Source organism: Streptomyces sp. 3MP-14, from assembly GCF_006334905.2.
Taxonomy (GTDB): domain Bacteria; phylum Actinomycetota; class Actinomycetes; order Streptomycetales; family Streptomycetaceae; genus Streptomyces; species Streptomyces triticirhizae.
The window spans coordinates 1-115,343 of the sequence record NZ_VDLZ02000018.1 but is presented as its reverse complement, the minus strand read 5'-3'; the positions used below and the strand labels follow the sequence as shown (position 1 = coordinate 115,343).

Genomic DNA, 115,343 nt, shown 5'->3' with positions numbered 1-115,343 from the left:
GGCCCCTCGCAATCACCACCCTCGCGTGTCGGGTTGACCCCGGCGACAACCGCCAGTGCTCGCCCACCCGTTCGACGAAGCCCAGCGCGCACAGCTCACCCAGCCGGGCGCACGCCTCGCCCTCACTTGTGCAGGCGCCCCTGGCGATCTCCGTCAACGGCAGCGTCCCCTCCGCCGGCAGCGCGTCCAACACCCGCGCCGCGCGGGGCGCCAGCAGGTCCCGCGCCACCAGCGGCTCGGGCCCCGGCTCCGCCAACTCGCCCATCTCGCCCACCAGCTCGACGATCTCCGCCGCCTCGCTCACCAGCGTGGCCTCGGCCCTGATCAGCCGATGGGCGCCCGCCGAGAGGCCCGAGGTCACCGGGCCCGGCACCGCCATCAGATGGCGCCCAAGCCCTGCGGCATAGCGCGCCGTGGCCAGCGCCCCGCTGCGCCGCGCCGCCTCGACCACCACCGTCCCCCTGGTCAACGCGGCGATCACCCGGTTCCGTTGGACGAAGCGCCCGCGCGTCGGATGGTCGCCCGGGGCCAACTCGGCCACCAGCAGGCCACCCCGGGCGATGCGGTCCAGCAACTCCCGGTGCGCCAGCGGATAGCTCACATCGACGCCGCAGGCCAACACGGCGACCGTCACGCCCGAGACGGCGAGGGCGCCCCGGTGCGCCGCGCCGTCGATGCCGAAGGCGGCGCCCGAGACCACCGTCCACCCGCGCTCGCACAGCCCGGTCGCCAACTCGGCGGCCACATGGGCGCCATAGTCCGTGCACGCCCTGGCCCCCACCAGGGCCACGGCGCGGAGCGCGACGAAGCGCAGCGAACACGGGCCGCGCACCCACAGCCCGATCGGCGCCGCAGCCCCCAGATCCGCCAACTGGCCCGGCCACTCCCGATCCCCGGGGCACAGGAAACGCCCGCCCAACTCACCGATCCGCGCCAGATCCCGCTCGGGCTCGGCCCGTTCGGCGCGCAGCAGCAGTCCGGCCCAGCGCTCCGCGCTCACCCCGGGCAGCGCCGGGCCCCTGGCCCGCAGCGCCTCCCAGACCGCCGCCGGCCCCAACTCGGCGAGCCAGCGCCCGACCCGCTCATCCCCCGGCTCCACCACCCGCGCCAGCGCGGCCCGGGCCAGCCGCTCCCCCTCGGCGATCACGACAGGCTCCCCGCGACCCCCGCGCCGCGCCGCACCCCGGTGCGCAACTCCAACGCGGCGTCCACGTCCTCGGCCGTGGGCCGGTCGTGCCCGGCGAGGTCGGCCACCGTCCAGGCCACGCGGAGCACGCGGTCCAGGCCACGGGCGGTGAGCAGGCCCCGGTCCATGTCCTGCTCGGCTCTGGCCAGGGCGCCGGGGTGGGGCGCCCAGCGGGTGCGCAGGATGTGCCCGGGCACCTCGCTGTTGGTCCGCCACTGGGTGTCCGCCAGCCGCTCGGCCGCGCGGTGTCGGGCCGCCAGCACCCGCCCGGCCACCCGGGCCGTCGGCTCCCCGCCGCCCGGCGCGACCAACTCGGCCCGGCTGACCGGCTCCACGGGCACCCGCAGGTCCACCCGGTCCAGCAGCGGGCCCGACAGCCGCGCCTGATAGCGCCGCACGGTGCCGGGAAGACACTCGCAGTCCCCCAGCGGGGAGCCGTGCCGGCCGCACGGGCAGGGGTTGGTCGCCATGACCAGCAACACCCTGGCCGGCATCCGCACCACGCCGGCCGCCCTGGCCACCACCACACAGCCCGACTCCAGCGGCTGCCGCAACGCGTCCAGCGCCTGCCCGCTCATCTCGGCGGCCTCGTCGATGAACAGCACCCCGTGGTGTGCCAGCGAGACGGCGCCCGGCCGTGGCATCCCGCTGCCGCCGCCGACCAGCGCGGCCATCGAGGCCGAGTGGTGCGGCGCGCAGAACGGCGGCCGGTCGATCAACGGACGCCCGGCCGGCAGCGAACCGCTCACCGAGTGCACGGCGCTGACCTCAAGCGACTCCTTCCTGCTCAGCGGAGGCAGCAGCCCGGGCAACCGCTCGGCCAGCATCGTCTTGCCCGCGCCCGGGGCGCCCTTCAGCAGCAGGTGGTGCCGCCCGGCGGCGGCCACCTCCAGCGCCCTGCGGGCCAGCGACTGCCCCGAGACATCGGCGAGATCCGGCGGCGGCTCCCCGCCGTCCGGGCCCAGCGACCCACCCGGGTCCATCGCGCTCCAGGCGCCGGGGCCGAAGCCGCCCCCGGACCCCGGGTGCTCCGGCTCCGCCGCCTCCTCGGGCACCGGCTCGTCGGCGAGCAGCGCGATCAACTGCCGCAGGCTGCGCACCCCCAGCACCGCCATCTCCGGCACCAGCGCCGCCTCGGCGACCGCGCTCTCGGGCACCACCACCTGCCGGTACCCCGCCTCGGCCGCCGTGAGGACGGCCGGCAGCACGCCGCGAACCGGCCGCACCCGCCCGTCCAGGGACAGCTCGCCGATCATCATCACGTCGGCGATCGACCTCGGATCGATCCGCTCGGCCGCCGCCAACACCGCGCAGGCCACCGCGAGATCGAAGCCGCTGCCGAACTTCGGGACCGAGGCCGGGCTGAGGCCCACGGTCAGCTTCTTCTGCGGCCAGGGCGCGCCCGAGTTCACCAGGGCGGCGCGGACCCGGTCCCGGCTCTCGGTCAGCGACTTGTCCGCGAGGCCGACCAGCGAGAACGCCGCCACCCCGGGCTCCAGATCGGCCTGCACCTCGACCACCATGCCCTCGACCCCGACCAGGGCCACGGCACAGGTGCGGGCGAACCCCATCACGCCACCCCCCGCACATGCTCGACGCGGGCGGCGCCCCGCCGGGGCAGCAGCACCCCGACGAGATCGATCCGCACCCCGCCCGGCGGCGGCTCCGGATGACACGCCAACCACCGCTCGTCCAGCCAGCGTTCGGCCAGCCGGCGCAGCCGCTCCAGCTGCGCCGGCGCCACCCCGGCCAGCGGGTCCTGGAACCCGCCGGCCCTGCGGGTCTTCACCTCGCAGACGACCAGGGCCGAGCCGGCCGGCTCGGCCGCCACGATGTCGATCTCCCCGGCGCGACAGCGCCAGTTCCTCTCCAGGACGGACAGGCCGGACTCCCGCAGCCGTCGCACGGCGACCTCCTCGCCGAAGCGGCCCAGCGCACCTCGCTCGTTCATGCCGCATCACCTCCGCGACTCACTGTGACCGGCACCCGGAGGAGAAGTGGATCTTGGTGGATAACCTGCCGGTTGTGGATAACCTCGCCACCTCTTCGAGTGAACGACCCCTTCGAGCCCCCGTTCTCGGTCACTCTGTGTAAGCATCGATGGGCGGGGGCGGGCGCAAGGCGCCGGGGGGCGCAGGGCAGTAGGGGAGGAAGAGTCAGTGCTGGAGCGAGAGCGCATGGGCCACGCGGCGTACGGGGCGAGGGCGCGGGGCGACCCGGTTTCGTCTGCGCCTTCCTGGCGGGTGACCCGAGTGTTCGCACGCGCGTCTACGGGGACGAGGTGCGCGTCACCTTCCTCGACCGTTGGCCCACGGTCCCGGGCCGGGTGCCGGTGGCGCCCAGGGCGAATGTCGGGCATGTGGTCCCGCTTGGTCGAGGACGTGCGGGCCCCCGAGCGGACCACCTCCGCTCCCTCGGCAGACTGGGCGTGGCCGCCAACCGACGCACGGTGGCCGCTCGTTGATCCGCGAAGCCCCGCCGGGCAGGCAGCGGTGCCACGCGTCGACGAGCGAATGGGGCGTGCCGCGGCCGTCGGAGGAGGAGGTCGCGGACCTCGCGGGGCGGCCTCGGGCGCGGTGTGGGGGCGGGGGTGAGGGCGGCGGTCGGCCTCGTTCGGCCGGGTCGGCGGCTGTCGCCCCGGCCCGCCGGGGTCCCGTACACTTCTGGTGGCGATCCGGGCACCCGGATCGACCTCGCACGCCCCGCCGTCGGGGCGCACCGGCCGCCCGGTGCGTGTTGATGGCCGCGCGTCTCGGTCCGTGGCGGTCGTGAGACATCGACACCCGGCACCGCGCGTCAGGGGCGTCAGGGGCGCCGGCCTGCCGGTCGGCGCCGACAACCGAGTCTGCACAAGGAGAACGGCCATGGCCGTCGTCACGATGCGGGAGCTGCTGGAGAGCGGCGTCCACTTCGGGCACCAGACCCGCCGCTGGAACCCGAAGATGAAGCGTTTCATCTTCACCGAGCGCAACGGCATCTACATCATCGACCTGCTCCAGTCGCTGTCGTACATCGACCGCGCCTACGAGTTCGTCAAGGAGACCGTCGCGCACGGCGGGACCGTCATGTTCGTCGGCACCAAGAAGCAGGCCCAGCAGGCCATCGCCGAGCAGGCGACCCGGGTCGGGATGCCGTACGTCAACCAGCGCTGGCTTGGCGGGATGCTCACCAACTTCTCCACGGTCCACAAGCGGCTCCAGCGGCTCAAGGAGCTGGAGCAGATCGACTTCGACGATGTGGCCGCCTCCGGCCTCACCAAGAAGGAACTGCTCGTCCTCTCCCGCGAGAAGGCCAAGCTGGAGAAGACCCTCGGCGGCATCCGCGAGATGCAGAAGGTGCCCAGCGCCGTCTGGATCGTGGACACCAAGAAGGAGCACATCGCCGTCGGCGAGGCCCGGAAGCTGAACATCCCGGTGGTCGCGATCCTGGACACCAACTGCGACCCGGACGAGGTGGACTACAAGATCCCGGGCAACGACGACGCGATCCGTTCGGTCACCCTGCTGACCCGGGTGATCGCCGACGGCGTCGCCGAGGGCCTCATCGCTCGCTCCGGTGCCGCGCAGGCCAAGGACGGCGAGAAGCCGGCCGGCGAGCCGCTGCCCGAGTGGGAGCGCGAGCTGCTGACCGGCGCCGAGGAGAAGGCCGCCGAGGAGAAGCCGGCCGACGAGGCCACCGCCGAGCCGGCGGCGGCCGAGGCCGCCGCCCCCGAGGCGCAGCCGGCCGCCGAGGCCGAGCCCGCCGCCGAGGCGCAGCCCGCCCCCGAGGCGCAGCCGGCCGGCGAGAGCGCCTGAGGACCGTTCGGGCCCGGCAGCCGCCGGGCCCGACGGCAGCCGACGGCAGACAGCGAGAAGAGCACGGGCGGTGCGGGGAGGCCGGAAGCGGCCCCCGCACCGCCGTCTCCGGTCGGTGCGGCGACGGCACCAAGCGAGCCCAGCGACCCCAACGACGAGATCCGGGAAGAGAATCACGTAACCATGGCGAACTTCACCGCCGCCGACGTCAAGAAGCTCCGTGAGCTGTCCGGCGCCGGCATGATGGACTGTAAGAAGGCGCTGGACGAGGCCGAGGGCGACGTCACCAAGGCCGTGGAGATCCTGCGCGTCAAGGGCCAGAAGGGCGTGGCCAAGCGCGAGAGCCGCACCGCCGAGAACGGCGCGGTCGTCGCCGTCATCGCCGAGGACAACACCACCGGCGTGCTGGTCGAGTTGAAGTGCGAGACGGACTTCGTCGCCAAGGGCGACAAGTTCCAGGCCGTGGCCCAGCAGGTGGCCGACCACGTCTTCGCCACCGCGCCGGCCGACCTGGCCTCGCTGCTCGCCTCCGAGATCGAGCCGGGCAAGACCGTCCAGGCGTTCGTCGACGAGGCGAACGCGACGCTGGGCGAGAAGATCGTGCTGGACCGGTTCGCCCGCCTCACCGGCGGCTATGTCGGCAGCTACCTGCACCGCACCAGCCCCGACCTGCCCCCGCAGGTCGGCGTCCTGGTGCAGCTGGACCAGGCCAACGCCGAGGTCGCCAAGGACGTGGCGCAGCACATCGCCGCGTTCGCGCCCGGCTTCCTGACCCGCGACGAGGTCCCGGCCGACGTGGTGGAGAACGAGCGCCGCATCGCCGAGGCGACCGCCCGCGAGGAGGGCAAGCCGGAGGCCGCGCTGTCGAAGATCGTCGACGGTCGGGTCAACGGCTTCTTCAAGGAGAAGGTGCTGCTCGACCAGCCCTTCGCCAAGGACAACAAGAAGTCCGTCCAGAAGGTCGTCACCGAGGCCGGCGTCGCCGTCCAGGGCTTCGCCCGCTTCCGCGTCGGCGCCTGATCCCGAAGGGCCGGCGACCGTCCCGGGACGCGCCGTCGGCCACACGGTGGTCGACACCCGGCTATTGTCGGGCGGAAGGCCGTCCGGCCGTGCGGTCGCGTCGCGGCGGCCGGGGCGACGGCAGTTGTGACGAGGAGGCCATTGCCGTACAGGGGAACCGCAAGGTCCGCCGGCAGTGGCCTCCTTGGCGTGTGCACGAGGAGAGTTCCATGAACCAGGACGACAAACCCCGCCGTTTCCTGCTGAAGCTGTCGGGTGAGGCATTCGCGGGCGGCGGCGGGCTCGGTGTCGATCCCGATGTCGTGCACAAGATGGCCAGGGAGATCGCGGCCGTGGTGCGGGACGGGGCGCAGATCGCGGTGGTGATCGGCGGCGGCAACTTCTTCCGTGGCGCCGAACTCCAGCAGCGCGGCATGGACCGCGCCCGCTCCGACTACATGGGGATGCTGGGCACGGTGATGAACTGCCTGGCCCTCCAGGACTTCCTGGAGAAGGAGGGCATCGACTCCCGGGTGCAGACCGCGATCACGATGGGCCAGGTCGCCGAGCCGTACATCCCGCTGCGCGCCGTGCGGCACCTGGAGAAGGGCCGTGTGGTGATCTTCGGCGCCGGCATGGGGATGCCCTACTTCTCCACCGACACGACCGCCGCGCAGCGGGCGTTGGAGATCCACGCCGAGGCCCTGCTGATGGGCAAGAACGGGGTGGACGGGGTCTACGACTCCGATCCCGCGCGGAACGCGGACGCGGTGAAGTTCGACGCCCTGGACTACGGCGAGGTGATCACCCGGGACCTGAAGGTCGCCGACTCCACCGCGATCACCCTGTGCCGCGACAACCAGCTGCCCATCCTGGTGTTCGAGCTGCTCGCCGAGGGCAATATCGCCCGTGCGGTAAAGGGTGAGAAGATCGGCACACTCGTCAACAGCCAGGGCCGGCGGGCCTGACGGCCCGTCAGCGCACTCAACATCGAACCAGGAGCACGTGGTGATCGAAGAAGCCCTCCTCGAGGCCGAGGAGAAGATGGAGAAGGCGGTTGTGGTCGCCAAGGAGGATCTGGCCGCGATCCGCACCGGCCGTGCCCACCCGGCGATGTTCAACAAGATCGTGGCCGAGTACTACGGGACCATGACCCCGATCAACCAACTCGCCTCGTTCTCCGTGCCGGAGGCGCGGATGGCGGTGGTGACCCCGTTCGACAAGTCCTCGCTGCGCAACATCGAGCAGGCGATCCGCGACTCCGACCTGGGCGTCAACCCCACCAACGACGGCCACATCATCCGCGTCGTCTTCCCGGAGTTGACCGAGGAGCGCCGCAAGGAGTTCATCAAGGTCGCCAAGACCAAGGGCGAGGACGCCAAGATCTCCATCCGTGGGGTGCGGCGGAAGGCCAAGGAGCTGATCGACAAGGCGATCAAGGACGGCGACGTCGGCGAGGACGAGGGCCGGCGCGGCGAGAAGGAGTTGGACGACACCACCTCCAAGTACGTCGCGCAGGTGGACGAGTTGCTCAAGCACAAGGAAGCCGAGCTGCTCGAGGTCTGAACGGTCGGGCGCCGCGCCGATGCTCGTCGCGCCGCGTCGCACAGGACTGACCGGGTCGATCGGACCGCGAGAACCGACAAGGACACAGCCATCCGTGAACGAATCAACCTGGGGGCCGTCCCCGGCCACCGGGCGGGCGCCGGCCGGACCCCCGGCCCCTCCTCCACCGAAGAAGCGCGCCGGGCGTGACCTGCGGGCCGCCGTGGGGGTCGGGGTGGGTCTCGGGGCCCTGGTCCTCGCCGCGCTCTTCGTCTACCGGCCCGCCTTCCTGGTCGTGATAGCGACGGCCGTGGTCGTCGGCCTCTGGGAGCTGTCCACCCGGCTCGCCGAGCGCAAGCAGATCAGGGTGCCCCTGGTGCCGCTGGCGCTGGGCGGTGTGGCGACGGTCGTCGCCGGCTATCTCGACGGCGCCCGGGGCGCCTGGTCCGCCATGGCGCTGACGGTGCTGGCCACCTGCCTGTGGCGGATGTTCTCCTCCCCGGAGAACTATCTGCGTGACGTGACCGCCGGCGTGTTCGCCGCGTTCTATGTCCCCTTCCTGGCCAGCTTCGTGGCCCTGATGCTGGCCGCCGACGACGGCGAGTGGCGGGTGCTGGTCTTCATACTGCTCACCGTCGTCGCCGACACCGGTGCCTACGCGGTGGGTTGGCGGTTCGGCCGGGCCAAGCTGGCGCCCAGGATCAGCCCGGGCAAGACCAGGGAGGGCCTGGCCGGCGCGGTGTTCTTCGCGGCGGTCGCCGGCGCCCTGTCGATGATGTGGCTGATCGACGACGGCACCTGGTGGCAGGGCGTGCTCCTCGGCCTCGGGGTGGCCACCAGCGCGACGCTGGGCGACCTCGGCGAGTCCATGATCAAGCGGGATCTGGGCATCAAGGACATGGGCTCGCTGCTCCCGGGGCACGGCGGGATCATGGACCGGCTGGACTCGCTGCTGCCCACCGCGCCGGTGGTGTGGCTGCTGCTGGCGGTCTTCGTCGGCGCCGACTAGGCGCTCGGCGCCTGGCCGCCCCTCGAAGTCGGCCTCGTTCGGCGCCGACCCGGGGCCGGGTCAGGAGACCAGCCGACGAACGCCCCGTTCGATCGTGGCCAGCGCCCGCGCGACATGCGGCAGGGCGAGGGGGTCGGCGGCGCGCAGGGACTGCCACTGGAGCGCGGGGGTGTCGCCGTACAACATGCTGGTGGCGGCCTTGAAGCGCAGGGCGTGGACGTCGTCGCCCAGCAGGTGGCCGGCGAGGACGACGAGGTCGCACTCGTCGAGGAGGTGCCGGGCCAGCGAGGGCGAGTCGGTGACGCCCTTGGCGGCGAGCACGGGGCGCAGCGGCTCGAAGTCGGGGTAGACGTAGAACGCGCCGGTCGGCGGGCGGCAGGTGGCGCCGGCCGCGACGAAGATCTCGTGGACGGCGCGGGCCACCACACCGTGGAGTCGCGCGCTGGCGGCCAGGTGGGCGCGGAGTTCGGGTGGTTCGGCGAAGGCGTAGGCGGCGACCTGCTGCATGGGCCCGGCCAGCGTGGACCACACCTCGCTGGCGACGGAGAGCACGTCGTCGCGCAGGGCGAGGCCGGCCTCGTCGCCGGGGAAGCGGGCCACGCCGATCCGCCAGCCGCCCAGCGCCAGGCTCTTGGACAGCCCGCTGGTGACGACGGTGCGGTGCGGGATGACCTCGGAGGGGCTGAGGAACGGGGTCGTCGGGTCGTGGACGACGTCCCGGTAGATCTCGTCGGAGACGACGGTGAGGTTCTCCTGCTCGGCGATGGCGCAGATCTCCCAGATGAGGGCGGGGGAGGCGAGGGTGCCCGTCGGGTTGTCCGGGAGGGTCAGGATGACGGTGCGCGGGTCGCGGCCGGCCCGTCGTTCCGCGTGCAGGGTGGCGCGCAGGGCGGCCGGGTCGGGGACGCCGCCGGCCTCGGCCGGGATGGGGACCGAGACGGCGTGCTTGCCGGCGATGGCGGCCTGGGGCGCGTAGGTGTTCCAGGCGGGGCGGGGGATCACGACGTCGCCGGGCAGGACCAGGTTGAGCGCCATCAGCAGCGGCTTGCTCCCGGGCGCGACGACGACCTGGTCGGGGCCGGTCGGCATCCGGCGGCGGGTGAAGTAGCCGGCCACGGCCTCGCGCACGGTGGCGTCGCCCTGGACGGCGCCGTACCCGTTGCGCCGGGCGCCGGCCAGGAGGTGCTCCACCAGCGGGTCGAAGGCCGGCAGCCGGGACTCGCCGAAGCCCATGTGGAGGATGTCGTCGCCCGACGCCCGGCGTTCGGCGACCAGTTGGTTGAGCGCCAGGTTCGGCGACATGGGGCGGGCGGTCACCGTCGGGGTCGGCGGCTCGGTCGAGGTGGTCATGACAACTCTCCTTCGGCGGTGGCGGCGCGCGGCGCGCGGCCCCACACGGCCGCGGCGATGTCGGCGGGCGTCTCGGGCGCGGGCTCCAGCTCGTCCAGCCAGGCGGCGGTGGTGGAGTAACGGGCCCGGAACGGGCGGCCCACCAGCGCGGGTTCGCGGGCCTGGAGCATCCGGAGCTGGAAGTAACGGCCCCCGGTGGTCTCCTCCACGCCGTCGACCACGACCTTGCCCGGCGTCGCGGACATCACCGGGCCGCGCACCGTCCTGGCCAGCCCCGGCAGGGTGCGGTAGGCGGAGCGGAACACCTCGGCGGCCTTGGCCAGCGGCACCTTGAAGTAGTCGTAGGGGCCGGTGTCCCGCTCGACGAACATGTAGTAGGGCACCGCGCCGGCCGCGAGTTCCGCCTTCCACAGCGAACTCCACGCCAGGGCGTCGTCGTTGACCCGGCCGATGAGCGGCGCCTGGCAGTAGACGACGGCGCCGGTGGCCCGGATGCGGGCCAGCGCCCTGCGGGCCGGCTCGGTGCTCAGCTCCCTGGGATGGGTGAAGTGCGCCATCACGGCCAGGGTGCGCCCGCTGGCCACCACCCGCTCGAAGAGCCGCAGCACGTCGTCGGCGTCCTTGTCGGTGAGGAAGCGGTGCGGCCAGTAGGCGACGGACTTGGTGCCGATGCGGACGGTGCGCACGGTGTCGACGGCCAGCAGCGGCTCCAGGTGTTCGCGCAGCCGGCTGGTGGCCATGATCATCGGGTCGCCGCCGGTGACCAGCACGTCGTGCACCTCGGGGTGCGCGCCCAGGTAGCCGATCAGCTGCTCGGGTCCCGGGGCGGCGAACCGCAGGTCGGCGTCCCCGACGAACTGCGCCCAGCGGAAGCAGTAGGTGCAGTACGAGTGGCAGGTCTGCCCCTGGCTGGGGAAGTAGAGCACGGTCTCCCGGTACTTGTGCTGGAGGCCGGGCACGGCCGCGCCGGCGACGCTGGGCACGTTCAGCTCCAACTGGCCGGACGGGTGCGGGTTGAGGCGGCCCCTGATCTCCCGCACGGCGGCGGCCGTGGCCCGCCGGTCGCCGCTCGCGTTGGCCTCGGCGAGCAGCTTCTCGTCCCCGGGGGACAGCATTCCGCGCTGCGGGAAGACCATCCGGAACATCGGGTCGTCGGGGACGCGGTCCCAGTCGACGAGTTCGGAGAGCGTGTACTCGTTCACCCGGAACGGCAGCACCTGGGATATCAGCCGCACCGTCTCCACCTGCTCCGGGGTGAGCGGGAAGCGTTTCGCTATGGCGTCGATCTGCCGTGGGCCGAAGGCGCGGAATCGGGGGGTCTCGACGGGGCTCGGGGCAAGCAGCGGCATGGTACGGCTCTCCTCCGGGGGCAGCGGGTGCGGTGGGGACATGCGGGCGCGGTCGGTCGGGACCGCGTCGGAAGCGGGGCTCGGTCGGGACGTGGCTCAGGAGCGGCGCGGGGTGGTCGGCACCTCGGCGAGTGCGGCGGGGGTGACCATCCGGAGGAACGGGATGATCAGCAGCAGGGTGGCCACGGTGAAGAAGAGGAAGGTGAAACGCAGCCCGGCGAACTCGGCGAGCAGGCCGCCGATGCCGGCGCCGAGCGGCATCGCGCCCCAACTGAACAGCCGGGCGGCCGCGTTGTAGCGGCCCAGCACCCCGTCCTCGACGAGGTACTGGCTGATGGTGCGGGAGTTGACGGTCCACAGGATGCCGCCCATCCCGCCCAGGAAGGCGCCGCCGGCCACCAGCCACATGTTGGTGGTCAGGGCGGGCGCGGCGACCATCGCCGCGGTGCCGAGCAGGTCGGCGAACATCGCGCCGCGCCGCCCGAGGAGCCGGTTGACGGCGCGCACGGTCACCGCGCCGACCAGCCCGCCGACGCCCAGCGCGCTGAGCACGATGCCCCACTGGCGCTCGTCCAGGCCCATCTCGTGGATCGCCATCAGCGGCATCAGCGCCAGCCAGGCGCCCCAGCAGGAGGCGAGCACGGTGAGCGAGAGCGCCATGATGCGCAGCAGCCGGTGGTTCCACAGCACGCGCAGGCCCTCGGCGATGCGCTGGTTCACGGATGCGGTGGGCTGGTCCCGGCGGGTGACCGGCGTGAACCGGCCGACCAGGAACGCCAGGATGACCATGGCGACGGCGTACGCGGCGCCGGTGGTGCCCAGCGCGATCCCGGCGCCGGCGGCCAGCAGCAGGCCGCCGACGAACGGGCCGCAGAACTCGTTGGTCACGGTCTCGGCGCCGGCGACCCAGGCGTTGGCCCGTTCCCGGCCCTCGGGCGCGACGGCCGCCGGGATCAGCGCGGTGGCCGAGGTCAGCGCGACGACCTCGGCGAAGCCCAGGGCGATGCCGCCGGCGTAGAGCGCGGGCAGCCCGGCCTGGTCGTTGGCGACGGCGAGCAGCAGGCCGGCGATGGCGAGCAGCCGCACGCTGTTGGCGATCCACAGCAGTCGGCGGCGGTCGAAGCGGTCCACCAGCACGCCCACATGGAGGGCGATCAGCAGCCAGGGCAGGGTGAGGGTCAGCGCGACGCCGGAGACCAGGGCGGGGGAGTCGGTGATCCGCGTGGCCATCAGCGGCAGCACCATCTTGGTGACGCCGTCGGCGAGGTTGGTGACGGCGGTGAAGCCGACCAGCACCGCCGTGTTGCGCTCGCTGCGGAGGTGGCCCGGTGGGACCTCGTCGGCGGCCCCTGCCGGCGCGCCCGGGGAGTCCAAGGGGTCCTGCGGGTCGGCGGGCTCTTCGGCCCTGCGGTCGGGGGTCAGCATGGGCGCCTCGGAGCTGTCCATCTCGTTCTCCTTCACGGTGCGCGGCGCGGTCAGCGGGTGGCCAACGGCAGTGGCTCTTCGGCGGGTTGGGCGGCGTCGGGGCGGCCGGGGCGCGCGGCGAGCCGGTCGGCGAGCCGCGCGACCTCGCGGGCTGGCCGGCCGCGCAGCAGGCCGTAGTGGTCGGTCGAGAGGCGCACCACGGACAGGGCGCCGGCGCAGCGGGCGCGCCACTGGGCGACGCCCTCCTCGTCCAGGTCGGCGGCGACCAGCAGGGCGGGCGCGGCGACCCGCTCGGCCGCGACATGCCCGGACATCGCCGCGACATGGCGGCGGTGCAGGGCGGCGTGGGCGCTCAGCGCGTCGGGCCTGGCCTCGGCGCCCCGGGCGCCGGCGACCCTGAGCAGCGCGGTCAGCAGCCGGGCCTCGCGTTCGGTGGAGTCGCCGAGGGCGAGGACGGCCGGGCGCAGCGCCTCGGCCCCGGCGCCGCGCAGCGCCGACTCGGTGAAGGAGAGGAAGTCGGTGGGTCTCGCTCTTCGCACGGCCTCGGGGGCCGGCGGGTCGAGGAGCAGCAGCGGCGGGCAGGGCGCGCCGGCCGCCTCAAGGCGGGCGGCGACGGCGTGCGCCAGCAGGCCGCCCATGGACCAGCCGGCCAGCACGTCGGGGGTTCCCTCGGCCGCCGTCAGGCGCGCGAGGTGGCGGTCGGCCATCGCCGCGACCGTGTGGGCGGTCTCGTCGGGGTCGCCGGTGTCGGCGGCGCCGGCGGGGTCCTCGGCGTTCTCGGTGTCCTCGGCGTTCTCCTGGACGGTGATCCGCCAGTCGTCCGGCAGCGCGTCGGCCAGCTCCCGGTAGGGGAGGCGGCCGGTGGCGGCGCCCGGGATCAGGTGGAGCCACCGGCCGTCGGGCGTGCCCTCGGCGAGCACGGCGAGGCCGCCGGTGCTGGGCGTCGCGGCCGGTGCGGGCGGGGCCGTCGCCTTCGTTCCGGCGGGCGGGGCGGCTGGTGCGGCGGCCTGGAGGCCGAGCAGCTCGGCCATCCGGCGCGGGGTCGGGCGGTCCAGCCACTCCGTGACGTCCAGCCGCCGGCCGGTGTTCCCCTCGACGGTGTCGATCAGGCTGAGCACCTGGAGGGAGTGCCCGCCGAGGTGGAAGAAGTCGTCGTCGGCGCCCACCGGCACGCCCAGCGTCGCGCGCCAGAACTCCAGCAGCTCGGCGGCGGGTTCACCGGCCGACCGTGGCAGGGCGGCGGCGGGTTGACCGGCCGGTCCGGCGGCGGCCGGCTGGCGGGTGCCGGCGCCGGCCCCTGCGGTGGCGCGGGTGCGCACCCCGATCGCGTGCACGGCGGTGTCCGGGGCGCCGGCCGAGCGGGTCAGCGTCTCCTCGACGTCCGCCAGGAAGGCCCGCACCGTCGCCTCGCTCAGCGTGGCCGCGTCGTACTCGATCTCCACGTCGGTGTCCACGCCCTCCTCGGAGATGCCGATCACCAGCTGGCAGCGGGCGGTGCTGCTCGGGCTGGGCAGCAGCCGGGCGGGCGCGCCGCCCAGCGTCAGGCCGCCGCCGATGCGCCCGTGATGGGTGATCAGCACGGGCGGCATGGCGCCGAGCCCCTCGGCGTCGGCGGCCGGCAGCTCGTCCACCACCCGGTCGAAGCCGACGTGTTGGTGCGGCAGGCTCTCCCAGAGCGCGTCACGGGCCCGGCCCGCCACGGCGTCCAGGGTGTCGCCGGGCGCGACCGCGTCGGCGAGGACCACGTTGTGCGCGCAGTAGCCGACCACGGACTGGTCGGCGGCGCTCGTCCGGTTGGCGACCACCACGCCGATGCCGGTGCGGCCGGTCGCCCCGCCGGCGGCGAGCACGGCGCGGACGGCGCCGAGCAGCACCGCGAAGTGCGTGGAGCCGACCCGGTGGGCCACGGTGGGAACGGCGGCCGAGGCGGCGCGCGTCAGCCGGTGGCGGACCACCGCGCCGTCCCGGCCCGGGCGGGGCGGGCCGTCCGGCAGCAGCGCGGCGGCGCGGGCGCCGCTCAGCGCGGCCCGCCAGTAGGCGAGCGACTCGGGCGGCACGGGCCGGCCGGCCCGCTCGGCGAAGTCCGCGTAGGGCACGGGGAGTTCGGCGAAGACCCGCTCCGGCGTCAGCCCGTCCGGGTCTTCGCCGGCGGTGACGGCCGAGCGCACCGCGCCATACGCCTCGTCCAGCTCGGCCAGCACCAGGTGCAGGGCCCAGCCGTCCAGCACGGCGTGGTGCACCGTGACCAGCAGCTCCTGACGGCCCGCCACGTTCAGCAGGGTCAGCCGGGCGAGGGGCGCGCGGGCCAGGTCGAACGGCTCGGCGTGCAGCAGGGCGGCCAGCTCGTCCAGCAGCGCCTCGGGATCGGCGGGGAACGGGGCCGGCCAGCTCGCCTCGTTCACGTCCACGAGGGAACGGGCTTCGGCGGCGGGGCGCACCTGCCGCACCAGGGCGTCGCCCCGGCGGGCGAACCCGGTCCGCAGCGCCTCGTGGCGTGCGGTGACCAGGCGCCAGGCGTGGGTGAGCGGCTCCGTCTCCAGGCCGCTGACGGTCAGACGCCACGTCAGGTTGTAGACGTCCTTGCGTGCCGAGCGGTGCTGGACCCACCACAGCACCTCCTGGGCGGGTGCGCAGGCATGTTCCTGTGGTGTCACGGTCATCGGCTCCTCCGCCCGTTGGTTTTCCCTCGGCAATGATTGTCGGAGAACTGAATTGCGGCAAGCTCGCTCACGGCCCCGGTGAATAACGCGATAGAGGTTTTCTATAGCGCGAGCGCAAACGCGGTCATGATGCCTGTATAGGAGTCTTCTATTGCTTCTACCTGCTCTTTTGTTGACGGGGAGGCCGGTTGCCGGAATATTGGCGACAGCCTCGTAAATCAATCTGTTGCGGCCAGGGAGTTGTTTCGATGAACCAGGCTGTGCACCATGTGACCAGCACTGACGCGGTGGGTTCCATCATCGCCAGATTCGTTCGGGTGCCCTTCACCGATAATTCCGGACTCACCGAGATCGGTCTCGACTCCATGTCCCTGGTGAGGGTGGTGGTCGCCTTCCTGCCGGACACCGGACAGGAGATCGACGCCGCCGCCCTCGCCGAGCTGCGCACCGTGGGCGAGCTGAGGGACTGGCTGCTGAGCGTAGCCGCCGCCGGGGGTGAGACCCCGTGACCGCTCCCCTCACCACGCCCGTGGCGGCGCGGCCGGAGCCCGCGCCGGCCGACGCCGGGCCGGACTGGCGGGCCCCGCTGACCGAGACCCAGCTCGGCCTGCTGATGGTGCACCGCACCGTCGCGGTGCCCCACCTGTACAACGTGGTGGCGGAGGCCACCCTCGACCCCGGGTGCTCGCCCGAGCGGCTGCGCGCGGCGCTCGCCGACGTGCTCGCCGTCCAACCGGCGCTGCGCATGGGGCTGTTGACGACGCCCCAGCCGCACGCCGTGCTCTCGGAGCCGCCGGCGCCCGACGAACTGCCGCTCAGCGACGAGCCGACGGCGCCCGGCGACTGGGACCGGGCGCACCGGGCGGCCGTCGAGCGGCTCTCCCACGCCACCTTCGACTTCGCCGCCCCGCCGCTGCTGCGGGCGATCCACCTCCGCACCACCACGGGCGACCGCGCCGCGCTGCTGCTGGTGGCGCACCACACCGTCTTCGACGGCTACTCGCTGCGCCCGCTGATCGACGACCTCAACGCCGCGCTCGCCGGCACGCTGGACGCCGGCTCGCTGCGTCCCAAGCGGGAACGGGCGCTGCGCGGCGAGCTGTTGGCGCAGGCGTCCGCCGCAGAAACGCCCGAGGTGGAGGCCGCCGCCGTGGCGATGGGCGAACGGCTGCGCTCGGCGCCCGCGACCGTGCTCCACCCGCGACCCGGCCGCCCCACGGAGACCGCCTTCACGGGCCGGCGCGGGGAACTGCCGCTGGACGCCGAGGTGTCGGCGGCCGTGGACCGCGCCTGCGTCGAGCTGGGGGCCACGCCGTTCGCCTTCTTCTCGGCCGTCTACTCGGCCGTGCTGGCCCGGCACAGCGGCAACACCACGGTGACCTTCGGCAGCCCGCTGCTGTCCCGCCGCACCGTCGGCTCGTTCGACCTCTGCGGCTTCTTCGTGCACACCCTGCCGCTGGTGTTCGACGTGGACTGGCGGGTCAGCTTCGCCGACCACCTCGCCGGGGTGGCGGCGCCCGAGGTCCAGTCCGTCAAGCGGCGGGTCGCGGTGTCGTTCAACCGCGTCGTGCGGCACGCCGAGCCGGACCGGTCCAGCAACCGCAACCCGCTGTTCGCCGCGATGCTGGCGATGCAGGACTCCACCGAGGTCCAGCCGGGCGGCGCGGTGTGGGCGCTGCGCGAACACGGCACCGGGACCGCCAAGTTCGACCTGTGGCTCGGCGTCACGCCGACGGCCGCCGGCTGGCTGCTGGAGCTGGAGTACGACCCCGAGCTGGTGCCCGAGCCGGTGGCCGACGGGGTGGCGCGCTCGCTGCGCGAGGCGGTGGGCGCCGCCGCGAAGGCCCCGGCGACGCCGCTGGCCGAGCTGTTCACGGACGGCTCCGCCGTTCCCGAGGACGACGGCCACCACCGTCCGGCGCCGGTGCCCGCGCTCGACGGCTGGTTCCGGCACACCGCGCGGCGGCTGCCGGACGCCGTCGCCGTGGAGGACCCCGGCGGGCGGCTGACCTACCGGGAGTTGGACGCCGCGGTGGACGCGACGGCCGCCGGGCTGCGGCGGCGCGGCGTCGTGCCGGGGCAGGTGGTGGGGCTGACCACGGCCACGCTGACCGACACGGTGGTCGCGATGTTCGCCGCGCTGCGGCTGAACGCCCGCTATCTGCCGCTGGACCTGAGCCTGCCCGAGGAGCGGCTGGCGTATATGACCCGGCAGGCCGAGTGCCGGCTGGTGGTCGGCGAGGGCGCGGTGCCCGGGGCGACGGTGCTGTCCGCCGCCGAGGTCGCCGAGGTCGCCGAGGTCGCCGAGGTCGCCGACGTCGCCGAGCCCGGCGGGGCCGTGGACACGCCGGACGGTCAACCCGGCGCCGGCTATGTGATGTTCACCTCCGGGTCCACCGGCCGGCCCAAGGGCGTGGTCATGAGCGAGGGCCCGCTGCTCAACCTGAGCGCCTGGCAGCTCGACGCGCTGGCCATGGACGAGCGCACCCGCTTCCTCCAGTACGCGCCGCTCGGCTTCGACGTCTCCTTCCAGGAGATCGTGCCCACGCTGCTGGTCGGCGGGACGGTGGTCTCCCGCGAGCCGGCCGACCGCCGGGACCTGCCGGCGGTGGTGCGGCGGATCGTCGACGGCGGGATCACCCATGTCTATCTGCCGGTCGCCGCGCTCCGCCCGTTCGTCCAGGCCGCCAGGAGCGCCGGGGTCGGTCTCGAACGGGTCAGCCAGGTGTGCGTCTCCGGCGAGCAGTTGGTGGTCGACCGGGAGATCGAGGACTTCTTCGCCGAACGCCCGCACCTGACGCTGGTCAACCTCTACGGGCCGACCGAGACCCACGCCGTCACCACCCACCGGCTGTCCGGCGCCGCGCCCGGCTGGCCCTCGCATGTGCCGATCGGCGAGCCGGTCTCCGGGGTGACCGTCCAGGTGATCGACCGCACCGGCCACCTCGCGCCGCCCGGCGTCGCCGGCGAGCTGCTGCTCGGCGGGGCCTGCCCGGCGGACGGCTATGTCAACGACAGGGAACGCACCGACGAGCGCTTCGTTCCCGACCCTTATGGCCCGCCGGGGGCGCGCCGCTACCGCACCGGCGACCAGGTGCTCAGGGACGCCGAGGGCACCCTGGTCTTCCTGGGCCGGAACGACGACCAGGTCAAGATCCGGGGCTACCGGGTCGAGTTGGGCGAGATCGAGGCCGCCGCGCTGGCCCATCCGGGGGTGCGGGAGGCCGTCGCCGCCGTGCGCGGCGAGGGCGCGGAACGCCAGCTGCTGCTCTTCGTCCGGCTCGCCGGCGACGCCGGCGGCGCGGGCGCCGCCGGTTCGGCCGGCTCGGCCGATGACGTCCGGCGGGAGCTGGCCGCGCTGCTCGCCGAGCGCCTGCCGGCCTATATGGTGCCCGGCCGCATCCTGCCCGTGGACGCGGTGCCCACCACCGGCAACGGCAAGTTCGACCGCCCGGCGCTGCTGGCCACGGCGGACGCCCTGATCGCCCGGCTGGAGGCGCCGCCGGACCGGGGCGGCGCGGCCGGCCGGCCCGACGACCCGCTCCAGGCCCAACTGCTGGAGCTGTGGGCCGAGTTGCTGGAACGGCGTGACCTGACGGTCGACCGTTCCCTGCTGGAGTGCGGGGCGCACTCGCTGAACGTGCTGTCCGCGCTGACCAGGATCGAGCAGCGGTTCGGCGCGCGGATCGCGGTCCTGGACTTCTTCCGGGCGCCCACGGTCCGGGAGTTGGCCCGCCTGGTCGAGGCCGAGGTCGGCGCAGCCGCCGGCTCGGCACCGAACGGGGTGGCGCCATGACCGCGCCCGCTCCCCAGGCGACCGACGTGACCGACGTGACCGGGGACGACCAACTGCTGATCCCCATCAGCCGCACCCCGGGACCGCTGCGCAGCGTGCTGCTGCACCCGGCCGGCGGCGGCCTCGGCCCCTACCTCGGCGTGGCCGCCGTGCTGGGCCGCCGGGGCCCGGTGGCCGGCATCCGCGCCGCGGGACTGCTGCCGGGGGAGCGGCCCGACGACTCCGTCGAGGCGATGGTGCGGCGCTATCTGCCGCTGCTCGACCGGCTCGACGGTCCGCCCGACCTGCTCTTCGGCTGGTCGCTCGGCGGCGTGCTCGCCTGGGAGCTGGCCGCCGAGCTGGTGGCCAGGGGGCAGCGTCCCCGGGTCGTGATGCTCGACAGCCAGGCGACCCTCGGCACCGCCGGCGGCCGGGACCTGGACCGGCTGCGCGCGCAGGTGGTGGGGATGGCCGGCCTGGCCGGACACGACGCCGAACAGGTGGCCCGCACCACGGACGCGCACATCGCCGCCGTCGCCGGCCACGCCGTGCGTGACCGGCACGACAGCCGGGCGCTGCTGATGGCCTGCGCCGCCGAGCCGGACCCCGTCCAGCCCGCCCGCTGGCGGGAGTTGGCCCCGGCGCTGCGCGTCGTCGAGGTGCCCTGCGGCCACTTCGAGCTGCTGGCGCCGCCCCATCTGCGCACGGTCATCGGCCACCTGGAGACCTTCCTCCGCGAGACCGACCCGGCGGCCGGAGCTCCCGGGCCCGCCGACCGCCCCACCGAACCGACGCCGCACCACGCGTCACCGAGGAGTAACCGATGACCGAATCACTCGCCGTGGTCACCGGCGGCACCCGAGGGATCGGGCTGGCCCTGAGCCGGCGGCTGGTCCACCTGGGCCACCGGGTGATCGCCTTCTACGGCTCCGACCGCGCCGCCGCCGAGAAGGCGGAGGCGGAGGCGCCGGAGCGGCTGACCGCCCTGCGGGTCGACGTGTCCGACCCCGAACAGGTCGCGACGGCCGCCCGCCGGATCGTCGACGAACACGGCGCCCCGGCCGTCCTGGTGAACAACGCCGGGGTCAACCGCGACCGCCCGTTCCTCGAACTCACCGACGAGGACTGGCGCCGGGTGCTGGACACCAACCTGTCGGGACCGTTCTGGCTCACCCGGGCCCTCGCCCCCGCGATGCTCGCGGCCGGCGGCGGCAACGTGGTGAACATCGGCGCCACCACCGGCATCCGGGTCCGGGTGGACGGCGCCAACTACTCCGCCAGCAAGGCCGGGCTGCTCCAGCTCACCAAGTGCATGGCGCTGGAGCTGGCGCCGACCATCCGGGTCAACTGCCTGATCCCCGGAATGATCGACACCGAGGAACTGCGCGTCCGCTGGCGCCTGGACGACCCGGAACGCATGGCCATGACGCTCGACGAGATCCCGTCGCGACGCATGGGCACCACCGACGACATCGCCGACGCCCTGGAGTTCATCGTCGGCCCCGGCGGCTCCTACCTCAACGGTCAGAAGCTGATCATCGATGGAGGGCAGTTCATGTGGTGACCACACCGAGCACCGTCGGCCTGACGGCCGTTCCCCCCGCCGGGGCCGACCCGCCCGAGGACCCCGTCGAGCGCATCCTGTCCGAGGCGCGCGCGGCCCAGCTGGCGGCGCCCCCGATCGGCGACCCGGCCTACCCCCGCTACTGTCACGAGCTGCGCGACCGGCTGCGCGCCGCCTGGCCCGCCCTTCTCGCCGCCAACCGCCGCGACATCGCCAGCGCCGAGGCGCGCGGCCTGCCGGACACCCTGGTCACCCGGCTCCGGCTGACCGACCGGCACCTCGACGCCTTCGCCGCGCTCGCCGAGCGCGGCGAACGCGAACTGGCCGACCTCACCGGCCACATCACCACGCTGCCGGCGGCCCACTGGGGGACGCTCCGCAGGATTCCCAAGCCGCTCGGCGTGGTGATGATGGTCTACGAGGCCCGGCCGACCGTGACCGTGGACGGCGCGCTGCTGCCGGTGATCGTCGGCAACGCCGTGCTGCTGCGCGGCGGCACGGAGATGGCGGAGACCGACGCCGCGCTCGCCGAGGTGGCGCGGGCCGCGCTGGTGGCCGCCGGGCTGCCCGCCGGGCTGGTCACCGTGTTGCGGGACCCCAGACGCACCCTGCTGCGGGCCATGCTGAAGCGGCCGGACGCCATCGACGTGCTGATCCCGCGCGGCAGCCCCTCGTTGATCGACTACTGCCGCACCAGCGGCGCGCTCCCGCTGATCGCCAGCGGCGGCGGCGTCAACCACCTCTATGTCCACGCGAGCGCCGACCTGGCGCTGGCCGCCACGGTCACCCTGGACAGCAAGATCCCGGAGCCGGCCGGCTGCACCTCGGTCGAGCTGGTGCTGGCCGACCGGAGCGTCGTCGAGGCGTACACGGCCGAACTGCTCCGCCAGGCGGAGGCGGCCGGCGCGGCGCTCACCGTCCGCCTCGACCCCACGGTGCCGGCCCCGCCGGCGGTGGGGGGCCGGATCGAACGGCTCGAACCCCACGACCTCGGGCGGGAGTTCCTCGACCCGGTGATCGGGGTGCTGGCCGTCTCCGGGCTGGAGGAGGCGGTGGAGCACATCCGCCGCCACGGCTCCGCCCACACCGAGGGCGTGCTGGCCACCGACCCGGAGGTGACCGAGCGCTTCTCCCGGCTGGTGGACGCGGCGGCCATCGTCGTCAACGGCAGCCTGCGCCTGCACGACGGGCCCAAGCTCGGCCTCGGCGCCGAGATCTCCATCGCCACCGGCCGGCTACACGTCCGTGGGCCGGTCACGCTCGGGGCGCTGGTCACCAGCAGCTGGGTGGTCGAGGCCGATGGCGAACTGCGCGGTTGACCCGCCGCCCACCCGACCGCCCCGCCCGCCCCGACCCACGACGACCACCCGAACCCCCCGAACCCCCCACGTCCGCCCCGCCGTTCGAGCCGTTCCCGCCGCTCCCGTTGACCTGGCCGGCCCCGCCGGCCCACCCGGCAAGGCGCACCCACTCATGCGACGTCAGGAGAGAACTGCCATGTCCGTTACGCACAGCCTCGACCGTGCCACGGTCGCCGATGCCGTCAAGCGGGTCGTGATCGCCGAGTCCCGGCTGTCCATCGACCCGACCGTGATCTCCGAGAGCGAGCCCCTGGTCGGCGAGCTGCTGCGGGTGAACTCGCTCGGCTTCGTCGGAATGCTGGTCCGGATCGAGGACACGCTGGACGTCACGCTGCCGGACGACCTGTTCGTGGGCCGCTCCTTCACCGTCGTCGGTGACCTGATCGACGTGGTGATAGCCGGGGCGGAGGCCAACCGATGAGCGCCCGACTGCCCACCCGCTGGCGCGGCGTGCTGCCGTACCTGTCCGAGCCGATGCCGCCCGACCTCACCCCCGAGAGCACCGGGCGCACCGAGGTCGGCGTCAACCTGCCGATGGAGCTGGTCCGGCAGAGCGTGCTGGAGCGCGAGTACTGGCCCATCCCCGACGAGGTCGCCACCGCCTACCGGGGCTACCGGCCCACCCCGCTGTGGCGGGCCACCGGCTTCGAGCGGGCCATCGGCGCCCGGGTGCCGGTCTACGTCAAGTACGAGGGCGGCAACATCTCCGGCAGCCACAAGCTCAACACCGCGCTGGCGCAGGCCCACTACTACCGCAGGGCCGGCGTGAAGGAGCTGGTCACCGGCACCGGCGCCGGCCAGTGGGGCACCGCGATGGCGGCGGCCTGCGCCCTGTTCGGGCTGCGCTGCCGGGTGTTCATGGTGGAGTCCAGCCTCCGCCGCAAGCCCTACCGGGGCACGCTGATGCGGATGCTCGGCGCGGAGGTGCACTCCAGCCCCAGCGGACTGACGGAGGTCTCGGGCCGGCACCGGGACGGCACCGGCAACAGCCTGTCGCTGGCGATCGGCGAGGCCGTCGAGTACGCCGCCACCCACGACGGGGTGGCGTTCTGCATCGGCAGCGGCGAGACCTACAGCATCCTGCACCAGTCGGTGATCGGGCTGGAGGCCCAGGAGCAACTGGCCGGCCTGGAGGCCGAGGTGGACGCGGTCGTGGGCTGCGTGGGCGCCGGCTCCAACTTCGGCGGGATCGCGCTGCCGTTTCTCGCCGAGGAGCGCGCGGGCGGGGCCGCCTCGCCGACGCTGGTCGCCGCCGAGTCGACCACCGCGCCCAAGCTGACCCGGGGCGTCTACGCCTACGACAAGACGGACGCCACCGGGAGCGGCCCGCTGGAGGCGATGTACACCATCGGCAGCGACTACCCGATCCCGGACGCGCACTCGGCCGGGCTGCGCTTCCACGGCGCGGCCAAACTGATCTCCGCGCTGCGGCACGAGGGCGACGTGGCGGCCACCGCCGTCAGCCAGCCCGAGGCGCTCTCCGCCGGCCAGCTGCTGACGAAGAACGAGGCGGTGCTGCCCGCGCCCGAGTCCGGGCACGCGCTCGCGGCGGCCGCCCGGCTGGCCACCACGGGCGCCGCCGACGGCGAACGCCAACTGCGCGCGGAACGCGGGGTGTTGGTCTGCGTCAGCGGCCACGGCTTCCTCGACCTGGGCGCCTACGAGCAGATGCTCGACGGCGCGCTGGACGACGAGGCCCCGGCCGAGCAGGCGCTCCTCGGCGCCGTCAGCGGCCTCACCCCGATCCGCGAGCCGGCGGGGCTCGCGGCTGGGCTCGCCGCAGGGGGGTCACGATGACCGCCACCGTGAGCACCACGGCCACCGCGAGCACCACCTCCGCCGCGCCCACGCCGCCCGCCGTGCGGGCCGAGCTGCTGGACTGCGTCCAGTCCAACCTGGCGGTGCTCGCCGACCGCCACCACGGACCCGACACCCATCTCGCCCTCGGCGCCACCCTGCGCTTCAGCCCGGTGCCGGGACCGGCCGGCCTGCCGACCGTGGAGCCGCCGCTGGAGCGGGAGTTGGCGGCCATCGACCGGCTGGGCCTGGTGGAACGCCACAGCTGGACCGGCGTGACCGGCGCCGCGCTGGCCGGGCTGGCCCGCGAGCACGGCGCGCTCTATGTCATGGCCGACTCCTTCGAGATGCCCTGGCTGCCCTACTTCGGCCACGCCCACATGGAGCACAGCTTCCTGGTCGAGCCGACGGCCGAGCCGGGCCGGCTGCTGGTCACCGACGCCTACGACAACCACACCCCGTGGGGCGTGACCCGCCCGCTGACGACCGAGGTCGCGGCGGCCGAGCTGCCCGTCGCCTCGCTCGTCGCGCTGCTGAAGCCGTCGCCCACCGGCGCGCCCGCCGTGGCGCCCGGGCTGGAACGGGAGCCGCCGGACGACTACCTGGCGGCCTACGCCCAGCACCCCGACCGCCTCGTCGCGCTGGAGCGACTGACCGTGGAGACCTGGCTGTTGGCGAGGTCCCGCCGGCTGCACGCCGCGTTCCGCGCGCACCTCGGCCTGCCCGAGGGGCCCGAGGTGGCGGCCCAGCTGGCCCGCTGGGGCCGGGTCGCCGAGCAGGCGTTCCTGGCGCTGCGCCGCGTCCAGCGTGGCCGGCCCGAGCCGCAGCGGCTGCGGGACGAACTCGCCGCCACGCTGGCCGCCGACGGCGAGGTGTTCGCCGCGCCGGCCGCGAGCGCCCCCGCCGCGAGCGGGGCGACGGCCGGGGACGGCGGCCGGGACGCGGGGGACGCCGCCGCGCTGCGGGCCGCCGTCGCGGGGATCGTCGCCTCGGTCACCCGTACCACCGTGGCGGCCGTGCTGGCCGCCCCCGACCTCACCGAGCTGACCGGGTTCGACTCCTTCCGCGTGGTGGAGATCGTCGAGCGGCTGGAGGAGCACCTCGACGCCGACCTCGACCCGGAGGACCTGGTCCCGGAGAACCTGCACCGCCTGGACGACCTGTGCCGCCTCGCCGCCACGACAAGGAGCAGCTGATCATGGACCCGCGCTTCACCGAACTCCTCGTTCCCTTCCTCAAGCACCTGCGCGGCCGGGAACTCACCGAGACCTCCCCGCTGCCCGCGCTCGGCCTGGACTCCATGCAGTCCATCGAGCTGCTCTTCGCCATCGAGGACACCTTCGGCATCGCGCTGCCGGACGAGGACCTCAACGACGCCACGTTCGCCACCGCCGGCAGCCTGTGGGGCGCGGTCAGCGCCGCGCTGGCGGCGGAGGGCGGAACGGTGAGTGCGGCATGACCGTGACCACGCTGGAGCCGGCGGCGCCGGCCCCGCCCGAACTGGCCGACCGGGTCGCGCAGGTGGCCGCCACGGCCGCCGAACACGCCGCCCGCACCGACCGGGAGGCGAGCTTCCCGGTCGAGACGCTGGCCGCGATGCGCGAGACCGGGCTGCTCGGCCTCCTCGTTCCCACCCGGTACGGCGGCCTGGGCGGCGGGCTCGGCGCCCTGCTGGACGCCTCGATGACCATCGGCAGGGCCGACGTGTCCGCCGCCATGATCCTCGCCATGCACTGCCAGCAGTCGGCCGCGATCACCGGCCACGCCGGGCCCCGGCTGCGCGAGGAGCTGCTGCCCCGGATCGCCGCCGGCCAGCTCTACCTCGCCTCGGTCACCACCGAGGCCGGCACCGGCGGCCATCTCCTCAGCTCCGAGTCGGAGTTGGCGACCGACGGGGGCGGCCTGCTGATCGACCGCTTCGCGCCGATCGTGACCGGCGGCGCGCACGCCGACGGCTTCCTCATCAGTATGCGCAGCCCCGAAGCGGACTCGCCCAGCGAGGTGTCCCTGGTCTACGCGCACCGCGAGCAGCTGCGGATCAGCCGCTCCGGCGACTGGCAGCCCATGGGGATGCGGGCCAGCCACAGCGTCGCGCTGCGGCTGACCGGCCGGGTGCCGGACGACCAGGTGGTGGGCGAGCACGGCGGCTTCTCCCGGATCGCGGGGCAGGTCTTCGGTCCGCTGGCCCACCTCGGCTGGTCGGCCTGCTGGCTGGGCGCCGCCAGCGGCGCGCTCTCCCGGGTGCTGAGGATGCTGCGCGAGCCGGCCAGCCGCGCCCGCGTCAACCTCGGCTCCGAGCTGCTGCTGACCCGGCTCTCCCGGGCCCGCCAGCGCATCGACACCGTGCACGCGCTGCTGCGCCACACCGAGCGGATGGTGGACCGGGCGACCGACCTGTCCACGCCGCCCCACCAACTCCTGCTGAACTCCCTGAAGATCACCGCCGCCGAGCAGTGCCACCTCGTCGTCGAGGACCTGATCGACGCGGTCGGGATGCGCCACGGCTACCTCCAGGACTCCCCGACCCGCCTGGAGCGCACCCTGCGGGATCTGCGGTCGGCGGCCCTCAACTACAGCAACGACCGGCTGCACCTGGCCGACGGGCGGCTCGCGCTGCTGGACCCGGAGGTGCGCTGTGCCTGAACAGGCGGTGCTGGAGCCCCCGTCGGCCCCGCCGAGGCCGGACGGCCGCCGGCTGTGGGCCGAACTGGGGGCGGCCGGCCGGATCGGCCGGGTCTACCGGCGCGGCGACCCGGCCGCCGGCGTGGACCCGGAGCGGCTGGGCGAGCTGATGGCCGCGCTGGACCGGACCGAGACGATCGGCTCGACGCTGGCAGTCTGCGTGCAGATCGCCACCTCCGTCCCGCTGTTGACGCTCTCGCCGGGGGCAGGACCCGTCGCGGGCGCGCTGGCCGAGGCCCTCGCCGGGCGCGCCGTGATCGCGCTGGCCGCCACCGACGAGGGCTCGGGCTCCGACCTGTTGGGCCTCGGCACCCGGGTGGACATCGGCGACGACGCGATCGAGGTGACCGGCGAGAAGCGGTGGATCACCAACGCCACCCAGGCCGACCACTTCCTGGTCCTGGGCCGGCACCGGAACGGGCGGCACTTCACCAGCTTCTCCTGGGCGCTGGTGCCGGCCTCGGCGCCCGGCGTCTCGGTGCGGCCCGCCGACACCGACCTGTTCGAGGGCTCGGGCACCGGCCACATCTCCTTCGACCGGGTGCGGCTGTCCCGCGCGCACCTGGTCGGCCGCCCGGGCCGTGGCCTGGCCGCCTTCGCCGCGCACATCGCGGTCGAGCGGCTGGCCGGGGCGCTGTGGGGCGTGGCGCTGTGCCGGCGGGTGCTGGCGGACACCCAGGGCTTCCTGACGTCCCGCCGGCACGCCGAGGGAACGCTGTGGGAGCTGGACAGCCTGCGGCAGCGCTTCGCCGGCTGTCTGCTGCGGGCCCACCAACTCCAGGCGCTCACCCGCGAGTTGGCCGACCGGGTGAGCCACCACGACACCACGGCCGCCGCCCTGCTGAAGGCGGCCTCCGGGACCACGGTGCCCCAGGTGCTGACCGAGTGCGCCCAGCTCCAGGGCGCCGAGGGCTTCGCCTCGGGCGGCGCGCAGCGCCTGCGCACCGAGGCGGCGCTCTTCGGCGTCGGCGGCGGGACGACGGAGGTCGTGCTGTCCGTGGTGGCCGGAGCCGCCGACCGCCTGCTGGCCGAACTCGGCCCGCAGGAGTCCGAACCGCCGGGAACGACGAAGAAGCCGGAAACGAGAGGCCATGACGACCCATGAGGTGGTACCCGGGGTGTGGGTGGCGAGCCGCGTCGATCCGGCGCCGGCCGACCCGCACCCGCAGGACGCCGCGCTGGCCGCCGGGATGCCCCGCTGGCGCGCCGAGGAGTTCCTCGCCGGACGGGCCGTGCTGCGCGGGCTGCTCGCCGACGTGCTGCCCGAGGCGGCCGGGGCGCCCGTGGTGCCCGGCGCCAACGGCAAGCCGGCACTGCACGGTTGGCCCGAGGTAGGGGTCAGCATCGCCCACGACCGGGGCGCGTTCGCCGCCGGGGTCGCCCCAGGCCACGCCGTCGGCGTCGACGTCCAGCTCCCGCCGGAGCCGCTGGAGGACGCGGTGCTGCGCCGCTGCGTCCGCCGGGGCCTCGCCGAGGTGCGCGAACTGGCGGAACCCGAACGGGCGGTGGAGTTCGCCTGGATCTGGACCGCCCAGGAGGCGTGCGTCAAGGCCGAGGGCAGCGGCCTGTCGGGCAGCCCCTGGACCATCGACGTCCCCTACGGCCACGGCGCCGGAACGTGGCGCGGCTTCCGCTGGCGGCTGCTGCGCGAGGAGTCCGGCATCCCCCTGAGCTGCGCCTGGAAGGAGTTGCCATGACCGCCCCGACCCAGCCCGCCCCCACCCAGCCCGCCCCGACAGCCCTGGCCCCGCCCCTCCCCGACCTCGACCCCGCACCCGACCCCGCCGGTTCGGCCGAGCTGAGCTGCTACACCACCAGCCTGGTGGCCGCCCTCGCCGGCCGGGTGCCCGACCCGGGGCTGCGGCTGGCCCACGCCGTGCGGCTGGCCGTCCGCACCGACCTGCCCGACGGGCAGCTCGCGTTCCGCCACCACGCGCGGATCGACCGCGCCGCCGACGGCCACCGGCTGCGCCCCCGCTCCGCGCCCGACTGGCCGGCCACCGTGGCCGGCCTGACGGCGGCGCTGGCCGCCGGCCCGGTGATCGCCGTCGGCAACACCCGTACGCTGCGCTGGTCGCCGTCGTTCGGCGGTGGCGTCACCTCCCACTGGCTGGTCGTCGAGGAGCGCAGCGCCGACCGCTGGCGGGTCAGCGACGACTTCGCCGCGCTGCTGCCGGACGGCGAACAACTCCCGTTCGCCGGCTGGCTGGACGACGCGGAGCTGCGCGCCGCGCTCACCCCGACCGGCCCGTTGCCGCCCGAGATCGCCCGGCGCGACCGGTACGCCCTGGGCGAGCCGGTGGACCAGCCGCCGGCCACCGACCACCGCTGGCTGGCCTGGGAGCCGGCCGGCCCGCCCGAGCCCGAACCGGCCCCGGACGGCGACTGGTTGGAGGGCACCCTGCCGGCGCTGGCCTTTGTGGCCGGCCGGTTCGCCGAGGACCCGACGGCGCTGCGCCGGCACGCCGACGACCTGTGGGCGGCGGCCCGGCACCACCGGCACCGGCTCGCCGCGCTGACCCGGGCCGGCCTGATCCACCGGGAGCCGGCCGAACGGGCCGCCGACGCCTGGGCCGAGCTGCCCCGCGCGCTGCGCTTCGCCATCGCCTCGGCGGAGCGCGGCCGCCCCCGCCCGGCGCTGGTCGGCAGGGCCTTCGACGCCGTGATCGACAGCACATCCCGCATGTCCCGCGCGGTGTCCCAGGCACCGTCCGGGGCAATGTCCCCAGCAATGTCCCAAGAAAAGTCCCAAGAGCAGTCCCGCGTTCCCACCGAGGAGACCGAGGAGTCCTGAGCGATGAAGGGCACGAGCACCGACGACAGAACACTCCACGAATGGTTCGCCGCCTCCGTCGCCGCCCACGGCGACCAGCCCGCCCTCGAGGTCGCGGGCGAGCGGCTGACCTACGCCGAACTCGACGCCGCCGCCGCCCGGTTGGCCGCCCGGGTGGTGACCAGCCACGGCGCGCCACCCGCCAGGGTCGGGCTGCTCGCCGCCCGCAGCGTCACCGCCTACGCCGGCTATCTGGCCCTCCAGCGGCTGGGCGCCACCGTGGTGCCCCTGGGTCCGAGCTTCCCGCTGGCCCGCAACGCCGCCGTCGCCGAGGGCGCCGCCCTTGACCTGGTGCTCGCCGACGCCAAGGCGCCGGCCGAGGCCGACGCGCTGCCGGTGCCCGTGCTGCGGGTCGACGCCTCGGCCGACGGGCCGCCCTGGGCCGGGCCCGTGCCCGCGCCGCAGGGCCGGGCCGCAGGACCGGACGACCTCGCCTACATCCTGTTCACCTCGGGCTCCACCGGCCGGCCCAAGGGGGTGCCGGTCGCGCACCGCAACGTCGCCGCCTATCTGGGCCACGTCATCCCGCGCTACCAACTCGGCCCGGGCGCCCGGGTGTCGCAGACCTTCGACCTGACCTTCGACCCGTCCGTCTACGACATGTTCGCGGCCTGGGGCTCGGGCGCCGCCCTCGTGGTGCCGAGCGCCGCCGACCTGATGTCGCCGGTGCGCTTCGTCAACCGGACCGGGATCACGCACTGGAACTCGGTGCCCTCGGTGATCTCCATCGCCCGCCGGCTGCGCGGCCTGGCCGCCGACTCGATGCCGTCGCTCCGCTGGAGCCTGTTCTGCGGCGAGGCGCTGACCCTGGACAACGCCGGGGCCTGGCGGGCGGCGGCGCCGGACAGCGTGCTGGAGAACATCTACGGGCCGACCGAGATGACCGTCACCTGGACCGAGTTCCGGCTCCCGCGCTACCCCTCGGACTGGCCCGCCCCCGCCAACGGGACCGTCCCCATCGGCCGCCCCTACCCGGACCAGGAACACCTGGTGCTCGGCGAGGACGGCCGCCCCGCCGAGGACGGCGAGCTGTGCGTCCGGGGCACCCAGCGCTTCCCCGGCTATCTCGACCCGGCCGAGAACGCCGGCCGCTTCTACGCCTACGACCCGGCGGGCGACGCCCCGGCCACCGCCTACGACGGCACCGAGCCGCTGACCGACCGCCACTGGTACCGCACCGGGGACCGGGTGACGCGGCTGGACGGCGAGCTGGTGCACCTGGGCCGGATCGACCACCAGCTCAAGATCCGTGGCTACCGCGTCGAGTTGGGCGAGATCGAGTCCGTGCTGCGGCAGCGGCCCGGCGTCACCGAGGCCGTGGTCCTCGCCGTCCAGGGCCCGGACGGCGAGCTGGGCCTGGAGGCGGTGGTCTGCGCCGACGCCCCCCTGGACACCGAGCCGCTGCTGGCGGCGGTCGGGGAACGGCTGCCGCGCTACATGGTGCCGCGCGGCGTCGCCGTGCGGGACGAACTACCGCTCAACGCGAACGGCAAGGTTGACCGCGCCGCACTGACCGCCTCGCTGACCGGCGCGACGGTGTGAGAAGGATGTTGAGAAGGAGTTGACCACGATGCCCGAGACCATCGACGTTGCCCCCGACCTCCAGCTGACCACCCGCCCGGCCCGGCAGCCCGCGGTGGCCGACCCGGCCGAGCCGCCGCAGGGCACCGGAGAGCCCGTCAACGAGCGGACGTTCCGGCAGACCATGTCCCGCTTCCCCACCTTCGTCACGGTGATCACCGCCGCCGGCCGCACCGGCCCGGTGGGCTGCACCGCCACCTCCGTGCTCTCGCTGTCGCTGCGCCCCCCGACCCTCGTCGTCTCGCTGCGCAGCACCGGAAAGACCCTGGACGACGTGCTGACCGCAGGGCGCTTCGCGGTGAACGTGCTGTCCTGGCACCAGCGCGAGCTGGCGCAGCACTTCGCGACCGGCGACCCCCGGCACCGCTTCGACCACGTGCCCCACACCCGCTGGGACGGCGTGCCGGTGCTGGAGGACACCTCGGCGACGGTCGTCTGCCGGCTCGGCTACACCATGCCGGTCCTGGACCACACGCTGCTGTTCGGCACGGTCGCCTTCACCCGGGCCTGCCAGCAGGAGCCGCCGGTGGTGCTGCTCGACGGCCGCTCGCACGCGGTGGACGAGACGGGACAGGTGCTGCCGTGAGCCATCTGCTGCACGAGTTCCTGCTGGCCGCCGCGCGCACCGCGCCGCACCGGCCGGCCGTGGTCGAGTTCCTGGGCGACGACCGCACCCGGGTCGTCAGCTACCGCGAACTCGACGCCCTGGTCGGCCGGTACGCGGAGACGCTGCGCGGTCTCGACCTTCCGGTCGGCGAGCGCGTCGTCCTGGACTCCGACACCTCGGCCGGCGCCATCGCGGCGCTGCTGGCCTGCGCGACGCTCGGGCTGACGTTCGTGCCCGTCAGCCCCGAGACCCCGGACCAGCGGGTGCGGACCATCGTCGCCGCCACCGAGCCGGCGCTGTACCTGAGCGGGGGCGAGGGCGCCCGCCCGGGCGTCGAGGGCGGGTTCGGCGTCGCCAGGTTCGGCCCCGAGGGCTGCGAGATCCTCCGCCGGCCGGCGTCCCACCCGGAGTCGCCGGCGCGACCGTCCCAGGGGCCGCGCCGGGAGGTCGCCGACACCGACATCGCCTACATGATCTTCACCTCGGGCACCACCGGCCGTCCCAAGGGCGTGATGATGAGCCACCGGGCCGTCACCTCGTTCTACCGGGGGATGCTCACCCAGCGCATCGTCGGGCCGCACGACCGGGTGGCGACCACCTCGCCGCTCCAGTTCGACTTCTCGCTGCTGGACATCGGCCTGGCGCTGGCCAGCGGCGCCGCCGTGGTGCCGGTGCCCCGCGCCCGGCTGCGCTGGCCGCGCCGCTTTCTGCGGGTGCTGCGCGACACGGGGGCCAGCCAGGTCAACGGCGTCCCGTCGATCTGGCGGCAGGTGCTGCGCTTCGAGCCGGAACGGCTGGCTCAACTGCGGTCCATCCGGGGCGTGTTGTTCTGCGGCGAGGACTTCCCGCTGCCGGAGCTGCGCGCGCTGCGCCGGGCGCTGCCCGAGGCCCGGCTGGTCAACTGCTACGGCGCCACCGAGTCGATGGCCGCCTCGTTCACCGACGTCCCCGACCCGCTGCCGCCCGAGCTGACCCGGCTGTCCATCGGCTTCGCGCACCCGGGCGCCGAGATGCTGCTCGTCGGCGAGGACGGCCGGCTGATCGAGGAGCCCGACGTGCTGGGCGAGATCCACCTGCGCAGCCCCGCGCTGTTCAGCGGCTACTGGCGGGACCCGGCCACCACCGACGCCACCCTGGTGCCCGACCCGGTGGACCCGGGCTCGGGGCGGCGGGTGCTGCGCACCGGCGACCTGGCCTACCGGGGCGAGGGCGGCGAGCTGTACTTCAGGGGCCGCACCGACTCTCAGGTCCAGATCCGAGGCAACCGCGTGGAGTTGGGCGAGGTGGAGCGGCGGCTGCTGGAGCACCCCGCCATCACGGCCGCCACCGCCCTGGCGCTGCGCGGCCCCGACGGCGAGACCGAGCTGGCGGCGTTCGTGGTCGTCGCGCCGGGCGTGGGGGAGCGGGAGACGGAGGTGGAGCTGACCGACTTCCTCGCCGCCGCGCTGCCCGGCTACATGGTGCCGGGCGAGCTGCGGGCGCTGCCCGCGCTGCCGGTGACGGCGAACGGGAAGGTGGACCGCGCGGCGCTGGCCCAGCTCACCGAGGCCGCGCCGGCGTGACGGAGCGGGCGGGCGGCGGATAGCGGCCACGGGCGACCGGCGCCGCGCCGGTCACCCCGTGGCCGCCATCCGCCGCTCGCGCGGCTCGGGGCGCGCGACGGGCTCGCGGCGGGGCTCGGGCCGGGCCTCCGGCCGGGGTTCCGGGCGGGCTTCAGGGCGGGGCTCGGGTTCGCCCTCGCTCTCGTGCGCCTGCCGCATGACCTCGACGGCGGCGGTCAGCAGCGCGTTGAGCGCCGCGTTGGAGGCGCTGTCCCGCCTCCTGACCACCTGGGTGAACGCGCTGAACGGGGGCGTCCAGGCCACCGGCAGCAGCCGGCCGGCCGCCAGGTCGCGGGCCACCGCGATCCGGGGGAGCAGCGCGAGGCCGAGACCCAGCTCGACGCTGCGCTTGGCCGCGTCCACCGAGTCCAGCTCCAGGATTCTCGGCCGGGGCGCCGCCGCCTGGAGGCCGATGGCCCGCTCGAAGTGCCGGTGGTACTCGGCCCGGTCGGCGCGGATCAGCGTGGAGCTGCGTAACTCCTCGTCCGACGGCCGCTCCTGGCCGACCAGCAGGTGCCCGGCCCCGCCCACCAGCACCAGCGGCTCGGGGCACAGTACCTGGCTCTCCAGCCCGTCCTCCGGGCTGTGGGAGCCGATCGAGCCGACGAAGAACGCGCAGTCCAGCCGGCCGTCCCGCACCTGCGCCACCGGGTCCTCGGTGGCGGTCGCGTGCATCGAGATCTGCACCTTGGGATAGCGCCGGTACAGGTACTCGATGACCGGCAGCAGCCGGTAGGTCGTCAGGCTCTCCTCGGTGCCGACGTCGACGGTGCCGTGCGGCTGCCCGCCGGAGCTGATCGACTGGCGGGCCCGCTCGGTGAGCGCGACGATCTCCCGTGCGTAGGGGAGGAGTTCGACGCCGGCGGCGGTCGGCCTGATGCGGCCGGGGCGCCGTTCCAGGAGCAGGGCGTCGAGCCCCTGCTCCAGGCTCTTGATGCGGGTGGTTACCGTGGGCTGGGAGAGACCCAACCGGGCCGCGGCCTGGGTGAAGCTGCCCATGTCCACCACCGCGAGGAAGGCGTTGAGATGAGGCGTATCCATGAGGTGATTCCCCCTGGCCCGACCGGCACGGTCCGGATAGTCGGATGAACCGTCAAGAACTCGTTCCAGTAAACAAACCGTGCGGTCGGTTTGTCAATGCCTCCGGCGTCGCTCCGGTCAGGATCGACCACCGCTCGACCGTTCCCCGTACCAGCGCAGCGCCTCCGCCATCCGCGAGGCGTAGCCGGGGCCTGCGGTGAGGCCCAGCGCCCGCCAGACGCCGGAGCTGTCGTAGAAGTGGTCGCGGGAGAGCAGCGCGTGCTGGTGGTCCGTCATCTCGGGCAACTCCCGCGCGGTCACCGAGCGGTGCTCGGCGCACGGCAGGTCGTCGCTCGGCGGCGGCAGGTCCAGCACCTCGCACACCCGCCGGGCCAGCACGCGCAGCCGCACCGGCTCGGGGTGGCTGGCGTGCCACACCGAACCGGCGGCCGGCGGCCGCGCGGTGAAGGCCAGCGCCGCCACGAGCCGGGCCAGGTCGCTCACCGCGATCACCGACAGCCGGGCCCGGCCCCCGTCCGGCCAGGCCGGCACGGCCGCCAGCAGCCGCGCCAGGGTCGGCACGAACCAGCGGTCGCCGGCGCCGAAGACGAGGTTGGGGCGCAGCACCACGCCGCCGTGGGCGCGCACCTCCTCCTCGGCGCGCAGCCGCGAGGCGCTCGCCGTCGAGGCCGGCGCCGGCGTCAGCGCGCCCTCGACGGGCCCCCGGTGCGGGCCGGTGCCATAGACCGAGGCCGTGCTGACGTAGCAGATCCGGCCGATGCCGGCGCGGCGCGCCTCCCGCATCAGGGCGGCGGTGCCGAGGCCGTTGACGGACCAACAGCGCTCCGGGTCCCGGCCCACATAGCTGGACAGGTGCAGCAGCACGGCGGCCCTCTCGCCCACCCCGCGCAGGGTGGCGGGCTCGCTCAGGTCGCCGGCCGTCCAGGCCACCCCGGCCTCGGTCATCCACCTCGGCGGCGGGCGCCGCGACAGCACCCTGACCCGGGGGCCGCCGGTTCCCGCGCGGCGCAGCAACTGGCGCACCACGGCGCTGCCGACGAAGCCGGTGCCGCCGCTGACCAGGACCGGGCCGCCCGGCATCCGCGCCGTCACGGCCCGGTCTGCACGGCGACCGACGCCGAGGCGGCCGTCGAGCCGCCCTGGGCGAAGTCCACCGGGACCACCTGTTCCCCGTCCGGGCCCGGCTCCACGGCGCCCACCGTGACCAGGCAGGGCGAGTCGAACTCGACGAACCGCTCGAACGTGACGGCGCAGCCGGTGGCCACGCCCCACGTGTTGTTGAGGGTGGCCAGCGCCGCCTGTCGGGCGCCCTCCAGCACCACCATGCCGGGCACATGGTCCACCGGGTGGTCGAAGAGCACCGGGTGGCCAGGGTCGGCGACCAGGGCCCACGCCCCGTCCTGCGGGGTCAGCGTGAGGACGACGTCGGACTCGTCGTTCCGCCCGACGCTCTCCGGCGCGACCACCGGGGCGGCCGGCCGGGCGGCGCGGGCCTCGGCGCGCGCGCCGCGCAGCCTGCGGTAGGTCGTTCCCGGGACACACGTCATCGACATGTGCCCCCGGCCGAGTAATCTGCCGTCGCGGTGGCACTCCACCGTCACGTCGAAGCCGGCGACGGTCGCGCCGCGCCGCTTGATGTGGGTGAGCGTCGCGACGAGCAGCACGTCGGCCGGGCGGTCCGCCATCAGCACCTCGGACGGGTCGACCTCGTAGGAGGTGGCGTGCGAGAGGAAGTGGTAGTCCAGCGGGATGCCCATCTTCTGGTGCGAGATCAGCAGCACGGCCTGACGGATGGTCTCGGCCAGCAGCATCGGGTCGTGCCAGCGGTTCCCGACGGACCCGTAGTAGCTGTGGCCGCGCGGCCACTGGGCGCCCACCAGGAAGGTGTCGGTCCCGCCCTCACGGATGCCGGTGAGCAGCACCTCGGAGACGGCGGCGCGGTGGACCAGGGTGCGGGGGACGGTCTGGAGGAACAGTTCGGGTTCGGCCGACAGGGAGGGTGCCGTAGTGGCGTGGTCGGCCAGGGCGAGTGCACACATCGTTTGCCTCCTGAACGAGTCGCGGAACAAGTCGCGGAACGAAGCGCTGAACGTGTCGCGGTACAGGCGGAGAGCGCGCTGAGCGAAGGGGGCAGGGCAGGCGCGAAGCGGTGCGGCCACGCCTCGCCAGAACCATACTTGCTGGTTGGTTTTCTTGACCATACCTGCTGGTTGGTTTTTTCTGCGGCCTGAGGGAGACTGAGGTCAGGCCGTGTGGCGTCGGAACAGCGTTCACACGGGGCAATCACCGCTTCACACAGGAGGCATGTGGCGTGGCCAGGCAGGAACGCGCGGAGCGCACCCGCAACATCATCCTCGACGGTGCTGCGCGGGCGTTCGACGCCACCGGTTTCCAGGGAACGAGCCTGAGCGACATCGTGCGCGAGTCCGGGGTGACCAAGGGCGCGCTGTACTTCCACTTCGCCTCCAAGGAGGCGCTGGCGCAGGCCATCATCACCGAGCAGTTCACGGTCTGGGACCCGTTCCAGGACGACGAGGAGCCCGGCGTCCAGACCGTGATCGACCTGCTGCACAACATGGCCGAGAGCCTTCAGAAGGACGTCCGGGTCCGCGCCGGCATCCGGATGGTGATCGAGCAGGGGACGTTCGAGGACCCCGATCCCGCCCCGTACCAGCGCTGGATGGACGCCATCAGCCGCTGCCTGACCCTGGCGCAGAGCCGGGGTGACGTGCTCCCCGACGTGGACCCGGAGGAGGCGGCCGGCTTCATCGTCGGCTGTTGGACCGGGCTCCAGCTCAGCTCCCAGGTGTTCACCGGCCGGGCCGACCTGCACCGGAGCACCACCACCATGTGGCAGCTGCTGCTGCCGGGGCTGGTCCCGCCGCGCCGGCTCGGCAGGTTCCGGCCCGAGGGCAGCGGCGCGGCGGCGAAGGCCAACGGCCAGCCGGTGAACGGCGACGGCCGGCGGGTGAACGGCGACGGCGAGGCGCCGGCCGGTCCGGCCGCCGACTAGGAACTCCCCGCCGCGCGGGGGGCGTTAGCGCTTCCGCATCAGCTCCACCAGGGACGAGAAGCTGTCCCCGGTGTGGCCGGCGTCCATGCCGCGCCGGAACAGCTCGACGACCGTGGCCGGCAGTGTGGTGTCCACGCCCGCGTCGGCGTTGGTGTGCAGGACGTGTTCGACGCTGGCCGTTCCCATGGCGAGCCGGTCCACGTCCCCGACGTGCCGGCCGGCGTCGATGCGCTCGGCGTAGAAGGAGAGGAAGCCCGGCAGCGACTCGGCGGTCTCCACGGCGTGCGGCAGGATGTCCGCCGCCGTCAGGCCGTTGGCATGGGCGAGGGCGATGGCCTGCCAGTAACTCAGCATGGAGGTCCAGAACATGACCATGCCGATCTGGTACATCAGCGCGGCGAGCCCGGGGTCCTCGCCCCGGTGGTCGGTCCGCCCCGTGATGACCTCCAGCGCGGCCCGGTGCCGGTCGAAGACCTCGCGCGGGCCGCTGTAGAAGGTGGACGACTCCGCCCGGCCGATCCCGGCGGGCGGCACGGTGACGCCGCCGGTGAGCTGGACGGCGCCCCGCGCGGCCGCCCAACGGGCCGCCTCCCGGGCCTTCTCCGGGGTGTCCGAGCTGAGGTTGACCAGGGTCCGGCCGGCCAGCGCCGCCGAGGCGGGTTCGAGCGTGGCGTACATGGCGTCGTAGTCCGTGAGGCTGAGGACCACCAGCTCGTGGGCGGCCAGGGCCTCCGCCACGCTCGGCGCGCGCACCGCCCCGCGCCCGACCAGGGCGTCCGCGCGGGACGGGGTGCGGTTCCAGACGGTGACGTCGTAGTCCCGGTCGAGGAAGGCGCCGGCCATCGCCTGGCCCATGGGGCCGAGCCCGATGACGGTGACCGACTGCTTGGTGTTGCCCATGACGAGTTCTCCACCCTGCGCTAGGACGAGCGCTCTATTTAGAGGTGGGGGGACCGCATCACGGCGCTAGATCGAGCGTTCTATTCGGTGGCTCGGTACGGTGGCCCCATGCAGACCAGCACACGGGACCGGATCGTCGTCGCGGCGGCGCGCCTCCTCCAGCGACAGGGCTATGTGGGCACGGGCATCAAGCAGATCGCCCGGGAGGCGCGGGCCACCCTCGGCTCCGTCTACCACTTCTTCCCCGGCGGCAAGGAGGCGGTGGCCGTCGCCGCGATCACGCACAGCGCCGAGGAGTTCTCGACGCTCCTGCGGAAGGCGTTGGACAGCGACGACGACCCGGCCGATGCGGTGACGGCCTGCGCCCATCAACTCGCCGTCGAACTGCGGGAGTCGGGCTGGATCGACGGCTGCCCCGTCACGGCGGCGGCCCTGGAGACGCTGGGCACCGACTCGGAGATCCAACGGGTCTGCGCCGACGCGCTGCGCGACTGGGTGCGGCTGGTCCACGACAGGCTGGTGCGCGGCGGCCTCCCGGCCGAGAGCGCCGGGGAACTGGCGGTCACCGTCGTCTCCGCCCTGGAGGGCGCCGAGGTCACCGCCCAGGTCAACCGCAGCGAGGAGCCGCTGCTGGTGACGGGCCGCCAACTCGCCCGCCTCGTGCGCTCGTACGCGCCGGCGTAGGGTCCCGGGCGCGGCCCACGAACCCGTGGGGAGACGCCCGTCGGCTCAGACGCCGACCTCCTCCGGCGGCGCGGTGCGCAGCCGTTGCCCGGTCTCCCCCCGGGCGATCAGCGGGAGCAGCAGGTCCCACACGGCGGTCAGCCGGTCCGCCGACTCGGAGTAGGGCGTGCCGTCCCACCACAGCACCTCGACGCCGGCGGTCACCGAGGTGACCAGCGCCTGCGAGGCGGTGTCCGACAGCCCCTCGGCCAACTCGTCGCGCTTCTGGGCCTCTTGCAGCAGCGTGCGCGTCTGGCCCAGCCAGAGCCGGTAGAAGTCGTACGGCGGCGGCGGCACCTGCGCCCGTTCCCGCGCGATGCGGACGCTGGCGCGGACCACGGACTCGTGGTGCAGCAGGCGGTTGAGGCTGTGGGTCACGTCGACGACGAGCTGGAGCGGCGAGGGCTCGCGGGCCCGCGCGAGGTCCAGCAGGTCCTCCAGGAGGTCGCGACAACTGATCTGCACCGCGTCGGCGAGTGCGTCCCTGGAGGAGAAGTGGTGGTACAGCGCTCCCTTCGTGACGCCGGCGGCTCTGGTGATGTCGTCCAGGGTCGTGCGCGCGTAGCCGCCCCGGTCGAACTCGGACGCGGCCGAGTCGACGAGCCGTCGCAGGGTGCGCGCTGATCGTTGTTGCATACCTCCGAGTTAAAAACCGGTCGATCGGTATGTCAAGCGTCGGGGGCGCCTCGACGGGCGGAGACCGGCCGGATTCGGCGACCTTGGCATGTCTGCGAGACTGGACGCACCATGCCTGCACCAGGAGAACTCACCTTCGTCGCCCCGCGCGGCGCGTCCAAGCCGCCCCGGCACCTGGCCGACCTCGACCCGGCCGAGCGCCGGGAGGCCGTCGCCGCCCTGGGCGAGAAGCCGTTCCGCGCCCAGCAGTTGTCGCGGCACTACTTCGCCCGGCTCTCCGACGACCCGGCCGGCTGGACCGACATCCCGGCCGCCGCCAGGGAGAAGCTGGCCGGCGCGCTGCTGCCGCCGCTGATGCGGGTGGTCCGGCACATCAGCTGCGACGAGGGCGCGACCCGCAAGACCCTGTGGCGGCTGCACGACGGCACCCTGGTCGAATCGGTGCTGATGCGCTATCCCGACCGGGTCACCATGTGTGTCTCCTCACAGGCCGGCTGCGGGATGAACTGCCCGTTCTGCGCCACCGGCCAGGCCGGGCTCGACCGGAACCTGTCCACCGCCGAGATCGTCCACCAGATCGTGGACGGCGCCCGCGCGCTGCGCGACGGGGAGGTCCCCGGCGGCGAGGCCCGGCTGTCCAACATCGTCTTCATGGGCATGGGCGAGCCGCTGGCCAACTACCGCCGGGTGGTCGGCGCGATCCGCCGGCTCACCGACGAGGCGCCGGACGGCGTCGGCCTCTCCCAGCGCGGGATCACCGTCTCCACGGTCGGCCTGGTGCCGGCGATGCTGCGCTTCGCCGACGAGGGGTTCAGCTGCCGGCTCGCGGTCTCGCTGCACGCGCCGGACGACGAGTTGCGGGACACCCTGGTGCCGGTCAACACCCGCTGGAAGGTGCGCGAGGTGCTGGACGCCGCCTCCACCTACGCGGAGCGCTCGGGCCGGCGGATCTCCATCGAGTACGCGCTGATCAGGGACATCAACGACCAGGAGTGGCGGGCCGACCTGCTGGGTCGGCTCCTCAAGGGGCGCGGCGCCCATGTCAACCTGATCCCGCTCAACCCGACGCCGGGATCGAAGTGGACGGCCTCCCGGCCCGAGGACGAGCGGGCGTTCGTCGCGGCGCTGGAGGCCAGGGGCGTTCCGGTGACCGTGCGGGACACCAGGGGCCAGGAGATCGAGGGCGCCTGCGGGCAGTTGGCGGCCGCCGAACGCTGAGGAACGGGGCGCCGTCGGGCGGCTGTTATCGTTGGCGTTCGAACAGAAGAACAGGACCAGAACAGCCGCGCACCACGGTGCGCGTCATCCGACAGGGGAGCGCTCGCAGCGCTGAGAGTGCGGCACCGGCCGCAGACCCTCGAACCTCGCCCAGGTCATGCTGGGTAGGAAGTTCGGACCTCCTCTCGTGCTGCCCGCGCCTGCCCGCGCGTAGAAGGCGACGTCATGCAGCGCAGCAGCATCCAACGGGCCACGGCCGCCCTGCTCGTTCTCGGCCTCGCGGCGCTCACCGCCTGCGGCTCGGACGACGGCGGGGACGGCGCCGGCGGCGAAGGCGGCGGGGACGAGGTGGTGCTGGTCACCCACGAGTCGTTCCTGGTCTCCGATGAGGTGCTGGAGGCGTTCACCGAGGAGACCGGCTACCGGGTCAACGTGCTGCGCGCCGGGGACGCCGGCGTGGTCGTCAACCAGGCCGTGCTGTCGGCCGGCAACCCGCAGGGCGACGTGCTCTTCGGCGTGGACAACACGCTGCTCTCCCGCGCGTTGGAGGCCGGGATCTTCGCGCCGCACGAGGCCGCCGGCCTCGACCAGGTGCCGGCCGAGCTGCGGCTCGACGACGCCGAGCACCGGGTCACGCCCGTGGACACCGGCGACATCTGCGTCAACTACGACCGCGCCTACTTCGCCGAGCACGACCTCGCGCCGCCGCGGACCCTGGAGGACCTGGCCGACCCGGCCTACGCCGACCTGCTGGTGGTGCAGAACGCGGCGACCTCCTCGCCCGGCCTCGGCTTCCTGCTGGCCACCGTCTCCGCCTTCGGCGAGGACGGCTGGGCCGGGTACTGGGAGTCGCTGCGGGACAACGGCGTCGAGGTGGTGGACGGCTGGGAGCAGGCGTACAACGAGCGGTTCTCCGGCGCCGGCCAGGGCGGGGACAAGCCGCTGGTCGTCTCCTACGCCACCAGCCCGCCGGCCGGCGTGGTCTACGGCGGGGACGAGCGCCCCGACGAGGCGCCGACGGGCGTGGCCACCGGCACCTGCTTTCGGCAGATCGAGTTCGCCGGGCTCCTGGACGGCGCCGCCAACCCGGAGGGCGGCCGGGCGCTGCTGGACTTCCTGCTGGGGCGCGAGTTCCAGGAGGACCTGCCGCTGAGCATGTTCGTGTACCCGGCGCGCCAGGACGCCGCGCTGCCCGAGGAGTTCACCCGCTACGCGGAGCCCGTCGAGGAGGTCCACGAGCTGGCGCCCGAGGAGATCGCCGAGCACCGCGACCGCTGGATCGGCGAGTGGACCGACCTGGTCGTGAGGTGACCCGGCGGGCCCTGGTCGGGGGCGCGCTGCTGGCGGTCCCCCTGCTGTTCTTCGCGGTCTTCTTCGGCTACCCGGTGGCCGCGATCGTCGGGCGCGGGCTGCGCGTGGACGGGGTGTGGCAGCTGGGGCGGCTGCCCGAGGTGCTGGGCGACCCGGGCACGCTGCGGGTGCTGTGGTTCACCTGCTGGCAGGCGGCGGCTTCCACCGCGTTGACGCTGGCGCTCGCGCTGCCCGGCGCGTATGTCTTCGCGCGGCTGCGGTTTCCCGGCCGGCGGGTGCTGCACGCGGCGGTGACCGTGCCGTTCGTGCTGCCGACCGTGGTCACGGGCGCCGCGTTCCTGGCCCTGGTGGGGCGGGGCGGGGTGCTCGACGACGCGTTCGGGCTGCGGCTCGACGACGGGGTGTGGGCGATCCTGCTGGCGCACGCGTTCTTCAACTACGCGGTCGTGGTGCGCACGGTCGGCGGGCTGTGGGCGCAGCTCGACCCCCGGCAGGAGGAGGCGGCGCGGGTGCTGGGCGCCGGGCGGCTGGCGGCGTTCTGGCGGGTGACGCTGCCGGCGCTGACGCCCTCGGTGGCGGCGGCCGCGCTGATGGTCTTCCTGTTCACCTTCACCTCGTTCGGGGTGATCCAGATCCTGGGCTCGCCGGGCCGGGCGACGCTGGAGGTGGAGATCTACCGGCAGACCGCGCAGCTGCTGGACCTGCCCACGGCCGCCGTGCTGACGCTGCTCCAACTGGCCGCCGTGGGCGCGCTGTTGGCGACCCACCGGCTGGTGACCCGGCGGCGCTCCGGCGCGTTGCCGCTGGTCGACCCGGCCGGCACCGCGCACCGGCCGCGCGGCTGGGCGCAGTGGACGGCGCTGGGCGGGGTGCTGGCGACGGTGGTGCTGCTGCTGGCGCTGCCGCTGGGCGTGCTGGTGGAACGGTCGCTCGCCGGCCCGGACGGCTACGGCCTGCACCACTACCGGGCGCTGGCGCACGCGGACGGCACGTTCCTGGTGGCGCCGGCGGAGGCGATCGGGAACTCGCTGCGGTTCGCCGCCGCCGCGACGCTGATCGCGCTGGCGGTCGGCGGCTGCGCGGCCGTGGCGTTGACCCGGCGGCGGGCGGGCCGCTGGACGCGGGGCTTCGACGCGCTGCTGATGCTGCCGCTGGGGACCTCGGCGGTGACGGTGGGCTTCGGCTTCCTGATCGCGCTGGACGAGCCGCCGTTGGACCTGCGGTCCTCGTGGGTGCTGGTGCCGCTGGCGCAGGCGCTGGTCGGGGTGCCGTTCGTGGTGCGGGTGCTGGTGCCGGTGCTGGGCGCGGTGGACGACCGGCTGCGGCAGGCGGCGGCGGTGCTGGGCGCCTCGCCGTGGCGGGCCTGGCGGGAGGTGGACCTGCCGCTGGTGTGGCGCTCGCTGCTGGTGGCGGCCGGCTTCGCGTTCGCCGTCTCGCTGGGCGAGTTCGGCGCGACGGTCTTCATCGCGCGTCCTGACGAGCCGACGCTGCCGGTGGCCGTGGCCCGGCTGCTGGGCCGCGCCGGCGCCCTCAACTACGGGCAGGCGATGGCGCTCAGCGTGATCCTGATGCTGGTGTGCGCCGTGACCCTGCTGCTGTTGGAACGGCTGACGCCCAGCCGCTCCGCCGGAACCTTCTGAAGCCCGCGCCCGACGGAGAGAGACGACGATGAGCCTGCTGGAACTCGACGGGGTGAGCGTGCGCTACGGCGACCGCCGGGCGCTGGACGGCGTGCGGCTGGCGGTGGCCGAGGGCGAGATCGTCTGCGTGCTGGGCCCCAGCGGCAGCGGCAAGTCCACGCTGCTGCGCGCCGTCGCCGGGCTGACGCCGGTGGCCGGCGGCGCGGTGCGGCTGGCCGGCCGCGACCTGCGGGGGGTGCCGGCGCACCGGCGCGGTCTTGGGCTGATGTTCCAGGACCACCAGCTGTTCCCGCAGCGCGACGTGGCCGGCAACATCGCGTTCGGCCTGCGGATGCGGCGCGAGCCGGGGGAGCGGGTGGCGGCCAGGGTCGGCGAGCTGCTGGCGCTGGTCGGGCTGCCGGGCGCGGAACGGCGCGCGGTGGCCACGCTCTCCGGCGGCGAGCAGCAGCGGGTGGCGCTGGCCAGGGCGCTGGCGCCCGATCCTCGGCTGCTGATGCTGGACGAGCCGCTGGGCCAGCTGGACCGGGACCTGAGGGAGCGGCTGGTCGTCGAACTGCGCCAGCTCTTCGGCCGGTTGGGCAGCACGGTGCTGGCCGTCACCCACGACCAGGGCGAGGCGTTCGCGCTGGCCGACCGGGTGGTGGTGATGCGCGCCGGACGGGTGGTGCAGGTCGGCGCGCCGGTCGAGGTGTGGCGGCGGCCGGCGAACGCGTTCGTGGCCCGCTTCCTCGGCTTCCGCAACGTGGTCACCGCGACCGTGGGCGGCGGCGAGGCGCGCACGCCGTGGGGGCCGGTGCCGGCCGGGTCCACCGCCGACGTCGGGCCGGGGGAGCGGGCGGTGCTGGTGCGGCCCTCGGGCGTGCGGCTGTCGGCCGTGGGCGACGGGCCGTCGGGCGCGGCGCTGACCGGGACCGTGGCGGCTCGGACCTTCCGGGGCGACCATGTGCTGGTGCTGGTCCAACCGGCAGGCGGGGGACCGGAGTTGGAGGCGAGCTGCGCGCTGCGCGAGGCCCCCGAGGTGGGCGCGACGGTGGGCGTGTCCCTCGACCCGGACGAGGTCGTGGTCCTGGCTGGCGAGCCGACGGACGATCAGCGCCTCGATCAACTTCCGTGAAAAGGTGAAAGTTTCCGTCTATGCGGGCTGCTCCTGGCGAAGTAAATTGTCGGCGCAGTCGTCAACTCCCCCCTGGAGACACCCGTATGAGACGGACCCTGCTCACCCTGCTCGCCTGTCTCAGCCTGCCGCTGGGCGGCCTCGCCGCCGCAACCCCCGCGCAGGCCGAGCCCCGGCAGGCGCCACGCGCCGAGGAGCCGGCGCCCGAACAGTGGCGCGGCTACTGGGTCGACGCGTTCAACGAGGGCATCTACACCCCGCAGCAGGTCAGCACCCTGATCGAGGACGCCCAGGCGATCAACGCCAACGCGCTGATCGTGCAGACCGCCCGCCGCTACGACTGCTTCTGCAACCGCGCGCTCTACCCGCGCACCGACGCGGCCATCGACCCCGCGCCCTACGACCCGCTGGACGAGGTGATCCGCCAGGCGCACGCCGCCGACCTGGAGGTCCACGCCTGGGTGAACGTCAACACCCTCTGGAACGCGGCCACTCCGCCCACCTCGCCCGAGCACGTCTTCAACCAGCACGGGCCGACCGCCGAGGGCGCCGAGCGCTGGCTCAACAAGCGGGCGGACGGCACCGAGTTCGTCGGCGCCAACGCCTACATCGACCCGGGCCACCCGGCGGCCGTCGACTACATCGAGTCCGCGATCCGCAGCATCGTCCGCGAGTACGACGTGGACGGCATCAACCTGGACTACGTCCGCTACCCCGACGGCAGCTCCACCACCACCCACAGCGACTGGGGCTACAACGACGTGTCGGTGGCCAGGTTCCAGGCCACCACCGGCCGCACGGACGTGCCGGCCCCCGACGACGCCCAGTGGGGCGACTGGCGCCGGGACCAGGTGACCAACCTGGTGCGCCGGATCTACCTGGGCATCTGGGCGGAGAACCCGCAGGCCAGGCTCTCCATGGACGCCATCACCTACGGCAACGGGCCCAGCGCCGTCGGCGGCTTCGAGGAGACCCGCACCTACCGCGAGGTGCTCCAGGACTGGGCCGGCTGGCTCGACGAGGGGATCATGGACACGGTCGTGGCCATGAACTACAAGCGGAACTGGCAGCCCGACCAGCGGCAGATGTTCGCCGAGTGGTCCGAGTTCCTCGCCGACGTCCAGGGCGACCGGCAGGCCGTCAACGGCCCGGCGCTCTACCTCAACTCCCTGGCCGACACGGTCGAGCAGGCCAGGATCGCGCTCGCCCCGACGGCGGCCGGCAACACCGTCGCCGGCTGGTCCGGCTACTCCTACGCCAGCCCCTCGATGAACGTGCCGGACACGCCGGCAGCCGAGGAACGGGCCGCGCTGGCCGAGGCGTTGACCACCGGACCCGACGCCCCGTTCGCCGAGCAGGCCGAGGTGCCGGAGATGGACTGGAAGACCGCGCCCCGCGAGGGCCACCTCACCGGCGAGCTGGCGCTGCGCGACGGCACCCCGCTGGACGGCGCCGAGGTGACGCTGACGCCGCTGCGCGGCGGCGAGCGCCGCTCGGCGGTGGCCGACGGCTCCGGCTGGTTCGGCTTCGCCCATCTGCCGCCCGGCGCCTACCTGGTGCGGGTCACCCCGCCCGAGGGGACGGTCGGGGTGCCGGTGCTGCCGGTCCTCGTCGGCCGGGGCGACATCGCCGAGGTGGACTTCCCGCCGTTCCTGTCCCTGCCCTGACAGCCCGGGTAGCCCGGGGCCGAGGGTCCTCCTCCCCGGACCGACGCCCCCGGCGTGCGACGGCCCCCCGAGCGCCCATGCTCGGGGGGCCGTCGCGCCGGCGCGCGCTCAGGCGCGGGCGGCGAGCAGCAGCAGGTCGGCGGTGCACCAGGCCAGCGGCCCGAAGACCGCCGCCAGCGCCGCGCCCCGCAGCGCCGCCGCGGCGCGCAGCGCCCGGCGCGGCGTGCCCACCTTCACCAGCGAGGCGACCGCCTCCCGGCGCTCGGCCCGCAACTGCTCGGCGACGGTGGCCACGGTCCCGGCGGCGGCCACCAGCACCACGGCGGTGCCCAGGCCGCCGAAGAAGCCGAACGCGCCCAGCGCGCCCAGCCGTTCGGCGGCCAGCACCGCAGCGACCGCCACCGTCAGCGCGCCCACCGGCCGGCCCAGACGCCGCGCCTCGTCCGCCAGGCCACGCCCGGCCAGCAGCCGCACCGCCGACGGCTGCCCGAAGGCCAGCGCCCGGCCGCACAGATAGCTGAGCGCCGGCGCGGTCAGCACCACCCCGATCCCGATCAGCAGCCAGCCGCCGACCACCCCGAACGGCACGGTGTCCAGCGGCGCCGGCAGCGGCAGCCAGCCCTCGCCCTCGCCGGCCGCAGGTTCGCCCGCGAGCACGCCCAGCGCCAGCCCGCCGGCGATCATCGCCGTGCCCCAGGGCAGCCCGGCCGGCGCCGGCATCGGCGCCGCCGCGCCGCGCACCGCCAGCGCCGAGGCGCCGGCCGCCGTGGCCGGCGCCACCGCCAGCAGCGTCAGCGCGGCGCCCAGCGGCAGCGAGCCGCCGCCGTTCAACGGGCCGACGGCCGCCCCGTCGAACGGCAGCCCCGACAGGTCGCCCCGCAGATGGAGAAAGACCAGCAGCGCCAGCGCGCTGCCCACCAGGCCGGCCACCGCCGTGGACAGCGCCGCCAGCACCGGCAGCCTGGCCCGGCCCAGGCCGGCCGCGTCCAGGCCCGAGCGCGGCCAGCCGGCCGGGTCGGCCCTGGCCACCGCCACCGCCAGCTGCGCGGTGAACGCCAGCGGCACCACGCACCACAGCAGCCGCAGCGCGGCCAGCCGCCCGTCCTCGGGGTGGGCCGCCGCCCGGGCCAGGGCGGCGAGCAGCAGAAAGCCGACGCCGGCCGTCGCGCCGGCCAGCAGCAGCCGGCGGGCCAGCGCCGCCGGGTCGGAGCCTCGGGCTAGCCGGAGAGCGAGCATGACACCTCGTCCTCCCGGCCCTCGGCGGCGGTGTCGCCCACCGCGGCCCGTCCGTCGAGCAGCGTCACCGAGCGGTCGGCCAGCGTGGCGACCTCCGGCTCGTGGCTGGCCAGCACCACCGTGATCGCGTGCGTGCGGCCGGCCGTGGTCAGGGTGCGCAGCACCTGCGCGCGGTCGGCCCGGTGCAGCGGCGCGGTCGGCTCGTCGGCGAAGAGCACGTCCGGCTTGTGCGCCAACGCCCGGGCGATGGCGACCCGTTGCCGCTGCGCCTGGCGCAGCGCGGCCGGCCGCAGGCGGGCGCAGTCGGCGACGTCCAGCCGCTCCAGCCACTCGGCCACCGTCTTCCTGGCCTCCCGGCCGCCGACGCCGGCCAGCAGCAGCGGCAGCGCCGCGTTCTCCCAGGCGGTCAGCTCGGGCACCAGCTGGGGGCTCTCGCCCACCCAGCCGAAGCGCTCCCGGCGCAGCCGGTCCCGGGCGGCCTGGCCCAGCTCGTGCAGCGGGACGCCGTTGAACCACACCTCGCCGGCGTCGGGGGCGAGTTGGCCGGAGAGGCAGCCGAGCAGCGTGGTCTTGCCCGAGCCGCGCGGTCCGGTGACGGCGAGGATCTCGCCCTGCCGCACCCCGAGGGAGACGCCGAGCAGAGCGGGTGAGCCACGGTGGGCGTGCTCCAGATCGCGCGCCCAGAGCACGTCGTTGTCGGGTGGGGCCATGTCCGAGGGCACCTTCCGCCGGGGTCGCCGGCCGTCGCCCCGCTCGCCGGAACGAGGGTCATCCGGCCGTGTCTGGCACCCCTGCACGCTGACACAGCGGCCGGGTCGGCCAACGGCGGACGCGTCGCATCATGCGAAGAATCCTCCGGACGGTGGACAGCGCCCCACGGCGCGGCGGAAGAAGTTTCCCCAGGCGTGCGCGTGTGAACGATTCTTCCGGCCCGACGCCCCCGTCGGCGGCGGATCTCCCGCCGGCGCGGTGTCGCGCCGGCGGGGCGGAGGGCTAGGGTGAGCGTTCCACGCCAAGGAGTCGGACGGCAGGAGGCCGGTGTGAGCAGCGAGACGCGTCGCGTGAGGAACCACATCGACGGGGAGTCCCGGGAGGCAGCCGACGGGCGGACCAGCGAGGTGATCGACCCGACCACGGGCACGCCCTACACGACGGCCCCGCTCTCCGGCGCGGCCGACGTGGACGCGGCGATGGCGGCGGCCGAGGCCGCGTTCCCCGCCTGGCGGGAGACCACGCCCGCCGCCCGCCAGCTGGCGCTGCTGAGGATCGCCGACGCCTTCGAGCGGCACGCCGACGAACTCCTCGCCGTCGAGTGTCGGGACACCGGCAAGCCCCTGGAGCTGACCCGGGAGGAGGAGCTGCCGCCGATGCTGGAGCAGATCCGCTTCTTCGCCGGCGCCGCCCGGATGCTGGAGGGCAAGAGCGCCGGCGAGTACATGGCGGGCCTGACCTCCTTCGTGCGGCGCGAGCCGGTGGGCGTCTGCGCCCAGGTCGTGCCGTGGAACTACCCGCTGATGATGGCGGTCTGGAAGTTCGCCCCGGCCCTGGCCGCCGGCAACACCGTGGTGATCAAGCCGTCCGACACCACCCCCGCCTCCCTCTCCCACGCCGCCGAACTGCTCGCCGAGATCCTGCCGAAGGGCGTCTTCAACGTGGTCTGCGGCGACCGCGACACCGGCCGGCTGATGGTCGAGCACCCCACGCCGGCGATGGTCTCCATCACCGGCTCGGTCCGCGCCGGCACCGAGGTCGCCACCAGCGCCGCCGCCGACCTCAAGCGGGTCCACCTGGAGCTGGGCGGCAAGGCGCCCTGCGTGGTCTTCGAGGACGCCGACCTTGGCGCGGCCGTCGAGGGCATCAGGGACGCCGGGTTCTTCAACGCGGGACAGGACTGCACCGCGGCCAGCCGGGTGCTGGTGCACGCCTCCCGCTACGAGGAGTTCGTCGACGCGCTCACCAAGGCCGCCGCCGAGGTCCGCACCGGCGACCTGGCCGACCCCGACTGCTTCTACGGCCCGCTCAACAACGCCGACCACCTCGCCAAGGTCAGCGGCTTCGTCGACCGGCTGCCCGCCCACGCCCGGGTCACCACCGGCGGCCAACGGGTCGGCGAGCGGGGCTACTTCTACGCGCCGACCGTGGTGGCCGACTGCGCGCAGGACGACGAGATCGTCCAGCGCGAGGTCTTTGGGCCGGTGATCTCGGTGCAGCGGTTCACCGACGAGGAGGAGGCCGTCGCCTTCGCCAACGGCGTGGAGTACGGGCTGGCCTCCTCGGTGTGGACGAAGGACCACGCGCGGGCCATGCGGATGTCCCGGGCCCTGGACTTCGGCTGCGTCTGGATCAACACCCACATCCCGCTGGTGGGCGAGATGCCGCACGGCGGCTTCAAGAAGTCCGGCTACGGCAAGGACCTCTCCGCCTACGGCCTGGAGGACTACACCCGGGTCAAGCACGTGATGACCGCGCTCTGACAGCCGGCTGAACGCGCCGGGGCCCCAAGGGCCTCGGCGGGCTCAGCCGTTCCTCGGCTCCTCGGCGAGCACGGAGCGCAGGGCGCCGATCCGGTTGGTCATGATCATCGTGACGCCCAGGTCCCGCAGCCGCCGCATCATCCGCCGGCTGTCCACGGTCCACGCCGAGACCTCGTAGCCGGCGTCGGTCGCCCGGCGCACCGCCTCGGCGTCGACCCGGCCCAGCGGGTAGTTGAGCCATCGGGGCCGCACCTCGGCCAGCAGCGAGGCCCGGGGCTGGCCGACGCGCTTCCAGGTCAGCGCGATCTCCGCGTCCGGGTCGGCCCGCCGCACCGCGCGCAGCGCGCCCGGGTCGCCGCACCACCAGACCCGGGTCGCCGGGCCCGCCGCCCGCACCTCGGCGACCGCCCGGCGGGCGCCGTCCGGTGAGCGCTCCGGCAGGTCCAGGACGGCCCGCACGCCCAACTCGGCGCAGTGTGCCAGCGCCTCGGCCAGCGTCGGCACCCCGCCCCCGGTCACCTCCCGCACCCGGGCCGCCGACAGCGCGGCCACCGGCGCCTCGTGGCCCCACAGCCGCTCCAGCGTCGGGTCGTGCACCACCACCGGAACCTCGTCCGAGGTCAGCCGCACGTCGAACTCGACGGCCTCGGCCCCCGCCTCGGCGGCCGCCGCGAACGACGGCAGGGTGTTCTCCCGGACCCGGTAGGGGTCGCCCCGGTGGGCGACCGCGATCACGCCACCCATGAGGCCAGGTGCGCGTCGATCTCCGCGAGCAGCCTCGCCCGCCCCGCCGCGTCGAGGAACGAGGCGTTCACCGCGTTCCTCGCCAGGTCGGCGACGCCGGCCGCGTCCAGGCCCAACAGCCGGGCGGCGACCAGGTACTCGTTGTTGAGGTCGGTGCCGAACATCGGCGGGTCGTCGCTGTTGATCGTCACCGTCACGCCCGCCGCCACCATCGCCGGCAGCGGGTGCGCGGTCAGCGAGGGCACGGCGCCGGTGGCGACGTTGGAGGTGGGGCAGACCTCCAACGGCACGCCGGTGCGCGCCAGATGGGCCAGCAGCTCCGGGTCGTCCGCCGAGCTGGTGCCGTGCCCGATCCGCTCGGCGCGCAGCGAGGTCAGCGCGTCCCACACGGTCTCGGGCCCGGTCGTCTCGCCGGCGTGCGGCACGCTGTGCAGCCCGGCGGCGATCGCCTGGTCGAAGTACGGCTTGAACAGCGCGCGCGGCCAGCCCTTCTCGGGGCCGCCCAGGCCGAACGAGACCAGCCCCGCCGGCTGTTGGTCCAGCGCCATCCGCAGGGTGCCCTCGGCCGCCGGCAGGCCCAGCTCGCCCGGGATGTCGAAGCACCAGCGCAGCACCACGCCCAGCTCGCGCTCGGCGCCGACCCGCGCGTCCTCGATGGCCTCCACGATCGCCTCGTCCGCGATGCCGCGCAGGCCGAACGAGTAGGGCGTGACGGTGAGTTCGGCGTACCGGACCCGCTGCCTGGCCATGTCCCTGGCCACCTCGTAGGTCAGCAGCCGGATGTCCTCGGGGGTCTGGAGCAGCCCCACCACCGAGACATAGACCTCGATGAAGTGCGCGAAGTCCCGGAAGGTGAAGTACTCCGCCAGCAGCTCCGGGTCCTTGGGCACGGGGGAGTCGGGGTGCCGCGCGGCCAGCTCGGCGACGATCCGGGGCGAAGCGGAGCCGACATGGTGCACATGCAGCTCGGCCTTGGGCAGCCCCGCGACGAACGTCGCGAGATCGCCACCCGTGACGGTGGCCTCTGGCGCTTGGGACACAACACCCTCCCGGAAGACGGACATCGGCCGACGGCGTCGGCTCGTTGACGTCGGCTCGTCGACGTCGCTCGTGGACCTCAGCTCATGGTAGGCGGGGGACGGCGGCCGCCCGTGGCCCGTAGGCTGAGACGAGGCGAACGTGGAGGTGCCGTGACCGCTGACCAGCAGCCCAACCCGAGTCGTCCACCGGGGGGCGACGCTCCCGCGACTCCGCCGCCCTCGTCGGTGCCGGTGGGCCGGCCCGGGACGCCGCTGCCGGGCGCGGTGCCGCCCTGGCAGCCGCCGGCGTACCAGCAGGCGCCGCCCCCGCCGGGCCCCCACGTTCCGCCGCCCGTTCCGCCGTACGGCGCGCCGTTCCCGCAGCAGGGCCCGCTGGCCTGGCCGCCCCCGCCGCCGGCGCGGCCCCGGAACGCGACGGGCGTCGCCGCGCTGCTGCTCGCGGTCGTGGCCGCCTGCTTCTGCTGGACGTACTACCTGAGCCCGCTGGCCCTGGTGTTGGGCGCCTTCGCCATCGGCTGCGGCCTGATCGGCTCCGGGCGGGCCAAGCGCGGGGCCGCCACCAACCGCCAGGTGGCGCTCGGCGGGATGTGGATCGGCGCGGGTGCGGCGGTGGTGGCGGCCGTGCTCACCGTGGTGCTGATCGTCGAGGAGTCCCGGCTGGAAACCGTGGAGACCAGGGCCGGTTCGGACTTCCTGGCCGAGCCGGGCGACGACGTGACCTACACCGACGGGCTGGTGGTGCACGCCTCCCAGGTCCAGGCGGGCGACGGGCTCACGGCCGTGATCACGCTGACCGTCACCAACGAGACCGGCGGGGAGATATCCCTGGCCGACGACGCGATGCGGGTGTTCGACGAGGGCAACCGGGTGCCGCCCGAGAACGTCAGCCGCGCGGACGGCACGCCCCTGGACGTCGCCGACGGCGCCTCCGTCGACGTCCGCTACGAGGTGGTCGTGGACCTGGGCATGGGCGGGCTGACCATCGACTACCGGCCGGACGCCGACCACGAGTGGGCCTACTGGTGGATGTCGCTGCCCGGCCAGCGGGAGTTCGACCGCGAGCCGAGCGACGGAGGCGAAGGGAACAACGACGACGGCGAGCCGCCGGGCGCCAGCCTCGACGTCTGACGCCGGCCCCGACGTCTGACGCCGGCCTCGACGTCTGACGCCGGCCGCGCGCCGCCGAAGTCGGCGGCGCGCGCGGCGAGTTCGGCGAGCGTCCGGGGAAACGTTCTTGCCCGAGTTCGCCGAAGTCGCGTAACGATCCGACCGTTTCCCCCTCTCAGCCGCGAAGGAACCATCGGGCCCCGACGAACGCCGGGGCCGGCGGCAGAAGGGACGCGGGATGAGCGGCGAGACGCGGCGGTCGGCGCTGGAGTGGCTGGCCTCGGCCGCACCGAGGCCGGCGGTCTGCCGGTGGGAGTGGGAGCGCAGCCCGGAGGGCGTGGCGCTGCTGCCGGCCGGCCGGCGGTGGGACGTGCTGATCCTGCCGGGGGTGTTGGGGGTGGCGACGCTCGACGTGCTGGCCCGGGTCATCGACCGCCCGGGGCCGGTGCTCGCCGACCGGGGGCAGCGCCGGGTCGGCTTCTTCGTGCCGCCCGGCACGGCCGGGAGATGGCTGGGCACCGGCGTGCGGGCCGCCGGGCACGGCAGCTGGATCGTGGTCCCGCACCCGGACCGCTCGGTGCCGGCCGGGCGCTGGCTGGTCCGCCCCGACGGCTCGGGCACCCTCAACGACCCGGCCGTCCTGGAACTGGCCATGCACGAGGCGGCGGCCCTCGTCGCCGACGCGACGACGAGAACCGGGAGGGCGAGCGGGGAGGGGGGCGGGGAGGCGGCGGACGAACGGTGAACGCGGCCGCCCGTGAAGGGGCGTGGCGCTCAGGGCAGTTCGGCCCAGGTGCCCATCGTCGCCTCCAGGGTCCAGACACGCACCGTGGCCTGCACTCGGCACGCGTAGAGATCCCGCTCGGCGACGATGCTGAGGTTCCCGGTGCCCAGCTGCCGGCGCACGGCGTGCTCGACCAGGTCCATGCCGGTGGTGCCCCCGTCGCAGAGCGAGGTCAGGAAGGCGTCGTCCCAGGTCCGTTGGTGGAGGACCCAGGGGGCCGCTCCCCGGGCGGTTTTGCGGAGCATCGACTGGAACCTGGTCGCGCAGGTGCGGCGCGCGGCCCCGTCCTTGACCTGGAAGACGTGGTTGCCGGTCTCGACGATGGTCGCGGTCGGCAGGACGAGTTGCACCCCGGCCGCCACCCGGGTCTTCATCTCGGCCACGACCTCGGCGTGCCGCGCGTTCCTGTGGGGCACGTCGAGCACCTCGACGATGACCGAGGTGTCGAGGAAGTCGACGACGGGCAGCGGGAGCCCCGACCGATGGGGTCTGCTCACTGGGTCACAGGCTCCTCAGGAAGTCCTCGATGTCGGAGGCGGCGGCCTCCCGGGGCCGGAGGGCGTCCGGCAGCCGGCCCCTGGCCACCGCGTCGCCGAGGTCGCCGGCCGCCATGAGGTCGACATAGCCGGGCAGTTCGGTCAGGCGGGTCAGCACGCTCTCGCCCGACCCCGGGTCCCTGCCACACACCACGACCCCCGAATGGTCCTCCGCCGTCAGGGAGTTGAGCAGCGCGGGGCTGTGGGTGGTGAACAGCACGTCGATGCTGCGTCGCCGCGACTCCTCCTTCATCAGGCGCAGCACGCGCGCGGCCTGGGTGGGGTAGAGGCCGTTCTCCACCTCCTCGATGACCAGGTGTCGTTGGGCGGCGGACCGCCCCTCCTCGCCGTCGGTGACCGGGGCGCTGAGCAGCGCGGCGCCGAAGGCCAGGAAGCGCAGCATCCCGTCGCTGAGCAGCCGGGCCGGAACGTCGTGCTGCCTCCCGTGGTAACCCGCCTCGCTCAACACCAACTGCACGTCGCCGAGCTTGGTATCGACGCTGCTGATGCCCCGGACGGGGTACTCGGGCATCCCCGCCACCAACTCCGTCAGCCGCCCGAACGCCTCGGGGTCGCTCCGCCGCAGGCCGTTCACCGCCGCGCTCAGGTTGTCCGCGCTGCGGCGAAGCTCGGTGTCGCGCTCGTTGACGTACCGCCGCATGAGATGGGGAACCGGGTCGAGCAGGAAGACCTCGCGCAGCACGGACAGGACGTCCGAGGCGGCCCGGTGGACGAGCTTGGTCGCCTCCGTGGTGGCCGGCAGCCGCACGGGAACCTGGCTGGTCAGCAGGCGGTCGGCGGCGAAGGGGAGGCCGGGGTCCCGGCCGCGCAGGCCGTTGAAGTAGCGACCGGTGAGGTCGCTCCGATCGGGTTCGGCCGGGTCGCTGGCCAGGAGCACTCGCCCGGAGGCGAGATGGCGCCCGCGTCCGCCGTACGGGGCGCCCTCGACGGCCGTCAGACGCTCGCTCAGGACACGCACCTCGGGGCGGACCGCGATCTCGACGTCGAGGTCGAAGACGGCCTCGCCGGACCGCACCCGGCAGCCGAGGCGGAAACTCCCGGCCCCCAGCGGGGCGCAGCCCTCGGCCCCGCCACGGATCGGCTCCTCGCCCTCCGTCCGTGGCCCGTCCAGCGCGTCCCGCACGGGTTCTCCCAGCGCCAGGCGCGACAGCACCATCAGCCCGTCCAGCGCGTTGGACTTGCCGCTGCCGTTGCGCCCGATGAGGACGGTGAGGTCGTGCAGCGGCAGACACTGCTCGGTGAAGCTCTTGAAGGAGGTCAGGCGCACCTCCTCCAGTCGGGGTGTCTCCACCGGGCACCTCTCTCTCGGTCGTTCCGCCCGTCCCGGGCAAGTCTAGGGACGAGCGGGACCCCGACCGTCGCGCCGCCCGAACGCTCACGCGCTCACGCGCCCGGGTCAGAGCTTCGCGAGGCCCGCCTCCAGGATGTCCAGGCCCTCGGTGAGGAGGGCCTCGTCGATCACCAGCGGGGGCAGGAAGCGGGCCACGTTGCCGTAGGTGCCGGTGGTCAGCAGCAGCAGGCCCGACCGGTGGCAGTGCGCGGCGAGCTTCGCCGTCGCGGCCGGGTCGGGCTCCTTGCCGCCCGGCCGCACCAGCTCGATCGCCAGCATCGCGCCCCGCCCGCGCACGTCGCCGATCGCCGGGAAGCGTTCGGCCAGCGCCCGCAGCCTCGGCAGCATGACCTCCTCGATCCGCCTTGCCCTGGCCGGCAGGTCGAGTTCCCGCATGGTCTCGATCGCGCCGAGCGCCGCCGCGCAGGCCACCGGGTTGCCGCCGTAGGTGCCGCCCAGGCCGCCGACGTGCGCCGCGTCCATGATCTCGGCGCGGCCGGTCACGGCGGCCAGCGGCAGCCCGCCGGCGATGCCCTTGGCGGTGGTGATCAGGTCGGGCACCAGGCCCTCGTCCTCGCTGGCGAACCACTGCCCGGTCCGGCAGAAACCGGACTGGATCTCGTCGGCGACCAGCACGATCCCGTGCTCCTTGGCGAACGCGGCGATCCGGGGCAGGAAGCCCCTGGCCGGCACGATGAAGCCGCCCTCGCCGAGGATCGGCTCCACCACGATCGCCGCCGTGTTGTCCGCGCCGATCTGCTTGGTGATCTGCTCGATCACCAGCGCCGCCGCCTCCTCGGCGCAGCGCTCAGGCCCGGTCAGCCAGCGGTACGGGTAGGCCATCGGCACCCGGTAGATCTCCGGCGCGAACGGGCCGAAGCCGTGCTTGTACGGCATGTCCTTGGCGGTGAGCGCCATGGTGAGGTTGGTGCGGCCGTGGTAGCCGTGTTCGAAGACCACCACCGCCTGCCGCTTGGTGTGATAGCGCGCGATCTTGACCGCGTTCTCGACCGCCTCCGCACCGGAGTTGAGCAGAACCGACTTCTTCGCGTGGTCGCCCGGGGTCAGCCGGGCCAGTTCCTCGCAGACCTCCAGATAGCCCTCGTACGGGGTGACCATCGCGCAGGTGTGGGTGAACCGGGTCAGCTGCTCGGTGGCGCGGCGCACCACGGCCTCGGCGCTGTTGCCCACCGAGGTGACGGCGATCCCCGAGCCGAAGTCGATCAGCGCGTTGCCGTCCACGTCCTCGACGATCCCGCCGCCGGCCCGCCGGACGAAGACCGGCATCACGGTGCCGATCCCGTTGGCCACCGTCGCCTGCTTGCGCGCCATCAGCTCGACGGAGCGCGGCCCCGGGATCTCGGTGACCAGCCGGCGCTTCTGGGGGAGTGCGGGTCCTCCGGTCAGTTCGGTCGTCGGGTCGCTCATGAGTGGACTCCTCGTCGCGAAGGGGCTGCATTCGGGCACTCCCCGGCAGGCTAGGGCGTGCCCGGCGCGACCGGCACGCACCACCGCGGAGTGGACGGCGCGCGCTTTTGGCCACTTCGTCGTGCGGCGCACCACCTCGTCGCGCGGCGCGTGCCGCAGGAGGTACCCCTCAGCGGGAGAACGAGGGGCGGCGCGGCGGCGCGGGGCAGATGCGCTGGCCTTCCTCGTCGAAGACATACATCTGGTCGAGGTCGATCAGCAGCGGAACCCGTTCCCCCAGCCGGGGTTGCGCGTCCGCGCTGGTGCGCACCACCAGGCCGTCGGTGATCCGGCCGGCGGCGGTGGGCGGCGGCGGGGCCGCGCCCGGCGGCTCGTTCCGCCGCTCGGCCTCCGGCCGTTCGGCGCCCTCGCTCCGGCTGAGATAGCGCCCGACCAGCCGCCGCAGCGGCGCCTTCCGCCCGGCGCGCTGCCCCCGCGCGCGGCGCGCGGCGGGCGGGCGGGGCGCCTCCAGACCCTCGACGCGCGCCGGGTGCGCGCCGGTCGAAACATGCACCAGCGACTCGTGCCCCTGGAACTCCACGTGCTGCACCACCCCGTTGAGCAGCGCCTCCGTCGGACGCATCTCCTGCGGGCTGGCGATCCTGGCCGCCTCCGAGCGCAACCCCACGGTGATCTCCCGCCCCATCTGCACCCGCAGCATCTGGTGGTCGGGGGAGAGCGGCTGCGGGAGTTGGATGCGCTGGGTGCCGAAGTCGATGTTCAGCCGGCCGTCCAGCGGCGCGTGCACGGCGGCCCGCAGCAGGTTGATCCTCGGGGTGCCGACGAACGCCGCGACGAAAACGTTCTCCGGCCGCTGGTACACCTCCCGGGCCGGACCGATCTGCTGGATCACCCCGTCCCGCATCACCGCCACCCGGTCGCCCAGCGACATCGCCTCCGCCTGGTCGTGCGTCACATAGACGGTGGTGACGCCGAGATGTCGGGTGAGCGTGGCGATCTCGGCGCGCAGCCGGGTGCGGAGCTTGGCGTCGAGGTTGGACAGCGGCTCGTCCAGCAGGAACGCGGACGGCCGGCGGACGATGGCGCGCCCCATCGCGACCCGCTGCCGTTCGCCGCCGGAGAGTTGGGCCGGCAGCCGGTCCAACAGGTCCTCGATGCCCAGCAGTCGGGCGGTCTCCCGCACCTGGTTGGTGGTGTCGCGGCCCGGGGACTCGATCTTCAGCGGGAAGCTGATGTTCTGCTGGCCGGTCATGTTGGGGTAGAGGGCGTAGTGCTGGAAGACCATCGCCAGCTGGCGTTCGCCGGGCGGTACCGCGTTGGCCAGCTCGCCGTCGAGCAGCAGTTCCCCCGAGGTGATGTCCTCAAGACCGGCGATCATGCGCAGCACCGTCGTCTTGCCGCAGCCCGAGGGGCCGAGCAGGACCACGAACTCGCCGGGAGAGATGTCGAGCGACAGCCGGTTCACGGCCACCACGTCCCGTGGATAGATCTTCGTCACGTCTCGCAGGGAGATGGCGCGTGTCATGCCGTTCCGCCCGTGGCTGTTCTTGAGTCAGAGGTGAGCCAGGAAAGTAGCGCACCAGTTGTCCCAGCGGAACGGTTTTGCACAAGTTGCCCCCTCGCATATTCCCCGGCCCCGCCGGCGGGGGCCCGGGGACGGCCGCGACGCGACGTCAACCCGCGCGCCGGGCACGGCGCTTGGCATCATGGGGACCGTGAACAGCGACGGCACCAGGGAACCATGGCGCACGCCCCAGGAGACGCCCGGCGGCACGCCGGTGGTTCCGCCACCGCCGGCCGCGCCTCCGGCGCCGAGGGCACCAGCGGACGAGGCGGAACTCCCGCCGCTCAAGCGGTGGTTGCGCGTCCCGCGCCCCGCCGCGCGCCCAGGCGTCTGGCGTCCGGGCCATGTGCCCAGGCCGCCCGAGGACCCCGACCGGCTCAGCGACCGCGAACTGCACGGCGGCGCGCTGCTGGCGGCGCTGACCGGCTGGCTGGTGTGGTCGCTGTACGCGAACGACGTCTTCGTGTTCGGCTGGGTGACCGAGCCGTTGGACTGGCTGGGCGTCGCGTCGTGGGAGGCGCGCGGCGCCCGGGTCGCCGTCCCCTATCTCTACGAACTGCTGCTGCTGGTCGCGCTGGTGTGCGCCTTCGGCCGGCTGGGCAACGCGCCCCGGCTGTGGCGGCGTTGGCGCCCGACCGTGCTGCGCGCCTGGTCGGGGCGGCCGGACATCGAGGTCCAGGACCGGAGGGTGACCGTGCGGGCGGCCGCCGCGCTGGTCGCGGCCTACGCGGTCTGGCGGCTGAGCTTCAACGGGACCTGGCTGTTCTGGCTCGACCCGTTCTACGGCGCCGTGCCCGACGACTGGGGCCACCCCATGACGGCCTACACCGTCGCCTACAACATCTACTACGTCCTCTACACCCTGCTCCTGGTGCTGCTTTTCGGCGCCCTCGGCGACTGGCGGGCGGTCTGGCGCCGCTTCCCGCCCGCCCGGCTCACCGGCCGGAACGTCGCGGGCAGCGCGCGGGAACGGGCCGAGGTGGCGCGGCTGACGGAGTTCACCGAGCTGCGGGCCGCCGGCGCCGGCGAGGCCGCCGAACGGCTGCTCGCCGAGGTCGACGGCGGCACCATGGGCGACCTCGACTACGCCCGCATCCAGCACGCCTGGCGCTCCGTGGTGGCCAGGCCGACGGAGCTGCCGGCGTTCGACGAGGCGGTACGGCGGGACGGCTCGGCCGCGTTCGTCCACCCCTCGGGCGACCGCGACCTGCCGGTGCGCGCCGCCCAGCACGACCTGCTCACCCGCCAGGTGCGGATCGGCACCGCCGTGGACGAGGAGCGCAACGCGCACGAGTACCGGGGCGTCGACATCGCCCTGGACCCGGCCCTGTTGAACACCTCGCTGCTGGCCGTGGGCCCGCCCGGCGCCGGCAAGACCGGGCGGGTGGTGCGGCCCGTCGTGGAGTCGCTCTGCCTCCAGGCGCTGGCCGGCCAGGCCGCCGTGGTCGCGGTCGGCAGCGCGGCCAGCGGGCTCGGACCCGACGCGGCGTTCGACATCGTGCTGCGGGTCGGCGACCCGGCCAGCACCCACCAACTGGCGCTCTACGGCGCCGCGCACGACACCGACGAGGCCGCCGCGCTGCTGTCCGAGGCGCTGCTGGGCGGCACCCAGGCCGAGACGCGGGAGGCCGCCGCCGCGCTGGTGCAGCTGATCGGCCCGTACCACGCGGCCTACGGCCGGCTGCCCGGCGTGCCCGAGCTGCGCGCCATGCTGGACGGGGCGCCCGCGCTGCTGGCCAGCCTCCGCGAGGACCTGGCGCTGGCCGGCGCCCACCACCAGCAGCGCGAACTCGACGCCAGGGAACGGGCCGCCGCCCGCCCCGACGACCCCGGGCAGCGGCTCGCCGACCGGCTGGCGGTGCTGGACCGGGCCGGCTTCTCCGTCGAGGCGGCGGCCCGGCCGTTCTCGATGGCCACGCTGGTCCACCCGCTGCGGGTCAGGATCGACCTGCCGGCCACCGGCCACACCGAGGCCGGACGGATCATCACCCGGCTGCTGCTCGCGCAGTTCACCACCGCCGTCGTCAACCGCCCCGACCGTTCGCTCTTCGCGGTGCTGGTGCTGGACGACGCGACCGCCGCCGTCACCCAGGGCACCGTGCGGGGGCTGGCGCAGCTGCGCGGCGCCAACGCGGGCGCCGTGCTGGCGCTGCGCACCCTCGACGACGTGCCGCCGGAGCTGCGCGCCGGGCTGCTGGGCGCGGTGGGCTGCCGGATGGCGTTCGCGGGGATCACGACCTGGGACGCGGAGCACTTCGCGCATGTCTGGGGCACCGCGTGGACCGAGGACCAGGACATCACCAAGACGCCCGACCGCACCGGCGGCTTCGTCCGCAAGACGGTGCGCGGGGTGCGGCGGCTGTTCACCGGCCGGGACACCACGACGGACTCCGTCACCGTGCGGCGGGTGGAGCGGCAGCGCTGGTCGGCGTCCGAGCTGGCGCACCGGGTGCCGCCGCGGCACGCGGTGCTCTCCACGACCTCGGCCGCCGGCGAGCCGGGGCCGCCGGTGCTGGTGCGCCTTGGCTGAGGGCCCGCGCCCGCGCGGCCCGCGCGTCTGGTGCGGCGGGTGGCGCGGCGGGTGGCGGCGGGTGGCCGATACCGCCCGATGGGGACCAACGGCCCATGGGGCGGCGTGACCGGCCACGATACGGTTCGTCATGACGCGCCCCGCCGGCCCTAGGTGATCCATGCGCCCCACTCTCGCCGCCCTCGTGCACCACTCAGCGCTTCGGCTTCGGGTCCTGTCGGGGGAGGAACGGCTGGACACCGAGGTGCGCTGGGCGCACACCAGCGAGATGAGCGACCCGACGCCCTATCTGGACGGCGGGGAGCTGCTGTTGACGATCGGCCTGAAGCTGCCGGTGGACGACGCCGAGGAGATGCGCGCCTATGTGGCGCGGCTGGCCGGGGCCGGCGTGGTGGGCCTCGGCTTCGGGATCGGCGTCAACCACCCCGAGGTGACACCGGAGTTGCTGGCCGCCGTGCGGGAGGTGGGGCTGCCGCTGCTTGAGGTGCCCCGGCCGACGCCGTTCATCGCCATCAGCAAGGCCGTCTCGGCGGCCATCGCCGCCGAGCAGTACCGCACCGTCACCGCCGGCTTCGCCGCGCAGCGCGAGCTGACCCGCGCCGCGCTCGCGCCCGAGGGGCCCGAGGCGCTGCTGGGCCGGCTGGCCACCGAGGTGGGCGGCTGGGCCGCGCTCTTCGACCGGGCGGGCGCGGTGACGGCGGTCGCGCCGGGCTGGGCCGCGCGGCGGGCCGGGCTGCTGGCCGACGAGGTCCGCCGGCTCGGCGACCGGCCGGCGCCGGCCAGCACCGTGTGCGCCGCGCCGGGCGGCGAGACCGGCGACGCGGACCGGGTCGAACTCCAGTCGGTCGGCACCGGAACGCGCGGCCGCGCCGTGCTGGCCATCGGAACGGAGGCCCCGCTCGGCACCTCGGGCCGCTACGCCGTGCAGGCCGCCGTCGCGCTGCTTACCCTGGTCACCGAGCGTTCGGTCGCCTACCAGCGGGCCGAGTCCCGGCTCGGCGGCGCCGTGCTGCGGATGCTGCTCAGCGGCGAGCCGGACCACGCGCGGGCGGTCGCCGGCCAGCTCTACGGCGGCCTGTTGGACGCCCCGCTGCGGGTGTTGGCCGCCGAGGGCGAAGATCCGGAGCGGCTGGCGGCTTTCGGCCAGCTCGTGGAGGGCGCGGCGGCCAGGGCGGGGGAGTCGGTGCTCGCCGCGCCGGACGGCGAGGGGCTGGTGCTGCTGCTGGCGGACGGCGGGGGAACGCAGGCCGCCTGCGCCAAGCACGCCGAGTCGGCGGGCGAGGGCCTGGTGCTCGGCCTGTCGGCGCCGACCGGGCTGGCGCACGCCTCGCTCGCCTACCAGCAGGCCAGGGAGGCGCTGTTGGTGGCCAGACGGCGGGGCAGGGCGTGGGTGGAGCACGACGACGTGGCGACGGGTTCGCTGCTGCCGCTGCTCGGGGACGAGGCGGTGCGGGCGTTCGCCGACGGGATGCTGCGGTCGCTGCGCGAGCACGACCGCTCGGGGCGCGGCGACCTGCTGGCCTCGCTGCGGGCCTGGCTCTCCCGGCACGGCCAGTGGGACGCGGCGGCCGCCGACCTGGGGGTGCACCGGCACACGCTGCGGTACCGGATGCGGCGGGTCGAGGAGATCCTGGACCGTTCGCTGGACGACCCGGACTTGCGGATGGAGCTGTGGCTGGCGCTCAAGGCCAGCGGCCTGGCGACCCCGCCGGGCCCGCGCGGCTGAGCGCGCGCCGCCGCCGGGCGCCGGGCAGGCAACGGTCCGGTGCGCCCGCCCCCGTTACGACGAAAGGGCGCGTCCGCCCGCCGCGCCGCTACGAACCGGACAAGAGGCCGGGCCGCCCGAACCGCCTACGGTGGGAAGGGCGAGCGGCCCGCCGAGGCGCGCCCGCACGCTGGGAGTCCGACAGAAGCATCCCCAACACCCGGAAGGGCGGACCGCGATGACGCAAGCCACCTCCCCCCAGCCGTTCTGGCTCGCCGGCCGCGCGGTGCGCGGCGAGGACACCCTGGAGGTCACCTCGCCCTGGGACGGTCGCACGGTCGGCACCGTCTCGGTGCCCACGGCCGCGCAGACCGAGGAGGCGGTGGCGGCGGCCGCGCGGGTCGCGCCGGAGTTCGCCGCGAGCCCCGCCCATGTCAGGGCCGCCGCCCTGGACTTGGCGCGCGCCCGGCTCGCCGAGCGCGCCGACGAGCTGGCCGAGCTGATCTCCGCCGAGAACGGCAAGCCGCTGAAGTGGGCGAAGGTCGAGGTGGCGCGCTGCCTCTCGGTCTTCCGCTGGGCGGCCGACGAGGCGCGGCGGTTCAACGGCGGCACCGCCCAGCGGCTCGACGCGGACGCCGGCGGCACCGGCCGGCTGGCGCTGACCCGCCGCGTCCCCTACGGCCCGGTGCTGGGCATCGCGCCGTTCAACTTCCCGCTCAACCTGTGCGCCCACAAGGTCGCCCCGGCGCTCGCCGCCGGCGCGCCCATCGTGCTCAAGCCGGCGCCCGCCACCCCGCTCTCCGCGCTGGTGCTGGGCGAGGTGCTGGCCGAGACGGAGCTGCCGGCCGGCGCGTTCAGCGTGCTGCCGGTGCCCAACGACGCGATGCCGGCGCTGGTTTCGGACGAGCGGCTGCCGATCATCTCGTTCACCGGCTCGGTGCCGGTCGGCTGGTCCATCAGGGACGCGGTGCCGCGCAAGCGGGTCACCCTGGAGCTGGGCGGCAACGGCGCGGCCGTGGTGCTCGGCGACTACGCGGCCGACGCCGACCTGGACTGGGCGGCCGAGCGGATCGCCACGTTCTCCAACTACCAGGCGGGGCAGTCCTGCATCGCGGTGCAGCGGGTGATCGTCGACGCCGCCGTGCACGACCGGCTGGTGCCCCGGCTGGTCGCCGCCGTGGAGGCCCTGGTCACCGGCGACCCCTCCGACCCGGCCACCGATGTCGGGCCGCTGGTCAGCGAGGACGCGGCGCGGCGGGTCGAGGACTGGGTGGGCCAGGCCGTCGCCGGCGGCGCCCGGGTGCTGACCGGCGGCACCCGGGAGGGCGCCAGCTACGCGCCGACCGTGCTCGCCGACGTGCCGGCCGACGCGAGGATCTCCTGCGAGGAGGTCTTCGGCCCGGTGCTGTCGGTGACCAGCGTGCCCGACGAGGCCGCCGCGTTCGCCGCCGCCAACGACTCGACGTTCGGCCTCCAGGCCGGCGTCTTCACCCACGACCTCCAGGCCGCCTTCCGCGCCCACCGGGCGCTGGAGGTCGGCGGCGTCGTCATCGGCGACGTGCCGTCCTACCGCGCCGACCAGATGCCCTACGGCGGCGTCAAGCAGTCCGGCGTCGGCCGGGAGGGCGTCCGCTTCGCGATGGAGGACTACAGCTACGAGCGGGTGATGGTGCTCACGGGGCTTGAGCTGTAACCGGGCGCGCCCACGGGGGAGGGCACCGGCCGCACGGCCGCCGAGGGCTGCCTCGCGTCAGTGCGGCCGGTGTCGCGGTGTGAAGTGAGTGTGAAGGGAGAAGAGAAGCCGTCTTCCCGTCCTCGAATCGCTGGCATAACCCAGGAAAGCCACGAGGGAGGGGAAGAACGCCATGCGGGTGGTCGAGTTGTCGGTGACCGAGGGGGGCACCGAACGCGTGCTGGTCCAGGTGCGGGAGTCCGAGACGGACGCGGAACCGGGCGTGGTGCCCGTCGGCAGGACGGGGGAGCCGCCCGTCAGGCGGGCGGCGCGTTCCCTGGACACGATGGTGGATGTCGTCCGCCCGATCGCCGAACGGTTGGTGACCCGGCTGTCGGACATGGCGCAGCCACCCGACGAGGTCAGCCTGGACTTCGGCATCTCGCTGACGGCCGAGGCCGACGTGTTGATCGCCAGCACCTCGGGGGAGGCCAACTTCTCCGTCACGCTGACCTGGCAGGGGCGGCAGCGGGATCAGTCTTGAGCACCCCCGAACCGGTGCCGCTGGCCGGTGGCGTCCTGCGGGTGCTGCGCCCCGACGGCGCGGTGGCGGGCGCCGCCTTCCTGGTCACCGACCGGCTGGCGGTCACCTGCGCCCATGTGGTCGGCACCGGCGACGTGCGGCCCGGCCAGCAGGTCGGGGTGGATGTCGGCGTCGCCGGTGGCCCCGGCCCCTTCCCCGCGACGGTTCGGGAGTGGCACCCCGACGCCGATGTCGCCGTGCTGGAGACGGCCGAACCCCTGCCCGGCACCCGGCCGGTGCCGCTGGTGGAGACCGGGGACCTCCTGTGGGGCCACCGCGCCAGGACGCTCGGCTTCCCCAGGCACCACGACCGGGGCGTGTGGCATTCGGCCGTGCTGCGGCAGCGACAGGGCAACGGCTGGCTCCAGTTCGAGCAGGCCGCCGACGGACGGTATCCCGTCCGCCGGGGCTTCAGCGGAGCACCGGTCTGGGATGACGAACTGGCCGCCGTGGTCGGCATGGTCGTCGCGGCCGATCTCGGCAACCCGGTGGCCTTTCTGATCCCCACCGCCCAGCTCGTGGCCGCCGCGCCCTCGCTGCGCGAGGTGGTCGGCCCGCCGTCCCCCTTCCCCGGCCTTGAGGCATACCAGGAAAGCGACGCCCCGGCCTTCTTCGGGCGGGACGAGGAGAGCGAACGGATCACGCGCCTGGTGCTCGACCATCCCCTGGTCACCGTCCTCGGCGCCTCCGGCTGCGGCAAGTCCTCCGTGGTCCGGGCCGGCGTGCTGCCGAGGCTGCGCGCGGCGGGCCTGGCGACCTGCGTGCTGCCGCGCACCCGGGACCTGCTCGGCGCGATCGCCACCGGCCTGACGGCGGTGGCCCAGCCCGAGCTGCGGGGCCGGGCGCAGCGGGACGAGGTCCGGGCGACGCGGCGCGAGTTGACGGAGGGCGGGCTGCCCGAGGTACTGGACCAGATCCGTGCCACGCGTGGCGTCGACGGCGTCGTCATCGTCGTGGACCAGTTGGAGGAGCTGCTGACCCAGGTGGACGCCACCGTGGCGCTTGCCCTGTTGTTCGGGAGCGACCCGCCCGAGGGCTTGCGGGTGCTCACGACGCTCCGCGTGGACCTTCTGCCGCCCGTGGAGGAGAACCCCCTGCTGGGCCGCGCGGTGCGGGGCGCCACGTTCCTGCTCCCGCAGATGACCGCCCGCCAGATCCGCGCGGCGGTGACCGGCCCCGTCGCCCGGGTGCCGGCCGTCTCGTACCAGGACGGGCTGATCGACCGGATCGTCGGGGACGTGGGGAACGCGGCGGGCGTGCTGCCGCTGCTGGGCTTCACTCTCGACCAGCTCTGGCGCGAACAGCGGGCCGGGCTGCTGACCCAGCGGGCGTACGCCCGGCTGGGCGGCGTGCACGGAGCGCTCGCCGAACGGGCGGAGCGCACCTGGGAGTCGTACACGGCCGAGGGAACGGACGCGACGGCCACCGCGGATGCCCGGCGACTGCTGACCCGGCTGATCCGGCTTCCGCCGGGCACCCACACCCCCGTCCGTCGGACGGTGCGCCGCGCCGAGCTGTCCGACGGCGAGTGGGAGGCCGCGCGCACCCTGGCCGATCAGCGGCTCCTGGTGATCGCGCCTCCGGCGACGGAGGCGGACGCCCGGTTCGGGGAGAGCGTCGAACTGGCCCACGAGGCGCTCATCAGCGGCTGGCCGAGGCTGAGTTCCTGGGCGGAGGCGGATCGTGACTTTCTCGCCTGGTACGAGCGGCTGCGTCAGGACCGGGAACGCTGGGTGGCGGCCGGGAACCCGGACGACCTGTTGCCGGGGGCGACGGACCTGGCGGCGGCGGACCGCTGGGTGGCGGAGCGCCGCGACGACATCGACGCGGCGGCGTTGGATTTCCTCGCCCGGGGTCGGGTGCGGCGGCGACGCCAACTGCGGCTGCGTCGGGGCCTGTTCGGCACGGCCGGCACGGTCGCCCTGGTGATCGTCGTGCTGGCGGCGCTCTTCGTCTCCCAGACCCGGGTGAGCGCGACCCGCGACGCGGAGTCGGACTCCCGGGCCCTGGCGGGCTCCTCCGCCGCCTCGCTGACGTCCGATCCGGCTCTCGCGGCGATATACGCGCTGGCGGCCTACGAGCGGGCGCCCACCGACGAGGCCAGGGACGCGCTGCTCCAGACGTATGTCACGTACGGAGGAACCGAGTTGGTCATGTCCGGGCTCCGTGGCGGCGTGCGGAGGATCGCGGCCAGCGGCGACGGACGGGTCGTTCTGACGACGGGGCGGGAGGGGCAGGCCACGGTGTTCCGCCGGGACGAAACCGGCCAGCTGTCCAGGGACCCCGTTCCGTTCGGCGACGACTACGCCATCTACCCCTTCGTGTCGCCGGGCGGGGAACGCTTCGGTTTCGTGACCTCCTCCGGTGCGCTCGTCTGGTATCCGTCGGACGACCTCGGCGACGGCCACGTCCTGCCCGGCCGGGATTTCGCGATGGACGAGGGGAGTTGGAACTCGGAGCAGCGGCGCATCGCCGTCTCCCAGGACGGAGATCGCGTCGTGGCCGCCGCTCTCGGCAACCAGCTGTTCCGCTGGGACCTGGGAGACGGCACCATGGCCGACCCCCTGACGCTGGGAGACGGAAGCGTCATCCACGACGTGTGGTTCGGAAGTGACCCCGACCATGCCCTGGTCGAGGTGGAACCGGACATCCCGCCGGAGGAACTGGGGGAGTCGGGCAACGGAGGGGCCGGCCACGACGTGCTCCGCGTCGACCTGCGGTCGGGCGAGACCACCACGGTCGTCGAGGACATCGCCAGCGCCACGTTCTCCGGGGACGGCACCACGATGGCGTTCTGCGACCTGGACGACACCCTGCATGTGGGCCGCGTCGACGAGCCCGTCCACACCTCTCTTCCGGACACCTGCTACCTCACTCCGCCCGCACTCGACCACACCGGCCGGTACGTCAGCGACGGGGTGCGGCCGCCGACCGTCTACCGCCTGTCGGGAGACGGCGAGGCCGTCACCCTGCCCAAGCCCACGGGGAACGTCCTGACCGCCGAGCACGAGGTCACCCCGCACGGAGCGATCCTCCAGGACGGTGGCCGCCGCTACCACCTGGTCGCGGCCCCCGACGCGGTGATGCTGATCGAGCAGGACCTCGCCCAGACCCCCTCGTTCCGTTCCTACGCTCTCCTCCGGGAGGGCGACCGGATGCTGGCGTACTCGGACGACCGCGACGGGGACGGGGTCTCCGACGGGGACGGGCGTAGCCAGCTGACGCTGTACGACATCGCGGACTACCCGGAGAGGCTGGAGGAACTCGCGGCGGTGGAGCGGTCGGATGCCACGTTCACTCCCGACCAGTTCCGCGTCGTGCCGACCTTTGAACCGGGCGGCCTGATGGCGGATGTCATGACCGGCGAGGGCTCGGTCGTGATCCGCGACATCGAGACCCTGGAAGCGGTCGCGGAGCTCCGCGTGACACCGCCGCCCACGGCGCCACATCCCAACCTGGTTCCCGGAGTCGAGATGCTGTTCCAGGCGGACGGCCGCCTGGTCACCCGCTCGGGGAACGTGGTCGAACGGTGGGACGCCGCCACGGGCCGGCGGATCGACCGCGTGGACCTCGCCGATCTGGGGCTGCTCAGCGACGACCCGCGGCACGCCGAGTCGTTCCGGATCGTCTCGACGTCGATGCCGGGCCGGGTGGCGGTGGTCAACGGAGGGCACGAGGTCCGCGTGGTGGACCTGAGTTCCGGCCGCGAGGTTCCCGAGCTGCGGGTCGACACGGGCGGCCCCGTCAACACCGTGGTCTTCAACGCGCACGACGAGCGCCACCTGATCGTCGTGCGAGACCGCACCGCCTGGGAGCAGTGGCGGCTGCCGTCGCCACGGGACGGCGAACCGGCGCACCGCGTGACCGGGCCGACCGCCCTCTGCACCGGCTGCCCGGCCAGCTATGTGATCGCGCCGACCATCCGGCCGGACGGCCGGTTCCAACTCGCCAGTGGCGGCGAGGTCCGGATCTACGACCACGACTCCGCCAACCCCGTCGAGCGATGGAGCGTCGGCCACGGCGGGGACTTCTTCGCCACCTCGTCCGACGGGAACGTCCTGTTCTATGCCCGGGGGTCCGAGGCCGTGGGCTGGAGTGACCAGGAACTCGTGTCCGTGATCCGTCTCGACGAGGTCGACGAGTGGCGCGACACGGCCTGCCGCGTCATCGGCTGGCTGACGATCACGGACGGCGAGACCGTGCGGGAGGCAACCGGCATCTCGACCGAGGGGCTGTGCGATCCGCCCGAGGAGGACGATCGTCCCGCGCCGCCCGGGGAGCCGGACGAGCGGACCGCCTGAGGCGCGCGTGCACGAGGTGGCACGCCGCCCACTCCCCGCTCAGTCCCGTTCAGTCCGCGGTGTCCCCGGTGTCCCCGGTGGCCGTCGGCCTGACGGCCACCACCAGGTCGCGGGTGATCGCCTGGTCCACGCGGTGGGCGAAGCCCAGATAGGGCTCCGACTCCCGCACGTCGAGGCCCGCTTCGGCCAGCAGCGCGGTCAGCTCGGCGCGGCGGGCCACCAGGGTGTTCCAGGAGATCCCGATCGCCCCGCCCGGGCGCAGCAGCCGGTGCCAGACCGGCAGCGCCTCGGCCAGCAGCGGCAGCGGGCTGCGGCTGCGCGTCGGCCCGCCGGCGTCCCGCGACCGGCTGCCGTGCTGCACCCCGTAGGGCGCGTCCGTCACGATCAGATCGAACGAGCCGGCCGGGAAGAAGTCGCCGGCGGCCGTGGTGTCCGCGTTGACGGCGGTCACGTCGATGGTCTCGCCCGCCCGGTAGCGCTCCTTGTCCACGCCGAGCGTGACGGCCAGCCGCCGCCCGATGGTGCGGTGGTGGCGCCGCACCGGGCCGAGGTCGGCGCGGTGCTTGATCCGGCTGTTCCTCAGCCACTGCCGGAAGAAGTTCTGGTAGGCGTCGAAGCTCTTGGTGTCGCGCTCCACGCCCGCCGCGTCGAGGCCGTACATCACCGCCTGGTTGAGGGTGGTGCCGCGCCCGGCCAGCGGGTCGAGGACCCGCAGTCGCCGCGTCAGCAGCCGCTCGGGCCGGGCGCAGGAGAACGCCGTCACGTTGAGCAGCAGCTTGGTGAAGTCCTCGTTGGTCTTGCCGACGTACTTCTGGATGGTGATCAGGTCGTCGGGGAACGCGTCCAGCCGCTCCACGGGCAACGGGGTCAGCGTCTCGCCGGTCCGCTCGAAGAGGGCGTAGAGCCCGGAGAGGTTGGCGAGCTGGGCGAGGTCGTCCCCGCCCAGCCGGGGCGCGCGGAAGGTCAGATAGCGCACGCCGCCCAGCGTGCGCTCCTCGATCTCCTCGATCCGCCCGCCGAGCACCGTCTCGTTCAGCACCAGCAGCTCGGCGCGGGCGAGGCGCGCCGACTCCTGGGCATAGACCCGGTTGTGCGAGGGGAGCAGCAGAAAGGCGTAGTCGTGCGTGGCATCCATCGCCGCGCACTCTATCCGCCGGGCGAGGGTCAGCCGAACTCCAGCCGGTCCACCCGCACCGGGCCGCGCACCGTCAGCCGCAGCGTGCGCACCCCGCCCACCGGCTCGGGCAGCGTCACGGCCAACGGCCGGTAGGCGTAGCGGTCGGCGCCGGCCGGCACCTCGGCGCTCGCCGCCACCTCGCCCAGCGTCACCGTCAGCCGGCCGCCGGCGCCGGTCGCGGCGGCCACCACCGTCACCTTCGCCACGCCGTCGCCCAGGTCGCAGGCCAGATAGCCGAGTTCGGCGACGCCGCCGTCCCGGGGCGTCACCGCGTCGCCGGCGACCTGCGTCAGGTCGACCAGCTCGGCGCCGGCCACCGTGTCGAAGTCGGCGGCCACCAGGCCCCGTTCGCGCACCGGCCGGGGCGCGGCCGGTTCGCCGGCGACCTGCCAGTCGACGCGGCAGCGGATGTCCCGGCTGGACGCCCCGACCTCGAACCGGTAGCCGCCGGGCGCCACCAGCCACCGGGAACGTGCCACGTCCCAGTGCCCCAGCGCCTCGCTCGCCGGGGCCCGCAGGGTGACGGTCACCCGCTCGCCCGGCGCGCAGGCGATCCGCCGGTGGGCCACCAACCAGCGGTGCGGGCGCGGGACTTCGGGGTCGACGGCGGAGGCGTAGAGCTGCACCACCTCGTCGCCGGCGCGGTCCCCGACGTTGGCCACGGTCACCCGGGCGACCAGCTCCCCGTCCTCCTCGGCGACGGTCAGCCCGGAGTGCTCGAAGCGGGTGTAGGACAGGCCGTGCCCGAACGGGTAGAGCGGCTCGCCGTCGAAGTAGAGATAGGTGGTGCGGGCCGTGATCAGGTCGTGGTCGCGGATGTCCGGCAGGTCGGCGTCCCGCGCGTACCAGGTCTGGGGCAGCCGGCCGGCCGGCGCGACGTCGCCGGTGAGCACCCGGGCCAGTGCGGTGCCGGCGGCCTGCCCGCCGTGCGCGGTCCACAGCAGCGCCGGCAGCGCGGCGTCCGCTTCGCCGACGGCGTACGGGTAGGAGGAGACCAGCACCAGCACGGTGTTCGGGTTGGCCGCGTGGGCCGCGCGCCAGAGCGCGTCCTGGGCCGGCGGCAGCTCCAGGGTGGCGCGGTCCTCGGTCTCCCGGCCGTTGATGTGCGGGTCGTTGCCCAGCACCAGCACCGCGACGTCCGCGCCGGCCGCCGCCTCGGCGACCGCGTCGGCGCCGGAGCGCAGCGTCTCGACGAGGAGTTCGGTGCCGTCCTCGCCGGGCGCGGCAACCTTCAGGCCCTCGGCGGCGACCACCACCGGGCGACCGCTCGCCCGATGGACCAGGAGGTGACCTTCGCCGTGCGGCTCCAGCGTGAAGACCTCCCGCACCACCCAGCCGCCCGGCTGCTCAGCCGAGGCGCGCACCAGGCCGTCGTCGGCGACCGACAGATACCGCCCGTCGGGCGCGGAGAACGTCAAAGCGCCGCCGCTCCAGTCGAGCAGCCGCAGCTCGGTGGCCGTCTCCTCGGGCCCGAAGGACAGCGGCGGCAGGTCGGTGCGGCCGGCGAGCAGCGCCGGGTCCAGCGCGCCGGCGTCGCGTGCGGCCGCCCCTTCCCCGGCCGCCTCCGGCACCGTCAGCCAGCCGTCGCCAGCCCGCAGCCGCACCAGATCGGCGCCGTCGTGCCAGCTCACCTGGCCGACGCCCGGGTGGGCGCGCAGCCCGTCCAGCGGGCTGACCCGGTGCAGCAGCGTGCCGCTGTACCAGTCCAGCTTGACCTCGTCGGCCAACGGGCCCAGCACCGCGACGGAACGGCCCGGCGCCAGCGGCAGCAGCCCGTCGTTGCGCAGCAGCACCACGGCCTGCTCGGCGGCCTCCACCGCCAACTCCCGGTGCGCGGCGGTGTCATGCGCCGGACCGTTACCGTCCTCGGCGTCCCCGGCGGTCCCGGCACCCTCGGCGGCGAACGGGTCGAGGTCCGGGTCGAACTCGCCCAGCCGGAACCGCATCGCCAGCAGCCGGGCGGCCGCCCGGTCGACGTCCGCCTCGTCGATCAGCCCGCGCTCCAGCGCCTCGGTCAGCCGGGCCACCGTGGGCGCGGAGTCCTCGCCGTGGTCGGTGAAGCTGTCCACACCGGCGCGCAGCGCGGCCGCCAACCCGGCCGCGTGGTCCGGGAGATACCCCTGGGAGCCGGCGATGTTGCTGGGCGCGCCGGCGTCCGAGCAGACCACCAGCGGCTCGGCCGCGTGCCGGCGCAGGCCGGCCAGCAGCGGCGAGAGATGGTTGGGCCGCCCGTTGACCAGGTTGTACGCCGGCATCACCCCGGCCACCGCGCCCGCCCGCACCGGGCCGACGAACGCGGGCAGCTCGTACTCGCGCAGCACCCTGGCCCGCAGCGAGGTGCTGGCGGTGTCGCGGTCCACCTCGTGGTTGTGCGCCAGCCAGTGCTTGAGCACGGGCGCGGTGCGCCGGTAGACGGGGTGGTCGCCGGCCAGGCCCCGGGTGTAGGCGGCGGCCAGGCTCGCGGTGAGCAGCGGGTCCTCGGCGTAGCCCTCCTCGTTGCGGCCCCACAGCGGGTGGCGCAGCAGGTTGACCGTGGGCGACCAGACGTTGAGGCCGACGCGCGGGTCCTTGGCGCGCATCGCCCGCACCTCGCGGCCCACCGCCTCGCCCACCGCGCGCACCAGCTCCGCGTTCCAGGTCGCGCCCAGCCCCACGGCCTGCGGGAAGACGGTGGCGCCGCCCATCCACGCCACCCCGTGCAGCGCCTCCTGCCCGGTGCGGAACGCGGCGAGCCCCAGCCGTTCGACGGCCGGCGCGAACTGGTGCAGCAGCGCGACCCGTTCGGGCAGCGTCAGCCGGCCGAGCAGGTCGGCCACCCGCCGCTCCACGGTCAGCGAGGGGTCCCGGAACGGCGGCGGCTCGGCAGTCACAGGGGCGTCCTTAGCTCAGACGGGCAGACGGTCAGACGGCGGGGGCGGCGCGCGGCGGCTCGGCTGGGCGGCCCCGTCGCGCGCCTCGAATTCGAAGCGCTTCGATGCTCGGTTTCTGGGACGCACCCTGTCAAGCCCCGTGCGGGAGCGCACGGTTGGTGCCCGTGTTTCCTCAGGTCTGGACCGGGGGAGCGGTTCCACATTTTCTCTGAAGCGGGGGTTGTGCGCCCCGCTGGCGGGTCTTAACCTCTGCCCAACATCGAAGCGCTTCGACCAGCGCAGGACAGCGGGTCGCCGAAGCCGCCGAGCCTCTGAAGGGTTTCCGCATGTCGAACTCCCCCTCCGCACCCAGCAGGAGACGATTCCTCGCCTCGACGGCGGTGGCCGCGGCGGCGACGGCCGGCGGCGTCCCGCTGCTCAGCGCCTGCTCCTCGGACGGCGGCGGGGGCGGCGCCGAGGGCGGCAGGGTGGCGGAGAGCGAGCTGGAGAGCATCCTGCCGACCTACCGCGCCTCCGACATCGCGGTCGAGCCCGACATCCCGGCCGAGAACGGCGCCAGCCCCGGCTACACCCGCTTCATCCCCGAGGACGAACTGGGCGTCACCGTGCCCGAACCCCGGGGCAGCGGCGGCGAGTTCCGCGCGATGACCCCGCTCTGGGGCACCCCGCCGCCCGAGGGCAACGACTACTGGACCGCGATGGACGAGGCCATCGGCTCCCGGATGGTCTGGCAGACCCAGGACGGCAACACCTACGGCGAGAAGCTCGGCGCCGTGCTCGCCGGCAGCGACATCCCCGACCTGGTCTGCGTGCCCGGCTGGGAGCTACAGGGCCAGATACCGCGGGCCATCAGCAGCCGCTTCGCCGACCTCGGCCCCTATCTCTCCGGCGACAGGGTGCTGGACTACCCCAACCTCGCCGCCATCCCCACCGCCGCCTGGGAGCCGGCCATCTTCGGCGGCGCGCTGCGCGGCCTGCCCATGCCGGCCCCGCCCATCGGCGGCGTGATCCCCTTCTACCGGCAGGATGTCTTCGAGGCCGAGGGCTGGGACGTGCCCACCGACGCCGAGGACTTCATCGCCTTCTGCCGGGACATCACCTCCGCCCGCAACCGCGTCTGGGCCTGCGAGGACATGAAGTGGTCCTCGCTCATCATCCACGGCGTGCTCCCCGACAAGCCGCAGTACTGGGAGGAGGTGGACGGCCGGCTGGTCAACCGCTACGAGACCGACGCCTATCTGGAGGCACTGGACTGGACCCGGCGCCTCTTCGAGGCCGGCGTGGTCCACCCCGACGCGGTGGCCGCCCAGGGCGACGCGCTGGTCCGCTTCACCTCCGGCGAGTCGCTGATGTTCAACCAGGGCCAGGGCGTCTGGCACAACACGCTGACCGAACAGCGCGCCGCCAACCCCGAGTTCCGGATGAACGCGTTCGACTACTTCGGCGTGGACGGCGCGGACCCGGTGCTGTACGCGGGCAACGGCTCCAGCATCTGGACGTTCGTCAACAAGGACCTCCCCGAGGACCGGGTCCGCGAGGCCCTGGAGATCGCCAACTTCTGCGCCGCGCCCTACGGCACCCGGGAACACCTGCTGCGCACCTACGGCGTCCAGGACGTGCACTACACCGTCGAGGGCGACCAGCGCATCCGCACCCCGCAGGGCGAGGAGGAGGTCGTGCCGGAGACCTACACCTTCATCGCCACGCCGGGACACTTCATCGCCGCGCCCGACGTGCCGCAGCTGGTGGAGGACTGGACCGGGTGGATGCGGCGGCACATGCCCTTCGTCAAGGAGGCGATGTTCTTCGGCCGCCAGGTCCAGGAGCCCGACCAGTTCACCAACCTCAGCGACCAGTTCGAGGACCTGGAGGACGACGTGGTGCGCGGCCGGCGCTCGATCAGCGACCTCCAGGACGCGGTCGCCGAGTGGCGCCGCAACGGCGGCGACGGCCTGCGCGACTGGTACCAGCGGCTGCGCGACGACGAGTCCGCCTGACCGACCGGCCCACGACCCAACCCGAGGAGCCCCCGTGTCACCCAGCACGGTCCCCCGGCCGGCCCCGCCGCGCCGGAAGCGGTCGGACCGGCCGGCCCGACCCGCCCGCCGGGGCCGGCCCGTCGCCCGCCCGCGCGCCACCCGCAGGGGCGACCCCCGCCTCGAAGGCGGCATCGGCTTCCGCCACCGGCTGCGCCGGGACCGGACGCTGATCCTGATGACGCTGCCCTGCGTCGCGCTGCTGCTGGTCTTCGCCTACATCCCGATCGCCGGCAACGTCATCGCCTTCCAGTTCTTCAGCCCCTACGCCGGCGACGGCTTCTTCGACTCCATGGCCAACAGCGCCTGGGTGGGCCTGGAGCAGTTCGAACGGATGGTCAACGACAGCTACTTCTGGGACGCCGTCCAGAACACGCTGGTCTTCTCCGGCCTCCAGCTGTTCTTCTTCTTTCCCATCCCGATCGCGCTCGCGATCCTGATCAACAGCATCCTGCACAGCAAGGTCAGGGCCTGGGCGCAGGCCGTGCTCTACCTGCCGCACTTCTTCTCCTGGGTGCTGGTCATCACCGTCTTCCAACAGATCCTCGGCGGCGCCGGGCTGGTCGCCCAGACGCTGCGGGAGAACGGCTGGGACGACGGCTTCGACCTGATGACCAACCCCGGCTTCTTCAAGTTCCTCATCACCTTCCAGGCCATCTGGAAGGACGCCGGCTGGGGCATCATCGTCTTCCTCGCCGCGCTCTCCACCGTCAACCAGGAGCTGTACGAGTCGGCCGCCGTCGACGGCGCCGGCCGCTGGCGCCGGATCTGGCATGTGACGCTGCCCGCGCTGCGCCCGGTGATCGCGCTGCTGCTGGTGCTCCAGGTCGGCAACATGCTCACCGTCGGCATGGAGCAGTTCATGATCCAACGCACCGCCGTCGGCCCAGGCGCCTCCGAGGTGCTGGACACCTACGTGTGGAACACCGGCATCCAGAACGGCCAGTTCAGCTACGCGGCGGCCATCGGCATCGTCAAGGGCGTCTTCAGCCTGGCCCTGGTGCTGGCCGCCAACCGAGTCGCCCACGCGATGGGTGAGCAGGGGGTGTACAAGCGGTCATGACCCAGACCAGCGTCCTCGTGGAGGACGACGAGGAGACCGGGAAGCGCCGCCGGCCGCCCTGGGAGGAGCCGCCCACCCGGGTCGGGCTCACCGCCAAGGGCGCCATCCTCTCCATCGCCCTGCTCGCCGTGCTCTTCCCGCTGTGGATCGTGGTGGTCACCAGCCTGTCGGACGCCGAGACCATCTCGAAGGCCGGCGGCCTCGTGGTCTGGCCCGACGGCTTCAGCCTCGCCGCCTACCGGGAGCTGCTCTCCGGCGGCCAGGTCGCCCGCTCCATGGTGATCGCCGTCGGCATCACCCTGGTCGGCACCACCTTCAGCATGGTCGTCTCGGTGCTGGCCGCCTACGGCCTGTCCCGGCTCGGCTCGCTGTGGCACCGGCCGCTGCTGATGACGCTGCTGGCCACCATGTTCTTCGGCGGCGCCGGGCTCATCCCCACCTATCTGCTGATCCAGACCCTCGGCCTGATGAACAGCTACGCCGCGCTGATCCTGCCGATGGCGGTCAACGTCTTCAACATCCTGGTGCTGCGCGCGTTCTTCATGAACGTCGGCCAGGAGATCGTGGACAGCGCCCGCATCGACGGCGCCGGCGAGTTCCGCATCCTGATGACCATCGTGCTGCCGCTCTCCCGCGCGGTGCTCGCGGTGATCTCCCTCTTCTACGCGGTCGGCTACTGGAGCAACTGGTTCAACGGCTTCATCTACATCCAGGACCAGGAGAAGCTCCCGCTCCAGAACGTCCTCCAGCAGATCGTGATCGAGGGCGAGCGCCCCGCCGGCATGGCCCAGGTGATCGGCACCGGGCAGATCCCCAGCCTGGCCGTGCAGACCGCCGTGATGGTGCTGGCCCTGCTGCCGGTCGCCGTGCTCTCCCCGTTCGTCCAACGCCACTTCAAGAAGGGCATGTTGATCGGCGCCGTCAAGGGCTGAGCGCCCCCGAGCACCCCGTCACCGAGGAGAGCGAGTTCCCATGCCAGCGCTGAGCGACGCCACCCGGGGCCGGCTGCTCTTCGGCGGCGACTACAACCCCGAGCAGTGGCCGGAGTCCGTGTGGCGTCAGGACATCCGGCTGATGCGCGAGGCCGGGGTCAACGTCGTCACCGTCGGCGTCTTCTCCTGGGCCACCCTCGAACCCCGGCCCGGCGCCCGGGACTTCGGCTGGCTGGACCGGGTGCTCGACGGGCTGGGGGAGGCCGGCATCGGGGTCTGCCTGGCGACCCCGACCGCCTCCCCGCCGCCCTGGCTCGGCGCCCGCCACCCCGAGACCCTGCCGCGCGACGAGCACGGCTCGGTCGTCTGGTACGGCTCGCGCAACCAGTTCTGTGCCTCCTCGCCGGTCTACCGGGCGCACGCCGCCCGGATCACCACCGACCTGGCCCGCCGCTACGGCGACCACGAGGCGCTGCGGCTGTGGCACATCAACAACGAGTACGGCACCGCCTGTTGGTGCGATGAGACCGCCGCCCACTTCCGCCGTTGGCTGCGCGCCCGCTACGGCGACCTCGACGCGCTCAACACGGCCTGGGGCACCGCGTTCTGGAGCCAGCGCTACGACGCCTGGGACGAGATCATCCCGCCGCGCCGCGCCCAGTACCTGGTCAACCCCACCCAGGCGCTGGACTTCCGCCGCTTCACCAGCGACGCGCTGCTGGAGTGCTTCGTGGCCGAACGCGACATCGTCGCCGCGCACAGCCCCGAGATCCCGGTGACCACCAACCAGATGCCGCTCTTCGCCGGCCTCGACGGCTGGCGCTGGGCCGCCGAGCAGGACGTGGTCTCCGTCGACTGCTACCCCGACCCGGCCGTCGACTGGCGCGACCCGGAGGGCCCGGCGCACGGCGCGCTGGTCGCCGACCTCACCCGCTCCCAGGCGCGCGGCCCCTGGCTGCTGATGGAACAGGCCGCATCCGCCGTCAACTTCCGCGCCGTCAACGCGCCCAAGCCGCCCGGCGTGCTGCGCCAGTGGTCGCTCCAGGCCGTGGCCAGGGGCTCCGACGGGGTCTGCTTCTTCCAGTGGCGCGCCTCCCGCCAGGGCAGCGAGAAGTACCACTCGGCGATGCTCCCGCACGCCGGCCCCGCCTCCCGGGGCTTCGCCCGGGTGCGGGAGCTGGGCGCCGACCTGGCACGCCTCGCCGGCCTGGTCGGCGAGCCGGTGCGCGGCGCGCGGATCGCCGTTCTCCACGACTGGTCGGCGTGGTGGGCCAGCCAACAGCCCGGCCGGCCCTCCTCGTTGGTGGACTACCGGCGGCTGCTCGCCGGCTGGCACCACGCGCTGTGGCGGCGCAACCTGACCTGCGACCTGGCCCACCCCGAGGCCGACCTCGGCGGCTACCGGATGGTCGTCGCGCCCCATCTGCCGCTGCTCGGCGACACCGCGCTGGCCCACCTGGTCGACTTCGTCCACGGCGGCGGCACCCTGGTCTGCGGCTTCGCCACCGGCGTGACCGACGCCGACGACCGGGTGCGCCCCGGCGGCCTCGCGCCCGAACTCCGCGCCCTGCTGGGCCTCTCGACGGTCCACGAGTGGTGGCCGCTGCCGGCCGGCGCCACCCTCGCCCTCGACGACGGCACCCGGGCCGAGCTGTGGAGCGAGGACGTCGAGGTGGCCGACGCCGAGCCGCTGGCGCGCTACGCCGAGGGCGAGCTGGCCGGCCGTCCCGCCGTCACCCGTTCCCGCCGGGGCGCCGGCACCGCCTGGTATCTGACGACGCTGCCCCAACCCGAGGCGCTGGCCGCGCTGTTGGCCCGCGCGGCCGAGGCCGCCGGCGTCGGCCCCGTGCTGCCGGGGCTGCCCGAGGGCGTCGAGGCCGTCCGCCGGGGGCCCGCGCTCTTCCTGCTCAACCACACCACCGAGCCGGTCACCGTTCCCCTCCCGTCCCCCCGAACCGACCTGCTCACCGGGCGGGCCCACCCGCGCGAGCTCACCCTCGCCGGGCGCGGCGCCGCCGTGCTCACCCCCACCGAATGAAGGAGCCGCAACCGATGAAGCACCCGAAGATCCGCAACCGCCGGGGCCTTGGCACCCTGGTCCTCGCCCCCGCCGTCGCGCTGACCTGCGTGGTCGGCCTGGGCGCCGGCACCGCGCACGCCGCCGTCTTCGAGTCCTGCGACCAGTGGGGCAACTGGACCGACCCGGACGGCTACATCGTCTACAACAACATCTGGGGCTCCGGCGCCGGCAGCCAGTGCATCGAGGCCGACTCCGGCTCCCGCTGGAGCGTCACCGCCGACCACCCCAACACCGGCGGCATCAAGTCCTACCCCAACGCCAAGTGGATCGTCGGCGAGTCCATCGCCGACATCTCCACGCTGACCAGCACCTTCGACGTCTCCGTCCCCAACTCGGGCGCCTACAACACCGCCTACGACGTGTGGGACGAGAACTACGACCACGAGATAATGCTCTGGATGAACTGGACGGGCCCGGTCGGCCCGCTCGGCACCCCGGTCGGCGAGGCCACCGTCGGCGGCCACACCTGGGACGTCTACAACGGCAGCAACGGCAGCAACAACGTCTACTCGTTCCTGCGCCAGGGCAACGCCTCGTCCGGCCAGGTCGACATCCTGCCGATCCTGGACTGGATCACCGAACAGGGCTGGATGGACCAGAACGAGGTCATCGGCGACGTCCAGTTCGGCTACGAGATCACCTCCTCGGCCGGCGGACTCACCTTCCAGACCAACGAGTTCAGCGTCAACCACGGCTGAGGCAGCACCGTGGTACCGGGGGTCGGCCCGCGCCGCTCAGCGAGCGGCCGGCGCCGGCCCCGTGCTGGCGCGCACCGTCAGCGCGGGCGGCAGCAGCTCGATGCGCGGCGGCACCGACGACGGGTCGCCGCCCTCGGCCGACGCCCTGGCCCTGGCCATCACCAGCTCGACGGCCAGCCGCCCCATCTCCTGCGCCGGTATCGCCACCGAGGTCAGCGCCACCGAGGTGCCGGCCGCCACCTGCTCCGGGCAGATCGCGACCACCGAGATGTCCTCGGGCACCGCCCGCCCCTGCTGCCGCAGCAGGCCCAGCAGCGGCTCGACCGCCGCCTCGTTCTGCACCACGATCCCGGTGGTCTCGGGCCGCTCGTCGAAGATCCGCGCCAGGGTCCCGGCCACCGACTCGTAGGAGCCGTCGCAGGGCCGGTGCAGCATCCGCATCCCCAACTCGTCGGCGCGCTCCCGCACTCCGCGCACCGTCCGCTCGGCGAAGCCGGTGCGCCGCTCGTAGACGGCCGCCGCCTCGCCCACCACCGCGATGTCCCGGTGCCCCAGCTTCGCCAGGTGGTCGACGCACAGCCGCCCGGTGGCCGCGAAGTCCAGGTCCACGCAGGTCAGCCCCGTGGTGTCCGAGGGCAGCCCGATCAGCACGGCGGGCCGGGGCGTCACCCGCACCAACGGCAGCCGCTGGTCCTCCAGTTCGACGTCCATGAGGATCATCGCGTCGGCCAGCCCGCTGCCCACCACCCGCCGCGCCGCCTCCGGGCCCTCCTGCCCGGTCAGCAGCAGCACGTCGTGCGCGTGCTCCCTGGCCGTGGTCGCCACCGCGATGGCGATCTCCATCATCACCGGCAGGTACATGTCGGTCCGCAGCGGCATCATCAGCGCGATGATGTTGGACCTGCTGCTGGCCAGCGCCCGCGCCCCCGCGTTGGGGTGGTAGCCCAGCTCCCTGATGCTGCGCTCCACCCGCTCCCTGGTCGGCGCCGAGATGGTCCGCTTGCCGCTGAGGACATAGCTCACGGTGCTGGCGGAGACGCCCGCGTGCCGGGCGACCTCGGCGAGGGTGACCATAGAAACTCTCCCGTTCTCTCCCGGTACACGGTAGGCGGACCGCCGGCGGCCGCGCCGTTCCACGGGCGCCCACGTGAAGCGCTTCGACTGGTCGGCGGCAACGCGCCGCGCGCGATGCCCGTTGACCTTAGACCCACCCGAATGAGGGTGTCCAGACACTTCGTTGAAGCGCTTCAACTCCCGGGTCGGGAAAGCCGGTACGGGCGCCGGAAAAGCCCGGACAAGGGGGTGCGATCTCCCGCGCAACGGGTACATACGCACCAGTAGCCCGCGACCGGCGACCGGCCCCCGGCCGATGTCTGACCCGGCCTCGCAGCGCCGCTCCCGATGCGCTCCCTCTCTCGACGGTGAGGTGACCGAGTTGACCAGCGAAGAAGAGGCCCGCCGGGTCGCCGAGGCGGCCCGCGACCGCGAGTGGGCCAGGCCCAGCTTCGCCAAGGAGCTGTTCCTCGGTCGGCTCCGCCTCGACCTGATCCACCCCAGGCCCGAGGCCAACCCCGGCGGCACGGCCGAGGAGGAACGCTTCCTCGCCCGGCTCGCCGACTTCGCCGCCGAACGCATCGACTCCGCCGCCATCGAACGCGAGGCCCGCGTCCCCGACGAGGTGATCAACGGTCTGCGCGAGCTGGGCGCCTTCGGGATGCGGGTGGCCCCCGAGTACGGCGGCCTCGGCCTGACGCACCTCGCCTACAGCCGCGCCCTCGCCCTGGTCGGCACGGCCAGCCCGGCCGTCGGCGCCCTGCTCTCCGCCCACCAGTCGATCGGCGTCCCCCAGCCGCTGGCCCTCTTCGGCTCCGAGGAGCAGCGCCGCGCCTACCTCCCGCGCTGCGCCGCCGGCGCGATATCCGCCTTCCTGCTCACCGAGCCCGACGTCGGCTCCGACCCCGCCCGGCTCGGCGCCACCGCCACCCCCGACGGCGACGACTACCTCCTCGACGGCGTCAAGCTGTGGACCACCAACGGCCCCGTCGCCGAGCTGCTGGTGGTGATGGCCCGCGTCCCCGAGGCCCCCGGCCACCCCGGCGGCATCTCCGCCTTCGTCGTCGAGGCCGACTCGCCCGGCATCACCGTCGAGGCCCGCAACACGTTCATGGGCCTGCGCGGCATCGAGAACGGCGTCACCCGCTTCCACCGGGTGCGGGTGCCGGCCGCCCAGCGGATCGGCGAGGAGGGCCAGGGCCTGAGGATCGCCCTGACCACGCTCAACACCGGCCGGCTCTCGCTGCCCGCGATGTGCGTGGGCGCCGGCAAGTGGAGCCTGGCCATCGCCCGCGCCTGGTCCGCCGAACGCGTCCAGTGGGGCCGCCCCATCGCCCAGCACGAGGCGGTCGGCGGCAAGCTCGCCTTCATCGCCGCCACCACCTTCGCGCTGGAGGCCATGGTCGAGCTGTGCAGCGAGCTGGCCGACGAGGAGCGCAACGACATCCGCATCGAGGCCGCCGTCGCCAAGCTCTACGGCAGCGAGATGGCCTGGCGGATCGCCGACGACCTGGTGCAGATCCGGGGCGGCCGGGGCTTCGAGACCGCCGACTCGCTCGCCGCCAGGGGCGAGCGGGGCGTCCCCGCCGAGCAGCTCCTGCGCGACCTGCGGATCAACCGGATCTTCGAGGGGTCGAGCGAGATCATGCGGCTGCTCATCGCCCGGGAGGCCGTGGACGCCCACCTGAAGGTCGCCGGCGACCTGGTCGCGCCCGACGCCAACCACACCCGCAAGCGCAGGGCCGCCGTCGCCGCCGGCGGCTTCTACGCCCGCTGGCTGCCGAGCCTGGCCGCAGGCCGGGGCCAACTGCCCCTGGCCTACGGCGACTTCCGGGTCTCGGGGCTGCCCGACCTCTCGCACCACCTGCGCTACGCCGAACGCACCGCGCGCCGGCTGGCCCGCTCCGTCTTCTACGGGATGAGCCGCTGGCAGGCCCGCCTGGAGCGCAAGCAGGGCTACCTGGGCCGGGTCGTCGACATCGGCGCCGAGATCTTCGCGATCACCGCCGCCTGCGTCCACGCGGAACGGCTGCGCGCCAGGGGCGAGAGCGGCGCCGAGGCGTACGAGCTGGCCGACGCGTTCTGCCGCCAGGCCCACCTGCGGATCGAGGAGCTGTTCCCGCGCCTGTGGCACAACACGGACGGCGCCGACGGCCGGCTCGCCGCCGCCGTCGCCGAGGGCCGGCACCGCTGGCTGGAGGCCGGCATCCCGGACGTCTCCACCCCGGGGCCCTGGATCGCCGAGGACACGCCCGGCCCCGCCACCCGCCCCAACCTCCACCGCCCCGTGCCCCGCGAACAGGGCGGCGGGTGAACCGGCCGCCCCGCTGAGCCGCCCCTTCGGGCCCGGCCGGCCCCTGGCGGGCAGCCGGCACCGCCGCGCGGGGCGGCCCCGGGCCCGGACCCGGGCGGCCCCGGGCCCGCCCTCCCGAGGGCGTGGCCCCGGCCCACGTCCCCGCGCGGGCGGTCAACGCGCAGGCGCCCGGCGCCCGTTCCGGCCCCGGCCCACTTCGCCGACCCGGCAGCGGGCGGCGGGCCGGTGTGGGGACAATGGGCAGATGACCGAGAGCCCCGTTTGTCTCGCCGACCCGCATCTGAGGTATCCGGCCCAGCCGCCTCCCGAGGGGCCACGCGAGGTGGTGATCCTCGGCTCCACCGGTTCCGTCGGCACCCAGGCCATCGACGTGGTGCTGCGCAACCCGGGGCTCTTCCGCGTCACCGGGCTCTCCGCCGGCGGGGACCGCCTCGAACTCCTCGCCGGCCAGGCCCACCGGCTGCGGGTCGCCGCCGTCGCCGTCGCCAGGCCCGAGGCCGCCGACCCGCTCCGCCAGGCGCTCCGCGCCCAGTACGGCGTCGGGGCGGCGCTGCCCGAGGTGCTCGCCGGCCCGGACGCCGCCGCCGAGCTGGCCTCCCGGCCCTGCCACACCGTGCTCAACGGCATCACCGGCTCCATCGGCCTGGCCCCCACGCTGGCCGCGCTCTCCGCCGGCCACGTGCTGGCCCTGGCCAACAAGGAGTCGCTGATCGTCGGCGGCCCGCTGGTGACCGCGCTGGCCAAGCCCGGCCAGATCATCCCCGTCGACTCCGAGCACTCCGCGCTCTTCCAGGCGCTGCTCGGCGGCACGCGCGCCGAGGTGAACCGCCTGGTCGTCACCGCCAGCGGCGGCCCGTTCCGGGGCCGCACCCGCGCCCAGCTGGCCGACGTCACCCCCGAGGACGCGCTGGCGCACCCCACCTGGCAGATGGGCCCTGTCATCACCGTCAACTCCGCGACTCTCGTCAACAAGGGCCTGGAGGTGATCGAGGCCCACCTCCTCTACGGCGTCCCGTTCGACCGGATCGAGGTCGTCGTCCACCCCCAGTCCTACGTTCACTCGATGGTGGAGTTCGTGGACGGCTCCACGCTCGTCCAGGCCAGCCCGCCCGACATGCGGCTGCCGATCGCGCTGGCGCTCGGCTGGCCGGAGCGGGTCCCCGGCGCCGCCGCGAACTGCGACTGGACCACCGCGCACACCTGGGAGTTCCTGCCCCTGGACACCGATGCCTTCCCCTCGGTGCCGCTCGCGTGCCGGGTCGGTAGCCTCGGCGGTACCGCTCCCGCGGTGTTCAACGCGGCCAACGAGGAGTGCGTGGACGCCTTCCTCGCCGGCCGGCTCCCGTTCCTCGGCATCGTGGACACCGTGGCGCGGGTGGTGGACGAGCTGGGCCACGGCGGTGCGGGAACCTCCCTGACCCTCTCGGACGTCCTCGAAGCGGAACGCGAGGCGCGGCTGCGCACCCGCGAGCTGGTCGGGAGCCACCCGGGCGGCTCCACGACCCAGGAGATGACGTCATGACGGCCCTGATGTTTGTCCTCGGCATACTCGTGTTCGTCTTCGGGCTGCTGTTCTCCATCGCCTGGCACGAGTTCGGCCACTTCTCGACCGCCCGGATGTTCGGCGTCCGGGTGCCGCAGTTCATGGTCGGCTTCGGGCCGACGATCTTCTCCCGGCAGCGCGGCGAGACCGAGTACGGCGTGAAGGCGGTGCCGCTGGGCGGCTACATCCGCATGATCGGCATGTTCCCGCCCGGCGAGGACGGCGCGATCCGCAAGCGCTCCACCTCCCCGTTCCGGGGCATGATCGAGGACGCCAGGGCCGCCGCCTTCGAGGAGCTGCGGCCGGGCGACGAGAAGCGGCTGTTCTACACGCGCAAGCCGTGGAAGCGCGTGATCGTGATGTTCGCCGGCCCGGCGATGAACCTGATCCTCGCCGTGGTGATCTTCCTCGGCGTGCTGATGGGCTTCGGCATCAACACCCAGACCACCACCGTCGCCACCGTCTCCGAGTGCGTGATCGCGCAGAGCGAGGAGCCCCGCGACTGCCGCGCCGGCGACACCCCGGCGCCCGCCGCCGAGGCCGGGCTGCGCGCCGGCGACGAGATCGTCGCGTTCAACGGCGAGCCGGTCGACGAGTGGGGCCCGCTCCAGCAGCAGATCCGCGACACGGTCGGCCCGGCCACCATCACCGTGCTCCGCGACGGCGAGCGTCTTGACCTGTCGGCCAACCTCATCGAGAACCAGGTCGGCAAGACCGACGGCAACGGCGGCCTCGTCGAGGGCGAGTTCATCACCGCCGGCTTCCTCGGCTTCTCGCCGGCCAGCGGCATCATCCGGCAGGACTTCCCGCAGGCCGTGGACCGGATGGGCGAGATCATGAGCACCGGCGTCGACGCCATGCTCAACCTGCCGTCCAAGATCCCCAACCTGTGGCACTCCATCACCGGCGAGGAGGAGCGCGACCAGGACGGCCCGATGGGCGTCGTGGGCGCGGCCCGGGTCGGCGGCGAGATCTTCACCCTGGACATCCCGGCCAGCCAGCAGCTGGCCACCGCCCTCTTCCTGGTGGCCGGGTTCAACCTCTCGCTCTTCCTGTTCAACATGCTGCCGCTGCTCCCGCTCGACGGCGGCCACATCGCCGGCGCCCTGTGGGAGTCGCTGCGCAGGAACACCGCGAAACTCACCCGCAGGCCCGACCCCGGGCCCTTCGACGTGGCCCGGCTGATGCCGCTGGCCTACGTGGTGGCGGGCGTGTTCATCTGCTTCACCCTGCTCGTGCTGGCGGCGGATATCGTCAGCCCCGTACGGCTCGCGGGGTGAGGTGTCGTAGGCTCTTCGGGCCGGGATGTCGCCCGAGTCCGGGCCCTTAGACCACCGTGGGGACGCAGGAATCCATGACAGCCATCTCGCTGGGAATGCCCTCCGTACCGACCAGGCTCGCCGAGCGCCGGGTCAGCCGGCAGATCAACGTCGGCTCCGTGCCGGTCGGCGGTGAGGCGCCGGTCTCGGTGCAGTCGATGACCACCACCCGCACCTCGGACATCGGCGCCACCCTTCAGCAGATCGCCGAACTGACCGCCTCCGGCTGCCAGATCGTCCGGGTCGCCGTGCCGACCCAGGACGACGCGGAGGCGCTGCCGGTGATCGCCAGGAAGTCGCAGATCCCGGTGATCGCCGACATCCACTTCCAGCCAAAGTATGTGTTCGCCGCGATCGACGCCGGCTGCGCGGCGGTCCGCGTCAACCCGGGCAACATCAAGCAGTTCGACGACAAGGTCAAGGAGATCGCCAAGGCCGCCGGCGAGACGGGCACCCCGATCCGCATCGGGGTCAACGCCGGCTCCCTCGACAAGCGGCTGCTCGCCAAGTACGGCAAGGCGACGCCCGAGGCGCTGGTGGAGTCCGCGCTGTGGGAGTGCTCGCTCTTCGAGGAGCACGACTTCCGCGACATCAAGATCTCGGTCAAGCACAACGACCCGGTCGTGATGGTCAACGCCTACCGCCAGCTCGCCGCCCAGTGCGACTACCCGCTGCACCTGGGCGTCACCGAGGCCGGGCCCGCGTTCCAGGGCACCATCAAGTCGGCCGTCGCCTTCGGCGCGCTGCTCAGCGAGGGCATCGGCGACACCATCCGCGTCTCGCTCTCCGCGCCGCCGGTCGAGGAGGTCAAGGTCGGCATCCAGATCCTGGAGTCGCTCAACCTCCGCCAGCGCGGCCTGGAGATCGTCTCCTGCCCGTCCTGCGGCCGCGCCCAGGTGGACGTGTACACGCTGGCCGAGGAGGTCACCGCCGGGCTGACCGGCATGGACGTCCCGCTGCGGGTCGCCGTGATGGGCTGCGTCGTCAACGGCCCTGGCGAGGCGCGCGAGGCCGACCTCGGGGTCGCCTCGGGCAACGGCAAGGGCCAGATCTTCGTCAAGGGCGAGGTCATCAAGACCGTGCCCGAGTCCAAGATCGTGGAGACCCTGATCGAGGAGGCGATGAAGATCGCCGAGCGGATGGAGCAGGACGGCGAGCCCTCGGGCGAGCCCCAGGTCACCGTCGGCTGAGTCGGCGAACCCGCCCCGGCGCCCCGTGCGCCGGGGTACAGTGCGGGCACTTCCCGTCCGCCCGTCCGCCCGTGTCCACCAGGCTCACCGTCGTCTCACCGACGTTCCCGACCCGTTCCACCCCGTATCGCCGCGACCGCGAGGCCCTCCCCGTGCTTGCCACCCCATCCGTCCGGGTCCTCGGACCCGAGGAGCTAGGCGCCGTGCTCGCCGTGCTCAACGAGGACCCGGTGGCCAACGCCTTCGTCACCGCCCGGGTCCTCGACTCCCGCCTCGAACCGCCGTACCTGGGCGGCGAGATGTGGGGCCACTTCCGAGACGGCGTGCTCACCGCGCTCTGCTACGCGGGCGCCAACCTGGTGCCGATCCAGGCCGGACCCGGAGCCGATGCCGCCGACGACGCCGTGGCCGCGTTCGCCGCCCGCGCCCGCGCGCAGGGCCGCCGCTGCTCCTCCATCGTCGGCCCGGCCGAGCCGACCGCCCGGCTGTGGAGCCTGCTGGAGCCGCACTGGGGCCCGGCGCGGGAGGTCCGCCGCCGCCAGCCGCTGCTGGTGACCCGCTCCGTCCCGGCCGGGGTCACCCCCGACCCGTGCGTGCGCCGGATGCGCAGGGACGAGATGCCGTTGGTGCTGCCGGCGGCCGTGGACATGTTCACCGAGGAGGTCGGCGTCTCCCCGCTGGAGGCCGACGACGGCGGCCTGACCTACCAGGCCAGGGTCGCCGAGATCGTGGGCGCCGGCCGCTGCTTCGCCCGGGTGGAGGACGGCCGGGTGGTCTTCAAGGCCGAGATCGGCGCCGTCACCCCGCAGGCCTGCCAGCTCCAGGGCGTGTGGACCGCCCCCGACCGCAGGGGCGAGGGCCTGGCCACCCGCGGCCTGGCCACCGTGCTGCGCCACGCGCTGGCCGAGAGCGCCCCGCTGGTCAGCCTCTACGCCAACGACTTCAACGCCCCCGCGCTCGCCGTCTACCGGCGCCTCGGCTTCACCGAGACCGGCGCCCTGATGAGCGTCCTGTTCTGACCTCGGCGCCGCCAACTGCCGCGCGGCCCGCCGTTCCCCCGGGCGCGACGCGGCCCGCCCGGCGCGTTAGCCTCCGGGCATGACACCTTCCCCTGGTTCCCCCGGCGGCTCTCCCGGCGCGGCCCACGACGTGGTCGTCGGCCCGCTCGACCTCGCGGCCCGGGTGGACGAGGCGCTGGCCATCCAGGCCGAGGCGTTCGGACTCAGCCAGGACGAGATGAACGTCCGCCACCACATCGTGCTGCGCCACCTCGCCACCCCGGGGGCGAGCGCGCTGGGCGCCACGGTGCGGTCCACCGGGCGGCTGGTCGGCTTCGTCTACGGGATGCCCAACGACCGCACCCAGTGGTGGTCGTCCGTGGTCGAACCCTATCTGCGGGCCACCGGCAACGAGGACTGGCTGGACGACTCCTTCACCATCACCGAGCTGCACGTGCTGCCCGAGTGCCAGGGGCGTGGCATAGGACGGCGGTTGATCACCGGCCTCACCGACCAGGCCGGCCAGGCCCGGTCGATCCTGTCCGCCATCGACACCGAGTCGCCGGCCCGCGCCCTCTACCGCCGGCTCGGCTACCGGGACCTGGCCCGCCGCGTCCTCTTCCCCGCCGCGCCCCGCCCCTACGCCGTGATGGGCGCCCCGCTGCCGCTGCTGCGCCCCTGAGCCGAAACCCGAGCGCCGGCGCCCCGGCCCGTTCACCGTTCCCGGCCGGCCCGTTCACCGTTCACCGCTCACAGCCAGCTGGCGAACTCCAGCAGCGCCTCGCCGTCCGCCCTGCGCCCCGCCGCCAGCTGCCGCACCCCGGAGGCCACGCCCCGGTAGAGCGCCCAGCCCCGCACCCGGTCCGGGTCGGCCTCCACCGTGCCGGACAGCCGGGTCACCCGCCGCCTCGCGATGGCCGCCGCGCCCGGCGAGGCCATCAGGTCGTGCAGCCGGTCCCGCACCAGCCGCGCCAGGTCGAACGCCCGCTCACCCACGGCCGGTTCGGGCCCGACGGCCAGCCACGGCGCCCGCTCGCCGTCCGAGGCCAACACCGCGCCCTGCCGGAAGTCGCCGTGCAGCAGCACCTCCTCGGGCGGCCCGGCCAGCAGCTCATCCCGCAGCTCCAACGCCCGCTCCACCAGCGGCCCCGCCTCGCCCCCTGCCGCCGCCCGCAGCGCGCCCAGCGCGAACCCGGTCCGCTCGCCGACCGAGGGGAACGGATGGTCCTCGCCCGGCGCCACCCACAGCCGGCGCAGCGTGGACAGCGCCTCCAGCGTCGCCTTGGCGTCCGGCAGCGAGCGCAGCGAGGTCTCCCCGTGCAGCCGCTCCAACAGCAGCGCGCCGTCCTCAGGGGCCGCGTCCAGCACCCGCACCGCCGCCAGCCCGTCCCAGCGGCGCAGCGCCGCCAACTCCAGCTCCGCCGGCGCCGGTTGGCCCGCCGGCCCGGGCGCGACCAGCTTCAGCGTCGCCCGGGTGCCGTCCGCGCGCCGCACCAGCAGCGCCACGCTGGACCGCCCGCCGGGCTCCACCAGCCGCTCCACCGTCAGCCCGAAACGTTCCGCCACCCGCTCGGCCAGCTCCGGCAGCCCCGCCAGCCAGCCGGCCTCGGACGCCGGCAGCGCCGCCGCCAGCCGCCGAGGCGGCGTCAGATCCCGCAGCGACTCCATGCGCTCAGCTTCCCCCCTGGGTTTCCCCCTCGGTCTCCTCGCCGTACTCCGCCAGCCCCGGGAACGCCGCCACCCGCCCCCGCCACCGCGCGGCCCGCACCGCGGCGTCCCGCAGCGCCCGCGCCGCGTCGGCCCGCGCCTCGCCCTCGGCCGCCAGCACCAGATCCGCGTAGGCGCCGGCCAGCCGGCTCTCCAACTCGCCCGCCAGCCGCGCCGCCCCGGCCTCGTCCGCCACCCGGAACGGCAGCTCGTACCCGGCCGCCGAGGCCACCGGGCTCGCGCCCAGCTCCCGCACCGTCACCTGGAGCGCGTCCCGCCGCGCGCGGTGCGCGTCATACGCCTCCCGCGCCCAGGCGCCGCGCTCCTCCCGGTCCAGCCGCGCGCCGACCACACCGTAGCCGTAGACCGCCGCGTGCTCGGCGGCCAACGCCGCCTGCGTCGCCTCAAGCGCCGGCGCCTCCGACTCCTCGCCCCTCATGCCCGCACCTCCTCCAACAGCTGCGCCTGCGCCGCGCCCGCCGCCGCCAACGAGGCCAGCAGCCTGGCCAGTTCGGGCGGCGCCTCGGCCAGCCCGGCCAGCCGCCCCTCGGAGGTGCGCCGCTCCGCCTCGATCAGCGCGCCCACCGCCTCGGCCGGCTCCTCCGGCACCGCCACGTCCCGCCGCGCCGGCGCGCTCGGCTCGCCGTCGCTGAGCGCCCGCAGATGCGCGAGCGCCACCTCGCGGAACGGCGCCAGCGGCTCCGCCAGCCCCGGATGCGCCCGCTCGGTCGCCTCGTACCTGGCCACCAGCTCCGCGCTGTCCCTTGCGGTCCTGCGCCGCAGCCCCTGCACGCTCACCGCCGAGGGGCCGTCGGGCCGCACGCTCGCGTCGGCCGAGCAGCCGACCAGCGCGCCGGCCAACGGAACGGCGAGAGCGGCGGCGAGACCACCGGAGAGACCACCGGACAAAAAGGTACGTCTGGGCAGGCCGATCGGCATGGGTTCCCCGCAGTTTCCGTCTCGGAGCACGTCGTTGGGGCGGGCCGGCACTCCCCGGTGGGCCGGGAAGATCACCGCCCCGTGAGGGTACCCGTGCGGTCTCGCCAACCCGGTGCCACCCCGCCCCCCGGCGTGCCAGCGCCCAGGCCACGACGGTCGGCGAACCACGCGGCAGACGATAGGCTGCCTGCACGAGACAGCAACCAAGCGCCGTCCCACAACAGCAGACGCGGCCGAGGAGTCACCCGGATGAGCACCCAGATCGACAGGCTGCGGGAGTTGGTCCAGCCGCTGGCCGCCGAGCACGCGATGGACCTCGAGGAAGTGAAGATCACCACCGCTGGACGGCGCCGGGTCCTCCAGGTCGTGGTGGACACGGACGACGGCGTGGGTCTCGACGCCTGCGCGGAGTTGAGCCGCCAGGTCTCCGAGGCGCTGGACGCGCGCGACGTGATGGGCGGCGCCCCCTACGTTCTCGAGGTCACCTCGCCGGGCGCCGAGCGCCCCCTCACCGAGCACCGGCACTACCGCCGCTCCATCGGCCGGCTGCTGTGGCTGCGCCCCCATCAGGGCGCGGACGTCGTCGCCCGGCTCGTCGGGGTCGACGAGGAGGGCATCGACGTCGAGGTGCCGGGGGAGAAGGGCCGCAAGCCCACGCCCCGCCGGTTCGCCTTCGCCGAGATCGCCAGGGCGCGGGTGGAGCTGGAGTTCAACCGTGGGGCCGGCCGCGCCGCCGCCCCGTCCGGCGACGAGAGCCTGAAGGAGGCGTAGGCCGTGGACATCGACATGAGTGCCCTGAGAGGGCTCGTCCGGGAGAAGGAGATCTCCTTCGACCTGCTGGTCGAGGCGATCGAGTCGGCGCTGCTGATCGCCTACCACCGCACCGACGGCAGCAGCCGCTCGGCCCGGGTGGTGCTGGACCGGAAGACCGGCCATGTGACGGTCTGGGCCAGGGAGGACCCCGAGGACCTCGACGACGCCGATCCGGACGCCGAGCCCAAGGAGTTCGACGACACCCCGCAGGGCTTCGGCCGGATCGCCGCCACCACCGCCAAGCAGGTCATCCTGCAACGGCTGCGGGACGCCGAGGAGGACGTCACCTTCGGCGAGTACGCGGGCCGCGAGGGCGACGTCGTCGCCGGCGTGGTCCAGCAGGGCCGGGACCCCAAGAGCGTGCTGGTCGACATCGGCCGCCTGGAGGCGATCCTGCCGCCCCAGGAGCAGGTGCCGGGCGAGGACTACAGCCACGGCGCGCGGCTGCGCTGCTATGTGGTGCGGGTGGTCAAGGGCGCCCGTGGCCCCTCGGTCACGCTCTCCCGCACCCACCCCAACCTGGTGCGCAAGCTCTTCGAGCTGGAGGTGCCCGAGATCGCCGACGGCTCCGTCGAGATCGCGGCCATCGCCAGGGAGGCCGGCCACCGCACCAAGATCGCGGTCCGTTCGCTGCGCTCCGGGCTCAACGCCAAGGGCGCCTGCATCGGCCCGATGGGCGGCCGGGTGCGCGCGGTGATGGCCGAGCTGCACGGCGAGAAGATCGACATCGTGGACTGGTCGGACGACCCGGCCCAGCTGGTCGCCAACGCGCTCTCCCCGGCCCGGGTCAACCGGGTCGACGTGGTGGACGAGGCGGCCAGGTCGGCCCGGGTCACCGTGCCGGACTACCAACTCTCCCTGGCCATCGGCAAGGAGGGGCAGAACGCCCGGCTCGCGGCACGGCTGACCGGCTGGCGGATCGACATCCGCCCGGACACCGAGCCCGGAGGGGGCGCCGGCTGACCGGCCGGCCGAGGAGGCGACGTCGGCCGTCCCCGCCGGCGGGACACGGGAAGACCGTGCCGGCCGGCGGTGTTGAGGGACCGTGGGGCCCGGCCCGTTCGTGGGGCCGGAGCAAGGGGAGGTAGAATCAACGTGTCTGGCCGGAGCCATGCACCAGCCTGCCCTGAGCGCACCTGTGTCGGGTGCCGGCAGCGTCTCTCCCGGGACGGGCTGCTGCGTGTGGTGGTGATCGAGGGTGGTTGTGTCCCCGATCTTCGCGGTACGCTGCCCGGTCGGGGTGCGTATCTGCATCCCACGCCGGCCTGTCTTGAGCAGGCGGTTCGCCGCCGGGCGTTCCCCCGGGCCTTCCGGGTCCAGGGACCGCTCGATGTCGGGCGGCTGCGCGCGGCTGTCGGCCAGGCGGCACCGTAAGAAACGTCGTGCGGAAAAGGTCCGCACGGTAGGTACCTCGCGAGTTGGAAGTAGGTCGAGATTGCGATGAGCACTCGATGAGTACGCGATGAGTACGCCCGTGAAGTAGCGAAGGTCCGGCGGACGACCGACCCCCGGACCGTATAAGGAGCGAAGTGGCTAAGGTCCGGGTATACGAGCTCGCCAAGGAGCTTGGAGTTGAGAGCAAGGTCGTCATGGCCAAACTCCAGGAGCTGGGTGAGTTCGTCCGTTCGGCGTCCTCGACGATCGAGGCGCCGGTTGTACGCAAACTGACTGACGCACTGAGTGCGGGCAACGGCGCAGGCCGCAAGTCCGCCAAGCCGGGTGCGCCGGCCGCCAGGCCGGGAGCGCCCAAGCCGGGCGCCCCGAAGCCGGGCGCCACGGCCCCCAGGCCGAGCACCCCCAAGCCGGCGGGTGCCACCACCCCCAGGCCGGGCGGCCCCCGCCCCGGCCCCAAGCCGGGTCCGGCCGCGCCGGCCCCGCAGCCGCAGCCGGAGGCCCCGAGCGCCCCGGCCACCCCCGAGTTCACCGCCCCGCAGGGCGAGGCCACCCGGCCCGCGCCCCGCCAGGAGCGGCAGGAGCGGCAGGCCCCCAAGCCGGCCACCCGCCCCACGGGCCCCAAGCCCGGCGGCGCGCAGAAGCCCGCCGGCGGCAAGCCGGCCGGCCCCAAGCCCGGTGGGCGTCCCGCCGGTCCCCGTCCCGGCAACAACCCGTTCTCCACCGGTGGTTCCACCGGCATGGCGCGCCCCCAGCCGTCGCCGCGTCCCGGGCCGCGCCCGGGCCCGGCGCAGGGCGGCCCCGCGCGCCCCGGCGGCCCCTCGCAGGGCGGCCCGCGTCCCCAGGCCCCGGGCGGCGGTCGCGCCACCCCGGGCAACATGCCGCGCCCGCAGGGCCCCGGCGGGGCCCGTCCCGGCGGCGGCCCCGGCGGTAACCGGCCCAACCCGGGCATGATGCCGCAGCGGCCCTCGGCCGGCGGCCGTCCCGGCGGCGGCCCCGGCGGTCCCGGCGGCCGCTCGCAGGGCGGCGGCGCCCGCCCGGGTGGCGGCGGCGGCTTCGCCGGCCGCGGTGGCGGCGGTGGCCGTCCCGGCGGCGGTGGTGGCGGCGGCTTCGCCGGCCGTCCCGGCACCGGCACCCGTCCGGGTGGCGGCGGCGGTGGCGGTGGCTTCGGCGGCCGTCCCGGCGGCGGCTTCGGCGGTCGCCCCGGCGGCCCGGGTGGCCGTGGCGGCACGCAGGGCGCCTTCGGTCGCCCCGGCGGCCCGGCGCGTCGTGGCCGCAAGTCGAAGCGGCAGCGTCGCCAGGAGTACGAGGCCATGCAGGCCCCGTCGATCGGCGGCGTGATGCTGCCGCGCGGCAAGGGCGAGGTCATCCGCCTCTCCCGTGGCGCCTCGCTGACCGACTTCGCCGAGAAGATCAACGCCAATCCGGCCTCGCTGGTGCAGGTGCTGTTCAACCTGGGCGAGATGGTCACGGCGACCCAGTCGGTCTCCGACGCGACCCTCCAGCTGCTGGCCGACGAGATGAACTACACGGTTCAGATCGTCAGCCCGGAGGAGGAGGACCGCGAGCTGCTGGAGTCCTTCGACATCGAGTTCGGCGAGGACGAGGGCGGCGAGGAGGCGCTGGTCTCCCGGCCGCCGGTGGTCACCGTCATGGGCCACGTCGACCACGGTAAGACGCGCCTGCTGGACGCGATCCGCAAGACCAACGTCATCGAGGGCGAGGCCGGCGGCATCACCCAGCACATCGGTGCCTACCAGGTCTCCACCGAGGTCAACGGCGACGACCGCCGGATCACCTTCATCGACACCCCGGGCCACGAGGCGTTCACCGCCATGCGGGCCCGCGGTGCCAAGTCCACCGACATCGCCATCCTGGTGGTGGCGGCCAACGACGGCGTGATGCCGCAGACGGTCGAGGCGCTCAACCACGCCAAGGCCGCCGACGTGCCGATCGTCGTCGCGGTCAACAAGATCGACGTCGAGGGCGCCGACCCGGCGAAGGTGCGCGGCCAGCTCACCGAGTTCGGTCTGGTGGCCGAGGAGTACGGCGGCGACACGATGTTCGTCGACATCTCCGCCAAGCAGGGCACCAACATCGAGGGCCTGCTGGAAGCGGTGATCCTCACCGCCGACGCCACCCTCGACCTGCGCGCCAACCCGCGCCAGGCCGCCCAGGGCATCGCGATCGAGGCCCACCTCGACCGGGGCCGTGGCGCCGTCGCCACCGTGCTGGTCCAGCGCGGCACGCTGCGGGTCGGCGACACGATGGTCGCCGGCGACGCGTACGGCCGCGTCCGGGCGATGCTCGACGACGCCGGGCGCAACGTCCAGGTGGCAACGCCGGCCATGCCGGTGCTGGTGCAGGGTCTGACCAACGTGCCGGGCGCCGGGGACAACTTCCTGGTGGTCGGCGAGGACCGCACCGCGCGGCAGATCGCCGAGAAGCGCGCCGCCCGCGAGCGGAACGCGGCGTTCGCCAAGCGCACCCGCAGGGTCTCCCTGGAGGACCTGGACAAGGTGCTGGCGGCCGGCGAGGTCCAGCAGCTCAACCTCATCATCAAGGGCGACGCCTCCGGCTCGGTCGAGGCCCTGGAGGCCTCGCTGCTCCAGCTGGACGTCGGCGAGGGGGTCGACCTGCGGGTGCTCCACCGGGGCGTCGGCGCGGTCACCGAGACCGACATCGACCTCGCGGCGGGCTCCGACGCGATCGTCATCGGCTTCAACGTCCGCGCGGAGGGGCGCGCCACCCAGGCCGCCGAGCGCGAGGGCGTCGACGTCCGGTACTACTCGGTCATCTACCAGGCGATCGAGGAGATCGAGGCGGCCCTGAAGGGTCTCCTCAAGCCGGAGTACGAGGAGGTCGAGCTGGGCACGGCCGAGATCCGCGAGGTCTTCCGCTCCTCCAAGCTGGGCAACATCGCGGGTGTCCTCATCCGCTCCGGCGAGGTGCGGCGGAACACCAAGGCCCGCCTGGTGCGCGACGGCAAGGTGATCGCGGAGAACCTCACCATCGAGGGCCTGCGCCGCTTCAAGGACGACGTGACCGAGATCAGGGAAGGCTTCGAGGGCGGTATCAACCTCGGGAACTTCAACGACATCAAGGTCGACGACGTCATCGCCACCTACGAGATGCGCGAGAAGCCGCGCGCGTGACGCGCTGAGCCGGGGCGGCCCGCGCGGGTTCACGAAAACCCGCCGGGCCACCCCGGCTCCGGCCGTTACGATCTTCGGCATGTATACGGGGACACTCTCGTTCGACCTGCTGCTGGGCGACGTGCGTTCGCTCAAGCAGAAGCGTGCGGTGATACGGCCGATCCTGGCCGAGCTGCACCGGAGATTCCGGGTGAGCGTCGCCGAGGTGGGCGACCAGGACCTGCACCGCCGGGCGACCATCGGCCTGGCCGCCGTCTCCGGCGACGCCGGACATCTGGCCGGCCTGCTGGACGAGTGCGAGCGGCTGGTGGCCGCCCGCCCCGAGGTGGAACTGCTGTCCACCCGGCGGCGGTTCCACGGCGAGGACGACGACTAGGCGGTCGTGACGACCGCTGACACGAAAGAGCGAGGAGAGGGACCGTGGCGGACAGGGCACGGGCGAAGCGACTGGCCGACCTCATCCGGGAGGTGGTGGCCGAGAAGCTGCACCGGGACATCAAGGACCCGCGCCTGGGCACCCGGGTCACGATCACGGACACCCGGGTCACCGGGGACCTGCGCGAGGCGACCGTCTTCTACACGGTCTACGGCGACGACGCCGACCGGGAGGAGGTGGCCGCCGGGCTGCGCAGCGCCAAGGGCGTGCTGCGGTCCGCCGTGGGCGCGGCGGCCGGGGTGAAGCACACCCCGAGCCTGACGTTCGTGCCGGACGCCCTGCCGGAGACCGCGCGCAACCTCGACAGTCTCTTCGACCGGGCGCGGGAGCGCGACGAGCGGCTGCGCCAGGAGGCGGCGGGCGCCGCCTACGCCGCCGGGGCCGACCCCTACCGGGAGCCGGGACGCGACGAGGACGACGAGCCGGCCGCCACGGACGAGCCGGCCGACGGTGCGGGGCCGGCCGACGGCTCGGGCCCGGCCGACCGCGACCGCGAGGACTGAGCCGAGACCATGAGCCGTCGCGGAACGGCGGGCGGACCCGACGGCCTGCTGGTCGTGGACAAGCCCCCGGGACACACCTCCCACGACGTGGTCGCCGTGGTGCGCGGCATCGCCCGCACCCGCAGGGTCGGGCACGCCGGCACGCTCGACCCGATGGCCACCGGCGTGCTGCTGCTCGGCCTCGGCCGGGCGACCCGGCTGCTCGGCCATCTCGCGCTGACCGAGAAGGAGTACCTGGCCACCGTGCGGCTCGGCCAGTCCACCGTGACCGACGACGCCGAGGGCGAGGTCACCGCCGCGCCCGGCGCCGTCGGCCTGACCGCCGGGGCCGTCGCCGCCGAGGCCGGCCGGCTGACGGGCGCGCTGATGCAGGTGCCCGCCAGCGTCAGCGCCGTCAAGATCGACGGGAAGCGCTCCTACCGCCGGGTCAGGGACGGCGAGGACGTCGACATCCCGGCGCGGCCCGTGACCGTGCACGCCTTCGAGGTGGGGGAGCCGAACGCGCTGACCGCGCCCGACGGCACCCCCGTCGTGGACGTCCCGGCCCGGGTCGTCTGCTCCTCGGGCACCTATGTCCGGGCGCTCGCCCGCGACCTGGGCGCCGCGTTGGGCTGCGGCGGGCACCTCACGGCGCTGCGCCGCACCCGGGTCGGGCCCTACGGCCTGGACGCCGCCCGCACCCTGGACCAACTCCGGTCCGAACTGGCGCCGTTGACGCTCGCTGAGGCGGCCGGCGCCGCGTTCCCCCGCTGGGACGTGGACGCCCGGCAGGCCACCCTGCTGGGCAACGGGGCCAGGATCGCCGCGCCCGAGCTGCCGAAGGGGCCGGTCGCCGCCTTCGACCCCGACGGGCGGCTGATCGCCCTGGTGGAGGCCGACGGCGAGCGCAGCCGCAGCCTGGCCGTGTTCGTCTGAGGAGCGCCCCGGGGCGTCGGCCCCGTGGCGCGAGGCGGACGTCCCCCGTCCGAGTGGCGGCGGGTACCGTGGATCGGCAGGACTCAGCACGAGGCGGCGAGGAGCGAAAACGGTGCAGCGCTGGCGTGGCATGGCGGATGTCCCCGGGGACTGGGGGCGCAGCGTCGTCACCATCGGTTCCTATGACGGTGTGCACCGTGGGCACCAGCTGATCATCGGGCAGGCGGTCGAGGCGGCCCGGGAGTTGGGGCTCCCCACGGTGGTGATCACCTTCGACCCGCACCCCAAGGAGGTCACCAGGCCCGGCTCCCACCCGCCGCTGCTCGCCCCGCACGACCGGCGGGCCGAGCTGATGGCCGAGCTGGGCGTGGAGGCGCTGCTGGTCCTGCCGTTCACCAAGGAGTTCTCCCAGCTCTCGCCGGCCGAGTTCGTGGTGAAGGTGCTGGTGGAGCGGCTGCGCGCGGAGCTGGTCGTGGAGGGGCCGAACTTCCGCTTCGGCCACCGGGCCGCCGGCACCGTCGACACGCTGGCCGAGCTGGGCGAGACCTACGGCTTCGGGGTGCGGGTGGTGGACCTCTACGCGAGCGGGGCGGCCGGCGGTGGGGAGCCGTTCTCCTCCTCGCTGGCCAGGCGGCTGATCGCGGAGGGCGATGTGGCGGGCGCCGCCGAGGTGTTGGGCCGTCCGCACCGCGTCGAGGGCACCGTGGTGCACGGCGCGCGGCGCGGCCGCGACCTCGGCATCCCCACGGCCAACCTGGACCTGGTGCCGCACTCGGCGGTGCCGGCCGACGGGGTCTACGCCGGCTGGCTGCTGGCCGCCGGGGAACGGATGCCGGCGGCCGTCTCGGTGGGCACCAACCCGCAGTTCCACGGCACCCAACGGACCGTCGAGGCCTATGCGTTGGACCGCACCGACCTGGAGCTGTACGGGGACTGGGTGGCCGTCGAGTTCGGCCACTTCGTGCGCGGCCAGGACACGTTCGCCTCGCTTGACGCGTTTCTCGACCAGATCCACCGGGACATCGACCGGGTGCGCGAGCTGACCCGCGAGGGCTGACCGGCCGGGCCCCGTCCGGGCCCGGCCGTCGAACGCTCAGCCCTGCGGGGGGCGCGGCGGGTTCCAGCCGCCGGGCTGCTGGGGCGCGCCCGGGTAGCCGCCGGGCGGGGGCGGGGGCTGCTGCTGGGGCTGCGGATAGCCGTAGCCCTGCTGCTGCGGGTACCCGTACCCCGGCTGCGGCGGCTGCTGGGGGTAGCCGTAGCCCTGCTGCTGGGGCGGCTGCTGCTGGCCCGGCAGCGGGGGAGCGACCTGCGGCGGCATCCCGCCGTCCGGCGTCCACAGCCCCTGCTCCTGCTGCATCCGCGCGAAGTCCTCCGCGACCAGTGCGGCCAGGTCGAAGTACGCCTGCCGGGTCTTGGGCCGCATCAGGTCCAGGTCCAACTCGGCGCCGGCCGCCAGGTGTTCGTCGAACGGGGCCACCACAACGCCCCGGCAGCGGGTCTGGAAGTGCGCCACGATGTCCTCGACCTTGACCAGCCGGCCCGTCTCCCGCACCCCCGAGATCACGGTGATGCTGCGCCGCACCAGGTCTCCGTAGCCGTGCGCGGCCAGCCAGTCCAGCGTGGTGCTGGCGCTGCTGGCCCCGTCGACCGAGGGCGTGGAGACGATGATCAACTGGTGGGCGAGGTCGAGGACTCCGCGCATCGCGCTGTAGAGCAGGCCGGTGCCGGAGTCGGTGAGGATCACCGGGTACTGCTGGCCCAGCACGTCGATGACGCGCCGGTAGTCCTCGTCGTTGAACGTGGTGGAGACCGCCGGGTCCACGTCGTTGGCCAGGATCTCCAGGCCCGAGGGCGCCTGGGACGTGAACCGGCGGATGTCCATGTAGTTGTTGAGGTGCGGGATCGCGCCCACCAGGTCCCTGATGGTGGCGCCCGTCTCGCGCCGCACCCGGCGGCCGAGGGTGCCGGCGTCGGGGTTGGCGTCGATGGCGATGACCTTGTCCTGCCGCTCGCTGGCCAGGGTCGCGCCCAACGCGGTGGTCGTCGTGGTCTTGCCGACGCCGCCCTTGAGGCTGATCACCGCGATCCGGTAGCAGGACAGCACCGGGGTGCGGATGACCTCCAGCTTGCGCAGCCGCTCCGCCTCGGCGGCCTTGCCCCCGAGCTTGAACCGGGAGGCCGGCTTGCTGGCCGGCTGCGAACGCTGCTTGTTGGCGCGCTTGTTCTGGATCAGCCGGTCGGAGCTGAGTTCGACGGAGGCGGTGTAGCCGAGCGCGCCGGGCTGCACCTGGTTCGCGTACGGGTTCTCGCCGCCGGGGCCCGCGTACGGCTGCTGCGGTTGCTGCGGCTGCCCGGGCTGCGCCGGCTGCTGCTGGTGGGGGGAGGGCGGCAGGGCCAGGTGCGCCTGGCTGCCGACCTGCTGGGGCGGCTGGCCCGGCTGGCCCGGCGCGCCGGGCTGCTGGCCGGGGAACGGGCCGGGCTGCTGCTGGGGTTGGCCCTGGCCGAGGGTGAACTGCGCCGGATACGGGCGCTGTTCCTGCTGCGGCTGCCCGGGCGGCAGCGGCTGGCCCGGCTGTCCTGGCTGGCCCTGGGGCGGGGCGCCCGGCAGCGCCGGGGGACCCGGCTGCGGGCCGGCGCCAGGGAAGCCGGCGCCCGGGGCGGGCCCAGGCGTCGGCTGGTTGGGCGCCGCCGGGTGCGGCTGCGCCGGCCCGGCGGGCGGCGCGCCCCACGGCGTGGGCCCCGGCGGCGGCTCCGGCGCGCGCTCGTCCGACCGCGTGCCCCAACCCCCGGGCGCCAGGGGCTGGTTGGCGGCGGGCGGCTGCTGCGCTGCGGGGGGCTGCTGCGCTGCGGGCGGCTGGGCGACGGGGGGCGCGGGCGGCGCGCCCCACGGCGCCGGCTGCCCGGCGGGCGCCTGCCCGGCCTGCGGCTGGGGCGGCTCGGCGCGCGGCTCCTCCTGCGGCGGCGGACCGCCCGGCTTCAGCGCCGGCCAGCTGCCGACCGCCGTGGGCGGCTGGGCCACCAGCCCGCCCGAGGTGGGGTCGGGCGGCGTCGGCCAGGCGTCGGCCGCGCTGGACGGCGCCGGCTCGTCCCGTGCCGCGTCGTCCGGCTCCGGCTTCGGCGGCGTGGCCCAGGGCGCCGCGTTGTTGGGGAAGCCCGCCGGGCTGGCGAAAGGGCCCGGGCGGGCCGGCCCGCCGCCCTCCCGGGGATCGGCGTCCCGCCCGTCCTGGCCCGGCGGCGCGGGCGGCGGCGGAAGCGGCATCCCCTGGGGCGGCGAGTGGGGGCCCGAGTCCTCGGGCGACTTCCCGGCGTTCAACTGGGGTTCCTCCGGCGGCTTGGCGAACTCCACCTCGATCTCGGGTGGTTCGGACACACCACCGGCGGCACCGCCCGCCGCGCCCCCGCCCACCACGGGCGACGGCGGCGGAGGCGTGCTGGGCGTCGGCGGCTTGAGCTGGAAGTCCGGGGGCAGCGGCGGAAGCCCGCCGGGCAGCCCCCCGGACGGCGGGGGCGGGGGAGCGGCCGACCTGGCGGCGGCCGCCGGCGGCTCCGGCAGCGGGGGCGGCGCGATGCCGCCGGCCTTCTCACCCTCGCCGGAACCGGAACCGGAACCGGACGCGGAGCCGGAGCCCGACCCTGGCCCGGACCCGGAGCCGCTCGCCGAGGGCTCGCGCAGCGCCTTGCGGATGGCCGCCGCCGAGATCTGCATGGTGGCGCCGCTCACCAGGTCGCCGGAGTCCGCAGCGTCCGCGCCGTTCGCGTCGTCGGGCTCGTCACCCGGCCCCGACTCCCGCGCCAGCGGCTCGTCGTCCGGGTCGCGCTCGCCGGCGGTGGGCGCCGGCGGCTCGGGCAGCGGCGCGGGAGGCCGCACCGTGGGCGGGGGACCGGGGAAGGCGGGCACGTCGGCGGCGCCGGCGGGCGCGCCGGGCGCGGCCGCCTCGTCCGAGGCATCCGCCGTGTCCTTCCGCTCCCGGTCGCCCGGGGCGTCACCGGAGCCACCCCCCGCGTACCAGGCCGGCGGGGTGTAGTCGATGGTGAACTGCCCGGTGTTCTCGGACTCCTCCTCAAGGAGTTCGTCATCGGGCCGCTCGCCACCGGAAGTTGCCTCCCCGGTGGTGCGAACCTGGTCCCGATCGCTGTTCACGACGCCTCCCGCTGCTGGTCTTGCTCCTCTGCTCCGCACCTCACGGGGCCGCTGTGCGCAAGGACGGGCCGGGCCTCCCAAGCGGTTCCCCGGACACCGGTGCGGGGCGATGTACTACGCGTCTCCTGCCGCGCCCACCCTCACCCTAATCGTCCCGGTCCAACTCCCCTAGTCCTCCCCTGGCCCGCCGGCCCTCCCCCCGGTACCCCCCGGTACCCCGCCGTCAACCCGCGGAAAACCGTGGGCGATCCGACGCCCGCCCGTGGCAGGGTCCTCGGATGACCACCCCGTGGATGATCGACGAACTGGCCCACGCCGGGCCCGAACACCTCGACGAAGCGTTCGTCGCCGCCTTCGACCGCAAGCAGGGCTTCCCCGACCCTGGCCCCGACCTCGCCGCACTCCGCACCCACGGCGTCGGCCCCGACGCCACCGTGCTCGACCTCGGCGCGGGCACCGGCCGGTTCGCCCTCGCCGCCGCCGGGTCCTTCGACCGGGTGATCGCCGTCGACATCTCGCCCGCCATGGCGGGCGTCATCACCCGCCGCGCCCGCGAGCGTTCGCTGGCCAACCTCGCCGTGGTCACCGCCGGCTTCCTCGGCTACCGGCACCAGGGCCCACCCGTCGACGCCGTGCACACCCGGCACGCCCTGCACCAACTCCCCGACTTCTGGAAGACCCAGGCCCTGGAGCGCATCGCCGCGCTGCTCCGCCCGGGAGGGGTGCTGCGGCTGCGCGACCTGATCTACGACTTCGCCCCGGCCGAGGCCGAGGACGTCTTCGCCGACTGGATGGCCCGGGCCAGCCGCGACCCCCTGCTCGGCTACACCGCCGAGGACTACGCGGAGCACATCCGCACCGAACACAGCACCTATCGCTGGCTGTTGGAGCCCATGCTGGACGCCGCCGGCTTCGACATCGTGGAGACCCAGTACGAGGCGCGCCTCTTCGGCACCTACACCTGCCTGCGCCGCTGAACCCCGACGAGCCGCCGAACCCCCGCCGAACCCCCGACGAACCCCCGCCGAACCCCCGACGAGCCGCCGAGAACGGGCGCCCGGCCGTTCAGTCGATGTCGAACTCGCCGTCCCTGGCGCCCAGTACGAACGCCTCCCACTCGGCGGCGGTGAACCGCAGCACGGTGTCCGGGTCCTTCGAGTTGCGCATCCCGACGCCGCCGCCGGGCAGGTAGGCGATCTCCACCTTCTCGTCCTCCGGGCCGCCGGGCGCGCTCAACCACTCGACACCGGAGATGTCCAGCGCGTACAGCTCGTTCTTCTCGCGCTCCTTGCGGGCGGCGATCTCTTCCGGCGTCTCAGTCGTGGCCATGGCCCAACTCCCCACTTCCCTGCGTGATCTGGCGAAGACGGCGGGCGGTCGGCCCTGCGCCGAACTCCCTAGGTGATCGTAACGCGGCGCACTGTCACGGCGTCGCCGGGCGCGGGCCGACGAACCGGCCCCACGGCAGCCCTACACCCCCGGCAGATACCAGTCGAGCCCGAGCACCAGCGCGAAACCGGCCACCAACACCGCCATGCCCAGCCTGGTCCGTCCCCTGCGGCTCATCTCGATCACGGCGCCGGAGAGGACGAAGGCGGCGCCGTAGAGCCCTATGGACTGGAGGGACGAGCCGTCGCCGAGCCGCACGACCAGCACCCCCGCCATCACGGCCATGGCCGCCGCCGCGATCCCCATCCGCAACCGGCGGGCCTGTCTGGGCGTGAGCCCCTGCCGCGTGCCCTGCTGCTGTGTCGAAGTCACCCCAGCAGCATAAGCCGTCTCCATGCGGTACCGAATGGGAAACGAACGGTCCACCCGCCCCCAACGGCGCGCCCCCACAGGCCCGTTGGGCCCGCGCCCCGCCCGCGCCCCGGGAGGCGCCCGGCCCCCGTTCCCGCCCGCACCCCACCCGCCGGCGCCCGCGCGGAACGCGGGTATGATCGTTCCGCCCCGAGGTGGGCCGCGCGGCCCGATGTGCTCAGGTGGGCCAACCTGTTGTAGCCTGCCTCCTGGCCGTTTGCGTACGCGCCCTTCGGAGATCTCCGGAGGAAGCGCTCAGCGGACCCCGCCTCCCGAGTTCCGGAAGCTCTCCTGTGAATCAGACCAGGAGCACTCGGTGGCTGACGATCAACCCCCGAGGAGTACGTGTGTCGTCCCTTGACGCCGCCACGAAGCAGAAGATCATCGCCGAGTTCGCCACCAAGGAGGGCGACACCGGCTCCCCCGAGGTCCAGGTCGCGCTGTTGACCCGGCGCATCTCCGACCTCACCGAGCACCTGAAGAAGCACAAGCACGACCACCACTCCCGTCGTGGTCTGCTGCTGCTGGTCGGCCAGCGCCGCCGCCTGCTCCAGTACCTGGCGAGCAAGGACATCGCGCGCTTCCGGACCCTGGTGGAGCGACTCGGCATCCGCCGTGGCGCGGCGGGCGCCCGGTAGGACGCCCCTGAGGGAGCGGTCACCCACGCGGGGCCGCTCCCTTCGCCGTATCCGGGAATTCACCCCCGACGGCTGAGAACAGGCTGGGCCGCCGTCCCCTTTGTAGGCTGGTGCCCAGCGGACACAACCCCACAGAGACCAGGCGGAGCGCCTTCACACCGCCGCCGGTCTTCGGTAGTGGCCCCCGGGCGCCGTCCCGGGAGCTTCGATCGATGGCCGGCCAGTCGGGAGGTGCTCCACCCACCCGCATCCGCCGTCCAACGGGCGGACGCGGAGAAGAGGAGACACACCAAGGTGGAGAACGAGACCCACTACGCCGAGGCCGTCATCGACAACGGCGCCTTCGGCACCCGCACCATCCGCTTCGAGACCGGCCGACTGGCCAGGCAGGCCGCCGGCTCCGCCGTCGCCTACCTGGACGACGACACCATGGTCCTGTCGGCCACCACGGCCTCGAAGCACCCGAAGGACCAGCTGGACTTCTTCCCGCTCACCGTCGACGTCGAGGAGCGAATGTACGCGGCCGGCAAGATCCCCGGCTCCTTCTTCCGACGCGAGGGCCGTCCCTCCGAGGACGCCATCCTCACCTGTCGACTGATCGACCGGCCGCTGCGCCCCTCGTTCCGCAAGGGCCTGCGCAACGAGATCCAGATCGTCGAGACGATCATGGCGCTCAACCCCGACCACCTCTACGACGTGGTCGCCATCAACGCCGCCTCCTGCTCCACGCAGCTGGCCGGGCTGCCGTTCTCCGGCCCCATCGGCGGCACCCGCGTCGCGCTGATCCGCGGCCAGTGGGTGGCCTTCCCCACCCACACCGAGCTGGAGGAGGCCGTGTTCGACATGGTCGTCGCCGGCCGGGTGCTCGCCGACGGTGACGTGGCGATCATGATGGTCGAGGCCGAGGCCACCGAGAAGACCATCGAGCTGGTCAAGGGCGGCGCCCAGGCGCCGACCGAGGAGGTCGTGGCGGCAGGGCTTGAGGCCGCCAAGCCGTTCATCAAGGCGCTCTGCCGCGCCCAGTCCGACCTCGCCGCCAAGGCCGCCAAGCCGGTCGGCGAGTTCCCGATCTTCCTGGACTACCAGGACGACGTCTTCGACGCGCTGAGCAACGCGGTGCGCGAGGAGCTGGCGCAGGCGCTGACCATCGCCGGCAAGCAGGAGCGCGAGGCCGAGCTGGACCGGCTCAAGGCGGTCGCCGCCGAGAAGCTGCTGTCCCAGTTCGAGGGGCGCGAGAAGGAGATCTCCGCCGCCTACCGCTCGCTGACCAAGCAGGTCGTGCGCGAGCGCGTGATCCGCGACAAGGTCCGCATCGACGGCCGGGGCGTCACCGACATCCGCACCCTGGCCGCCGAGGTCGAGGCCATCCCCCGGGTCCACGGCTCGGCGCTCTTCGAGCGCGGCGAGACCCAGATCCTGGGCGTCACCACGCTCAACATGCTGCGCATGGAGCAGCAGCTGGACACCCTGTCGCCGGTGACCCGCAAGCGTTACATGCACAACTACAACTTCCCGCCCTACTCCACCGGCGAGACCGGCCGCGTCGGCTCCCCCAAGCGCCGCGAGATCGGCCACGGCGCGCTGGCCGAGCGGGCCCTGGTGCCCGTGCTGCCGACCCGCGAGGAGTTCCCCTACGCCATCCGGCAGGTCTCCGAGGCGCTCGGCTCCAACGGCTCCACGTCGATGGGCTCGGTCTGCGCCTCGACCATGTCCCTGCTGAACGCCGGTGTGCCGCTCAAGGCCCCGGTCGCCGGCATCGCCATGGGCCTGATCTCCCAGGAGATCGAGGGCGAGACCCACTATGTGACGCTGACCGACATCCTCGGCGCCGAGGACGCGTTCGGCGACATGGACTTCAAGGTCGCCGGCACCCGGCAGTTCGTCACCGCCCTCCAGCTGGACACCAAGCTGGACGGCATCCCGGCCTCCGTGCTGGCCGCCGCCCTCAAGCAGGCCAGGGACGCCAGGCTGCACATCCTGGACGTGATGAGCGAGGCCATCGACGTCCCGGACGAGATGTCCCCCAACGCCCCCCGGATCATCACGGTGAAGATCCCGGTGGACAAGATCGGCGAGGTCATCGGCCCCAAGGGCAAGATGATCAACCAGATCCAGGAGGACACCGGCGCCGACATCACCATCGAGGACGACGGCACCATCTACATCGGCGCCGCCGACGGCCCGGCCGCCGAGGCCGCCCGCGCCACGATCAACGGCATCGCCAACCCGACGATGCCCGAGGTCGGCGAGCGGTACCTGGGCACCGTGGTGAAGACGACCACCTTCGGCGCGTTCGTCTCGCTGCTGCCCGGCAAGGACGGCCTGCTCCACATCTCGCAGATCCGCAAGCTCGCCGGCGGCAAGCGCGTGGAGAACGTCGAGGACGTGCTCGGCGTTGGCCAGAAGGTCCAGGTCGAGATCGCCGAGATCGACCAGCGCGGCAAGCTCTCGCTGATCCCCGTCCTCGACGAGGAAGAGGCGCCCGGCGAAGCCAAGAGCGACCATAGCGACAAGAACGAGAAGGACGCGGCGGAGAAGTGACCCGTTCCCCTCGTGCCACGACGGCCCGCCCCACCGCCACGGTGGGGCGGGCCGTGCCCCGTCAGCGGCGCTCCGCGTCCCCCGCGCCCGGCGGGACGGGCGGCGCCGGCACGGTCCGCAGGACGGTGCTGCCCGGCGGCCTGCGGGTGGTCACCGAGTCGGTGCCGCACGTCCGCTCGGCCACCTTCGGCATCTGGGCGCAGGTGGGCTCCCGCGACGAGACCGCCGAACTCAACGGCGCCACGCACTACCTGGAGCACCTGCTCTTCAAGGGCACCCACCGGCGCGACGCGCTGGAGATCTCCTCGGTGATCGAGGCGGTGGGCGGCGAGATGAACGCCTTCACCACCAAGGAGTTCACCTGCTACTACGCCCGGGTGCTCGACGCCGACCTGCCGTTGGCCATCGACGTGGTCTGCGACATGCTCACCGACTCGCTGATCGCGCCCGAGGAGGTGGAGGCCGAGCGCGGCGTCATCCTGGAGGAGATCGCGATGACCGACGACGACCCCAGCGACGGCGTGCACGACCTCTTCGCCCGCACCCTGCTCGGCGACACCCCGCTCGGCCGCCCGGTGCTGGGCACCGAGGAGACGGTCAACGGCCTGGACCGGGACCGGATCGCCGGCTTCTACCGGACGCACTACGACCCGACCCGGCTGGTCGTCACGGCCGCCGGCCACGTCGAGCACGACGCCGTCGTCCGCCAGGTGCGGGCGGCGTTCGAACGCGCCGGCGCGCTGTCAGGGGACGCCGGGGCGCAGCCGGCCCCGCACCGGGGCGGGACGCACACCATCGCCCCGGCCGGCCGGATCGACGTGCTCGACCGGCCCACCGAACAGGTCCACCTGGTGCTCGGGATGCCGGGCGTCTCCCGCCACGACGACCGCCGCTGGGCGCTCTCGGTGCTGTCGAGCGCGCTGGGCGGCGGCATGAGTTCGCGGCTCTTCCAGGAGGTCAGGGAGAAGCGCGGGCTGGCCTACAGCGTCTACAGCCACACCTCCGGCTACGCGGACTGCGGCCTCTTCGGCGTCTACGCCGGCTGCCGGCCGGCCCAGGTGGACGACGTGCTGAAGATCTGCCGCGAGCAGCTGGCCGAGGTCGCCGAGCACGGCATCGACGCCGACGAGACCCGCCGCGCGATCGGCCAGCTGGCCGGTTCCACGGTGCTGGGCCTGGAGGACACCGGCTCGGTGATGCACCGTCTTGGCAAGAGCGAGATCTGCTGGGGCGAACAGCTCTCCGTGGACGAGCTGTTGGAGCGCATCACCCGGGTCACCCCGGAGGAGGTGCGCCAGGTCGCCGCCGAGGTGCTGGGCCAGCGCCCCTCGCTCTCCGTCATCGGCCGGCTCAGCGAGCGGCAGGCGAGCCGGCTGTCGGCCGCCGTCGCGGCCTGACCGCGTCGGGGGCCGGCCGGCGGCCGCCGAGGGAACGAGCGAACCGAACGAACGACACGAGAGGCGGTCCACGACGATGGGCAAGCTGCGGGTGGCCGTGATCGGCGCCCAGGGACGGATGGGCTCCGAGGCCGTGCGCGCGGTCACGGCGGCGGACGACCTGGAGCTGGTCGCCGCGCTCGGCCGGGGCGACCGGCTGGAGACCCTGACCGAGGCGGGCGCCGAGGTGGCCGTCGAGCTGACCCACCCGGACTCCGTCCTGGCCAACCTGGAGTTCTGCGTCGCGCACGGCATCCACGGGGTGGTGGGCACCACCGGCTGGACCGAGGAACGGCTGGCCGCCCTGCGCGGCTGGCTCGCCGCAGCGCCCGAGGTCGGCGTGCTGATCGCGCCCAACTTCGGCATCGGCGCGGTCCTCACCATGCGCTTCGCGCGGCAGGCCGCCCGCTTCTTCGAGTCGGTGGAGATCGTCGAGTCGCACCACCCCGGGAAGGCCGACGCGCCCAGCGGCACCGCCGTACGCACCGCCCAACTCGTCGCCGAGGCCCGCGCCGCCGCTGGCCTCGGCCCGCAGCCGGACGCCACCAGCACGGCCCTGGACGGCGCCAGGGGCGCCTCGGTCGACGGGGTGCCGGTGCACGCGGTGCGGCTGCGTGGCCTGGTCGCCCACCAGGAGGTGCGGTTCGGCGACGAGGGGGAGATCCTCACCATCGCGCACGACTCGATGAACCGCTCCTCGTTCATGCCCGGCGTGCTGCTGGGCGTGCGGCGGGTCGTCGCCACGCCGGGCCTGACGTTCGGCCTGGAGCACTTCCTGGACCTGGACGGCTGACGCGATGGCGGCGAAGGTCGGCTACCTGGTGGTCAGCGTGCTGCTGGTCGGCTATCTCGCGCTGGCCGGCCACCGGGCGCTGCTGCTGATCCGCGAGGGCACCTGGATCACGGTGGCGCTGGGCGTCGCGGTGCTGGCGCTGCCGCTGATCGGCGGCTGGTTCCTGTGGCGCAGCTTCCGCTTCGTGCTGTTCGCCAACCGGCTGTCCCGGGAGCTGGACGCCGAGGGCGGGCTGCCGGTGGACGACCTGCCGCGCACCCCGAGCGGCCGGATCGACCGGGAGGCGGCGGACGTGGCGTTCGCCCGGCGGAAGGCCGAGGTGGAGGAACGGCCGGAGGACTGGCGCTGCTGGTTCCGGCTGGCCGTCGCCTACCACGACGCGCGGGACACCCCGCGCGCACGGCGCACGATGGAGCACGCGATCGCCCTGCACGCCGGCCGGCCGGCCCCGCGCCGGGAGCGCGCCTGAGCGACCGCGCCCGGTCGCGCGCGGGGGAACGTTTCAGCGCCGCCGGCTGCCCTCGCCCCGTCGACTCGACTCGCCCCGCCGGCCGCCGCCCTCGGTCCGGTGCTCGGCGGCCCACGCCTCCAGCACGTCGGCCGCCCGCTCGAACGCCTCGGCCCGCTTGAGGAAGTCGGCGCTGTGGTCGGTCACCAGCGGCCGCAACGGCTCACCCCTGCGCGGCAGAACCTCCAACGCCTGCCCCTGCACGCTCCGGGGCAGTCCCAGCCACTTCACGGGCTGCTGCACCGTGCGAACGGCCTCGACCTCGCGCCAGCGCAGCGTCTGGGTGCGCACCAGCCCGACCCGGCGCAGCCCCCTCGGGCTGACCCAGATCCCCATCCGCAGCAGTCGCAGCGCGAACGCGATGGCCAGCGCGGCACAGACCGCGGTGGCGGACGCACCCGATGGCGGGCCCGCCATGGCGATGATCATCGCCGAGAGCAGCAGATAGGCGGCCAGGAGCAGCATGATCGCCGCGACCCCCACCCGCCAGGGTCCTGGTCGGTAGGGGCGCCGCCAGTGGTCGGGCTGCCCGTGGGGCAACGGCCCTTCCGTCGGGCTGGTCTGCGCGTCGTGCTCGGCGGAGAGAAAGGTCAGGGGCACGGCTGGTCCTCGTTCGTATCACAAGCGCATCACATGGGGGGATGAAGTCCTGCGAACGGTGAGGCTACCGCGCTCAGCGGTTCTCGGCCGCCTCCGGTGCGTCCGGAGCGGTCCGGTCCGGCGTCTCCATCGCGGGCGTGGCCAGCAGCAGCGCGCCAACCAGTCCGGATATCACCACCAGGGCGACCAGGACGCTGCCCAGCAGCCGCAGCCCCGAGGGGCGCCGTCGCGTCGGTGCCGGCGGCATCGTGTGGTCGTCGTGCCACGAGAACCCCGTGTCGTGCATGTCTGCCATCGAAACGCTCCCTCCCCTGATTGGCTCACATCCAAAAATATCAGGCGAAGAGTCCGACTCCGGGTCCGAGGTCCGATTTGCCCCCCGACCTCAGGGAGTTGTCAGTGGTCCCCCTTAGGGTGGGTGCCGCTTGGACCGCACCGCCGGAAGGACCACCGATGACCGACACCGTCACCCCCCGTTTCCGCAGCGACATGACGGCCGAGCTGGTCAAGCACAGCGCCTCGGACACCGACGTCCTGTTCGCCGCCCGGGTCTCCACGGCGGGGGAGCGGTCCCTGGAGGAGCTGGACAAGGACCCGGAGCGCTCCCGTGGCCTGATCAACTACCTGCTCCGGGACCGCCACGGCAGCCCCTTCGAGCACAACTCGATGACCTTCCTGATCAGCGCCCCGATCTTCGTCTTCCGGGAGTTCCACCGCCACCGCGTCGGCTGGTCGTACAACGAGGAGTCCGGCCGGTACCGGGAGCTGGCCCCCGTCTTCTACGTGCCGGACGAGCAGCGCCCGCTGGTCCAGCGGGGCCGCCCCGGGAAGTACGAGTTCGTCGCCGGCACCGCCGAGCAACACGCCCTGGTCGGCAAGGTCCTGGAGGACTCCTACCGCCAGTCCTACGCCGCCTACCAGCAGCTCCTGGAGTCCGGCGTGGCCCGCGAGGTGGCCAGGGCGGCGCTGCCCGTCGGCCTCTACTCGACGATGTACGCGACCTGCAACGCCCGTTCCCTGATGCACTTCCTCGGCCTGCGCACCAAGGACGAGCGGGCCCGGGTGCCGTCCTTCCCGCAGCGCGAGATCGAGATGGTGGCCGAGCTGATGGAGGCGGAGTGGGCCCGCCTGATGCCGCTCACCCACGCCGCGTTCAACGCCAACGGCCGGGTCGCCCCCTGAGCGGCCCGTTCCCCACCGGAGGTGTCCGTATTGCGCCCTTTCGCGAAGTTCATCTAGGGTGATTGGACGGGCCCGGCGCTGTTTGAACCCCCGAGCAGACAGCGCCGGGTTCCCCACGTTGCCAGCCCCGATGGGCCACGGCACGCTGAGCTACGAGTAGCGTGGAACCTATGGCTCCGACCTCCACTCCTGAAATCCCCTTCGGGCGGATTCTGACCGCCATGGTCACGCCCTTCACGGGGGATGGATCGCTCGATCTCGACGGCGCCCAGCGACTCGCCGCCCACCTGGTGGACTCCGGCAACGACGGGCTGATCGTCAACGGCACCACCGGCGAGTCCCCCACCACCACCGACGGGGAGAAATCCGAGCTGGTGCGCGCCGTGGTCGAGGCGGTGGGCGACCGCGCCCATGTGGTCGCGGGGGTCGGCACCAACGACACCCGGCACAGCGTCGAACTGGCCCGCGCCGCCGAGCGCGCCGGAGCCCACGGCCTGCTGACCGTCACCCCGTACTACAACAAGCCCCCGCAGGAGGGCCTGTACCAGCACTTCACCGCCGTGGCCGACGCCACCGAACTCCCGGTGATGCTCTATGACATCCCCGGCCGCAGCGGCGTCCCGATCAACACCGAGACCATGGTCCGGCTCGGCGAGCACCCCAGGATCGTGGCCAACAAGGACGCCAAGGGCGACCTGGGCCGCGCCAGCTGGGCGATCGCCACCACCGGCCTCGCCTGGTACTCGGGCGACGACATGCTGAACCTCCCGCTGCTCGCCGTCGGCGCGGTGGGCGTGGTCTCCGTGGTCGGCCATGTGGTCACCGCCGAGCTGCGCGCCCTGGTCGAGGCCCACACCGGCGGGGACGTCGCCAAGGCGACCGAGATCCACCAGCGGCTGCTGCCCGTCTTCACCGGGATGTTCCGCACCCAGGGCGTGATCACCTCCAAGGGTGCCCTCGCCCTCCAGGGCCTCCCGGGCGGCCCGCTGCGGCTTCCCCTGGTGGGCCTCACGGAGGCCGAGACCGAGCAGTTGAAGCGGGACCTGGCCGCCGGCGGGGTACAGATCTAAGCCACGCACATGACAGACGTCGCGCATCGTCGCGCACATTGGTGATAACTGAATACCGATCCATGCACACAGTCACGCGCGCCACGTGCCCCCGTCACCGGGCAGTGGCGCGCGTGGTCAGGAGAGTCTCTTGAGTCATCCCCATCCAGAACTCGGCAAGCCGCCGAAGCTTCCTGAGGGTGGCCTCCGCGTTACCCCGCTCGGCGGCCTGGGCGAGATCGGCCGCAACATGACCGTTCTCGAATACGGCGGCCGACTGCTCATCGTCGACTGCGGAGTGCTCTTTCCCGAACAGGAACAGCCCGGCATCGATCTGATCCTGCCGGACTTCAGCTCCATCCGGGACCGGCTGGACCAGGTCGAGGGCATCGTGCTCACCCACGGGCACGAGGACCACATCGGCGGCGTCCCCTATCTCCTGCGGGAGAAGCCGGACATCCCCCTGATCGGCTCCAAGCTGACCCTCGCCCTCCTGGAGGCCAAGCTCCAGGAACACCGCATCCGGCCCTACACCCTCCAGGTGATCGAGGGACAGCGGGAACGCATCGGCCCCTTCGACTGCGAGTTCGTCTCGGTCAACCACTCCATCCCCGACGCCCTGGCCGTCGCCGTCCGCACCCCGGCCGGCATGGTCGTCCACACCGGCGACTTCAAGATGGACCAACTGCCGCTCGACGGCCGCCTCACCGACCTGAGGGCCTTCGCCCGGCTGGGCGAGGAGGGCATCGACCTGTTGCTCTCGGACTCGACCAACGCGGAGGTCCCCGGCTTCGTGGCCCCCGAGCGCGAGATCTCCGGGGTGCTCCGCCAGGTCTTCGCGCGCGCCGACAAGCGGATCATCGTGGCCAGCTTCGCCAGCCATGTGCACCGCATCCAACAGATCGTCGACGCGGCGCACGAACACGGCCGCAGGATCGCCTTCGTGGGCCGCTCCATGGTCCGCAACATGGGCATCGCCCGGGACCTCGGCTACCTCAGGGTGCCGGCGGGGCTGGTCGTCGACGTGAAGACGCTGGACGATCTGCCCGACCACGAGGTCGTGTTGGTCTGCACCGGCTCCCAGGGCGAACCCATGGCCGCCCTCTCCCGGATGGCCAACCGAGACCACCAGATCCGGATCGTCGAGGGCGACACGGTGATCCTGGCGTCCTCCCTGATCCCCGGCAACGAGAACGCGGTCTACCGCGTGATCAACGGCCTCACCCGCTGGGGCGCCAACGTGGTCCACAAGGGCAACGCCAAGGTCCATGTCTCGGGCCACGCCTCAGCCGGCGAACTGCTGTACTTCTACAACATCTGCCAGCCCAGGAACCTCATGCCGGTGCACGGCGAGTGGCGACACCTGCGCGCCAACGCCGAGTTGGGCGCCATGACCGGTGTCCCGGCCGAGCGGATCGTGATCGCCGAGGACGGCGTGACCGTGGACCTGATCGACGGCAAGGCGAAGATCGTGGGCAAGGTCCAGGCCGGCTACGTCTATGTGGACGGCCTGTCCGTGGGCGATGTCACGGAGTCCAGCCTGAAGGACCGTCGCATCCTCGGCGACGAGGGCTTCATCTCGGTGTTGGTCGTCGTCGACAGCAGCACCGGCAAGATCGTCAGCGGGCCCAGCATCCACTCGCGGGGCTCCGGCATCGAGGACTCCGACTTCGCCGCCGTGATCCCCAAGATCGACGAGGCCCTGGCCCGCTCGGCCCAGGACGGCGTCGTCGAGGCCCACCAACTCCAGCAGCTGGTACGGCGAACCGTGGGCAAGTGGGTCTCCGACACCTACCGGCGCAGGCCGATGATCCTGCCGGTGGTCATGGAGGTCTAGGCCCCATCTCCCCGTGGAGCGCCCGGATTTGCATCTGGGCGCTCCACTCCAGTACGTTTACGTCACCGCCGCACGGGGAACCCGGAGTAGCTCGCTGCTCGGGAAGGTCCCCACGTGGGCGGACAGCGAAGGGAAGCGCCCGGAGGGCCCTGAGAGGGGTTTGATGGAAGCGTCCGTTCCTTGAGAACTCAACAGTGTGCCAAAAGTCAATGCCAGATTTTTGAGTTGTTTGCGAGGATGTTCGAGCAT

The 115,343-nt window shown here is 74.0% G+C and carries 95 protein-coding genes and 1 riboswitch (1 of these 96 running past the window's edge); of the genes, 64 read left to right on the top strand and 31 right to left on the bottom strand.

The genetic code is table 11. The annotated features are described in order from the left end of the window. The 3 genes in view from dprA to FH609_RS26305 are tightly spaced (each overlapping or abutting the next) and all read right to left on the bottom strand, a layout consistent with a single transcriptional unit that may run on beyond the window. Positions 1-1,144, bottom strand: partial view of a DNA-processing protein DprA gene (dprA, locus tag FH609_RS26315; RefSeq protein ID WP_139672960.1) — the 5' portion only. The gene continues 14 nt to the left of window position 1, outside the view; 1,144 of the gene's 1,158 nt are visible here — the first part of the coding sequence; its start codon is at positions 1,142-1,144; its stop codon lies beyond the left edge, outside the window. Then, on the bottom strand, positions 1,144-2,757 hold the full coding sequence (locus FH609_RS26310) for a YifB family Mg chelatase-like AAA ATPase (RefSeq protein WP_139672710.1): 1,614 nt from the start codon (positions 2,755-2,757) through the stop codon (positions 1,144-1,146). Before FH609_RS26310 ends, dprA begins: the two co-directional genes overlap by 1 nt. Continuing rightward, positions 2,757-3,137, bottom strand: a complete 381-nt coding sequence (locus tag FH609_RS26305) for a YraN family protein (protein WP_139672713.1) — start codon at positions 3,135-3,137, stop codon at positions 2,757-2,759. Before FH609_RS26305 ends, FH609_RS26310 begins: the two co-directional genes overlap by 1 nt. 913 nt (positions 3,138-4,050) lie before the next feature. Between FH609_RS26305 and rpsB the strand changes: the two genes are divergently transcribed. The 5 genes from rpsB (at position 4,051) to FH609_RS26280 (ending at position 8,533) form a co-directional block, all read left to right on the top strand. After that, the gene (rpsB, locus tag FH609_RS26300) at positions 4,051-4,980 is read left to right on the top strand and encodes a 30S ribosomal protein S2 (RefSeq protein ID WP_139672716.1); all 930 of its coding nucleotides are present in this window, start codon (positions 4,051-4,053) and stop codon (positions 4,978-4,980) included. A 183-nt stretch (positions 4,981-5,163) separates the two neighbouring features. Then, positions 5,164-6,000, top strand: a complete 837-nt coding sequence (gene tsf / locus FH609_RS26295) for a translation elongation factor Ts (protein ID WP_139672718.1) — start codon at positions 5,164-5,166, stop codon at positions 5,998-6,000. 209 nt (positions 6,001-6,209) lie between these two features. Beyond that, complete coding sequence (gene pyrH, locus FH609_RS26290) at positions 6,210-6,947, top strand: UMP kinase (RefSeq protein WP_139672721.1); 738 nt, start codon at positions 6,210-6,212, stop codon at positions 6,945-6,947. A 40-nt stretch (positions 6,948-6,987) separates the two neighbouring features. Beyond that, positions 6,988-7,545: a ribosome recycling factor gene (frr, locus tag FH609_RS26285; protein WP_139672723.1), complete on the top strand. Its 558-nt coding sequence runs from the start codon at positions 6,988-6,990 to the stop codon at positions 7,543-7,545. Between the two features lie 19 nt (positions 7,546-7,564). Then, a complete protein-coding gene (locus tag FH609_RS26280; RefSeq protein WP_139672726.1) occupies positions 7,565-8,533 on the top strand; it encodes a phosphatidate cytidylyltransferase in 969 nt (322 codons plus the stop codon). A 60-nt stretch (positions 8,534-8,593) separates the two neighbouring features. Here the strand turns inward: FH609_RS26280 and FH609_RS26275 are convergent, their stop codons facing one another. From FH609_RS26275 to FH609_RS26260, 4 genes are all read right to left on the bottom strand, one after another. Continuing rightward, positions 8,594-9,883 (bottom strand): pyridoxal phosphate-dependent aminotransferase, encoded by a 1,290-nt coding sequence (locus FH609_RS26275; RefSeq protein ID WP_226961963.1) that lies wholly within the window; start codon positions 9,881-9,883, stop codon positions 8,594-8,596. After that, entirely contained in the window at positions 9,880-11,232 is a 1,353-nt protein-coding gene (locus FH609_RS26270) for a KamA family radical SAM protein (protein ID WP_139672729.1), read from the bottom strand. The genes FH609_RS26275 and FH609_RS26270 overlap by 4 nt, the downstream gene beginning before the upstream one ends. A 96-nt stretch (positions 11,233-11,328) precedes the next feature. Beyond that, complete coding sequence (locus FH609_RS26265; protein WP_226961962.1) at positions 11,329-12,678, bottom strand: MFS transporter; 1,350 nt, start codon at positions 12,676-12,678, stop codon at positions 11,329-11,331. 29 nt (positions 12,679-12,707) lie between these two features. Beyond that, the gene (locus FH609_RS26260; protein ID WP_139672732.1) at positions 12,708-15,317 is read right to left on the bottom strand and encodes a condensation domain-containing protein; all 2,610 of its coding nucleotides are present in this window, start codon (positions 15,315-15,317) and stop codon (positions 12,708-12,710) included. 248 nt (positions 15,318-15,565) lie between these two features. Between FH609_RS26260 and FH609_RS26255 the strand changes: the two genes are divergently transcribed. The 16 genes from FH609_RS26255 (at position 15,566) to FH609_RS26180 (ending at position 33,079) form a co-directional block, all read left to right on the top strand. Beyond that, positions 15,566-15,826 carry an acyl carrier protein gene (locus FH609_RS26255; RefSeq protein WP_139672735.1) on the top strand — a complete coding sequence of 87 codons (261 nt, stop codon included), beginning with the start codon at positions 15,566-15,568 and terminating at the stop codon, positions 15,824-15,826. Continuing rightward, positions 15,823-19,113, top strand: a complete 3,291-nt coding sequence (locus FH609_RS26250; RefSeq protein ID WP_139672738.1) for a non-ribosomal peptide synthetase — start codon at positions 15,823-15,825, stop codon at positions 19,111-19,113. The genes FH609_RS26255 and FH609_RS26250 overlap by 4 nt, the downstream gene beginning before the upstream one ends. Beyond that, complete coding sequence (locus FH609_RS26245) at positions 19,110-19,919, top strand: thioesterase domain-containing protein (protein ID WP_139672741.1); 810 nt, start codon at positions 19,110-19,112, stop codon at positions 19,917-19,919. Before FH609_RS26250 ends, FH609_RS26245 begins: the two co-directional genes overlap by 4 nt. Next, a complete protein-coding gene (locus FH609_RS26240; protein WP_139672744.1) occupies positions 19,916-20,656 on the top strand; it encodes an SDR family NAD(P)-dependent oxidoreductase in 741 nt (246 codons plus the stop codon). Before FH609_RS26245 ends, FH609_RS26240 begins: the two co-directional genes overlap by 4 nt. Then, complete coding sequence (locus FH609_RS26235; RefSeq protein ID WP_226961961.1) at positions 20,653-21,975, top strand: glutamate-5-semialdehyde dehydrogenase; 1,323 nt, start codon at positions 20,653-20,655, stop codon at positions 21,973-21,975. The genes FH609_RS26240 and FH609_RS26235 overlap by 4 nt, the downstream gene beginning before the upstream one ends. A gap of 178 nt (positions 21,976-22,153) precedes the next feature. After that, positions 22,154-22,438 carry an acyl carrier protein gene (locus tag FH609_RS26230; RefSeq protein WP_139672749.1) on the top strand — a complete coding sequence of 95 codons (285 nt, stop codon included), beginning with the start codon at positions 22,154-22,156 and terminating at the stop codon, positions 22,436-22,438. Further along, the gene (locus FH609_RS26225) at positions 22,435-23,814 is read left to right on the top strand and encodes a TrpB-like pyridoxal phosphate-dependent enzyme (RefSeq protein WP_139672752.1); all 1,380 of its coding nucleotides are present in this window, start codon (positions 22,435-22,437) and stop codon (positions 23,812-23,814) included. Before FH609_RS26230 ends, FH609_RS26225 begins: the two co-directional genes overlap by 4 nt. Beyond that, entirely contained in the window at positions 23,811-25,010 is a 1,200-nt protein-coding gene (locus FH609_RS26220; RefSeq protein WP_139672755.1) for an acyl carrier protein, read from the top strand. Before FH609_RS26225 ends, FH609_RS26220 begins: the two co-directional genes overlap by 4 nt. 2 nt (positions 25,011-25,012) lie before the next feature. Continuing rightward, positions 25,013-25,273, top strand: a complete 261-nt coding sequence (locus FH609_RS26215) for a phosphopantetheine-binding protein (RefSeq protein ID WP_139672758.1) — start codon at positions 25,013-25,015, stop codon at positions 25,271-25,273. After that, the gene (locus FH609_RS26210) at positions 25,270-26,457 is read left to right on the top strand and encodes an acyl-CoA dehydrogenase family protein (protein ID WP_139672761.1); all 1,188 of its coding nucleotides are present in this window, start codon (positions 25,270-25,272) and stop codon (positions 26,455-26,457) included. The genes FH609_RS26215 and FH609_RS26210 overlap by 4 nt, the downstream gene beginning before the upstream one ends. Beyond that, the gene (locus tag FH609_RS26205; protein WP_226961960.1) at positions 26,450-27,601 is read left to right on the top strand and encodes an acyl-CoA dehydrogenase; all 1,152 of its coding nucleotides are present in this window, start codon (positions 26,450-26,452) and stop codon (positions 27,599-27,601) included. Before FH609_RS26210 ends, FH609_RS26205 begins: the two co-directional genes overlap by 8 nt. After that, positions 27,588-28,193 carry a 4'-phosphopantetheinyl transferase family protein gene (locus tag FH609_RS26200; RefSeq protein ID WP_139672764.1) on the top strand — a complete coding sequence of 202 codons (606 nt, stop codon included), beginning with the start codon at positions 27,588-27,590 and terminating at the stop codon, positions 28,191-28,193. Before FH609_RS26205 ends, FH609_RS26200 begins: the two co-directional genes overlap by 14 nt. Next, complete coding sequence (locus FH609_RS26195) at positions 28,190-29,290, top strand: hypothetical protein (protein WP_193318066.1); 1,101 nt, start codon at positions 28,190-28,192, stop codon at positions 29,288-29,290. Before FH609_RS26200 ends, FH609_RS26195 begins: the two co-directional genes overlap by 4 nt. 3 nt (positions 29,291-29,293) lie before the next feature. Beyond that, a complete protein-coding gene (locus FH609_RS26190) occupies positions 29,294-30,871 on the top strand; it encodes an amino acid adenylation domain-containing protein (protein ID WP_139672767.1) in 1,578 nt (525 codons plus the stop codon). A gap of 28 nt (positions 30,872-30,899) precedes the next feature. Continuing rightward, the gene (locus FH609_RS26185) at positions 30,900-31,496 is read left to right on the top strand and encodes a flavin reductase family protein (protein ID WP_139672770.1); all 597 of its coding nucleotides are present in this window, start codon (positions 30,900-30,902) and stop codon (positions 31,494-31,496) included. After that, positions 31,493-33,079 carry an AMP-binding protein gene (locus tag FH609_RS26180; protein ID WP_226961959.1) on the top strand — a complete coding sequence of 529 codons (1,587 nt, stop codon included), beginning with the start codon at positions 31,493-31,495 and terminating at the stop codon, positions 33,077-33,079. Before FH609_RS26185 ends, FH609_RS26180 begins: the two co-directional genes overlap by 4 nt. A gap of 51 nt (positions 33,080-33,130) precedes the next feature. On the opposite strand, the gene FH609_RS26175 is transcribed toward FH609_RS26180, so the two are convergent. The 3 genes from FH609_RS26175 to FH609_RS26165 all read right to left on the bottom strand — a co-directional run bounded on the left by FH609_RS26175 (position 33,131) and on the right by FH609_RS26165 (position 36,198). Continuing rightward, on the bottom strand, positions 33,131-34,159 hold the full coding sequence (locus tag FH609_RS26175; protein ID WP_139672773.1) for a LysR substrate-binding domain-containing protein: 1,029 nt from the start codon (positions 34,157-34,159) through the stop codon (positions 33,131-33,133). Positions 34,160-34,276: 117 nt separating this feature from the next. Further along, positions 34,277-35,251 carry an NAD-dependent epimerase/dehydratase family protein gene (locus tag FH609_RS26170; protein WP_226961958.1) on the bottom strand — a complete coding sequence of 325 codons (975 nt, stop codon included), beginning with the start codon at positions 35,249-35,251 and terminating at the stop codon, positions 34,277-34,279. Next, positions 35,248-36,198 (bottom strand): ScbA/BarX family gamma-butyrolactone biosynthesis protein, encoded by a 951-nt coding sequence (locus FH609_RS26165; RefSeq protein WP_139672775.1) that lies wholly within the window; start codon positions 36,196-36,198, stop codon positions 35,248-35,250. The genes FH609_RS26170 and FH609_RS26165 overlap by 4 nt, the downstream gene beginning before the upstream one ends. Positions 36,199-36,470: 272 nt before the next feature. On the opposite strand from FH609_RS26165, the gene FH609_RS26160 reads away from it, so the two are divergent. Further along, on the top strand, positions 36,471-37,172 hold the full coding sequence (locus FH609_RS26160) for a ScbR family autoregulator-binding transcription factor (RefSeq protein ID WP_139672779.1): 702 nt from the start codon (positions 36,471-36,473) through the stop codon (positions 37,170-37,172). Positions 37,173-37,196: 24 nt separating this feature from the next. Here the strand turns inward: FH609_RS26160 and FH609_RS26155 are convergent, their stop codons facing one another. Continuing rightward, on the bottom strand, positions 37,197-38,072 hold the full coding sequence (locus FH609_RS26155; RefSeq protein WP_139672782.1) for an NAD(P)-dependent oxidoreductase: 876 nt from the start codon (positions 38,070-38,072) through the stop codon (positions 37,197-37,199). Positions 38,073-38,180: 108 nt separating this feature from the next. Between FH609_RS26155 and FH609_RS26150 the strand changes: the two genes are divergently transcribed. Next, positions 38,181-38,756, top strand: coding sequence for a TetR/AcrR family transcriptional regulator (locus FH609_RS26150; RefSeq protein WP_139672787.1), 576 nt, complete (start codon positions 38,181-38,183; stop codon positions 38,754-38,756). A 45-nt stretch (positions 38,757-38,801) separates the two neighbouring features. Here FH609_RS26150 and FH609_RS26145 read toward each other — a convergent pair whose 3' ends face one another. Further along, on the bottom strand, positions 38,802-39,431 hold the full coding sequence (locus tag FH609_RS26145) for a ScbR family autoregulator-binding transcription factor (RefSeq protein ID WP_139672790.1): 630 nt from the start codon (positions 39,429-39,431) through the stop codon (positions 38,802-38,804). 111 nt (positions 39,432-39,542) lie between these two features. Between FH609_RS26145 and rlmN the strand changes: the two genes are divergently transcribed. The 5 genes from rlmN (at position 39,543) to FH609_RS32225 (ending at position 46,381) form a co-directional block, all read left to right on the top strand. Next, entirely contained in the window at positions 39,543-40,649 is a 1,107-nt protein-coding gene (gene rlmN / locus FH609_RS26140; protein WP_139672794.1) for a 23S rRNA (adenine(2503)-C(2))-methyltransferase RlmN, read from the top strand. 83 nt (positions 40,650-40,732) lie between these two features. Next, a riboswitch (TPP riboswitch) is annotated at positions 40,733-40,838 on the top strand. Between the two features lie 36 nt (positions 40,839-40,874). Continuing rightward, the gene (locus FH609_RS26135) at positions 40,875-41,960 is read left to right on the top strand and encodes a thiamine ABC transporter substrate binding subunit (protein ID WP_139672797.1); all 1,086 of its coding nucleotides are present in this window, start codon (positions 40,875-40,877) and stop codon (positions 41,958-41,960) included. A 29-nt stretch (positions 41,961-41,989) separates the two neighbouring features. Continuing rightward, positions 41,990-43,600 (top strand): ABC transporter permease, encoded by a 1,611-nt coding sequence (locus tag FH609_RS26130; RefSeq protein WP_139672977.1) that lies wholly within the window; start codon positions 41,990-41,992, stop codon positions 43,598-43,600. Between the two features lie 28 nt (positions 43,601-43,628). Next, positions 43,629-44,714 carry an ABC transporter ATP-binding protein gene (locus FH609_RS26125; protein WP_139672800.1) on the top strand — a complete coding sequence of 362 codons (1,086 nt, stop codon included), beginning with the start codon at positions 43,629-43,631 and terminating at the stop codon, positions 44,712-44,714. Positions 44,715-44,800: 86 nt separating this feature from the next. Continuing rightward, entirely contained in the window at positions 44,801-46,381 is a 1,581-nt protein-coding gene (locus FH609_RS32225; RefSeq protein ID WP_139672803.1) for a family 10 glycosylhydrolase, read from the top strand. A gap of 108 nt (positions 46,382-46,489) precedes the next feature. Here FH609_RS32225 and FH609_RS26115 read toward each other — a convergent pair whose 3' ends face one another. Continuing rightward, positions 46,490-47,617, bottom strand: a complete 1,128-nt coding sequence (locus FH609_RS26115) for a hypothetical protein (RefSeq protein WP_139672807.1) — start codon at positions 47,615-47,617, stop codon at positions 46,490-46,492. Then, positions 47,599-48,327, bottom strand: coding sequence for an ABC transporter ATP-binding protein (locus FH609_RS26110; protein WP_139672810.1), 729 nt, complete (start codon positions 48,325-48,327; stop codon positions 47,599-47,601). Before FH609_RS26110 ends, FH609_RS26115 begins: the two co-directional genes overlap by 19 nt. 330 nt (positions 48,328-48,657) lie before the next feature. On the opposite strand from FH609_RS26110, the gene FH609_RS26105 reads away from it, so the two are divergent. Further along, complete coding sequence (locus FH609_RS26105; RefSeq protein ID WP_139672814.1) at positions 48,658-50,091, top strand: gamma-aminobutyraldehyde dehydrogenase; 1,434 nt, start codon at positions 48,658-48,660, stop codon at positions 50,089-50,091. 42 nt (positions 50,092-50,133) lie between these two features. On the opposite strand, the gene FH609_RS26100 is transcribed toward FH609_RS26105, so the two are convergent. Together FH609_RS26100 and FH609_RS26095 are read right to left on the bottom strand one after the other, a co-directional pair. Beyond that, entirely contained in the window at positions 50,134-50,835 is a 702-nt protein-coding gene (locus FH609_RS26100; protein WP_139672816.1) for a glycerophosphodiester phosphodiesterase, read from the bottom strand. Next, positions 50,823-51,899, bottom strand: a complete 1,077-nt coding sequence (locus tag FH609_RS26095; RefSeq protein ID WP_139672819.1) for an adenosine deaminase — start codon at positions 51,897-51,899, stop codon at positions 50,823-50,825. Before FH609_RS26095 ends, FH609_RS26100 begins: the two co-directional genes overlap by 13 nt. Before the next feature lie 126 nt (positions 51,900-52,025). Between FH609_RS26095 and FH609_RS26090 the strand changes: the two genes are divergently transcribed. Both FH609_RS26090 and FH609_RS26085 read left to right on the top strand, forming a co-directional pair. Continuing rightward, positions 52,026-53,003, top strand: a complete 978-nt coding sequence (locus FH609_RS26090; protein WP_139672822.1) for a hypothetical protein — start codon at positions 52,026-52,028, stop codon at positions 53,001-53,003. A 217-nt stretch (positions 53,004-53,220) separates the two neighbouring features. Further along, on the top strand, positions 53,221-53,727 hold the full coding sequence (locus tag FH609_RS26085) for a hypothetical protein (RefSeq protein ID WP_139672825.1): 507 nt from the start codon (positions 53,221-53,223) through the stop codon (positions 53,725-53,727). Positions 53,728-53,756: 29 nt separating this feature from the next. On the opposite strand, the gene FH609_RS26080 is transcribed toward FH609_RS26085, so the two are convergent. From FH609_RS26080 to FH609_RS26065, 4 genes are all read right to left on the bottom strand, one after another. Beyond that, positions 53,757-54,263, bottom strand: coding sequence for a hypothetical protein (locus FH609_RS26080; RefSeq protein ID WP_139672830.1), 507 nt, complete (start codon positions 54,261-54,263; stop codon positions 53,757-53,759). Between the two features lie 4 nt (positions 54,264-54,267). Further along, positions 54,268-55,614, bottom strand: a complete 1,347-nt coding sequence (locus FH609_RS26075; protein WP_139672833.1) for an AAA family ATPase — start codon at positions 55,612-55,614, stop codon at positions 54,268-54,270. Positions 55,615-55,719: 105 nt separating this feature from the next. Then, the gene (gene gabT / locus FH609_RS26070) at positions 55,720-57,081 is read right to left on the bottom strand and encodes a 4-aminobutyrate--2-oxoglutarate transaminase (protein ID WP_139672836.1); all 1,362 of its coding nucleotides are present in this window, start codon (positions 57,079-57,081) and stop codon (positions 55,720-55,722) included. A 169-nt stretch (positions 57,082-57,250) separates the two neighbouring features. Continuing rightward, complete coding sequence (locus FH609_RS26065; RefSeq protein WP_139672839.1) at positions 57,251-58,606, bottom strand: ABC transporter ATP-binding protein; 1,356 nt, start codon at positions 58,604-58,606, stop codon at positions 57,251-57,253. Positions 58,607-58,796: 190 nt separating this feature from the next. Between FH609_RS26065 and FH609_RS26060 the strand changes: the two genes are divergently transcribed. The 5 genes from FH609_RS26060 to FH609_RS31265 all read left to right on the top strand — a co-directional run bounded on the left by FH609_RS26060 (position 58,797) and on the right by FH609_RS31265 (position 69,436). Next, positions 58,797-61,175 carry an ATP-binding protein gene (locus FH609_RS26060; RefSeq protein ID WP_139672842.1) on the top strand — a complete coding sequence of 793 codons (2,379 nt, stop codon included), beginning with the start codon at positions 58,797-58,799 and terminating at the stop codon, positions 61,173-61,175. A 160-nt stretch (positions 61,176-61,335) separates the two neighbouring features. After that, positions 61,336-62,901, top strand: coding sequence for a PucR family transcriptional regulator (locus FH609_RS26055; protein WP_139672844.1), 1,566 nt, complete (start codon positions 61,336-61,338; stop codon positions 62,899-62,901). 217 nt (positions 62,902-63,118) lie between these two features. Then, positions 63,119-64,573 carry an aldehyde dehydrogenase family protein gene (locus tag FH609_RS26050; RefSeq protein WP_139672847.1) on the top strand — a complete coding sequence of 485 codons (1,455 nt, stop codon included), beginning with the start codon at positions 63,119-63,121 and terminating at the stop codon, positions 64,571-64,573. A gap of 172 nt (positions 64,574-64,745) precedes the next feature. Further along, positions 64,746-65,096 (top strand): CU044_2847 family protein, encoded by a 351-nt coding sequence (locus FH609_RS26045; protein ID WP_139672980.1) that lies wholly within the window; start codon positions 64,746-64,748, stop codon positions 65,094-65,096. Further along, the gene (locus FH609_RS31265; RefSeq protein WP_193318067.1) at positions 65,093-69,436 is read left to right on the top strand and encodes a trypsin-like peptidase domain-containing protein; all 4,344 of its coding nucleotides are present in this window, start codon (positions 65,093-65,095) and stop codon (positions 69,434-69,436) included. Before FH609_RS26045 ends, FH609_RS31265 begins: the two co-directional genes overlap by 4 nt. 49 nt (positions 69,437-69,485) lie before the next feature. Here FH609_RS31265 and FH609_RS26030 read toward each other — a convergent pair whose 3' ends face one another. Both FH609_RS26030 and FH609_RS26025 read right to left on the bottom strand, forming a co-directional pair. After that, complete coding sequence (locus FH609_RS26030) at positions 69,486-70,571, bottom strand: TRM11 family SAM-dependent methyltransferase (protein WP_139672851.1); 1,086 nt, start codon at positions 70,569-70,571, stop codon at positions 69,486-69,488. A gap of 29 nt (positions 70,572-70,600) precedes the next feature. Next, entirely contained in the window at positions 70,601-73,483 is a 2,883-nt protein-coding gene (locus FH609_RS26025) for a glycoside hydrolase family 3 C-terminal domain-containing protein (protein WP_139672854.1), read from the bottom strand. A 326-nt stretch (positions 73,484-73,809) separates the two neighbouring features. On the opposite strand from FH609_RS26025, the gene FH609_RS26020 reads away from it, so the two are divergent. Genes FH609_RS26020 through FH609_RS26000 form a run of 5 tightly spaced genes read left to right on the top strand, consistent with a single transcriptional unit; the run spans position 73,810 to position 80,292 of the window. After that, positions 73,810-75,480, top strand: a complete 1,671-nt coding sequence (locus FH609_RS26020; RefSeq protein ID WP_139672857.1) for an extracellular solute-binding protein — start codon at positions 73,810-73,812, stop codon at positions 75,478-75,480. 34 nt (positions 75,481-75,514) lie between these two features. After that, complete coding sequence (locus FH609_RS26015) at positions 75,515-76,582, top strand: ABC transporter permease (protein ID WP_139672860.1); 1,068 nt, start codon at positions 75,515-75,517, stop codon at positions 76,580-76,582. Continuing rightward, positions 76,579-77,514, top strand: a complete 936-nt coding sequence (locus FH609_RS26010) for a carbohydrate ABC transporter permease (RefSeq protein ID WP_139672863.1) — start codon at positions 76,579-76,581, stop codon at positions 77,512-77,514. Before FH609_RS26015 ends, FH609_RS26010 begins: the two co-directional genes overlap by 4 nt. A gap of 40 nt (positions 77,515-77,554) precedes the next feature. Continuing rightward, positions 77,555-79,552, top strand: a complete 1,998-nt coding sequence (locus FH609_RS26005; RefSeq protein ID WP_139672866.1) for a beta-galactosidase — start codon at positions 77,555-77,557, stop codon at positions 79,550-79,552. Positions 79,553-79,566: 14 nt separating this feature from the next. Beyond that, positions 79,567-80,292, top strand: a complete 726-nt coding sequence (locus FH609_RS26000; RefSeq protein ID WP_139672869.1) for a GH12 family glycosyl hydrolase domain-containing protein — start codon at positions 79,567-79,569, stop codon at positions 80,290-80,292. Between the two features lie 36 nt (positions 80,293-80,328). On the opposite strand, the gene FH609_RS25995 is transcribed toward FH609_RS26000, so the two are convergent. Further along, a complete protein-coding gene (locus tag FH609_RS25995) occupies positions 80,329-81,366 on the bottom strand; it encodes a LacI family DNA-binding transcriptional regulator (RefSeq protein ID WP_139672872.1) in 1,038 nt (345 codons plus the stop codon). 295 nt (positions 81,367-81,661) lie between these two features. Here FH609_RS25995 and FH609_RS25990 point away from each other — a divergent pair, with 295 nt between their 5' ends. The 6 genes from FH609_RS25990 to FH609_RS25965 all read left to right on the top strand — a co-directional run bounded on the left by FH609_RS25990 (position 81,662) and on the right by FH609_RS25965 (position 89,391). Further along, positions 81,662-83,659, top strand: a complete 1,998-nt coding sequence (locus tag FH609_RS25990) for an acyl-CoA dehydrogenase family protein (RefSeq protein WP_139672875.1) — start codon at positions 81,662-81,664, stop codon at positions 83,657-83,659. A 244-nt stretch (positions 83,660-83,903) separates the two neighbouring features. Beyond that, positions 83,904-85,181 carry a 1-deoxy-D-xylulose-5-phosphate reductoisomerase gene (dxr, locus tag FH609_RS25985; protein ID WP_139672877.1) on the top strand — a complete coding sequence of 426 codons (1,278 nt, stop codon included), beginning with the start codon at positions 83,904-83,906 and terminating at the stop codon, positions 85,179-85,181. After that, entirely contained in the window at positions 85,178-86,482 is a 1,305-nt protein-coding gene (locus FH609_RS25980; protein ID WP_139672880.1) for a M50 family metallopeptidase, read from the top strand. Before dxr ends, FH609_RS25980 begins: the two co-directional genes overlap by 4 nt. Before the next feature lie 74 nt (positions 86,483-86,556). Beyond that, complete coding sequence (gene ispG, locus FH609_RS25975) at positions 86,557-87,711, top strand: flavodoxin-dependent (E)-4-hydroxy-3-methylbut-2-enyl-diphosphate synthase (protein ID WP_139672883.1); 1,155 nt, start codon at positions 86,557-86,559, stop codon at positions 87,709-87,711. Between the two features lie 152 nt (positions 87,712-87,863). Then, a complete protein-coding gene (locus FH609_RS25970; protein WP_139672983.1) occupies positions 87,864-88,730 on the top strand; it encodes a DUF4081 domain-containing GNAT family N-acetyltransferase in 867 nt (288 codons plus the stop codon). 79 nt (positions 88,731-88,809) lie between these two features. Further along, on the top strand, positions 88,810-89,391 hold the full coding sequence (locus tag FH609_RS25965; protein ID WP_139672886.1) for a GNAT family N-acetyltransferase: 582 nt from the start codon (positions 88,810-88,812) through the stop codon (positions 89,389-89,391). Positions 89,392-89,459: 68 nt separating this feature from the next. Here FH609_RS25965 and FH609_RS25960 read toward each other — a convergent pair whose 3' ends face one another. From FH609_RS25960 to FH609_RS25950, 3 genes are read right to left on the bottom strand one after another with little or no spacing between them, the layout of a single operon-like run. Beyond that, positions 89,460-90,377, bottom strand: a complete 918-nt coding sequence (locus tag FH609_RS25960; RefSeq protein WP_139672889.1) for an aminoglycoside phosphotransferase family protein — start codon at positions 90,375-90,377, stop codon at positions 89,460-89,462. A 4-nt stretch (positions 90,378-90,381) separates the two neighbouring features. Then, complete coding sequence (locus FH609_RS25955) at positions 90,382-90,855, bottom strand: DUF4439 domain-containing protein (RefSeq protein WP_139672892.1); 474 nt, start codon at positions 90,853-90,855, stop codon at positions 90,382-90,384. Beyond that, positions 90,852-91,355, bottom strand: a complete 504-nt coding sequence (locus FH609_RS25950) for a hypothetical protein (RefSeq protein WP_226961956.1) — start codon at positions 91,353-91,355, stop codon at positions 90,852-90,854. Before FH609_RS25950 ends, FH609_RS25955 begins: the two co-directional genes overlap by 4 nt. 249 nt (positions 91,356-91,604) lie before the next feature. Here FH609_RS25950 and rimP point away from each other — a divergent pair, with 249 nt between their 5' ends. The 8 genes from rimP to FH609_RS25910 all read left to right on the top strand — a co-directional run bounded on the left by rimP (position 91,605) and on the right by FH609_RS25910 (position 99,626). Continuing rightward, positions 91,605-92,126 (top strand): ribosome maturation factor RimP, encoded by a 522-nt coding sequence (gene rimP / locus FH609_RS25945; RefSeq protein ID WP_139672895.1) that lies wholly within the window; start codon positions 91,605-91,607, stop codon positions 92,124-92,126. Positions 92,127-92,129: 3 nt separating this feature from the next. Beyond that, positions 92,130-93,131 (top strand): transcription termination factor NusA, encoded by a 1,002-nt coding sequence (gene nusA, locus FH609_RS25940; RefSeq protein ID WP_139672898.1) that lies wholly within the window; start codon positions 92,130-92,132, stop codon positions 93,129-93,131. A 132-nt stretch (positions 93,132-93,263) separates the two neighbouring features. Beyond that, the gene (locus tag FH609_RS25935) at positions 93,264-93,542 is read left to right on the top strand and encodes a YlxR family protein (protein ID WP_122184668.1); all 279 of its coding nucleotides are present in this window, start codon (positions 93,264-93,266) and stop codon (positions 93,540-93,542) included. Positions 93,543-93,697: 155 nt separating this feature from the next. Beyond that, positions 93,698-96,715 (top strand): translation initiation factor IF-2, encoded by a 3,018-nt coding sequence (infB, locus tag FH609_RS25930; protein WP_139672901.1) that lies wholly within the window; start codon positions 93,698-93,700, stop codon positions 96,713-96,715. 79 nt (positions 96,716-96,794) lie between these two features. Further along, the gene (locus FH609_RS25925; protein ID WP_122399783.1) at positions 96,795-97,091 is read left to right on the top strand and encodes a DUF503 domain-containing protein; all 297 of its coding nucleotides are present in this window, start codon (positions 96,795-96,797) and stop codon (positions 97,089-97,091) included. 44 nt (positions 97,092-97,135) lie between these two features. Continuing rightward, the gene (rbfA, locus tag FH609_RS25920) at positions 97,136-97,654 is read left to right on the top strand and encodes a 30S ribosome-binding factor RbfA (RefSeq protein ID WP_139672904.1); all 519 of its coding nucleotides are present in this window, start codon (positions 97,136-97,138) and stop codon (positions 97,652-97,654) included. A 9-nt stretch (positions 97,655-97,663) separates the two neighbouring features. Next, positions 97,664-98,569: a tRNA pseudouridine(55) synthase TruB gene (gene truB / locus FH609_RS25915; protein ID WP_139672907.1), complete on the top strand. Its 906-nt coding sequence runs from the start codon at positions 97,664-97,666 to the stop codon at positions 98,567-98,569. A 112-nt stretch (positions 98,570-98,681) separates the two neighbouring features. After that, entirely contained in the window at positions 98,682-99,626 is a 945-nt protein-coding gene (locus tag FH609_RS25910; protein ID WP_139672910.1) for a bifunctional riboflavin kinase/FAD synthetase, read from the top strand. A gap of 36 nt (positions 99,627-99,662) precedes the next feature. Here the strand turns inward: FH609_RS25910 and FH609_RS25905 are convergent, their stop codons facing one another. Next, positions 99,663-102,710 carry an SCO5717 family growth-regulating ATPase gene (locus tag FH609_RS25905; RefSeq protein WP_139672913.1) on the bottom strand — a complete coding sequence of 1,016 codons (3,048 nt, stop codon included), beginning with the start codon at positions 102,708-102,710 and terminating at the stop codon, positions 99,663-99,665. Positions 102,711-102,988: 278 nt separating this feature from the next. On the opposite strand from FH609_RS25905, the gene FH609_RS25900 reads away from it, so the two are divergent. Beyond that, a complete protein-coding gene (locus FH609_RS25900; protein WP_139672916.1) occupies positions 102,989-103,687 on the top strand; it encodes a class I SAM-dependent methyltransferase in 699 nt (232 codons plus the stop codon). Positions 103,688-103,775: 88 nt separating this feature from the next. Here the strand turns inward: FH609_RS25900 and FH609_RS25895 are convergent, their stop codons facing one another. Then, positions 103,776-104,039 carry a DUF397 domain-containing protein gene (locus FH609_RS25895; protein ID WP_122399144.1) on the bottom strand — a complete coding sequence of 88 codons (264 nt, stop codon included), beginning with the start codon at positions 104,037-104,039 and terminating at the stop codon, positions 103,776-103,778. A 141-nt stretch (positions 104,040-104,180) separates the two neighbouring features. Then, positions 104,181-104,471, bottom strand: coding sequence for a hypothetical protein (locus FH609_RS25890; RefSeq protein ID WP_226961955.1), 291 nt, complete (start codon positions 104,469-104,471; stop codon positions 104,181-104,183). 386 nt (positions 104,472-104,857) lie between these two features. On the opposite strand from FH609_RS25890, the gene rpsO reads away from it, so the two are divergent. The 5 genes from rpsO to FH609_RS25865 all read left to right on the top strand — a co-directional run bounded on the left by rpsO (position 104,858) and on the right by FH609_RS25865 (position 110,387). Next, on the top strand, positions 104,858-105,148 hold the full coding sequence (rpsO, locus tag FH609_RS25885) for a 30S ribosomal protein S15 (RefSeq protein WP_139672920.1): 291 nt from the start codon (positions 104,858-104,860) through the stop codon (positions 105,146-105,148). Positions 105,149-105,442: 294 nt separating this feature from the next. Continuing rightward, positions 105,443-107,689, top strand: a complete 2,247-nt coding sequence (locus FH609_RS25880; protein ID WP_139672922.1) for a polyribonucleotide nucleotidyltransferase — start codon at positions 105,443-105,445, stop codon at positions 107,687-107,689. Continuing rightward, positions 107,686-109,086, top strand: a complete 1,401-nt coding sequence (locus tag FH609_RS25875; RefSeq protein WP_139672925.1) for a M16 family metallopeptidase — start codon at positions 107,686-107,688, stop codon at positions 109,084-109,086. Before FH609_RS25880 ends, FH609_RS25875 begins: the two co-directional genes overlap by 4 nt. Before the next feature lie 76 nt (positions 109,087-109,162). Then, complete coding sequence (gene dapB, locus FH609_RS25870) at positions 109,163-109,918, top strand: 4-hydroxy-tetrahydrodipicolinate reductase (RefSeq protein WP_139672928.1); 756 nt, start codon at positions 109,163-109,165, stop codon at positions 109,916-109,918. A 4-nt stretch (positions 109,919-109,922) separates the two neighbouring features. Beyond that, positions 109,923-110,387, top strand: coding sequence for a hypothetical protein (locus tag FH609_RS25865; protein WP_139672931.1), 465 nt, complete (start codon positions 109,923-109,925; stop codon positions 110,385-110,387). 33 nt (positions 110,388-110,420) lie between these two features. Here the strand turns inward: FH609_RS25865 and FH609_RS25860 are convergent, their stop codons facing one another. After that, positions 110,421-111,026, bottom strand: coding sequence for a hypothetical protein (locus tag FH609_RS25860; RefSeq protein ID WP_405379115.1), 606 nt, complete (start codon positions 111,024-111,026; stop codon positions 110,421-110,423). A gap of 73 nt (positions 111,027-111,099) precedes the next feature. Continuing rightward, entirely contained in the window at positions 111,100-111,321 is a 222-nt protein-coding gene (locus FH609_RS25855) for a hypothetical protein (RefSeq protein WP_139672934.1), read from the bottom strand. A 158-nt stretch (positions 111,322-111,479) separates the two neighbouring features. Between FH609_RS25855 and thyX the strand changes: the two genes are divergently transcribed. The 3 genes from thyX (at position 111,480) to FH609_RS25840 (ending at position 115,094) form a co-directional block, all read left to right on the top strand. Next, on the top strand, positions 111,480-112,208 hold the full coding sequence (gene thyX, locus FH609_RS25850) for an FAD-dependent thymidylate synthase (RefSeq protein ID WP_139672936.1): 729 nt from the start codon (positions 111,480-111,482) through the stop codon (positions 112,206-112,208). 170 nt (positions 112,209-112,378) lie between these two features. After that, positions 112,379-113,278, top strand: coding sequence for a 4-hydroxy-tetrahydrodipicolinate synthase (gene dapA / locus FH609_RS25845; protein WP_139672939.1), 900 nt, complete (start codon positions 112,379-112,381; stop codon positions 113,276-113,278). Positions 113,279-113,408: 130 nt separating this feature from the next. Next, positions 113,409-115,094, top strand: coding sequence for a ribonuclease J (locus FH609_RS25840; protein WP_139672942.1), 1,686 nt, complete (start codon positions 113,409-113,411; stop codon positions 115,092-115,094). Positions 115,095-115,343: the final 249 nt, after the last annotated feature.

Bases quoted from the DNA above. Each gene is read 5' to 3' on its own strand.
- FH609_RS26310 (WP_139672710.1), bottom strand. From the start codon at position 2,757: ATGGGGTTCGCCCGCACCTGTGCCGTGGCCCTGGTCGGGGTCGAGGGC.
- FH609_RS26305 (WP_139672713.1), bottom strand. From the start codon at position 3,137: ATGAACGAGCGAGGTGCGCTGGGCCGCTTCGGCGAGGAGGTCGCCGTG.
- rpsB (WP_139672716.1), top strand. From the start codon at position 4,051: ATGGCCGTCGTCACGATGCGGGAGCTGCTGGAGAGCGGCGTCCACTTC.
- tsf (WP_139672718.1), top strand. From the start codon at position 5,164: ATGGCGAACTTCACCGCCGCCGACGTCAAGAAGCTCCGTGAGCTGTCC.
- pyrH (WP_139672721.1), top strand. From the start codon at position 6,210: ATGAACCAGGACGACAAACCCCGCCGTTTCCTGCTGAAGCTGTCGGGT.
- FH609_RS26280 (WP_139672726.1), top strand. From the start codon at position 7,565: ATGCTCGTCGCGCCGCGTCGCACAGGACTGACCGGGTCGATCGGACCG.
- FH609_RS26275 (WP_226961963.1), bottom strand. From the start codon at position 9,883: ATGACCACCTCGACCGAGCCGCCGACCCCGACGGTGACCGCCCGCCCC.
- FH609_RS26270 (WP_139672729.1), bottom strand. From the start codon at position 11,232: ATGCCGCTGCTTGCCCCGAGCCCCGTCGAGACCCCCCGATTCCGCGCC.
- FH609_RS26265 (WP_226961962.1), bottom strand. From the start codon at position 12,678: ATGGACAGCTCCGAGGCGCCCATGCTGACCCCCGACCGCAGGGCCGAA.
- FH609_RS26260 (WP_139672732.1), bottom strand. From the start codon at position 15,317: ATGACCGTGACACCACAGGAACATGCCTGCGCACCCGCCCAGGAGGTG.
- FH609_RS26255 (WP_139672735.1), top strand. From the start codon at position 15,566: ATGAACCAGGCTGTGCACCATGTGACCAGCACTGACGCGGTGGGTTCC.
- FH609_RS26245 (WP_139672741.1), top strand. From the start codon at position 19,110: ATGACCGCGCCCGCTCCCCAGGCGACCGACGTGACCGACGTGACCGGG.
- FH609_RS26240 (WP_139672744.1), top strand. From the start codon at position 19,916: ATGACCGAATCACTCGCCGTGGTCACCGGCGGCACCCGAGGGATCGGG.
- FH609_RS26230 (WP_139672749.1), top strand. From the start codon at position 22,154: ATGTCCGTTACGCACAGCCTCGACCGTGCCACGGTCGCCGATGCCGTC.
- FH609_RS26225 (WP_139672752.1), top strand. From the start codon at position 22,435: ATGAGCGCCCGACTGCCCACCCGCTGGCGCGGCGTGCTGCCGTACCTG.
- FH609_RS26220 (WP_139672755.1), top strand. From the start codon at position 23,811: ATGACCGCCACCGTGAGCACCACGGCCACCGCGAGCACCACCTCCGCC.
- FH609_RS26215 (WP_139672758.1), top strand. From the start codon at position 25,013: ATGGACCCGCGCTTCACCGAACTCCTCGTTCCCTTCCTCAAGCACCTG.
- FH609_RS26210 (WP_139672761.1), top strand. From the start codon at position 25,270: ATGACCGTGACCACGCTGGAGCCGGCGGCGCCGGCCCCGCCCGAACTG.
- FH609_RS26200 (WP_139672764.1), top strand. From the start codon at position 27,588: ATGACGACCCATGAGGTGGTACCCGGGGTGTGGGTGGCGAGCCGCGTC.
- FH609_RS26195 (WP_193318066.1), top strand. From the start codon at position 28,190: ATGACCGCCCCGACCCAGCCCGCCCCCACCCAGCCCGCCCCGACAGCC.
- FH609_RS26190 (WP_139672767.1), top strand. From the start codon at position 29,294: ATGAAGGGCACGAGCACCGACGACAGAACACTCCACGAATGGTTCGCC.
- FH609_RS26185 (WP_139672770.1), top strand. From the start codon at position 30,900: ATGCCCGAGACCATCGACGTTGCCCCCGACCTCCAGCTGACCACCCGC.
- FH609_RS26175 (WP_139672773.1), bottom strand. From the start codon at position 34,159: ATGGATACGCCTCATCTCAACGCCTTCCTCGCGGTGGTGGACATGGGC.
- FH609_RS26165 (WP_139672775.1), bottom strand. From the start codon at position 36,198: ATGTGTGCACTCGCCCTGGCCGACCACGCCACTACGGCACCCTCCCTG.
- FH609_RS26155 (WP_139672782.1), bottom strand. From the start codon at position 38,072: ATGGGCAACACCAAGCAGTCGGTCACCGTCATCGGGCTCGGCCCCATG.
- FH609_RS26150 (WP_139672787.1), top strand. From the start codon at position 38,181: ATGCAGACCAGCACACGGGACCGGATCGTCGTCGCGGCGGCGCGCCTC.
- FH609_RS26145 (WP_139672790.1), bottom strand. From the start codon at position 39,431: ATGCAACAACGATCAGCGCGCACCCTGCGACGGCTCGTCGACTCGGCC.
- rlmN (WP_139672794.1), top strand. From the start codon at position 39,543: ATGCCTGCACCAGGAGAACTCACCTTCGTCGCCCCGCGCGGCGCGTCC.
- FH609_RS26135 (WP_139672797.1), top strand. From the start codon at position 40,875: ATGCAGCGCAGCAGCATCCAACGGGCCACGGCCGCCCTGCTCGTTCTC.
- FH609_RS26125 (WP_139672800.1), top strand. From the start codon at position 43,629: ATGAGCCTGCTGGAACTCGACGGGGTGAGCGTGCGCTACGGCGACCGC.
- FH609_RS32225 (WP_139672803.1), top strand. From the start codon at position 44,801: ATGAGACGGACCCTGCTCACCCTGCTCGCCTGTCTCAGCCTGCCGCTG.
- FH609_RS26115 (WP_139672807.1), bottom strand. From the start codon at position 47,617: ATGCTCGCTCTCCGGCTAGCCCGAGGCTCCGACCCGGCGGCGCTGGCC.
- FH609_RS26110 (WP_139672810.1), bottom strand. From the start codon at position 48,327: ATGGCCCCACCCGACAACGACGTGCTCTGGGCGCGCGATCTGGAGCAC.
- FH609_RS26100 (WP_139672816.1), bottom strand. From the start codon at position 50,835: ATGGGTGGCGTGATCGCGGTCGCCCACCGGGGCGACCCCTACCGGGTC.
- FH609_RS26095 (WP_139672819.1), bottom strand. From the start codon at position 51,899: ATGTCCGTCTTCCGGGAGGGTGTTGTGTCCCAAGCGCCAGAGGCCACC.
- FH609_RS26085 (WP_139672825.1), top strand. From the start codon at position 53,221: ATGAGCGGCGAGACGCGGCGGTCGGCGCTGGAGTGGCTGGCCTCGGCC.
- gabT (WP_139672836.1), bottom strand. From the start codon at position 57,081: ATGAGCGACCCGACGACCGAACTGACCGGAGGACCCGCACTCCCCCAG.
- FH609_RS26065 (WP_139672839.1), bottom strand. From the start codon at position 58,606: ATGACACGCGCCATCTCCCTGCGAGACGTGACGAAGATCTATCCACGG.
- FH609_RS26055 (WP_139672844.1), top strand. From the start codon at position 61,336: ATGCGCCCCACTCTCGCCGCCCTCGTGCACCACTCAGCGCTTCGGCTT.
- FH609_RS26050 (WP_139672847.1), top strand. From the start codon at position 63,119: ATGACGCAAGCCACCTCCCCCCAGCCGTTCTGGCTCGCCGGCCGCGCG.
- FH609_RS26045 (WP_139672980.1), top strand. From the start codon at position 64,746: ATGCGGGTGGTCGAGTTGTCGGTGACCGAGGGGGGCACCGAACGCGTG.
- FH609_RS26030 (WP_139672851.1), bottom strand. From the start codon at position 70,571: ATGGATGCCACGCACGACTACGCCTTTCTGCTGCTCCCCTCGCACAAC.
- FH609_RS26020 (WP_139672857.1), top strand. From the start codon at position 73,810: ATGTCGAACTCCCCCTCCGCACCCAGCAGGAGACGATTCCTCGCCTCG.
- FH609_RS26010 (WP_139672863.1), top strand. From the start codon at position 76,579: ATGACCCAGACCAGCGTCCTCGTGGAGGACGACGAGGAGACCGGGAAG.
- FH609_RS26005 (WP_139672866.1), top strand. From the start codon at position 77,555: ATGCCAGCGCTGAGCGACGCCACCCGGGGCCGGCTGCTCTTCGGCGGC.
- FH609_RS26000 (WP_139672869.1), top strand. From the start codon at position 79,567: ATGAAGCACCCGAAGATCCGCAACCGCCGGGGCCTTGGCACCCTGGTC.
- FH609_RS25995 (WP_139672872.1), bottom strand. From the start codon at position 81,366: ATGGTCACCCTCGCCGAGGTCGCCCGGCACGCGGGCGTCTCCGCCAGC.
- FH609_RS25990 (WP_139672875.1), top strand. From the start codon at position 81,662: ATGTCTGACCCGGCCTCGCAGCGCCGCTCCCGATGCGCTCCCTCTCTC.
- dxr (WP_139672877.1), top strand. From the start codon at position 83,904: ATGACCGAGAGCCCCGTTTGTCTCGCCGACCCGCATCTGAGGTATCCG.
- FH609_RS25980 (WP_139672880.1), top strand. From the start codon at position 85,178: ATGACGGCCCTGATGTTTGTCCTCGGCATACTCGTGTTCGTCTTCGGG.
- ispG (WP_139672883.1), top strand. From the start codon at position 86,557: ATGACAGCCATCTCGCTGGGAATGCCCTCCGTACCGACCAGGCTCGCC.
- FH609_RS25965 (WP_139672886.1), top strand. From the start codon at position 88,810: ATGACACCTTCCCCTGGTTCCCCCGGCGGCTCTCCCGGCGCGGCCCAC.
- FH609_RS25960 (WP_139672889.1), bottom strand. From the start codon at position 90,377: ATGGAGTCGCTGCGGGATCTGACGCCGCCTCGGCGGCTGGCGGCGGCG.
- FH609_RS25955 (WP_139672892.1), bottom strand. From the start codon at position 90,855: ATGAGGGGCGAGGAGTCGGAGGCGCCGGCGCTTGAGGCGACGCAGGCG.
- FH609_RS25950 (WP_226961956.1), bottom strand. From the start codon at position 91,355: ATGCCGATCGGCCTGCCCAGACGTACCTTTTTGTCCGGTGGTCTCTCC.
- rimP (WP_139672895.1), top strand. From the start codon at position 91,605: ATGAGCACCCAGATCGACAGGCTGCGGGAGTTGGTCCAGCCGCTGGCC.
- FH609_RS25925 (WP_122399783.1), top strand. From the start codon at position 96,795: ATGTATACGGGGACACTCTCGTTCGACCTGCTGCTGGGCGACGTGCGT.
- truB (WP_139672907.1), top strand. From the start codon at position 97,664: ATGAGCCGTCGCGGAACGGCGGGCGGACCCGACGGCCTGCTGGTCGTG.
- FH609_RS25900 (WP_139672916.1), top strand. From the start codon at position 102,989: ATGACCACCCCGTGGATGATCGACGAACTGGCCCACGCCGGGCCCGAA.
- FH609_RS25895 (WP_122399144.1), bottom strand. From the start codon at position 104,039: ATGGCCACGACTGAGACGCCGGAAGAGATCGCCGCCCGCAAGGAGCGC.
- dapB (WP_139672928.1), top strand. From the start codon at position 109,163: ATGGGCAAGCTGCGGGTGGCCGTGATCGGCGCCCAGGGACGGATGGGC.
- FH609_RS25865 (WP_139672931.1), top strand. From the start codon at position 109,923: ATGGCGGCGAAGGTCGGCTACCTGGTGGTCAGCGTGCTGCTGGTCGGC.
- FH609_RS25855 (WP_139672934.1), bottom strand. From the start codon at position 111,321: ATGGCAGACATGCACGACACGGGGTTCTCGTGGCACGACGACCACACG.
- thyX (WP_139672936.1), top strand. From the start codon at position 111,480: ATGACCGACACCGTCACCCCCCGTTTCCGCAGCGACATGACGGCCGAG.
- dapA (WP_139672939.1), top strand. From the start codon at position 112,379: ATGGCTCCGACCTCCACTCCTGAAATCCCCTTCGGGCGGATTCTGACC.